The sequence below is a fragment of the Pantoea sp. M_10 genome (genome assembly GCF_008631515.1).
In the GTDB taxonomy this organism is placed as follows: domain Bacteria; phylum Pseudomonadota; class Gammaproteobacteria; order Enterobacterales; family Enterobacteriaceae; genus Pantoea; species Pantoea anthophila.
Genome location: NZ_VWUL01000008.1, coordinates 1 through 114,644, shown reverse-complemented (window position 1 = coordinate 114,644; position 114,644 = coordinate 1). Strand labels below are relative to the sequence as shown.

Genomic DNA, 114,644 nt, shown 5'->3' with positions numbered 1-114,644 from the left:
TCACCTATGAGCGCGGCATGCTGGCACGTCTGCTCTACCCGCTGGCGAACCCGGCGTTTCAGTATGAGTTCTGTAAGGGCTTCTATGCGCGCGTGGCCGACGGCAAGCTGAATGGCCGCGTGGGCCGCCTGCTGGTCGGGCCGCTGCTGCGCTCGCTGCAGAAAGTCTATGGTCACTCAGAGTATCTCGATTACCTGTCGAGCTTTCGCTACCCGCTCTCCGGCGAGTTTGCCATGCGCACGCATGTCCTCAACGGCATTAAAATTCCTGGCGACTGGGGACTGGAGATCGGCGTGCTGTCGGAGATTTACCGCAACTACACCACCCGCCAGTCGTGTCAGGTCGAGATCGCCGATAACTATGACCATAAACATCAGCCGCTGGCCGAGGATGATGGCACAGGCGGCCTGAAGCGAATGAGCAGCGACATTGTTCAGTCACTGCTGCGTAAGCTGGCCACCATGGGCGTTCCGCTCACCAGCGACTCATTCCGGGTGCTGAAAGCGACCTACTACCGCAATGCGCTGGATATGATGGAGACCTACAACCACGAAGCGGTCATGAATGGCCTGAAGTTCGATCAGCATGTGGAAGAGGCGGCGGTCGAGATGTTTACCCAGTCGATTCTGGAGGCGGGTCAGGCGTTTATCGAGCGTCCCAACGATAAGCCCTTTATTCCGAGCTGGAGCCGCGTCCAGTCAGCGTTTCCTGACGTGCTGCAGCGTATCTATCAGGCGGTAGAGGAGGATAACGACGGCAACGTCTGAGCAAAAGCGGCACAGGGAGTGTGTCCGCGTTCAGACGGTGGAGGCGCAGAGCCTCAGTAAAGCTTCAGGATAGAAGAAGAGGCCTGCAGAGTGGCAGGCCTTTCAGGGATTAAGCGCCGTGGCCTGACAGGCCCGTTCTTCGCGGCGCGCTGTCTGCCTGCGATTCAGCTCGCCAGCTGCTGCTCAGGATTCAGCGCGCAGAGTTCATCGCTGCGAAAGGCTTCCCGGCGCACCGCATAGCCGTCATACCAGCGACACTCGACCATGCCACTGGCGTAGCCGGTCACCACCATGGTGTGCCCTTCTTCCTTGTGCTGAACCTCTTCACTGATTGCGAAAACCATGCTGCGCTCCTTTTTATTAACCTTAGTGATTATTTTCTTTATAGCAGGCGAATGCGGTTCCTGCCTGTTAAGGCACGCATAAAAAGGGCAAATTCGGAATTAAGCAGATGGATATATTGAAAATAAAAAAAGCGGATAAAAAATATTATCCGCTTTGATGAGGAACCGACGCTGACGTCAGATTTTACAGCCTTCGCAATCGGCTTCATCACCGAGATCGTCCGGCACTTCGCTGGCCTTTTTCTCTGCTTTCGCTTCCGCCTGCTCAAGCTGTGCGTCAATATCAAATTCAAACATATCGTCGTTCATCGTCATTCTCCTGACCGTAAATCGCAGTGCGCTTTATACCGATTTTCCACGCACTCTGGCAATAAGGTTGACCACTAACAGCACGATCGACCCAATGATAAAACCGAGCACCAGGTTCGCGCCATTGCTGAGCAGCGTCGCAATCCAGCCGCTGAAGCCAGCGCTGACCTCTTCAATCAGGTGATGCAGCGGCGTAATGCCATGCACCACAATGCCGCCGCCCACCAGGAACATGGCGATGGTGCCCACGACCGAAAGGATCTTCATCAGCCAGGGCGCCGCCGCCAGCAGCACGCTGCCGATGCCCTGCGCAACGCGCGACGATTTCTCCCGCAGCCAGAAGCCCAAATCATCAATTTTTACAATGGCCGCCACGATGCCGTAGACGCCAATGGTCACCAGAATGGCGATGCCCGCCAGGATAATCACCTGATTGAGCAGCGGTGATTCGGAAACGATGCCCAGGGTAATGGCAACGATTTCGGCCGACAGAATAAAATCGGTGCGCACTGCGCCTTTGATTTTCTTTTTCTCAAACTCTGCCGCGTTCTGCTTCGCCAGTGAATCAAGCCGCTGCTGGCGCGCTTCCGGCGATTTGCTCTGCTTGTCATGCTGCAGGCTGTGCATCACCTTCTCGACCCCTTCATAGCAGAGATAGGCTCCGCCCAGCATCAGCAGCGGCGTAATCAGCCAGGGCGCAAACGCAGAGATAACCAGCGCCAGCGGCACCAGGATCAGTTTGTTCAGAAACGATCCTTTCGCCACGCCCCACACCACCGGCAGCTCCCGGTTGGCTTTCACGCCGGTAACCTGCTGGGCATTCAGCGACAGATCGTCGCCCAGCACGCCGGCCGTTTTTTTCGCCGCCACTTTCCCCATGACGGAAATATCGTCCAGAAGTGTTGCAATATCATCAAGTAAAGTCAGTAAACTGGTTCCCGCCAAAATTGTATCCTTAGTCTGGTTCGTTATGTTGACAACATGGGCAGCGCTCAATTTCCGTTACGGTCATGTCGGCGATGCCCTCACATTCCCACTCCACCCGAATCGTCTCGCCTGCTGTTCCTTCAGCATGCAGGTATTTGCTGACCGGGCTTTCGGTCATGCCGGTGATCTCCTCCGTGGCAATCAGCCTGTCGCCGCTGTAGACCCGCGCAGTGGCGCGGGTATTCACCATCCGCTCGTCGCGAAGCTGGTAAAGGCGTTTTACCGTCAGTTTTATGCTGCTCATCTCAGGCTCCTTCCTGGCCACGGAGAAAAGGTCGATCTAATCAATTATGACTCTGATTAGCAATCAGCGTTGTAATGATGAATGCCCTGATGGTCGATTTCGGCACTCTCCGGCATGACCAGCAGCCACTCCTCCAGCCGCTCCAGCAGATCCTGATCCGCCAGCCGCAGTTTGCCGCGCAGCGCGCACTCCCAGATGATCAACACTTTCCAGCCACTCGCCTGCAGCTGCTGCACATAGCGCCGGTCACGTTCAACATTGCTGTTAATCTTGCCCGTCCAGAACTCTGTGCGGGTGGCCGGCAGTTTAAACAGGTAGCAGTGATGGCGATGCCAGAAGCAGCCATGAACAAAAATAATCGCCTGCTGGTCGTTGAGAACAAAATCGGGCCGTCCCGGCAGGTTTTTATCCTGCACACGAAAGCTGAATCCCCGGTCTTTCAGCAACAGCGCAATACGTTGCTCAATGGCCGTATCCTGAGCGCGAATGGCACGCATATTTTTGCTGCGTGTTTCGCTGGAGTGAACATCAGCCATAGCCTCTCCTTTTTTGCTGGTTCTTCAACTTTAGTCTGCGCCACGAAAAGCGAAAGCTGGCAACCGAACCTTCACAACGTGCGCCGCAAAAACAGACGATTCCGGCGCGCCGGCTCAGGGCACATCGGGGCAATTTCCTCACTGCCTCAGGAGTGATAGCATAGGCGCCTCACTGTTAAGGAAAAACGCATGCATCCCGCCGCCCTCGCTGAACCACTTTCTGCTGCACATTCACTTCCTGAAGCGTCCGATCGCTTACAGCAGGTCCTGGCAATCTATTCGGTTCGTGATCTTACGGCCCGCCTGCAGCAGGCGGGTTTCTCCCGCTGGAGCCCTACGCTCCTGAACCGGATCCGCCAGGGCAAATGCGCCGTGCCGCCGCTGAGTGAAGCCGAACAGCTTCTGCTGCAGGATCTGCTGCCGGCCCGGCCCGCCCATTATGATAATCCTGAATTTCGCTTTATCGATCTCTTTGCCGGGATTGGCGGCATTCGCAAAGGATTTGAGGCGATAGGCGGCAAGTGTGTCTTCACCAGTGAATGGAACAAAGAGGCGGTTCGCACTTACAAAGCTAACCACTACAGCGATCCGCTGGAGCATCACTTCAATACCGATATCCGTGAGGTCACACAGCCAGCGGGCCTGAGCGACGATGAGGCGATCTATCGCGCTATCGATGCTGCCATCCCGGATCATCAGGTGCTGCTGGCGGGCTTTCCCTGCCAGCCCTTCTCACTGGCGGGTGTCAGCAAAAAGAATGCGCTGGGCCGCGCACACGGGTTTGAATGCCAGGTGCAGGGGACGCTGTTTTTCGACGTGGCGCGCATCCTTGCCGCGAAGAAACCGCCCTTCTTCGTGCTGGAGAACGTGAAGAATCTCAAGAGCCACGATAAGGGCCGCACCTTCGCCATTATCATGGAGACGCTGGATGAACTGGGCTATGACGTCGCGGATGCCGGTGACACCAGCCCGGATGCCAAAGTGATCGATGCGCGTCATTTCCTGCCGCAGCACCGCGAACGGATTGTGCTGGTCGGGATCCGCCGTGACCTGAAAAAACAGGATTTCACGCTGCGCGATATCCGCCGCTTCTTTCCGGCTCAGGTCCCTGCGCTGCAGAGCCTGCTGGAGAGCGACCCGGATGACAAATATATCCTCTCGCCGGTGCTCTGGCGCTATCTCTATCAGTATGCGAAAAAGCATAAGGCGAAAGGCAATGGCTTTGGCTTTGGCCTCAACGATCCGCGCAATCCGCACTGCTGCGTGCGCACCCTGTCGGCGCGCTACTATAAAGATGGCTCGGAGATCCTGATTGACCGCGGCTGGGACAGCGCACTGGGGGAAGCGGAGTTTCACAATGCTGCAAACATGGCGCGCAGACCGCGCCGTTTGTCACCACGCGAATGTGCGCGGCTGATGGGCTTTGATGTACCGGGCCACGAGCCGTTCCGCATCCCGGTCTCAGACACGCAGGCTTACAAGCAGTTTGGTAACTCGGTGGTGGTCCCGGTGTTCGCCGCGGTGGCGCTGCTGCTGCTGCCCCACATCCGTCAGCTGAAACCCTGATTCCTGAAAAGAAAACCCACCTAATGATGCAGGCCCAGACAAAGCGAGTTCAACAGCAACGAATAAGCTCAACGCGCAGGGAACAGGATCAGAAGAGGAAAGCGTCCCGCGCCCGGGATGGCGCGGGCCGAGCGTGTCAGGGATGACGGTTTTTGCGTCTTTCCGATCTGACCCTGTTCTCTTCGCAGGCACAGTCTCACCACAAAACAGTCCAGCCTGATGCAAAAAAAACCCGTCTGGCGACGGGTTTCATGTTTATTTCTTCTTCTTGCTCTGCTTTTTCAGCAGCAACCGTATCTGTTTCAGTTCGCTGGCGCTTAATCCATCGGCCTGGGCATCAGAAACGGCTGAGGCTTCCGCCGCCGCTTCAGTAATGTCCTGATTATCAATCGCCGGATGCGGATGCGTTTCCAGACTGGCCTGCAACCGCTGCACAATCTCCTGACTCATGGAAATCTGGTTTTCCAGCGCCAGCTGTTTAATCGTTTCTTTTAATTCAGGATCAATTTTAATCGTTAAATTAACAGTTTCGGTCATCAGGCAGCTCCTTTTTTGTTATTGCTCACACGCTACCGGATGACCGTTTCGATTAACATACTGTCATAAAAATTTAATATTCACTGCGCAGCGGCGTGAAATCCCGCAGTACGGCCTCGTCCATTCCCACAAGATTACCCTGAAGCTCTGCATAGAGTTTCGCCATGTAGCGCACCAGGAAATCTGCGTTGTGTTCAGCCAGCATCCGTCCCACTTCCGTGTGCATCGTTTCCGGCAGACGCAGCAGCTTTTTCTGGAAATGATCCAGCGTCCACAGCGCATCATTCAGTTCGCGATCTTTTGCCAGCGGGTCCTGACTGTCGAACAGCGGACGGTTCAGGGCCCCGGCGGTATAGAAAACCCGAGCCAGCCCGATGGCGCCCAGCGATTCCAGCCGGTCAGCATCCTGAACGATTTTCGCTTCCAGGGTCTGAGGCGGGAAACCGGCGCTGAAACTGTGGGTTTTCACAGCGTGCATCACCGCCTCTATCTTTTCAGCCGGGAAATCGAGGAAATCCTGCTGCAGAATGCGCTGGGTTTCTGTGGCGGCATAAGTGGAGGCCAGATGACGCTCCGGATGATTCTTCGGCAGATTGACCACATCGTGAAAATAGCAGGCGGTGAGCACCACCAGCGGATCAGCGGGAGTACCATTCAGGATACGCTGTGCGCTCATCCAGACACGGCGCAGATGGGCGATATCGTGCGCGCCGTCGTCATGGACCCAGTTCGCCTGAAACCAGCTTTCATAACGGGATTGCCAGAGTGTAAGTGACATAGTCTATCTCCCTGTGGTGATCGACAGCAGATTCTCTGTCGTGATCGGTGCGCGAACGTCAGGCCATCATAGCGACTGGCTAATGACATTTTTTTTACAGAGCGGTTGATAAGAGCGGGGCTGCCAGCAATTTCCGGCAGAAAAATGAGATCTGGATCATCTGTATAGCATCTCTGTCAGACAATAACCGCAATTTCATCGGTTTTCAGCCTTTCCTTAATAAATTGTGGCTAAGAAGATTAGTTTAACGGGGGTAATGTTTAATCTGAGCAGGATAGCCTTGCCAGAGGGTACGGAAGAGGCTTTTGTCACGTCATTATTTGTAAAAGTGTGGCCGCTGACAGGGGAAAAATCTGAAAAGGTTCCCATTTTTACCGTTATAACGTACTGTATCCCGGCTATTCGTCGTCTGGCGAAGGTTGCATGATAAGCTCTGGTGCACTTTTTGCATTTTGCGGAATACTGACTACCTCTGTGACAATTTTAAAGTGACTGTCAGGCGACAAATTATTAAGCAAAATGATTTAAAGCTTTTATGATAGTTATGAGATGTGAAGCAAATGGACGTATACAGCAGTAACCGGGTTTTACTAATAACAAGAGGTATTCCATGAAAGAACGGCCGATTCTTTTTTCCGAACAGCGTGTCCGTGCCCTGTTGGTTGGCCAGCAAACGCAAACCCGGCGCATTATGAAAACTCAGGCTTTTGGTCCGGGTCAGGATCATCATGAAGGCGTACACGCTTTTGATGTCAGTGCGAATCATCTGCACGGCTATAAACTGATGTCGATGAGCGACATCAGCTATCACTGTCCTTATGGCAAACCGGGTGATCTGCTGTGGGTACGCGAAACCTGGCGCGGTCCGATGGTGCCGGAGAGCGATCTGGCCGAATATGAGCGTGACCCGACGCCGTTCCGCCTGCCGGAATATTGTCAGTACCGCGCCGATAGCAATGAGCTGGGTCAGCACGCGATGAGTACCCCGGAAGCGGAAGAGTTTGGCTGGCAGACCGCCATCCACATGCCGCGCTGGGCCAGCCGCATCAATCTGGAGATCACCGGCGTTCGCGCTGAGAAGATTCAGGATATCAGCGAAGATGACATTATGGCGGAGGGCGTACAGACCGATTCGCACTTCCTCAATAACTTCTTCACCATGAACGTGAACTCAGAGTCGCCGAAAGAGGCCTATCGCAAAGCCTGGCAAAAACAGTATGGCGCGACCAGCTGGGAAGTGAATCCCTGGGTCTGGGTGATTGAGTTTCAGCGGGTGGGTCGCAACTAGCCCTTCAGCCCTGCGCTTTGCGGGCTGTATCACAGACAACGGCCGCGCTAACGGGTTGAATAGACAGCCCTCAGGCCTGCAGCCGGATCAAAGGTGCCAGCATTCGATGCTGGCATTTTTACATCTGGCGCGTCAGGATAGCGAAAGAGTCCGGTTCTGTGCAGGAGTTGCGATGTTTAAATGGCCCTGGAAAACGCAAAACGACACCCTTCTGGCTGCGCTGCCCTGGCAGCAGGGGCTGGCCCAGCCTATCTTCAGCCTGCTCAGTGAAGACGAACAGCAGGCGCTTACAGCGCTGGCGCAACGCTTCCTGCAACAGAAGAAGCTGGTGCCGCTGGAAGGAACAGCGCTGGATGAACTGCGCAGCGTGCGCATCGCCCTGCTCTTCTCTCTGCCGGTGCTGAAACTGGGTCTGGAGTGGCTGGACGGTTTTCATGATGTGCTGATCTATCCAGAGCCGTTTAAGGTAGACGATCAGTGGCAGGATGAGGATGGGCTGGTCCACAGTGCGCCTGCCGTTCACGCCGGTCAGAGCTGGACGCAGGGGCCGGTGGTGCTTAACTGGCTCGATATTCAGGACTCTTTCGATCTCTCTGGCTTCAATCTGGTGATCCACGAAGTCGCCCACAAACTTGATGCGCGCGGCAGTGGCTACACCAGCGGCGTGCCGGTGATCCCGCTGCGCGACGTGGCGCAATGGGAAAAGGATTTACATGCTGCGATGGCGGAGATAGAGAGTGAAGTCGAGCTGGTCGGAGAACAGGCGGCGACTATCGATCCCTACGCCGCCAGCGATCCGGCTGAGTGCTTCGCCGTACTCTCCGAATACTTTTTTACCGCTCCGGTTCTGCTGGCTGAGCGCTTTCCGGCCATGTATCAGCATCTGCGTCAGTTCTATCAGCAGGATCCCCTGAGCCGAATCGCCACTGACAGCGTACAAATTGCTTAAATCGCGATCGCTTTGTGTTAATCCTAGCCAGTTGAATGATAATGTATTTTTTGCTGTTGACACCTCGGGGCGACCCCGTTAATATTCGCCTCGTTCCAACGATTCCTCTGTAGTTCAGTCGGTAGAACGGCGGACTGTTAATCCGTATGTCACTGGTTCGAGTCCAGTCAGAGGAGCCAGATTAGAAAAAGCAGCTATCCCCGGATAGCTGCTTTTTTGCTTTTCAGATGCCCCACTCTTTGTTCACTTCAACAGCCCTGTTCTCTCGCAACGCTGACTAAACCAGAACACCGTAAATGCTCTCTGCCCTGTCAGAAATCCTTTATCACTGTAAGCGGCAAATAAATACCAGCAGGCCACGCTCTGTGAACTGCTGGCTGCTGATTATTCCGGAATAATCAACACCTGACCTGGCACGATGTTATCCGGACTGCTGAGAATATTTTTGTTGGCCTCGAAGATTTTCATATAATGAGAGGCATCGCTGTAGAATGCTTTTGCAATGGCGCTGAGCGTGTCACCGGATTTTACCGTGTAGGTTCGCTTGCCTGCTGCGGTGATATCAGGCTTATTTTCAACATTCTTATTATCGGTATTTAACAACTCCTCACCTATATTTTTAATACTATCCAGAATGCTCATAATTCTTCTCCCGTTGTTTCCGATACGTTTAATTTAATTAAGAAAACACCATTGCCAGATAAAAGGCAGGCGGCGTACGATACACCCGCTCTTAATTGACGAATTAAACCACAGTTAAACGCTGATAGGATTAATAAAAAATAAAGGATGCAAGAAATGGGTCTATTGTCATGGGTAGTATTTGGGTTGTTGGCCGGCATCATCGCCAGATGTATTATGCCGGGTAAGGAACATATGGGTATTTTCATGACCATGATACTCGGTATTGTGGGTGCGTTGACGGGCGGGTTAGTCAGCACCTTTCTGGGCTTTGGCAAGGTCAGCGGTTTCAATATATACAGCATTGCTATTGCGACAGCGGGATCAGTTATCGTGCTGTTCATCATTCATAAAATCAGAGCCTGCAGGCAGTCCTGATATCTTTTAAATCGGGGAATAACGGAATGGTTTTACTGGACCAGGTGCTGGCCATGTGCGGCCTGAATAATCAGACCAGTCAGGAAGTAAAAGGTGTGCTGGAGTGGGTTGAGCAGCAAGGCGGTTTACACGCGATTGTGAACCATCTTCAGAGTGGTGAGTACAGTGAGGTAGTGAACTCCTGGCTCAGCAATGAGGAGAATGTTGCCCTGAGCCGTGACATGGTGCAGAAGATGATTCACTTAGAAGCGATTGAGCAACTGGCTGCGCGGATGGGTATCAACACCGATGATGCACTGAATCTGCTGGTGAAATACCTGCCTCAGCTGGTGGACAAGGCCTCAGCGGAAGGTGTCGTTAATAAAAAATTCGACGTGACCGGTGTGATTAGCCAGTTGATGCACTGAGGACGAGGTAAAAGAAAGATAAAAGCCTGTTGCGAAAGCATAAAGCTTTTATCTTTTAAATGAGTCAGGATGAATTAAGACAATTACTGAAAAACCCTGCTAAAGGTTAATGAAAGGCATTCATTTACTTTTATAAAAAAATTTTTATCTTATCCTTCACTCTCTGCCAGACGAAGTCTATAAATTATTTTACTACCCACCTGAATGAATGCTACTGCTTTTTCCTACCTTTTGGTCAGGCACATAATAATAATATTTAGTTTAGGAACTAATTAAGGCTGACACGCATCATAATCAGTGATATGCATGCCCAAAACCGCCGCCAGCAGATCACGGTCGCATGATTACTCAGTAGGATGCCCGGCTAATAAAGGCCAGTCAAACCCGCTGCCACAGCTGATCATCAAGGGACGCTGGCTGGAAGCGCTGGGCTTTACGACCGGGCAGAAGATCGAAGTGATCACCGGGCCGGGACAGTTGATCATCCGGCTGAAGAATGAAGGATAACCTACTGGTCCACAAAGTAAAATTCCGGCAATAAGGCCGGGATTTCATTTGTTGGAGCGTAATATTAGTTCAATAGTCGAATGTCATCTGGATAAACAGTCAAAACATCTAACGTCTCACCATTATCATCAACAAATTCTACTTCATAGCCTAATGTAGGTTCTGTATGTACCATGACAACAGCACCCTTACATCCTGCGGCTATTGCGTCAGATAACGCTTTTGTGGACTTAACAACGTCATATTCTTTAATCATAATTTTAGCACCAGTTATTTCTTGGCCGGAATAGCTGTCACAAGTCTAACGACACCATCATTATTCTTAATCTAACCGAATTTCACATCTATTGTTCTTCCGTTAGCACCAGTGATAGATATTACCTGGTCATATTTAACACCGAGCTGCGTTTCTGCTGTTTTCACCGCTTTGCTTGGTTCAAAGACAATTTGTTTCGCGACATCGCTTGAATTCCCTTGGTTAAAACCGAGGGCTTTATCACACCATTCAGCTTTGCTTCCGCCAACAGGATGATCTTTTGCTAACAGATAATTAGTTAATTTACTATCAACACTAGTTTGCGTCTCAGATGCGTTTTTCACTCCATTTTTGACTGCACTTTCTCCAGTGTTAGGCTTATTTTTCCCAACTCCTGCCGCAATACCCGCTGCACTTGTTCCACCCGCCTGAACCAGAGAGTTTATGGCTAGCTGCTTCGCCTCCTCCGAATCATTGGACATCAACGGACATCAACGGACATCAACGGATTATGAATCGCTGTATTTCTGTCCGCCTCAAGCTGGAGCGTCGTTACCTGAAGGATGGAAAGCTCGTTCTGTTCTGCCGGACTCAGACCGTCATCAGCTCGGGCTTTTTCCAGCAACTCACTGGTACGGTTAGCATAATCAGCCTGCAACCTGCCAACATCTAAAGTCGCTGCCAAGCTCTGCACTCGCTGACGCCATATCTTTCAACGCTTCACGCCGCTCTTGATACATCTTCACCGAGCAGGTTTCGGCGCTCATGCCGCCGCAGTTGGCCTTCTTATAGCGCTCGTTTTCGGCTTCAACCTGCTTACCGGCCTTCTGCTCAAGCGTTTTACCTTCAGACTGCGCCTGCGCGATATCGGCGAGAGAGTTATTCTCAACTTACTTTCATTTTAATCTCGATAAAAACATAATACCAACACCTAAAACCAAACCAATAACCGCACCTCTTTGTATCGAATCGAATATACTTTCTCGCCATTCATAAATAAAGACTCCATTTTTTATCATAAAAAAAGATGCCACACCTAACCTAACAAAAAATAGAGTTAATGTGGTTATAAGAAAGAAAAAAAAGATTAGCCTTATGACTAGGATAATGTTTTTCATTATTTATTCTCCAACTGTTTTTGAAGTTCAGAGCCAGCGACCTCTGAAGCTCCGGAACCAATTACAGCGCCAGCCAAACCAGCTGCTTTTTCTGAAATTAAAGGTAGATATTTATTCCCTACCTTTACTGCTCTGCCTCCTGCACCACCACCCCCCGTACCAAAAGCAGCCCCAGCAACAATTTGAAGTTCCTCTTTTACTTGCAACTCAGCCTCTGCATAAGCACCAGTTATACCTGCTACTTCAGTGAGCCAGAACCCTTTGCCCTGTGTTAATCCACTGACGCCCGTAGCAATAAGCGCATCGGTGGCACTAAATGGGTCGTCACTCTGAAGCTGATTGAGGATATTTGCGGAACCCCCAATAACACCGGCCCCAATGATACTTCCTGCTGTTGCACCAGATGGCAACAGAACTGGTGCCACAACAGCAGTAGCACCAGAACCCCACGCCGTTAATAAACCGGTTGCCGGATTCTGTCCGGCAGGTAAATCTCCTGAGACCAGTTTATCAGAGGCATACTTAATTTCTTCTGGTGTTGCCTGATTCAGGACTTTGCCAGTTTCATCTACAAGATTGGTGTTATTTACCAGTGATCACTGAGCTTGCTTATTATCCCAGAAACCACTACCAAATCCGTCTATGCCTGACACCGCATTATTCTCAACCGCATTCTTCCCAGTAATCGCGCCGCTCGTCGCCGCAGCACTGCTGTTGCCCGCCATGCCGCCCACCAGTCCTGCCGCCCGCGCCATAGCTGGTCTGTTTTGAATCGTAACGATCGCTGTCCTGCTGGCTGGTCAGGGTTAAATCGCGGCCTGCGTTTGCGATGACCTGTGCGCCATCCAGTGTGGTGTCCCGCCCGCTGGTGAGGCTCAGTCTGCCGCCACTGTCCAGTGTGGTCTCAGTCCATCGCGTGCCGTTGCCGTTCTCTTTGCCTTTAATACCATAAACGCTGCCAAACATGCTGATGTCCGCACTACCCTGTCCGGCACCAATACTGATGCCCACACCACCACCGCTGCTGCTGCTGTTTTAACGCTACTCTTCTTAGATTTCCCTTTGCCGGGCAGTAAGCCCGGACACCCGATCCTGCTGCTCATAACCTATTGCTGAGGAGTTTATTATGACTGACACGTATCATTAGTCATCTACAACCGCCGACAGCAAATCACAGACGCATTATTACAAAGTGGGATACCAGCCGAATGAGGGCCAGCCGGACCTGCTGCCACAGCTCACCTTTAACCGCCGCTGGCTGGAGGTGCTGGGTTTTACGACAGGACAGAGGATTGAAGTGATTACCGGGCCAGGACAGTTGATCATCCGGCTGGCGACTTAAGGGTAAATGGCTGATAAAATTAAAATCACGGTTTGATAGCCGGGATTTTAATCAGTAAGCGATTACAGGATAATCACCCTGGCTTGTAGTAATTACATAAGATTCAAAGCCGTTGTTTTCAGGAACGATATACATATTTTTCTCGTTGCCAAAGAATAATTTTAAAATTTCACCATTTAGCAAAGAGCACAACTCAACCCTCTGATTAAGATATGAAAACAGGAGATTACTTGTTGATATATCCTCTCCATGCCCTATATGAAAAGCGTTTTTTTCCTCACATCTAAAGGGACACTGGATCAGTATGCGTGTTCCTGATGAGAACAGCAAAATCAATGACCCTACTCCAACGGTAACCCCAGTTAATATCGCTTCCTCAAATTCATTGAGCTCATTCTCAGTAATCATTTAACCTTCCCTTTTTAGCGGTATCTTTGGCACTGAAGTTTTAGACATTTCCTTTATCTGAGCTTCTCCATACGCGTTAAAAATCCCCGGAGCCATCGGATTTATCGGTATGTTTTTTAATGAATAATCCCCACGCTCCTCTTTCCGCTCATTTTCATCATGTCCGGTCTTGCCCCTCAAAGCATTACTCCCAACAGCATTTTTTCCGGTAGTTCTCCGCAACAATATCTGTAGTGATGTCACTCATTACGCTGCCAGCGCACTGATCGTTTACCACTGCTCTTCTCTCAGGTCGTCACACTTAACGCCCGCATACAGCTGCTGCGCGATGTACTCGCCCATCACCGCGCCCGATGCTCTGGACTGCGCTACGTAGCCCGCCGCATACGAGATTTCCGCGCCCAGCACTGCGTGCGCCATCAGGTCTGCTTCGGTATTCACCTTACCGTTCGCGTCCGTTATCAGAGCATCTATTTTTTCCGCAAGATAAGGTGCCGACGCGCCGCTAATCAACTGCGCCACGTTTCCTCCCGACAGGTTCTGTACCTTCGCCGTCACCGCGCTGGTGCTCAGCTGAAGTGCTGCACCCGATCCGGAACTATCTATCACGGGTGGCCAGCTGGCCACGCTCGAATTTCTACCGACACGCCGATCCGGCTGGTGCTGCGGGATAGCACTCTGTAGGTAACAACCGTGACCGATAAAACAGAGTGGAAAGAACTCTGCGAGCGCCAGGATTCAGGCGCGGGCCGGGTGCAGGAGCTCCCCGTTCTGCTTGCGGTACTGGTACAGGTGACGCTGATAGTGCTCCAGTATCGGTAAGGTGATGTCACGTCCATAGTACAACCTGCGCCCCGCCGCCCACAGGATGAACCGATACTCATGATGGGTTTGCGTCTTCAGCGTGGTCTCCGACCAGTTCCGCTCCCGACGCCACGAACCGCAGCAGCAGCGCATACAGGCTTTTCGGGTCGCTGGCCGGGCCGATGGGCTTTCTGTACACCTCATCCACCGTCAGCAGCGCATCGGCGTGAGGTTTACGGTTGCCCATGGGTCACCCTCGTTTTCCCGACCGCAGGCAGCGGCGCGGATGACGATTTTTCTTTTCCCCTGATTACCATGTCCGGCGTCACCCCGACCGGTTCGGTATCCGGGATCACATTGTTGACTATTTATAAAACAAGCTATTTGACTTTATTATTTTATATACTTCATTTGTTATTTCATCTATATATTGATCACCATACAACCCTCGATCAACCATCATTCTAAAATCACCCATGATATGATTATATAAATTTGGAAGGCCATTACGCTGATTGCCCTCAAGTATTCTTAAAGACTTAAGGATTCCCTTATAACGCAAGTCATTACCTTCGTTTTCAACGGCATATGCGATGACCTTATTTAACAGATCTATAAGCCTTGATATATCCTGCATGTCATTCTCTGTTAACATCTAATCACCTTTTATTTGTCACTTGATCAGGAAACGACTTTCTAAATTTATCATAGGTATAAACTTTACCAGTCTTACCGTCACGCAACGACTTTATCCATTCTGATGGATAATTTCCTGGCATAAAAATTTGATCAGCCCCACCATCATATTTCGGTTTTTCAATACCTGGCTTCTGTTGAGCATCCGACTGGCTGAAGTGTAATCGGCAGATAAAAATATCCTGGCTCGATGGCCGGAATTCTTCTAACTTAGGTTATTTTTCTTTTCTTCATAATCTTGCAAGTATTTTTCAATAGGATACGCAGTTCCAAGTTCATGTATTTCACCTGTATCCTTATCTACTAGAAATGGCGAATTACCTGCGAGTTGAGCAGAAAACTCTCCCGTTTCAAGATATTCTCGAGATTGAAAACAAAAAAACCATCCCTCAGAAAAACGGCCTTGAAGAGTAATAACAACCGGAATATCTGTATCTTTTAGATATTCTTTCGCTTTTTCTACAGCCTCTACAAAATTAACCATTAATTCGTCCTCAGTAATTGGAATGATTTAAATTGGCTGAGATCAGCAGGCTTACCCGTTTGCCCATCAAGGAATCGGACTGTTCCGTTTTGGTTTACAACATTAAACACATGTCCAGGTTGACCCGGCCCATATGAACCAAAAACAATTCCTCGGGAATCTGAGCCTGCACTATTCATTTGCTGTGTGATGCTTTTGGATGAAGAAATATACTTAAATTTCGTACCGTATTGGATTTCCAAAACGGCCAACGGGGTGCCGTTTTTATGTTTTACAGGCAACGCCGATGCAGGATTTCCAGCCAAAGTAGTACCAGTGGCATTAGAACAGTTCACACAGTTATGTGTTCTGCCTGGTTCCGGGTATCCTGGATTAACATTTTTAATAGAGCCAGCATTCCCCCCACTTGCTCCTGTACCCTTCATCCCATAAACCGCACTACCTATCGCCGCCGTGGTATGAACGCCAGCCATCGCGATATAGTCGAAGGGCTGAGCATCGAACCCTTTGACCCGGACGCCGCCGCTAGCTGGATTAAGCATTATCCCGGCGGCCTTAAATTCGCCGGGTAACCAACACCTCAACCCGGCCTGCGCCGGGGATTTTTGTTTTAACCGAGGGGTGTCGGGGCATCGACCTGACCGGGTGGTTTTGGGGACACGGCCCACGGGCAGTGGCCACAAAACATTTCCTGTCCGGGGATTGATGCTTTTTCAGGCAACCCCGCCGATCAGGCTCAAGGACAGCAGAATGACGGCGGCACGGAGAATCTGACTGTTAATAACGACGATCCCTGCACGAGGGCCGGGATCTTGCTCAAGGCTGGTAATCTTCATATTCCCAGGCAAAGACGCGGGAGAGCTTCTGCGCTATCTCCATCCAGTCTTCACCTTCACACTGGTTGATATAATACTCATATGGCCGCTACCAACACGCACCCGCTCTCCAGTTGCCGAATTTATTATGTATATTTCAAAATTAGCCTGTATACCCGTTGGGTTTGAATGTGCTGGATCATTTGGTGTTGTATCAGGGTAACGATATCCTCCTAAACCATAAGCACTAATCAACCCTTTTCGATCAGCAACATCGTCAACCCAGAGCCGGTTATCGTCATCGTCGAGCGTGGGCGGCTGGTAATTGAGGCGGAAATTAGGATCTAACCGGTAAAAATATCGATCCCGACGCAATGGCCGGGGTCGTTATTACTCATTGAGAATCAATGATCTCATATCGGTCTATTACATATACGTCTTTCACATCGCACTCTGGGTAAATCCATTTATCCCAGTTATCCATTACCCATTCAACACTGAGGCCTCTAACCTCTGATAAACAACATTCAGCAGGTAATTTAACTAATATCAGACCAGCCTTATGACCGGATGACACGATTAACCCATAAGGTCTGTCAGCATTAGATAAATCAACAACCATAAAATCGACCAGGGCTTCATATGGCCACACAGCAGGAAGGCGAAAAATGTTCCCATGTCTTAACGCTATGTTTTTTATTTCAATTAATTTTACTGGCTCTTGCATATTATTTTACCTTTAAATCATGGCGGCCGGATTTATCCATACTATAACTTATTGGCATCATCCCCATATCGATTTCTCCCCGAAGCTTGCCCGTCTGAGCATTCACCTGTTCAAATCGACCATACGGTGTATCTACCGTATATAAGTGACCATCATTACCAGGATAACCATCCCTGTTATTTATCCCGGTCAGTTTATTATTTTTTACCATTCCATTCGATGGCGCTACCTGCTCCACCATTTGCTTAACTAGAGCAGCCCGTTCTCCAGACGGAAGATTATATAAACTCTCTTCAAAATGATTAACCTGCTGCCCGTTAGGTAATTTTTAAATATTACCACCTTGTTTTTTGAGCCATTCGCACCAGCTTTGGATATCCCTCCGGCAACTCCCGCTGCCGAAGCAATCGCCGCGTGGCCCATCACATTGATGATTTCCGCCGAGACCTCCGCCGAACCACCCATTGTCTGCGCACGGTGCAACGACAGGTTTATCTGTGAATCCAATCCCGTCAAAGCGCTACGGGCTGCAATCCACTCTTTTTGCTCCGCCTCGCTTAACGAGCCAACCCCTTGTGTACGTGCTTTTTCTGCCAGTGCCGATTCCTGCTGGCTGTACTCTGCACGCATGGACTTCAGCTCCTGCTCAACTGTGTAACAGTCTGCCGCACTGAAACAGGTTTCTACCCACTGCCGCTGTTCATCCGATTCCGGCCCAAACTCCCGACGAACCTCCGCAACACAAGCTTTGTCGCCATTACATGCAGCCAGTTTCTCTTAACGCTACTGACTGCGTTTGGCAGACAAAAGGTTATTCTCCACAGCATTCTTCCCGGCAACCGTACCGCTCGTCGCTGTAGCACTGCTGTTACCCGCCAGTCCTGCCGCCAGCGTGCCGAGGAGGCTCAGCTGCTCACGGTCTTCCTGCCCCAGTGCCGCTATCTTCTCCGGCGTGTCCGCGCCCAAGTATTTCTCTGCGATGTACTCGCCCATCACCGCGTCCGATGCTCTGGACAGCGCTACGTAGCTCGCCGCATACGAGATTTCCGCGCCCAGCACTGCGTGCGCCATCAGGTCCGCTTCGGTATTCACCTTACCGTTCGCGTCCGTTGTCAGAGCATCTATTTTTTCCGCAAGATAAGGTGCCGACGCGCCGCTAATCAACTGCGCCACGTTTCCTCCCGACAGGCTCTGTACCTTCGCCGTCACCGCGCTGGTGCTCAGCTGAAGTGCTGCACCCGATCCGGAACTATCTATCACTGGTGGCCAACTGGCCACACTCGAATTTCTACCGATACGCCGATCCGGCTGTTGCTGCGGGATAGCACGCTGTCGGTAACAACCGTGACCGATAAAACAGAGTGGAAAGAACTCTGCGAGCGCCAGGATTCAGGCGCGGGCCGGGTGCAGGATACCGGCCTGATGAGGGCCAGTCGAACCCACTGGCACACCTCACCTTCAACAGCCGCTGGCTGGAGACGCTGGATTTTACGACCGGGCAGAAGATCGAATTGATCACCAGTCTGGGGCAGTTGATCATCCAGCTAGCGACTTAAGAGTAACTGACTGAAAAATCAGTCCCAGCCAACCGTCTGAGGTTTATTTTTCAGATTATATTTTATCTGGATCTTATTCCCAAACGGAAGGTTTCTGTTGGAAATAAAGGTTGTAGTATAATTTCATCATTAAAAATAAATAACCTTGGTGATAAAGCTATAACGTCATAAATATTCTTAGCTATCAGACTCAAGTTTGTCCTGAAAACCGGAATACTGACATCATCAACAAGAACGTATACTTCTGTATTTTTCATGGTAGTTACATTTAATAAATCATCAATGCTTTCATAATCTGCATGTTCAATTTCTTCCCACGAAATAACTCCTTCTACAAAAGAGTAGCTATTAAGAATTTCAACAGCTTTTTTCTCATCCTGTCCTTCAAAAATTTCGAAATCGGCACTAAGTGCCTTTTGACACTCTTCAAATAAAGTCATATTCTCTATCTTCTTAGCTGTTTCAATACCTTTTCAAATGCTGTCTCGCCAGCCAAAAGGATATGATGCTGGCGACAAGCCCTGTCATGATGGTAGTCCGAATCCTGAACAGCACTCCGACAATCAGCTTTCCAGATTTGAGAGAAACTCAGCAAGTAAATTGTAATTTAAAAGTCCTTCAGGTTGAAATACATAACATTTAATTTATTACAACTAGTTGTACACTACTATCATCCGGAGTGTCTCTTATTTGTAATGCGATATTAGCTGCGGCTTTCATCAACTTAAGTGACTTGCAAATATGAAGATTATCAAGCTCGTATAAACCTCCAGCAACGAATGGAATTTTCGGAGCCAAACGATATCCTGATGGTATAGGGCCATTTATTTTTTGCCATGAATGAGCCAGTGTGTACCCAGTAATGACTTGATAATCAGATAATACTATCTCGCACCATTCATTTATGGTATTAGTCAATTTCTTGAATTCTGCAGTTTCAGGCTCGAAGAAATAAACACCATCACTCTTCAAACAAAATTGGCCACCAAAAATATCCTCAGCAAAATATAGTGCACCAATCGCCATATCTTCATAAGAAGAAATCCAGAGATTTTTGTTATTCCAGTCTGCTAAACCGATTTCCTCATGGGTTGTTTGATAGGGAAAAACGTGTAAAGCTGACTCAAACCCATAGCATCCGTTTTTTCTATCTAGCAGAGTATTGAGTTCACAGGATAATGGGGAGCTAAAAAACTTCGAGCAATCTTTAACCCCTTCCAGTGGTGAAAGAGGGTTACTACAAATTGACAGCAGTTTTTCAACGGAATCATTCATTCTTTATTTTCTCCATCCATTTTAATGATTAAAGATGTAGTCTTACCTGCTGCCAGTGCATCCTGAATATGCTTAGCAGAATCTGATTTATTTATAATAACCATGCCCCTCTGCCTGTATATTTTCTCTTTCATCCACGAATCCAGTTTTCACCAAATTCATTCTGCAACTCATCATCATCTTTTCTCCGTGCATTATGCCCAACAATTTTTAGTTGCCAATAAAAACAATGAGCCATGTTACATACGCTATTCTCGATAGCCAAAGAAAAATCGAGCCGAAGGATAGGTCTGCTTTTGTCAAAAAAACCTTAATAAAATAAAATGGTTTCTCATCATCAGTTAATCTTTGGTGAAAAAACTTCCCATATATTGCAAAGAGAAGAAATGAAATCCCGCCGCAAAGATTAGATATTAAAAATAGATTATTAGCCTCTCTTCGATATTCAGCTATCGCTGCTGCAATATATCCAAGAACAAGAAAAACCAATGCGTAGTTTGATAAAGCATCCCGTTTAAAAAAAATATAATTAAAATAAAGTAAGGAATCTTTACCTACCTTAGGCCCACCAAGATACCTATAAACAAAAATAAAAAAACAACCGCCCATAAAATTAAAAAAAACAACAACATAAAAGATGATATATTTGAAACTAAATCATTTGAAATCATAGTGATCTCTTTCCTTAGTGGAGTCACCGTTCAGATCTACTTTTTCGGCAAGAGAACCAGTTGCAGAACCTGTAAAATCAATGCCTGGCCCAATAGAAAAGGAAATACCAATACCATCTTTTCCGCCAGAGCTTCCTACAAAACCGGGACCAAAACCTGCGCTAGTTGAATAATCACGACTTAAGTCTCCCAACAATTCTGGAAAATAGGGACCGAAGTCAATACCGATTGAAGGTCCAGCCTAAATACCAAATTCATTAGTGTATTAACCGGCACGCAGTCTGGCGACGAACCACCTTTTCCCTGTGCTTTTCCCCACTTACAGCCGCTTTTCCTGTCACGTTTCAGCTGCGATAACTTTTTTCCCTAACACGCCCTTTTCCGCCGCGCACGCTACCGCCTCAGCGTGCCGTCCTGCCAGCACCTGCGCATTTTAACAGCCCTTTATACGCTGCCATTATCGCTTTTCATTCCGGACGCTGGCTGGCGAGGCTCGCTGGAGCCGGAACGGCTTCCTGTTATCCCTGCGGCCTTAAGTTCGCCGGGTAACCAACACCTCACCCCGGCCCGCGCCGGGGGTTTTTGTTTTAACCGAGGGGGGTCGGGGCATCGCCCTGACCGGGTGGTTTTGGGAACACGGCCCACGGGCAGTGGCCACAAAACATTTCCTGTTCGGGGGTTGATGCTTTTTCAGGCAAGCCCGCCGATCAGGCTCAAGGACAGCAGAACGACGGCGGCACGTAGAGTCTGACTGTTAATAACGACGATCCCTGCACGAGGGCCGGGATCTTGCTCAAGGCTGGTAATCTTCATATTCCCAGGCAAAGACGCGGGAGAGCTTCTGCGCGATCTCCATCCAGTCTTCACCTTCGCACTGATCGATATAGTCTGTAATGGTCTTTTTAATCTCATCCAGATCGTATTTACGAACCAGCAACGTGTGCCGCATTAGCTCTGGCAACCATCGGTGCTTGCAGAGCCATTCAGGGGTACAGATATTTAGATGGAAATAATTTATCCCCTTTTCACTTTCTGGACCTATTCTCAAATTGACTAATAGGATAAAACAGTTTTTTTCTTCGGGCTGATAACTTTCTAAACTGAAATCTGGAGAATCAACCCATATGCCTTTTAAGATCGCTTTCATTTCTCAATACTCATGTGCGCGTTGCCAGTGATCTTTCCGTCTTTTTGTTGGACAAAATTAGCCTGTATTCCCGTCGGATTTAAATGTGCTGGTGCATTGGGCTTTTCAGATGGCGGTCTATAAATGCGTAATCCATCGGCACTAATTAAACATCCTGGACAATCTTTTTAATTAGTTACCAATTTGGCCCCATCACCAAACCAGATTTGACCCAATCGCTCAGCTTCTTCTTTAGTGCCAGAACCAACACCGTAATTCAGCTTCCTATTATCACCCTGCATCACCGCCGCCAGTCTCGGATCTTGCTTCGCAATATTGTTCAGGTTCTGCTGCACTAAATCCTCTTTGAGCTTCGGATAGGTTGCCACGTTCTCCGCGCCGCTGGTGACTTTGCCGGCACTGACCGCCGTTGATTCAGCTTTACCCGCGACTTTGGCAACGATCTTCTCCGTTACGCCTGCGGTCACTTTTACCACACCCGTACCACCGGCAAGCAGACCCGCTATATCCGTAACCAGTTTTCCGCCTTCAACACCGGCATTGAATGAGCCACTGGCTCCGGCCTTCTGGTATTCCGCTTCCATGTTGTTGATGCGGTCTATATACGACTGCTTTACCGCATCCGACACATTACCCAGCACATCACCGCTGTTAAACAGCGATTTCAGCGCCTCATATGTCTCCATCGGGCTGCTTGCCGTTTTCACAATACCGTCGATCGTGTCATACAGACCTGCCGGAACCCCGGCAACCATGCCGGCCGCAAAGCTCCCATCCTGCCCTAAATCTATCGCTGTCCACTTCACCTCAGCCTGCACTTTGCAGGCTTGAGTCTGACACTCTTCAAGCTCCTTCTTCTTCTGAGCCTTCTGTTGGTTGCTCAGGTAGTTATTCTCTACAACAACTCATTCCGACACGGTTATTGAGAACAGTCTGGCATTTTCCCTGCGCAGTCAGCGGGCTACAGGCCATTTTTGCTAAGGCATTTCTACAGCAGCAACTTTTTGCCCCGACGCGTCTTTTTCGTCCGAACACGCTACCGCCCCAACGCACAGCAGCCATGCCATCAGCTTTGTTATTCGCCCCATCATGCTTTCCTTGCTTCTTCCTTACGTGCATTCAAGCACCTAATCGTTAAACAGGGGCAGCTGCCGATCCGGCCTGCTGAGTGACAGACAAAAAGATCACAACCGTAAAGGTTGGGTTCTTTTACTTAATCAGTAGACTTGATAATTTATCCTTATTAATTTCATCTGTAGTCACTAAGACAGCCTGAATACTTGAGTCAAGATTATCTTCATCTAGCCATGAAGTGTCTTTTCTTTTTAAATGAAATTTTATTGTTGGCAGTAATGTTTCATCATCCAACGATATAATAACATTTAGAACCCCAGCATGTTTTTCATTCCATTTCTTAATCATTGAATTACAAAAGACAATAGAATGTTGGAAGTAATTTTCACTTACGTAATCTTCTATATGGATAGAATTTACAAAACACTCCAAGGCTATGTCATCTTCAAAAGAATCAGGTTTAATTGCCCCACTATAACCGAGGAGTTTTTTTGATAAAAAACAACTAAATAACTCAACAAAACCCTGTTCAACAACTTCGTTTAGCTCATGAGGAAGAGTAATTTTCTTCATACCCTCCCAACATATGGATTCTAGTTGAGGGAGCATTAAATAGTTAGCCAGCATATCATTTTTCCCCCAGATATTTAGTCATACCTTTATCTATAGCATTTTTGAAAGCCGAATCTTTCAACTTATCATTCACACTTTTAGGTGCATCAGGGAAACTTTGCGTGACAGGGTCATAATAGTACTTGTTGTTACTATTATCCTGATAATGTATTTGACCCGCTCTCTTTCCTGGTGCTGGGTTCTCAACATCAATCCTCTCTTTGCCTTTTCCCATCCACAATGTCTTGCTTGGAACTGTTGGGCCATTTATACCAAGCATGGCACCTTCTTTGTTTAAGGTGTAATTAGGCTTGGTGACCTTACTAATCCCCCCAAACGCCGCTGCCGCCGCACCCGCTACAATATCAGCCTGAATCGCATCCAGACCATATTCTTTCTGAAGAGCTTCCGAGACTTTGTTGGTTGAAATAACTCCATCGGCCTGGATCTGATGCATCCATGTTGCAGTAAGATCATAAGCCATCTTAGCCGGAATGTCCTGACCCAGTGCTTTATCCAGCGCATGCTTCACTGCCATGCTATCAGCCAGCACATCACCATATTTCTGCTGACAGGTCGCAGGATTGGCCGCACAGTCACTGATAAGCTGCTGTTGCTGGGAAGTACTCAGTTCCTCATACTTTCTGATGATGCCATCACAGTCACCGCCGCTGGCCTGACAGGACTTCATTTCAGCAGACCAGGCATCTATCTGTTTGCTGCTAAGATAGTTATTCTCAACCTCAGTTCTGCCAGCAAACGCACCGCTACCCACACCAGCGCTGCCATCAACCGTACCGCCTGCTGTTGCACTCGCCAGCGTTACAATGTTTGCAATCAGCATCTTGTCATCGGCGGACAATTCTGAAGCATCCTTGCCGTATAGCAGGTGACTGAGCGCGTCGTTATAGCTTAGCATCCCTGCCGTCAGTCCACCCGCCGCGCCGCCAATGGCACTGCCTCCCTGTGCTTTCGCAATCAGCCCTGACGCCAGCGTATGCAATAGCACGCGCACAGGCTCGTTACGCTGCGAGACCTGTTTGACCATCTGCGCCAGCAGGGGGGCTGCACCTGCCGCCACTGCGCCGCTGACGTTACCGCCAGCAAGCCCGGCAAACAGCCCGCTGATAGCCTGCGCAGCAATTTGCAGGTCCGACCCGATACCGTACTTCTCTTCAACATTCTGATCGATATTATCAAGCGCTTTTTTCTGATCCGCTTCTGAAAGCTTATTGAACGCGGCATCGTTTTTAAGCTTGTTTCTCTCCTGTTCTTTCTCCTGCTTCTTCAGTGCATCAAAGGTCTGCTGAATCGCCTGCTGGCCAAGTACGGCCATTTCACGCTGGATGGCAAGGCTGCCTTCTGCTTTTTGCACATCAAACTTATCTTTCAGCACATTCTCTGCCGCGGCGGTGTCGCGGCTGATTTGTGACACATCCTGCTTTTGCGCATCCGGATTGCGGATTTCAATCGTTCCCGGCGAGATAGCGCTATAATTAATTGAACTGGCGAGGTCTTTCGTCTGCTGCAGCGTGCCCACAGGCAATGAGTTGCCGCCCGCCGACTGAGACTGACCCGATTTCGATGCGTTGTTTATTGAACTGTCAGAGGTATGGGCAGTGTTTTTTCCCATGCTGCCGCTGACAGCTACGCTAAAGCCGTTACCGCCCGTATTGGCGTGGTTTTCAATATCCGTCCAGCCAAGCGTCCCGGTGCTGAGATGATTTTTGTCCGGCGTTGCGGATGAGGCGATAATCGCACCATCAAGTTGGGTATGGTTGCCGACATAAATATTGTAGCCACCATCACCCGCGCTGATCCCGCTCTGCTGTCGCACAGAATCAAAATCATTGTATATATTGCTTCCACTCATGCTGGCACTGCCCTGCACCGGTACGCCCGCACAGATAGGAGGTATACAGATACTTGCGCTGAAGCCGGAAGAGCTCTGATGGCTGTCGTAGGTTGCACGATCCTGCTGACTGGCAATGTCCAGATTGCGGCCCGCAGTGAGGTCAACGTGATTACCATTAAGGTTTGCTCCGTTCAGCGTGACGTCCTGACCCGCTTTGACCGTGAGATCACCCGCAGCGGAGACTTCGCTATTGTGGTGAGTAATGCTGCTACCGTTTCCGTTTGCACTGTTATGGCTGGCCGCCAGCTCAATGGAGAAGCCGTTCTGGCTACCGCCAAGGCCGAAGCCAACACCGACACCGTATTTGCTGCCACCGCTGCTTGATTGCTGGCTGCTGCTATCCTCGGCGCTTTTCAGGGCGATATCGCGACCCGCATTCAGCGAGACGTTATCTCCACTGATTTTTACCCCCTCACCGGTGATGTCCTGTTTCGCCGTGACCGCTAAGTCGCCGCCTGCCTTGAGCACGCTTCCGCTCTGCAGCGTGTTTTTCTGTTCCACGGACTGATGGCTGCTGCCCGCGGTGGCGCTCACTGTGACTTTGACGGCTGCGGTATTCTGGTTGTAAGCCGACAGCGCAGTCATGGCCGCCTGCGCCGCATAAATAGCCTGCAGGCGAGGATCGTCACTTTGTTTGTGCGACTGAGCCATCTTGTCTGCCGCCTGTGCCATGCTCACGCCGTAGCCGGAGACCTGCGCGGTGATGCCATACTGTGAGGATTTGCTGCTGCTACTGCCTTCGTGCGTATCTTTTGAAGGATCAAGGTGGATATTCTCACCGTTAACGCTCAGCGTATTGCCTGCATAAACGTCTGCCCCCTGCAGGTTTACGTCTTTGCCTGCATTAATCGAAACGTTACCCAGCGTACTGACGATACCGCTGCGCACGGTGTTCTGCTGCGTACCCGTGCTGGCGTTTTTCCAGCTGTTATGACCCACACCAACCGTTCCGCTGTAACCGTCGCCACCCAGATCGCCTATAGCGTGGTCAGATCCAGAGGCCGATGCCTGCTGGCGCTCTTCGCCTGCTACAACGCTGATCTTACCCTGCTCCGCGTTAAGCGAGACGCCGGTGGTGCCGGTCAGGGTTGAACCGCTGATGGCGATGTCACCTTTATGACTGGTGATGTCAACACTGCCAGCGGTTATCGCGGAAGTGTGTTGCGCGAGCATGCTGCTGTCGCCGCTCATCTGGTTGTTTTTCGAGCCGTAATTAGTCCCTGCCGAACCATTGTTCGGCGACCCACCGCCGCTGCGTGCCAGCGCACCAAGTGAGGCTGATGTTGTTGCTGACCAGCTCTTGCTACTACTATTGGTTGCAGCCTTCTGGCTGTCAGAGGCTGTGGTGATGTTGATATTACGCGTAGCGTCCAGTGAGGCTCTGCCACCAGCGTTAAGGCTGCTGCCCTCCACCAGAATGTTGCCGGTATGCGTATCTGAATCGCCGCGTGCCTTCAGTAGCAAATTTCCGGTGGTATTGAGCGTGCTGCCACTCTGAAAGGTGCTCTCGCTGTTCTGGCTGACTTTGCTGCCTGAACGGCCATAGGTCAGTCCCGGTGCCGGAGAATCCAGCGTGCTGGCGCCCAACTCATTGCCGACCTGCTTCATCTGCTCGTACACTGAACTGGTGTTATTCATGATGTCGCGCAGATTGCGAATGGTGTCCAGCGGCGTGAGATTAAGGCTCAATCCGAAACCGCTGCTTTTCGACGTTTGCTTCGCGGTTTCGCGCACCTGATCCTGACCCGCCACGACAGCGATGTTTTTCGCCGTCACGCTGATTTCGCCATTCTGGCCGCCCGCAACAACGTCGCTTCCCTTAATCAGTGCGTTGTGACCTGCCGTCATGCTGACCACACCGTTGCCTGCACCCACCAGGCTTCGCGCATCGCTCTGCGTGACCTGGTCGCCGTTACGTTCGCTTTTAGCCGACTGTTTTCCATAACTGATACCGAGTCCACCACCCATCAGACCGCTTTTCTTTTTCTCTTTCAGGCTGTAGGTAGATTCAGTATTGGTGGCAGTAACAATATTAAGGTCATTGCCTGCACTCAGTGCGATGCCTTTGTCACCGGCGACAGAGGAGCCCTGTACGGTCAGGTCGTTGCCAGCAATCACAGACACGGTGTTGCCGCTCAGTTGTGAGGCCTTTTCACGGGTGTCGCTGTTTTCCTGAATGGTGTGCGTAGTCGTCTTTTTCAGGAAACCTTTTTTGGTTTTGGTCTCTTCGCGATAGGCATAATCACTCTCCGTCGCAGTGGTAATATTGACGTCGTGTCCAGCCTGCAGCACCAGATCCTTATTGGCTGTGACTATTGCGGCCTGGCTTGTGATGTCATTACCCGCCAGCAGCCTGGTACTCCCGCCACTCGCAATTTCCGTGCCCTGCTGGCGTACCGACTCATTAATCTCAACCTTCTTACCGGCTTTATAGCTATTGCCAGAACCGGTTTCCGCCGCCAGCAGATTAACGTCACGTCCCGCCTGCAAGGTGACGTCTTTGTCTGCAGCAATGCCTGCCGCCTGGCTATTAATATCGCGTCCGGCCTGGAGTGCTAAATCACCGCCACTGGTCAGCGTCGTGCGATCCACACCGGTTGAATGGGTTTCACGTTTGCCCTTCACCTCATTCTGGCTGCTGGTCGCGCTGTTGAGATTAAGATCGTTACCGGCTGCCAGCGCCGCGTTTTTAGTCGCTTTGACGCTGCTGGCGGAAACCGTCAGGTCGTGACCTGCCTGCATCGCCATGTTGCCACCTGCGGCGATCTGGCTGCCGACTGTGTTGACGGTGGTCGTGCTGGTCGCATCTATCTTTTGCCAGCGGTTTCCGAAACCGGATTGCGCGCCGCCAGTGACATTCTGATTGCCGGTGATCGCAATATCATTCCAGGCGTTCAGCAATAGATCGCCACCCGCGTTGAGGTTAGCGCCGGTAACGGCTATATCGTTGCCCGCCTTGAGGCTCAGTGAATCCAGTGACGTGATGCTCGCGGTCGGCCCGGTCAGCGTTTCGGTAGAGGATTTCTTCGCTCCGTTGCCGTTGTCTGCATCCAGATGCCAGAGCTGTGACGTAGTCAGGTTGTTGATGTCACCATTAATACTCTCCAGTGCCACTTTCTTACCGCTGATGGTTGCGCTGACGTTATTGATGTCATTCAACGCGCTGAGCTGCAGATCGCCACCCGCATGGAGCAGACCGGCATTGAGGTTACTGAGCGTATTCTGGCTGTCGATGGTCAGATCGTTTTTAGCCATCACGCTACTACCGGTGTTGGTAACGTTGCCGCCTTTCAGCGTCACGTTATTACCGGCGATCACGCTGCCATCACGCACTTCGACATCTTTTGTCGACAGATAGAGCTTCGGCACCATCACCGTTTCACCGTTGATCGTGGTGGCTTCCCACCAGAGCATGCTCTTATCTAATGAGGCGAGTTGTTCTGCAGAGAGTGAAACACCAAATTCCAGGCCCATTGACTGCTGAGCGGCGGCAGCGTTATCCATCAGATAGCGCATCTGCTCAAGGTCGGAACCCAGGCCATTGATATAACGGTTGCCGGTCTGATTCAGTACCGCGTTGCTGACATAGCGGGTATCAAACGCCGCATCGCCGAGGAAGCGATAGTCATAATCTGGCTTCAGGTTAAGACGATCGAGCATGTACGAGGAGCCAAGGAAAGCCTTCTCGTCTGTATATTGAGGACGCGTTTCCTGAAGTGGCGTGGTAGCGGGCTGTTTGCCAAGGAGTGTATTCAGGTCATTGAACAGCCCCTGATTAACCTGTCCGAGGCCGTTCAGTTTAGGGTTAACGGTGATCAGGTAGCGGCTATTAGCTTTTGACGCGACAAAGTAGCCGTTTTCGCCCGAAGGTAAAGGATAGGCACTGATATCAACTTCAGCAGCCTTGTAGTTATGCAGTGTCGCAGATCCCTGAGCAGCGTTATTCAGGTTAAGGGTCTTGCCCAGGAGCGCGTTGTTTTTACCTGCCGTTGCGTACTGCGTCAGCGAGGCGCTGCCAGGTGAGGCCGTCTCCAGCGCTCCTGCGCCATTGACCTGCTGCAGCGCATTCTGCAATTGATCGCGCCATTGCGGTGTATTGATTGCGGCTTTATCAGCATTAGCCAACTGCTGGTGAGACTGCGCGCCAGCGGTGCCTATGGCAGTTAATCCGCGCAGGGCCGGAGCAGAAAGCGTATTGCCACTCCAGCCAGCATTTGCGGTGGTATTGGTATTACTGATATCGCCGCTGAAATTAGCAGAGACGTTACCGCCTGCCTGAATAACGGCGCGGTAAAGTTGACCTGGAAGATATTCGCTATCATGACCTGTAAGCGAATAAGTTATTGATTTATTTTTGAAAGTCGTTGTTTTACTAACTGTTTCAGTTTTTTTTGTTGCATATGAAGGTTGCTTATTATTGCCATATTTATAAGTTAAATAATCATTATTTACCCCATCCTGAAAACTCTGATTATTTAATTGGCTACCGTGTAAGGCAATATTCCCATTGGCAATTATAAGGCTCGCCTGATTATCTAAAGAGTTCGTGTTTGCTAAAATATTACGTCCTGAAGCAATACGTGCAGCACCCGCAGAGCTAGTTACTTCAGTTTTTATTTGCGAAGTTAAGTATTTGAGTTGATCCTTTCCTGCAAAAGGTGCGTAGTAGTAATTAGTATAAGGAACATAACTACAGGCTCCATGGCTATTACATGGCCCTACCTGGTGTTTGCCGGACTTGACATAGTAGCCATAACTTCCTGCTGGCAAATCCGTGATGGGAACATCAATAGTTGAATTACCAATACCATTTTTAAGTTGTACTTGGGTAGTTTGCTGTACGACACTCAACCCATCCCGCGTATTCAGCAGGTGTCCCGTATTAATCGTGATATCGCCGTTCTGCGTTTCGATGGTGCCGGAAGTATTAATTACTTCGCTGTTGGCATTCCCCGCCGCGTCACCCTGAAGCCACATACTGCCGCCTGCCAGCATATCGGCACGCTGGTTACGAATGCTGTTAGCAAACAGAGAGAGATTACCGCCCGCATAGAGCAGCGCGGTATTAACGATACTGCCTGGTGCGCTGAGCATTAGATTGCCAGCAGTCCCGGTGAACCCGTCCAGCGTGATATCGCTGCGGCTGGCCAGGTTGATGTTACCGCCGCCCTGCAGCGTGCCATTTCCGTTCATGGCGATGCGATTGCCACTTAACGCACTGTCACCGGAACCGGTAGTGAGCTGACCATTATTGGTGAGATCGCCGCCTGCACTCAGCGTCAGCGCCCCGCCCTGCATCGTGCCCTGGTTATCTATCGCGCCGTTACTGCTGACGGTGAGTCGCCCGCCTGCCGCCAGTACATCGCGACCGGTAAAGCCATTGGCGATGTCCAGCGTGGCGTTACCCAGCGCCACTACCTGACCGCGCTGATCAAAGCCGTTGCTGTGAACCAGCAAATCGCCGCCGCTGAACAGGCGACCGCTGCCCGGCTGGCCCACCTGAGCAGCCATCACGATCAGCCGGTTGTTACCCAGCAGCGTTCCGCTGTTGTTGACCTGCTGATAATTGACCTCAAGATTGCCGCCCTGGGCTGTGCCCTGGTTGCTGAAGTCATTACCGGTCAGCGTGCCCTGGCCGTCGGCCAGCAGCGTGCCGTTGTTGCTGGCATTGGTCGCATTGAGAATCAGCTGCGACGCCTGTAACCAGCCGTTGTTATTCAGCTGCGGCGTATTCAGCGTCTGCGCACCACCCGAAAGCCACCGGCCATCGTTTTGCGTTAAACCGGTTAGGGTCGCCACACCGTTGCCGTTGCCCTGAATCAGGCCAGAGTTGAAGAGTTCCGGCCCGGTCAGCGTCAGGGTATTTTGCGTGATCAGGGTGCCGCTGCCGCCATTGGTAATGCGTCCGCCGGCATTAATCAGCAGATTGCTGTCACCCTGTAAGCGCCCGTTGTTATCAACTGCGCCTGAAGTGATCTGCAGGTCGCCGCCCTGCACGCGCCCGGCATTATTGAGCGAGGATGACTGAAGCGTTAACCTGCCTGCGCTGAGCAGCGTTTTATCCTGCTGCTGGGTCAGTGCGCCGTTCAGGCCCACCGTCAGCGTCTCGACACCGGTTACGGCACCGTTATTGTTTAACGTGTCGCCCCGCAGCGTCAGGTTACGGGCGATCCATTCGCCCTGATTGGCCAGCGTCAGAGCCTGCAGCGCCGCCGAGCCATTCGCCGAAATCTTACTGCCTGCGCCCGCATCAAGGCGATCGGACAGAATCAGCTGCAGCGCATCCGCACTCTGGATCGCGCCATTATTGGTCAGCTGCCGGGCATTCAGCAGGATCTGCTGTCCCTGCCAGCTGCCGTTATTCACAACATCTCCGCCGTTGATGGTCAGCGAGCCCTGCGTCAGTAGCGATCCCCCGTGGTTATTCATTAACTGGCGTGCTGGCGCGGCCAGTGCTCTGAGCAGCATCCGCCCGCTGACCTGCGGCATCGCTGCAAAGGTTAATGCCTGCAGGCCGATCAGGCTGCCCTGATTAATGACGCTCGCGGGCGTAATGGTCAGGGTTTTACCCTGCACCGAACCGCGGTTATTCAGGATGGCTCCGTTCAGGGTCATCGCCCCTTCACCGAGCAGTGAACCGCTGTTGTTCAGCGTGTTGGCCGCGATCTGCGCCCTGCCCTGGCTCAGTAAAGCGCCGGCGTTCTGCAGTTCGTTGCTGATGCTGACGCTCAGATCCTTGCTGCCCAGCAGCGATCCCTGATGCAGCCAGTTGTCCGCGTTTACCGTTGCCTGCTCACCCTGCAGCACACCCTGAGTGGTGAGCTGGCCCGCGTTCAGCGTCAGCGCTCCACCGCTCAGCGTTTTGCCACCGGCCGATTGTGTGAGGTTATCAGCCTGTGCAGTCAGTGCCGTGCTGCCCTGCAGCAGACCGTCATTGTTCAGGCGGGTAGCCTGTAACCCCAGCCGGTTCGCCATGATTTTGCCACTGTTGCGCAGCGTGCTGGCGTTGAGATCGCTATCACCCTGACTGACCAGCGTGCCGCTGTTAATCAGATCGCTGGCGACATGCCCCTGCAAAGCATGGATGCCAGTGATGCTGCCGTGATTACTGAGCGAGTCCAGTGTGAAATCGAGTTGCTGACCCTGCCAGCTGCCATCATTGACTGCGCTGCCACCCTGGATAACCAGCCGATCGCCGCTCAGCAGTTGACCACCGTTGCCGTTGTGGAGCTGGGCGAACCGGAGATCCAGCAGCGTCTCGCCCTGCAGCAGCCCACTATTTTCCAGCGTGTTGCCGCTGGCGCTGAGCTGCTTAGCCGCAATCTGCCCGCTGTTGCTGAGCGTCTGCGCATGCAGATCGGTCTGGCTGGCGCTGACGATCTCTCCTGTGCTGCTGTTACTCAGCGTATCGCTAATCTGAAGACCGAGGTTATCGCTTAACAGGCGTCCGCTGTTGCTGAGACGGTTGCTGTTGATTGCCAGCGCCCCGTTGACCTGCAGCAGGCCCTCATTATCCAGTTGATCGAGCGTCAGGGTCAGCGGTCCCCCGGCGATCAACTGGCCGTCATGGAGGTTATGGAGTTGCTGATGATCGAGCGTTAAGCTGCTGTTGCCCTGCAGCAGCCCGGCGTTGCTAAGGGTAGGTGAATGCAGGCTGAGGTTATTCGCCGCCAGCGTTCCCGTGTTCTCAATGGCTGTGCCCTGCAGATTCATCTGCTGCTGGCTGAGCAGACTGCCGCTGTTAGTCAGCGCACCATTGACCACGGCGGTTAACGCTTTGCCGGCGCGGACATTACCGCCGTTCTGCACCCTATCGGCATTGAGTACCATCTCATCGGCCTGGATGGCGCCGTGGTTATTCAGCGTCGCCACGTTTCCGGTGAGCGTGCCATCCGTGAGCAGCTGGCCCCCCTGCTGATTGTCCAGCTGGCTGCCTTCCAGTGAAAGCTGACGATTACCCTGCAGCAGACCGCTGTTAATCATGTCACTGCGCAGCGTCAGTACCTGGGCCATCAGCCAGCCACTGTTGTCAGTGTGATCAGCCTTCAGCCCGATGCCCTGCTGCCCCAGAATTTTACCGCTATTCTCGAGCGTACTGCTTTGCAGATCGGCGTCGGTCTCGCTCAGCGCATTGCCGCTGTTCTGCCAGCGGCTGGTCTGAACGGTAAGCTGTTTGCCCTGCAGCAGTCCGCTGTTGTCCAGGGTCTGCTGTTTCACGCTCAGCTGTCCTGCGCTGAGCAGCGTGCCACTGTTGGTTAACCCGCTGCCCTGCAGCGAGAGAGCCCTGTTACCCTGCAGCGTGCCGCTGTTTTCCAGCAGGCTGACATCACTGTTCACTGCGCCGGCAGCGACTGTCCCCTGGTTGTTCAGCGCATCACCCTGCAGGCGGATCTGGTCGTCCGCCAGCAATTTTCCGCTCGGCTGATTACTTACGCGTCTGAATGTGCTGCTCAGGCTGGCGGCGTTAATCTCGCCACTGTTGTTCAGCTGGTCACCACTCAGCAGCAACGTTTTGCCGCTGGTGATCAGTCCGCTGTTACTGAATTGCGGCAGGCCGAGTGTAAAATCGTTGTCAGAGCTGATTGTCCCCGCAGCAAGATTATCCAGCTGTGTGGCCCTTATGGAGAGTAATCTGTTGCCCTGCAGCAGGCCGCCGTTGCTGAGTTGCGCGGCGTTCAGCGTCAGTTCAGGCGCGGTTAATGACCCGCTATTACGCAGCTCTGCGCTGTTAAGGATAAGGGCGTTCTGACTGCTGATAGCTCCCTGATTTTCCAGCCAGCCACGGGCGGTCATCTGCGCGTCACCGCGGGCTGTGATGGAGCCATTCTGCTGCAGCGTATCGGCGTTAACCATGGCATCGCCGTTGCTGACCATTTCGCCGCTGTTTTTCAGGGCCGTAGTGTCAATCTGCAACCGCTGACTGACGATGTTGCCACTGTTACTGAGCGCGTCGGCGAGGTTAAGCGTTGCGTTACCCTGTACAGAGAGTGCACCGTCCTGATCCAGACGTTTCGCCGTCAGCGTGGTGTCACCGCTGCTGATGACTTTTCCTTTGTTCGTCAGCGCACCGCTGTTGATATCAAGACGGCCCGCGCTCAGCTCACCGCTGTTGTTTAGCTGATCGGCCACGTTCAGCTGCACCCTTCCCTGAGAGGAGAGCGTCCCATCCTGCTGCAGGCTACCGGACGTGATATCCGCCTCCTGACTGCCCAGCAGGCTGCCGCTGTTGAGCAGCGAACCGCTGTGAATCGCCAGACTGCTGCCACTCAGTTCGCCACTGTTGTTCAGTTCTGAAGCAACATTCAGCTGATTACGGTTAGTGGCGGACAGGATGCCGCGCTGCCTGACGTGACTGGCTGTGATCAGCGCGTCACCGGCGCTTAACAGCCTGCCGCTGTTATCGATCGTGTCGCCCTGAACGTTCAGGCTACCGCCGCTGATCTCCCCGCTGTTGTTCAGCGCACCGGTCACGTTAAGCTGATTTTTGCTGCTGGCTGAAAGAGTGCCGCGCTGCTGAAGAGTGTTCGCTGTGATCAGGGCATCCCTGGCGCTTAACAGCCTGCCGCTGTTATCGATGGTGTCGCCCTGAACGTTCAGACTGCTGCCGCTGATCTCCCCGCTATTACTCAGGTTACCGGCAACGACGACCGTGTTGGTGCCCTCAGAGAGCAGCATGCCCTGCTGCTGCAGGCTGTTGCTGCGGAGCTTCGCCTCACCGTGGCTGGTCAGGCTTCCACGGTTAACCACCTGTGCGGCCTGGATATCCAGTTGTTTAGTCGCGGTCAGCTGACCCTCATTCTGTAGCAGAGAGGAGGCGGAAAGCTGCATCCGGTCAGACGCATTGCCGCTGCTGTTTTTATCGATGCTCAGAGCGCCACTGCTGAGACGGGCGCTCTGGCCTGCGGTCAGGCTGCTGCCTTTAAGCGTTATCTGCCCCTGACTGTTAAGGTCGAGCGACGCGTCGCTGCCGAGTTTTGCGCCTGTTAAGGCAATCTCCTGCTGTGCAGTCAGTGCGACGTTCCCACCCGCTTTATGCTCACCCTGCAGCGCAATGCTGCTGCCTCTGGCCGTCAGGTTACCGCTCGTCAGGCTGTTGTTGATGCTCAGCCGCCCCTGCGCATCCAGCACCATATCGCCCTGACGGGCGTTGAGGTTGCCGAGGTTAACGCCGACCCCGTTTTCGCTGGAGACCAGATGGATGCGGTTTGCATACATCCCGCCCAGCGCACCGGTATCCACGGCGACTGACGGCGCAGCCCCTTCGCCCGCGACAGGTGTCACGCTGCCATCAGCACCGACATGGTTTGCGCCCAGCATGACATTGAGATCTCTGGCATGAATATCCGCGTTAATTTCTGTTGCGCGCGCGATGATCGAGACAGCGTCGGCCTGGCTGCCATCCAGCCCTTTACCCTCAACGGTGATGGCGCCTTTCGTCACTTCCAGCGACCGCATATTCCCCTGCGCATCAAGCTGCGGTTTACCGGTGGTGAGTGTCACATCTGGCGTATTGATAAAGCCGCAGCCGTTACAGGTGATGCCGTAGGGGTTGGCGACCATCACATTGGCTGCTTTTCCCGCCACTTCGGTGTAGCCCTGAAGCTGCGAGCGGTTGGCCCCCACTACCTCGTTGATGATTGCCCGGGCTTCCTGCCCCGCTTTCAGATTCGGGTTGTTCTGGATGAGTCCACCCAGCTGCGTCTGCGTCAGCCGGCCGGTGGCGTTATTCAGGATCAGCCCTTCCTGGCCGACGTTGTAATTCTGGTACTGGTTGTGTGACAGGCCCGACGCATTAGGGGTCGCGATGTTAATGACCGGCACGCCATTTCCGGCGGCATCCACCTGCGTTCCCGGCGTTGCAGGCGTAATCACGGCTGAAAAAGCGGGCAGCAGAGGCTGAAACGCAATCAGCGAGCAGATGAGATAGCTCAGCAGACGACGCGGCAGTGAAATCGGTAATTGATCATCCATAATCAGGGCTTTTTTTAGAAAACGAGTCCAATACGTGCGTAAACGCTGAGGCGATCGGGCGCCAGGTAGTCGGGGTAGCTGACGGGAATGCCCAGCGACAGCTGCGTGGAGACATGAGCGTTGCGGGTACCCAGTCCCAGCGAACTGCCCCACAACGTGCCGGCAGCATAGCGATCCTGTCTGTCGCTCTGCAGCCATCCGCCATCCAGGGCCAGCGTGGAGCTGACTTCACCAATCACTGGCAGCGTAAACAGCGTGTAGTTGAGTTCGTTGCGCAGGTAACCGCCGACATCGCCGGAGAGGTATTGCTCTTTGTAGCCGCGAACTGAGCTTTCACCGCCTATCGTCAGGCGTTCGCTGCCATAGAGGCGATCGGGCGACCACTGGGCGTAGAGGCTGCTGAGCCACCACATTTTCTGCGTCAATGGTCGCTGATAGCTGCTGCTGACACTCCACTTGCGGAATTGCGCTTTGGGGAGATCGTCGCGTTTACCGCTGTCGCTTTCGGCATCGAACCACGGCATCCCGCGGCTCAGCATCGGATTAAAGGTTGCCACGCCGCCTGCCACTTTTTGCGTATGATTCACGCCGAGTTGCAGACTGGTGATTTTGCGGCTGCTGCTCTGAAGCAGTGTCTGATTCAGCCAGTTATGGCTGACATAGTGGCTGAGTCCGACCTGAACACCGGTTTTGATCTGTCCATTACGGAACAGGACCCACGAACCGCTGAGGCGGTTTGAGATGTTATCGCCGTTGCTGTACCAGTCGAAGCTGTTCGCATTGAAGCGGCTGTGGTAGTTGCTCCAGCTGTAGCTGTAATCCAGCAGCCCGTAGCCATAAGGCACGCTGACACCTGCCTGAAAATTCTGCGCGTCACGCCAGTCGCTGAACGCACTGCTGCGACCGCCGCTCACAAACCAGCGATCGGCCAACCCCAGAAGATTGTTACCCACCAGCGAGGCGGAAAGCTGGCCGACACCCGTGCTTCTCTGCCCGCTGTTATCCATATTCACTCCCAGCGTCAGCGGAAATTCAGGTTTACTGGTCAGATTAACGATGGAGTAGCCGGGCTTAGTCGACGGGATGATCTCAATCTGCACCGGCTCTGTGCGGAGGCGGTTGATCTGCTCCATGCCCTGTTCAATATCACGCAAATTTAAAATACGACCGGCCAGGCCCGGAAAGGCCATTTTCAGCTGGTGTGAAGGGGCACCCTGCAAACGAATTTCTTCCAGCCTGCCTTCCAGCACCGTAATCGTTAACACTCCGCGGGAGAGATTCTGTTCCGTCAGAAAAGCCCGGCTGGTGATATAGCCGCGCTGGACATACCAGTCCGATATTGCGCGTACCAGCTGGTTAATGCGTTCCAGCGTCAGACACTGATTGATATAAGGCGCGACCAGTTTCGCCTGCTGCGCTGGCGTGATTAAGGTGGCCTGTTGCAGGATAATCTGGCGAATATCAAAGCAGGGACCGCCGACCTGCGCGGGCTTACTTTGAGGCAGTGCCACCTGATGTGACTGCGTTAACGCATCGCGCTGCTGCTGATCCTGTTGCAGACGCTGCTGCTGCTGATTCTGAATAACATCATGCTCGCCGGGCGTGACCGGCGCCGCCATGACGTTGCTCATAAAAATACTGGCTCCGAAAGCCAGCCACATCCCTGTCTGCGGCATTTTCATCGAAGGTTTAACAACGCTAATTGTAAGTTTTGTGTAAGGACAGGTGTGCAGATTAACACCTTAATAATCAGAAGTTCCTTATTGACTTAAAATAAAAACCTCTTAGTGGCAAAAGTAAAACTGGCAGTGTAAAAACATTCGTTAAGCCAAATTTTCAATGTGCCTGAGACATTATTTACAAAGGGTGTTTTTTCGAGTGTTAACGATGTGAATGTAATCAGATGCGGTTGTGAAGGAATATCGATGCAGGATGTCTGCTTTAAGTAACAGTGCTGAGGATTGTGTGGGATTAAAGGTGGTTTCGCTCAGGGATGCGGGCGGAAGTCATTGCCGCTTTTAAAACGCAAAAAGGTCCGCTCAGTAAGCGGGCCTTTAACCGGGAAGAGAACAACCGCTATTTTTCATGGTAGCGATGCACGGCCGGGTAATATTCCAGCCCATAGAGCTGGCTCAGCGGCAGCAGCAGTTCGACGTTAATATCGCGCCCGGCATCATCCGCCGCAGGGCCGCTCAGCAGTTGTTCAAACCAGGCTTTCAGTTTCTGTTTCATCTCAGACTCTCCGCATCAGTTGATGCCCTGAGTAAACCCGCTTATCCGCCGGATCTGAACCAAAAATTTCTGCACTGCTTATGCCGGAACTGGCATAACGCGCCCTGCCCGGCCAGCCACCAACCGGATGGCGCCGCTTTACTGCGCGATGAGCGTAACCCAGTTAGCCCCTTTACCGGCGGGAGCTTCTGACACCCGTTTCAGCTCGCCGCTGGCGGGATCGATGGCGTAGCTGCTTATCACTGCGCTTTTCTCTCCACTGACGATCAGCCATTTTCCCTGTGCATCAATCGCGATACTGCGCGGCTGTTTTTCCACCGGCCAGCTGCCGATCAGCGTTAACTCACCAGACGCTTTATCGACCCGGTAGCCGCTGACGGTGCTGGATGTCCGCTCGGTCACATAGATAAAGTGCCCGTCTGGCGTGATTTGAATGTCTGCCGCCCAGATACGTGGCGTGGGATCGCTGTAGCCCGCCGGGCGCTGCTCGCCGTGCTGCAGGTTATAGCGCTTCGCCACCGCATTCGGCCAGCGCTTCAACGCCGTCAGGGAGCCATCCGCCGCCCGCCGGAACTGGGTGATGGTGCCGCTCATCTCCGCGAGGTTATAGACGAAGCGATTATCCGGTGAGATCACCGAATGCCGCGCCCCGCTGTTTTTCTCGCCCTGAACGAACCCTTTACCCAGCGGGGTGATGACGCCATCGTCACTGAAGGCATACTGCAGCACCCGATCGGTCCCCAGGTTGCCGACGTACAGGGCGTGATTGCTGACGTCGGTGATCACCGAATGGGCGTGCGGCCCGGTCTTCACCTTCCCCGTGACCTGCTCCGTCACTCTGCCCTGGCTATCGATCCGGTTGCTGGTGACGATATCGCTGTCATAGGAGGCCGCCAGCAGAAAGTGACCGCGCCTGTCGGTGGTGATCCACGGAAAACTGGCCGCGACCGGTGTCACCGCCATTCTCTGCAGGTCGCCATGCGGACGGGTCACGCGCCAGCTGACGATGGCGTAAGGCGGGCTGCGCAGTGCGCCATAGAGGTGCTGGCCATCCGGGCTGGCCGCCAGCGGCATAATCTTTCCCCCGGCGGGGGTCTCGCCGCGCCAGTGCAGGCGGCCAGTTGCCTCATTAAGCACATAGCGGGAGACGGTGCCCGACTCCGCATTCGAAATATAAACAAAGGTCGTTGCCCATACTGACGGGCTACAGAGGAGCGGCAGAAGTGCCAGCGCCGTTTTAAAACGGTTCATAAAATCACCTTTCTGATTATCGGGTCCGGGCATCCGAATGACGATAGCCAGGCCGGGCGCGTCGCGCATTGTGCAACTGTCTGAACGGTAGCGTAAAAGTCTGGAGATGTGACGGCGGAAGTGTTTCAGACCGGAATGCGCCACGCCTTCCCCCCAGCGGAGAAGGCGTGAGAAGACCGCTAGCCGATTTTAGCGAGCATCTGACGATAGCGATCGAGCCACTTGCCGCTGTTGAGTCGCCACCAGAAGAAGACGCCGCGCACCGTCCAGTCGAGGAACATCCCCAGCCAGACGCCGGTGACGCCCATGCCCAGTTCAATGCCGAGCAGATAGCCCGCGACCACGCGCGCGCCCCACATACTGAACATCGACACGTACATGGTGTAGCGCGCATCGCGTGCGCCTTTGAGTCCGGCGGGCAACACCCAGGAGGCGGCCCAGAGCGGCATGAACAGGGCGTTGAGCCAGAGCAGGTGTTTCGTCACGCTTATCACCTCGGGATCGCTGGTGTAAAAGCGCGCCAGCAATCCGGCCAGCGGCACCGTCATCAGCGCTATCGCGCTCAGACAGATCGTCGCCAGCCAGAAAACATGCCGCACCTGGCGCTCCGCCTGAAACACCTGATTTTTACCCAGCCGGGTACCGGTAATAATGGTCGAAGCAGAACCCAGCGCATTGCCCGGCAGGTTGATCAGCGACGCCACCGAGAAGGCAATAAAGTTACCGGCAATCTCGCTGGTGCCCATCCCGGCGACAAAGACCTGAGTCAGCAGTTTACCGCCGTTGAACAGCACCGACTCGATGCTGGCAGGCACGCCGATACCTAAAACTTCCATCAGGATGCTGCTGTTCCAGCGCCGGAAATAGCTCGACAGGGTGATTTTCAGGGAGGCGTTAAAGCCGATCATCAGCACGTAAATCACGGCGATTGCCCCGATATAACGGGTAATGGTCAGCCCCAGCCCGGCACCGATAAACCCTAAACCGTCCCAGGAGAAGCAGCCGTAGATCAGCACGCTACTGATGATGATGTTAAGGATATTCATGCCGCCGTTAATCAGCATCGGGATTTTGGTGTTGCCTGCGCCGCGCAGCGCCCCGCTGCCAATCAGGGTGATGGCGGCAGCCGGATAGCTCCAGGCGGAGGTCTGGAGGTAGCTCAGCGCCAGCGCTTTGACTTTGGGTTCGGCCGATCCCGCAATCGCATCAATAATCAGATGCCCCCAGAACTCGATGGCGATCACCAGTACGAAGGCGAGTATCGTCATCATGGCCAGCGACTGACGCGTGGCGGCGCGGGCGCGCTTGCCGTTGCGTTTAGCCAGGCTGAACGCCACCACCACCGTGGTGCCGAGATCGATGGCGGCAAAGAACGAGATGATCACCATGTTGAAGCTGTCGGCCAGGCCCACGCCCGCCATCGCCTCTTTGCCCAGCCAACTGACCAGGAAGGTGCTCAGTACGCCCATCAACAGCACACAGGCGTTCTCGAAAAAGATAGGCACTGCTAATGGCGATATTTCACGCCAGTAGAGCGTGCGATAAGCGCGACGTTTCGGGTACCACGCCGTGCGCCTGATCGCCTGCATCACTGCTACGCCGGGATTTTGCAAAGGATTACCAAATCAGAAGAGACTGGACAGGAGTTCTAATGATGATAGTGGGCAGAGAAATATGCAAAGTCTTTCCGGGACAAATTAATCATCGTTACAAACTTTTTCGGGCTGTCACGGCATTTTCTGCCCCGTCGCCCTGCCCGCTGTAGCAATCCTGTTTATTTCCCCGACGTTACGAACGCACAGCGCGCGCGAGCGGGTACCCATTCTGCCCTCTTTTCGCCTTTATAATGCGGGCAGCGTAAACAAAACCCCGGCCTGGATCGTGAAGATTTTCTTATGGGCTTTCAGCGCCGCTGACGGGCGCATCCGGCCACGCTGTTCAGATTATCCGCCGGGTTCGCGCAAAAAAAAGGCGATCACACATTCTTCACCAATCTCTGCAACAAACCCGCTAAGCTTGGGGCAAACTGCGGAAAAAAATGGAAGGAGAAACCATGCCGACATTACGGAAAAACCTGACCAGCCAGCAGGCGCTGGATGAACTTGAACGCCTTTACAGTGGCGCGGTCGATGCACTGCGTGCGGCGATTAAAACCTTTACCGAAAACGGCACGCTGCCCGATGCCGACGCCCGGGAGCAGGGACTGTTTGTTTACCCGGAGCTGCGCATCACCTGGCGCGGTGACGGCCCGCAGCAGAATCGCACGCGCGCCTGGGGACGCTTTACGCATACCGGCAGTTACAGCACCACCATTACCCGCCCGGCGTTGCTGCGCCACTACATTGCGGAACAGCTGGCGATGCTGGAGAAGGAGTATGAGCTGGAGATTGACGTGGTGCCTTCCCGCCAGGAGATCCCCTATCCTTACGTGATTGACGGCTCCGATCTCTCACTGGATCGCACCATGAGCGCCGGAATCGCACGCCACTTCCCGACCACCGAGCTGTCGCAGATTGGGGATGAGACCACCGACGGGCTGTTCCACGCCGACGCTCAGTTTCCGCTCTCCCACTTCGACGCGCTGCGCACCGATTTCTCGCTGGCCCGTCTGCGCCACTACACCGGCACCAGCGTTGAACATTTCCAGCCGTTTGTGCTGTTCACCAACTACACCCGTTATGTTGATGAGTTTGTCCGCTGGGCGATCGAGCAGGTGCGCGACCCGGAGACACCCTACGACAGCCTGGCCTGCGCCGGGGACGTGGTGCTGACGGCCGACACGGCCGACAGCGAGGCGATGCTCTCCGATCTCGCGTGGAAGAAGCACCAGATGCCCGCCTGGCATCTCACCTCACCCAACCGTCGCGGCATTACGCTGATAAACATCGGCGTTGGCCCGTCGAATGCCAAGACAATCTGCGATCATCTGGCGGTCATGCGCCCGCACGCCTGGCTGATGATTGGTCACTGCGGCGGTCTGCGCGAAAGTCAGCGGATTGGCGACTATGTGCTGGCTCACGCCTATCTGCGCGACGACCACGTGCTCGACAGCGTACTGCCGCCTGACATCCCGGTGCCGAGCATCGCCGAGGTGCAGCGTGCGCTGTATGACGCCACCAAAGCGGTGAGCAACATGCCGGGAGAAGAGGTCAAACAGCGGCTGCGTACCGGCACCGTGGTGACCACGGATGACCGCAACTGGGAGCTGCGCTACTCTGCGTCGGCGCTGCGTTTTAACCTGAGCCGCGCGGTGGCGGTCGATATGGAGAGCGCCACCATTGCCGCACAGGGATACCGGTTCCGGGTGCCTTACGGCACGCTGCTGTGCGTCTCCGATAAGCCGCTGCACGGTGAAATCAAGCTGCCGGGTCAGGCCAACCGTTTCTATGAAGGTGCGATTTCGGAGCATCTGCAGATTGGTATCCACGCGGTAGAGCTGCTGCGCGCCGAGGGTGACAAGCTGCATTCGCGGAAGCTGCGGACGTTTAATGAGCCGCCTTTCCGGTAAGTGTTGCTGCCGGGGGGTGTTCGCTGCGCGAAGGGGGCTTGAGGGCGGTTGCTGCGCGAGCGGAGTCTGAGAAGATTTCGTTCGGCTGGTCGCCTGGGCTACTGGGTTCGCTGCGCGAAGGGGCACTGAGCAGGTTTCGTTCGCCCAACAGGTTGGGCAGTTTCAGCTTCGCCTCTGCAGGCGACCGACAAGGGGGCGCCAGTCGCCGCGCCCCCTTGACCCCGCGCTCCGGCCTGCCTCACCGCCGCTTCGCGGTCCCCTCGCTTCTTCCGGATTTCTCACGGACCGGCAGGACGCGCCATCCATGGCGCGAACCTGCCTCTTCGCGACATCCCTGTCGCTCGTCCTGAAATCCCTCATCCGCTCAGCGGCTCAGACGGCCTCCCTCCCCGCTGTTATCTCTTCTTCTACTGTTAAGAACTTTACTGCGGTGAGTTTTAAAGAATGTCTTTGGCTTCGGTGCAAACAGACAACGCTCCATTCAGGAGAAACGAAGATATCAAAGGCGGGGGTGTGGGAGAGGCATCCGGCGCGCTGAGGAACAACCGGAGGCCAGGATGAGCCGACAGGACGTCGGCGAGAGGACGGCACGAGCCAGGGATGGCGAGTCCGGACGGTCCGTCGGCCGCAGGGCGTGACGAAGGCACCCCGCAACGCGGGGCGCGGAGGCTGCCGGACGCAGGGATTGTTAAGGGGCGGGCGTCCGCCCCTTGACGCGTCCGCCTGCACGGGCAGGCTGAAACTCCCTCACGCATGGCGGGCGAAACCTTCTCAGAGCCAGCCCACCGCCAGGTAATAACTCTCCTATGCCCGACAGGCGAAACCCGCTCAGAGCCACCCCACCGCCAGGTGATAACTCTCCACCGCCGGGTGAAACGTCCCCGGCCGCCAGGCCACCATCAGGCGCTCAGCCAGCCCAGCTTAATTACAAACAGAATCGACAGGATAATCAGCGCGGCATTGACCTCTCTGGCGCGACCGCTCAGCAGTTTCACCAGCGTCCAGGTAATAAATCCAAAAGCGATACCGTTGGCGATGGAATAGGTCAGTGGCATGGTCAGCGCGGTAACCGTCACCGGGGCAGCAGTGGTGATATCTTTCCAGTCAATATCCGCCAGACTGGATGTCATCAGCACGGCCACAAACAGCAGCGCGGGCGCGGTGGCATAGACCGGCACGCTGGAGGCCAGCGGCGAGAAGAAGAGCGCCAGCAGGAACAGCACGGCGACCACGATCGCCGTCAGGCCCGTGCGGCCACCCGCACTCACGCCCGCCGCCGACTCCACATAGCTGGTGGTGGTTGAGGTGCCCAGCAGTGAACCAAACAGCGCAGCCGCACTGTCAGCAATCAGCGCACGGCCCATCTTCGGCACGTTACCCTGCTCATCCGCCAGACCGGCGCGTTTGGTGACGCCCAGCAGGGTGCCGGTGTTATCAAACACATCCACAAACAGGAAGGCAAAAATCACGCTGACCAGGCCGACGTTAAACGCGCCAGCGATATCCAGCTGCATAAAGGTCGGTGCAATCGATGGTGGTGCAGAGAAGACTCCGGCAAACGGCGACAGGCCGATGCCCATAGAGATGAAGGTTACCAGCAGAATACCGATCAGCACGGCACCGGTTACGCGACGCGCTTCCAGCACCACAATCACCACAAAGCCAAGCATCGCCAGCAGCGGACCCGGTTTTGTCAGATCGCCAATGCCCACCAGCGTCGCCGGGTTATCGACCACAATGCCTGCGCCTTCCAGCGCAATGATCGCCAGAAACAGGCCAATACCGGCACCAATCCCCGCGCGCAGCGGCAGCGGAATACTGGCAATAATCCACTCACGGATTTTAAACAGCGACATCGCAAAGAAAATCACTGCCGAGAGAAACACCGCACCCAGCGCAACCTGCCAGGTGTAGCCCATGTGCAGTACGACGGTATAGGTGAAGAAGGCGTTCAGCCCCATGCCCGGTGCCAGTGCAATCGGGTAGTTAGCGATCAGCCCCATCAGCGCACAGCCAATCGCCGCCGCCAGACAGGTCGCGACAAATACGGCGCCCTTATCCATGCCGGTCGCGCCCAGAATGCTCGGGTTAACAAACAGAATATAGGCCATCGCCAGAAAGGTGGTGATCCCGGCGATAATCTCGGTACGAACCGTCGTGTTATGCGCTTTGAGTTTGAATAGTTTTTCTAACATCATCATCTCTCGATACAGGAGACCGCACCGGTGTGGGTCTCGCTTGCCAAAGGGGGTTGCATGCTGATTATTCTGTTTTCGGGACGCGGATACCGGCCGCTGCATACTGACCTGCCGGAATCGTCTGAAATCCCTGACTGACCCACTGCCCAAAGCAATTGCCATGCCACTTACCGACGCAATCGATTACCTGGCAGAGCCGGATGCGCCTCAGAGAATTCCGAACCAAAACGAGGCGCGATTATGGTGCAATGCACCGAGGATGCGCAATCGTTTTCCTGCCTCCCTGTGTCACCCCCGCAAAACTCTGCGCCAGCGCACGCTTCCGCACACTCACGGGCGAGGCGTGTCACGTTTCAGCACGCTGCCTCAGCGCACTTTTCTGGCCTGTGTAGACTCCTGAATTAACTCTTTCGTAACATTGAGGCCGCGCCATGAAGCCAGCGATTTTGGTGGTGGATGATGATCCTGCTGTCTGCGACGTCCTGCAGGATGCGTTAGGTGAACATCAGTTAAAGGTCTACTGCTGTCATCAGGGAAAAGAGGCGCTGCTGATGCTCAGCACGCACCCGGAGATCACGCTGGTGATGCTGGATATGATGCTGCCTGACACCAACGGACTGCTGGTGCTGCAGCAGTTGCAGCGTCAGCGTCCCGAAGTACTGGTGATCATGCTGACCGGTATGGGTTCCGAAGCGGAGATGGTGGTCGGCCTGGAGATGGGCGCCGATGATTACATCGCCAAACCCTTTAATCCGCGCGTGGTGGTGGCGCGAACCCGGGCGGCCCTGCGGCGCGGCGGACGCCCTGTCCAGAGCGAACCGGAACCGGCGGGCTGGCGATTCGGCGGCTGGCAGCTGGACGACAGTCGCTGCCAGCTGTTCAATCCGCAGCGCGAGCTGGTGCCGCTGACCCAGGGCGAGTTCAGCCTGCTGCGGGCGCTGGTGCGTCACGCCCGCAAGGTGCTGACCCGCGATCAGCTGCTGGAGCTGACCCACAGCGAAAGTCTGGATGTGTTTGACCGCACCATCGACGTGCTGATCATGCGCCTGCGCCGCAAAATCGAAATCAACCCGCATCAGCCCGATCTGATCCGCACCATTCGCGGCCTGGGCTATGTCTTTTCGGCTGACGTAATGAAACCTGAAACCGCCCCGCGCACCAGCCAGATCGCCTGAGTCGCGCTGCGTCCTGGCAATGTCGCCGCCGTGGCGGCGGATGTGGGCGATGAAAGTCTGACGCAGTTTACGCGCGAGTACGCACGGCTGTCTGGTGACCCGCCTGCCCGCAGTATAAGAACGATGAGGCAGCCCGCTCCCGGCGACCACGCACAGCGATGATCAGCGTCAGGAAGGGTCAGGTAAAGCCGCGGGCGTAGTCATTACAGAGCAGCCAGCGCGGCGCTTCATCCTCCTCAAGCGGATTGAAGCGGGCCAGTGGCGTCAGGAACACGTTGTCGTTTTCGTCATCATTGGGCATCGACACCTCGCCCACCAGCACGTCGCCAAAACCCGGTTCGCCCCAGAAGCTGTGCCAGAGGCCCGCCTCAAGGGTCACGCTTTCACCCGGTGAGAGCCGCAGCTGCGAACCCGCAGCGTGGGTCTGGCGCAGACCATCCAGCGACACCGTGACCGGCGAGTCGGCCAGTGCCGCGCCGTCGCGGTTATGCAGTTCGACAATCAGATTCCCGCCGCCGCGATTGATGATGTCTTCCATCTTGCGCGGATGATAGTGCATCGGCGTCAGCTGCCCGTCGCGCACGTGCAGGATCTTCTCCGCATAGGGTTTGTGCCAAGGCTGTCCGCCGGGCGAACCGTTGCGCAGCGTAAACAGCGTCAGCCCGGTCTGCAGAAAGTCGTCCGCGCCAAAACTGGTCAGATCCCAGCCCAGCCGCAGTGCCAGAATCTCCGCCATCGAGTCAGGTGACTGCGCCCGCCACTGACCTGACCCGAAATCGGCCCACGGCGGCAGATGCACATCCTGCTGGCGGAAAAATTCGCGTGTCTGCTGCAGGTAGTGATTGACCTCTGAACGTTGCATGGTGGCCTCCTGAGGGTGCTGACAAAGACTGCCCCGGTTAGCTGCAGGACAGAGCCTGCGCAGGAAACACGGTCAGATCGGAAAGTCGTTTAAACCATCCCTGGCCACTCGGCCCGCGCCGTCCCTGGCGCGGGACGCTTTCCTCCTCTGCCCGTGTTCCCTGCGCGATAAAGTTATGCGTAGCTGGCAGATTCAGTCTGAAGCGGCACCCGGAGGCGCCGCCCTGCGCCTTATTTCACCGTCCAGCCCTGATAGCTGCCGATGTTGTCACGATCGATTAGCTTCACCGGGATCAGCACCGGCTTTTCGGGTGCCGGTTTGCCCTGCAGAATGTCGTAGCCAATCTCCACCGCCTTCGCCGCCATCACCTGCGGGTCCTGCGCCGGGGTCGCGACAAACAGGGAGTTTTTGCGCTTCAGCGCCTCTTCACCATCCGGCGATCCATCGACGCCGACGATAAAGAACTCGCTGCGCTGCGCCTGTTTCGCGGCTAAATCCGCGCCGATGGCGGTGGGATCGTTAATGGCAAACACCGCATCAATTTTGGGGTTAGCGGAGAGCAGACCGGTCATCACCTCCAGTCCCCCTTCACGACTGCCTTTGGCGTTCTGGTTGTAAGAGAGCAGCTTGATGTCGGGATGGGTTTTCAGTTCGTTCATGCAGCCTTCAACACGGTTCTGCACCGCAGACACCGGCGGACCGTTGATGATCACCACGTTGCCTTTCGCTTTCAGGCGGTCAGAGATATATTTGCAGGCCATCGCGCCCGCCTGGGTGTTATCGGAGGTAATGGTCGCATTCGCCCCATCGGCCGCCACGTCGACCGCCACCACCACGATACCGGCATCACGCGCCCGCTTCACCGCCGGGGCAATGCCTTTCGAGTCGGCGGCATTGAGGATAATCATGTCCACTTTTGCCGCAATAAAGTTATCGATCTGCCCTACCTGCTGGCCGAGATCGTAGCCGCTGGAGACCAGCGTCACGTTGACCTTGTCCCCCGCCAGCTCACGCGCCTTCATCTCCGCCCCTTTAGTGATCTGCACGAAGAAGGGGTTAGCCAGATCGCCGACCGTGACGCCGATGGATTTGAGTTCTTTTGCCTGAGCCAGCCCGGCGCTGAACAGCGTTGCCGCCAGCAGCCCGGTTACAATCGGATTAAAACGCATAGACCTTCTCCTGCTGTTATCAGAGTGCCAACCGCTTAATGGCGTTTTTACAGAGACGGCGGCGACATCGCGCCTCCGCCTTTCAGCCTTAACTCACATGATGACGGGTACGGTATTTGTCGATCAGGACGGCGATGATGATCACCGCGCCCTTGATCACCAATTGCCAGAAGTAGGAGACGCCCATCAGCGTCATGCCGTTATTGAGCGTGGCGATAATCAGCGCGCCAATCAGGGTGCCGGTGATGGTGCCGATGCCCCCGACGAAGCTGGTGCCGCCCAGGATCACCGCGGCAATCGCATCCAGCTCATAGCCGACGCCGAGGTTGCCGTTGGCGCTGTAGAGACGGGAGGCGCTCATCAGACCGCCCAGCCCCGAGAGCAGGCCGCTCATGCCGTAGACAAACAGCAGCACCCCGCCCACCTTGATGCCGGTGAGTCGTGCCGCCTGAATGTTGCCGCCGACCGCATAGATATGGACGCCCAGCGTGGTGCGCCGCAGGATAAACCAGCAGAGGGCGATCACCGCGAAGGCAATCACAATCAGCCATGGCACCGGGCCGAGGTAGCCGTTGCCAATCCACTCAAAATTGATGTCGGAGTTGATGACCGTGGTGCCGTCCGCCAGCAGGTAGGCCGCACCACGCAGGGCGGTATAGGTGCCGAGGGTGACGATAAAGGGCGGCAGTCCAGCCCAGGCGACCAGCACACCGTTGAACAGCCCCATCACCAGACCCGCGCCCAGCGCCATCGGAATGGTCATGGAGGCGAGCATCGGGTCGAGCGAGGCCACCAGCGCCACCACCGCTGTGGTGCCGAGCATCGACCCCACCGACAGGTCGATGCCGCCGGTGAGAATGACAAAGGTCATCCCTGCCGCCAGGACGATATTGATCGACGCCTGACGGGTAATGTTCAGCAGGTTCGCTTCGGTAAAGAAGTTGGGGGTAACGAAGCCAAAAACCGCCACGATGAGGATCAGAATCGGCAGGATCCCCACCGTCTGCAGCAGATCGCCCATCAGGGCGCGTTTCAGCGTGGGCGCGGGGGTGCGGGCCAGTTGTGTCATGGTGATCTCCTCAGATTTCGCCTGCTGCTGCGCTGTGCGCACCGGTTGCCAGCGTCATAATATTTTCCTGACTGATGTGGCTGCCCTCCAGCTCACCGACGATGGTGCCTTCGTGCATCACGTAAACGCGGTCGCTCATCCCGACCACTTCCGGCAGTTCGCTGGAGATCATCAGAATCGCCACGCCCTGCCGCGCCATCTCCTGCATCATGCGGTAGATCTCGCTTTTGGCCCCGACGTCGACGCCGCGCGTGGGCTCATCCAGGATCAGGATGCGCGGGCCAATCGCCACCCAGCGTGAGATCAGCAGCTTCTGCTGATTCCCCCCGGAGAGGCCGCCCGCCCGGACCTGCGCATGCGGCACGCGGATATTCAGGGAGGCAATCGCCTCGCTGGCGATGGTCTGCCCTTTGCGGCGGTTGAGCATGCCGTAACTGGCATCCCGCTCCAGCGTCGCCATCACGATGTTCTCCTGCGCCGCCATCTCCAGAAACAGCCCCTGCTCTTTGCGGTTCTCGGTGAGGAAACCGATGCCGCGCGCAATCGCATCGCGCGGTGAGAGGATGGTGACCTTCTCGCCGTCGATCCAGATCTCGCCCTCCTTCGGCTTGTGAACGCCGAAAATCAGCTGCGCCAGCTCGCTGCGGCCTGCGCCGACCAGCCCCGCCAGCGCCACAATCTCACCGGCGCGCACCGCCAGGCTGCTGGGGTGCACTTTGCCGCCGTCGGTCAGGTGATTCACCGCCAGCCGGATATCACCCAGGGGAATCGACCGGTCTTTATTAAAGAGATCGCTGAGCGGCCGTCCGACCATCATCCGCACCAGTTCACTGGCGTTGAGTTGATCGCGCGTCAGGCTGCCGACATACTCGCCGTCGCGCAGCACGCTGACGCGATCCGACAGCTCATACACCTCCGCCATGCGGTGGCTGATGTAGATAATCGCCATCCCCTCGCTGCGCAGCCGTTTGATCAGCGCGAAGAGCTGTTCAGTTTCGCGGTTTGAGAGCGCGGCGGTCGGCTCATCCATCACCAGAATGCGGCTGTTGCGCTGCAGCGCCCGGGCGATCTCCACCTGCTGCTGCTCGGCAATGCTGAGGCGGCTGACGCGATCCCAGGCGCTGAACTGCGCGCCGAGCCGGTCGATTACCCGCTGCGCCTCCTCCGCCATCTGCCGCCGCTTCACCAGCCCGCCGGGGGCGATTTCGCTGCCGAGAAAAATGTTTTCCGCCACCGTCAGGTTGGGGGCCAGGTTAATCTCCTGGTAAATCAGGGTGATCCCGGCGGCCAGCGCGGCTTTCGGCCCTTTCAGCGCCCGCGGTTCGCCTTCGATCAGAATCTCTCCGCCGCTGGCGCTGTAGGCCCCGGCCAGAATCTTCATCAGGGTACTTTTGCCCGCGCCATTCTCCCCCATCAGCGCATGGACCTCGCCGGGCCAGACCGTGAGATCCACCCCCTTCAGGGCATAAAAGTTGCCGAAGCGCCGGGTAATGCCGCGCATTTCCAGTATCGGTGTGGCTGTCATCGCCTCGCTCCTGCGGACTGTGGATAGCCGTCAGTTAAGCAACGCCAGATAAACGGAAAATGTCAGCGGCCATTCATATTTGTCATATTCACCCGGCTGCCCGCTCCTATACTCGGCCCATCGTTGCCGTGATAAAGAGGGGGTGGGATGCAGCGCACCTATCCGTGGCAGGCTGGCGCGCGGGGCCGCCTGTTGATGTTCAATCTGCTGGTGGTCGCCGTGACGCTGATGGTCAGCGTGGTGGCGATCGTCGGTTTTCGCCATGCCGGTACGATTCAGGAGCAGGCACAGGCGCAGACGCTGGCGGACATGAACGGCAGTCTGGCGCTGGCGCGTGATACCGCCAATGTGGCGACAGCAGCCGTGCGGCTGTCGCAGGTGGTGGGCGCGCTGGAATATCAGAGCGAATCACAGCGGCTTCAGCAGAATCAGCAGGCGCTGCAGCAGTCGCTGAGCCTGCTCGCCAGCGCCCCGCTGGCCGCACGTCAGCCGGAGCGCATCGCCCGTATCCGCGCCCGCAGCCTGGAGCTGGAGCAGACGATTAACCGCCTGCTGCTCACCGGCCATCAGCGCCACCTGCAGCGCAATAACATGCTGAGCGACCTGTGGCAGTCGCAGATTCTGCTCGGCCACATCAGTCAGCGGCTGCAGCAGGAACCGCAGCGCGCGCCGGATAGCGCCCTGCGCGAGCAGACTGAGCGGCTGCTCAGCATCGCCATCCGTACGCCCTCACCGATTGCGGTGATTGAGCAACTGCAGCAGGTGATGACGCAGTGGCGCAGCGTGCCGCTGACGGGCGTCACCGGCGAGAACATTGCGCGACTGCTGGCGACCCAGCAGCGCCTGCTGCCGCTGGCGGAGGCGCTGGAACACAGCGATCTGGCGATCGCCTACGCCACCTACCGGATTAAGGCGCTGGTGGCGATGCTGAATGAGGATATCAGTGCCTCGGTGCAGCAGGTGGCGTTGCAGAGCGAAGCGCGAACCCTGGCGACCCACCGCGAGCTGGACTCCATCATCGGCTTTATCGCCCTTTTCGTGCTGCTGGCGCTGGCGATCACCGGCTATGCCGGGATCTACATCTACCGCAATTTGGGGTCGAGCCTGACGGCGATTGCCGCCGCCATGACGCGGCTGGCACAGGGTGAGCAGAACGTCAGCGTGCCGGGGTTGCAGCGCCGCGACGAACTGGGCGAACTGGCGCGGGCCTTCAACGTCTTTGCCCGCAATACCGCCTCGCTGGCGCACACCTCACGCCTGCTGAAAGAGAAGAGCAGCCAGCTGGAGTCCACCTTTCTGGCGATGCGCGACGGCTTTGCCCTGTTTGACCATCAGGGTCAGCTGGTGGTGTGGAACGCGCAGTATGCCGAACTGCTCGGCATCGCGCCGCGGGAGCTCCATCGCGGCGTCCACTATCAGCAGCTGCTCGCTCCGCTGGCGGGGGATCTGCACGATCCCGGCGAACCGCAGGAGATCCGGCTGGCCGATGGCCGGACGCTGGAGCTGCGCTTCAGCCCGATCCCCCGGCGCGGCATGGTGAACACCGTCCTTGATCGCACCTCGCGCAAAACGCTGGAGGAGGCCCTGCAGCACAGCCAGAAGATGAAGGCGGTGGGCCAGCTGACCGGCGGCCTGGCGCACGACTTCAACAATCTGCTGGCGGTGATTATCGGCAGCCTGGCGCTGACCGAAGGGCAGCTGATGCCCGGCCCGCTCGCCAGCCGGATTGAGCGGGCGCGCCAGGCTGCCGACCGCGCCGCCCAGCTGACCCAGCGTCTGCTGGCCTTTTCTCGTAAGCAGGCGCTGTTTCCGCGCGCAGTGTCGGTGGTCACGCTGGTGGACAACCTGCAGGGATTATTACAGCACTCGCTGCTGCCCGGACAGCAGCTGATTATCGATGCGCAGCATCCCGGCTGGCCCGCATGGATCGATGCCAGTCAGCTGGAGAATGCGCTGATGAACCTGGTGGTTAATGCCCGCGATGCGATGCAGCAGCAAAGCGGTGAAATCCGGCTGCGCATCTGGAATCAGCGGCGGATCGAGGGGAGTGAAAAACGTGACCGGGTCACAATTGAGGTGACCGACACGGGCTGCGGCATGTCGGCGGAGGTGCGTGAACAGGTTTTCGAGCCCTTTTTTACCACCAAAGCCACCGGCAGCGGCAGCGGGCTGGGCCTGTCAATGGTCTACGGTTTTGTCCGGCAGTCGGGCGGTCAGATCGAGCTGGAAACCGCGCCGGGCCAGGGCACCACGGTGCGCCTTCTGCTGCCGCGCGCGCAGGAGGCGGTCGCCGCAGCGGTCGCGCCGCCTCCCCCGCCAGCGCTGCCAGCGGTGGCCAGCAACCGGCTGGTGCTGGTGCTGGATGATGAACCGGCGGTGCGGCAGACCCTGTGCGAACATCTGCACCAGCTGGGTTATCTGACGCTGGAGTGTGGCGACGGCGAAGCGGCGCTGGCGCTGCTGCGCCAGACACCCGATATCGACCTGCTGATCAGCGACCTGATGCTGCCCGGCGAGATCAACGGGGCGGAGGTGGTGCGACAGGCGCAGCAGAACTGGCCGCATCTCGCCACGCTGTTAATCAGCGGTCAGGATCTGCGCCACCAGCCGGTCACGCTGCCGCTGTGTGAGCGGCTGGGCAAACCCTGGCAGCAGGCGCAGCTGGTGCAGGCGTTACAGCGCGCCTGGCAGCGCAGCGAGCGGCTTAATCGCGCGCAGCAGGCTGCCACAGCGGCACCGGCTTCCCGGTGATATAGCGTTTGCGCAGGCGACTGGAGATGATATCCATGACCATCACCACCCCGACCAGTATCAGCGTCAGGAACATCACCACATCCCAGTTCCAGAGCCGCATATTCTCGGCGTAGACCAGGCCTACCCCGCCCGCGCCGACAAAGCCGAGCACCGCCGCAGAGCGGGTGTTGGACTCGATCTGATAGAGGCTCAGCGCCAGAAACTGCGGAAAGGACTGAGTGAAAATGCCGAAACGGTGTTTCTGCAGGCTGTTAGCGCCCACCGCCCCCAGCCCGCGGCCCGGTGAACGTTCGACCGCCTCATGCCCTTCGGCGTAGAGTTTGCCGAGCAGGCCGACATCCTGCAGGATAATCGCCAGCACTCCGGCCAGCGGCCCCATGCCCACCGCACGAACGAAAATCAGCCCCCAGATCGCCATGTCGATGCCGCGCAGCAGGTCGAACAGCCGCCGCATCAGAAACGCCAGCGGCTTCGCAGCGCGATCGTGCATCACGTTGCGCGCCGCCAGGAACGACAGCGGCAGCGCAATCAGCGAGGCGGTCAGCGTACCGGCAAACACGATCCCCAGGGTGATCCCGACCTGCGACAGATAGTAGCTGAAGGGCCAGTTCATGAAGTCATGCCAGACAAACATCCGCAGAAAGTAGCGCCCCAGCTGCTGGCAGCCCGCCAGCAGGCGCGATCCCTCCAGCCCGAACACCGAAAAGAAATAGAGGTAGTAGAGCAGGAGTGCCAGCGCCATCAGCGCCAGACGCCGCAGATAGCGCGGCTGCGCGGCAAACAGCTCGCGATGCTGCTGCTTCAGCTGCGCGATGGCGGGAACGGAACGGATCATGCGCGCTCTCCTGTGACACGGCGACGCAGCTGACCGGACAGCGTATCCAGCAGCGACACCACAATCAGAATCAGCAGCAGGGTGATGCTGACCTGGTCGTAGCGGTCGAGTTTGATATTGGTCATCAGCTCCTGGCCGATGCCGCCCGCCCCCACCAGCCCGAGGATGGTGGAGGATCGGAAGTTAATCTCCAGCCGCATAAAGCTGTAGGAGAGAAAGGCGGGTTTCACCTGCGGCCAGAAGGCAAAGCGCATCCGCTGCAGTTTACTGGCTCCGCAGGCGGCCAGGCCGCGCACCGGCTTATCCGACGCGGACTCAATCGCCTCATAAAAGAGCTTGGTCAGGCTGCCCACCGTGTGCAGCGCCAGCGCCAGGAAGCCGGGTATCGCCCCGATACCAAACGCCATGACAAACATCACCGCCCACGCCAGTTCCGGCATGGTGCGCAGAAAGGCGACAAAGGCGCGAATCGCCATCCGCACGCTGACCGGCGTCTGCGTATTGTCGGCGGCGAAAAAGGCGAGCACTGCCGCCAGCCCCACCGCCAGCAGCGTCGCCGCCAGTGCCAGCTGCAGGGTTTCCCAGATCAGCGGCAGCTGGATCGGGAGACGGTAGCCCCAGTAGGCCAGTGAGCCTTCTGTTTTGCCGTCGGCAAACAGCAGCGGCAGATGCAGCACCGGCAGGATCTCATGCAGGTAGTCAAAGAAGTGCGGCAGCGACTGCCAGACGGTGAGCAGATTAAATTCTGCCACCCTGCCCGCCGCCAGATAGAGCGTGACCAGCAGCAGTGACCAGATAAGCGTGTCACGTTTTTGCTGACGGCGGATGCGCTGGTAATAGTGTTCGAAGTCGGTCAAGGGGGATCTCCGGCGTGAAAGCAGCGGGACGCTGACCGCGTCCCGCTCTCCCCGCGAGGCGGGGAAGTCAGGAAGGTTCGTCAGCCGCGGCTGCCTTTCATCAGGTCGCGCTTCATATCGATAATGCTCTGATAGTCGGCAACGGTGGCCGGGCCGATATGCTGCTTGCCGCCCACCGCTTTCACGAAGCAGTCGTGATCGTCTTTATCCAGCTTTTTAATCGCCGCCACCACTTTCGCTTTAAAGTCGGCAGGCAGTTTGTTGCTGACCAGCACCGGACCGTTGGGGATCAGCGGCGACTGCCAGATGATGCGGATCTGCTTCATCAGGTCGGGGTGATCCATCCGGATCAGGCGACCAAACGCGCCCGAGGTGTAGCCGCTGTTATAGTCCCCCACCAGCGAGGTCCAGGTGACCGCGCCGTCAAACTGGTTGTTCAGCACACCCAGAATGTCCTGCTCATGGCCGCCGGAGAAGATGACGCTGGAGAAGGTGTTGTTATATTTGTCATCCACCGAGCCGCCGAACATCTTCTTAAACGCCTGATTCGGCATCAGGAAGCCGGAGGTCGAGTCCGGATCGGCCATGCCGAACGATTTCCCCTTCAGGTCTTCCAGCTTTTTGTAGGGACTGTCCGCTTTGACGATCACCACTGAGTGGTAGCCGCGGGAGCTGTCTTTGTCATCCACCACGATGCCGACCACCTCCACCGCTTTCGGGTCCTGCAGGTAGACCGAGGCGAAAGAGGCGGGTGACATGCTCAGCACCATATCGATTTTGCCGCCCAGCAGTCCCTGAATCACGCCCGAATAGTCAGAGGCGTTGCGCATCTGAGTATCCACACCCAGCTCTTTATCAAAGAAGGTCTTCACGCACTGATTATCACCAATCTGCTGGGTGGCGTTCTGACCGCCCAGAATCCCCAGATTCAGCTGTTTTGGCGCATCCGCTGCGCTGACACCCGACGCCATAACGCCGATCAGTAGTGCTAAAGAAGTCAGTTTCATTCGGAGTTGTTCTCTTGCTGTGGAAGTTAATGGATCTGGTTAAGTTCATCGCCGTACAGCTGCTGCAGCAGGCTGTCAGTCAGTCGGGAAGGATGGCCGTCAAACAGCACCACGCCGCGCTGGATGCCAATCACCCGGGTGCAGTAGCGTTTCACCAGCTCAATGGAGTGCAGGTTGACCATCACGCTGATGCCCTGCTCGCTGACCTGACGCAGCACATCCATGATGCGCGTCGTGTTTTTCGGATCGAGTGACGCCACCGGCTCATCGGCCAGCAGGATTCTGGGGTTCTGCATCAGCGCCCGGCAGATCGCCACCCGCTGCATCTGTCCGCCGGAGAGATTCTCTGCCCGCTGCAGCGCCTGCGGCAGCATGTTCATCCACTGCAGCAGTTCGATAGCGTGCGCCCGGTCGTGGTCGGAGAAGATTTTAAAAAAGGACTTCAGCGTGCTGGTCTGGCTCAGGCGGCCCAGCAGCACATTGGTCAGCACGTCGAGGCGCGGCACCAGGCAGAAATCCTGAAAGATCATGCCGCACTGACTGCGCCATTCCCGCATCTGGCGGCTGTTGAGGGTGACCACGTTACGCTCGGCTTCCCCTTTATGCAGGCTGATAATCGCCCCCGCCGTCGCGCTGATGGTGCCGTTAAGCATATGCAGCAGCGTCGATTTCCCGGCGCCGGAGCGGCCGATCACCGCCACCAGCTCACCGGCATGGAGATCGAAACTGACCCGATCCAGCACCGGCGTATCACCGTAGGTTTTGCTCAATCCCTGCACCGACAACACTTTTTGTCCGCTGAAACTGACCGGGGGCCGATCGTGGTCGACCACCGTTTTCAGAAGTGCCTGTGCCATGCTGTTCTCCGTCATCTCTGATTGCGTTCTGCCGGTTATTAAGGCGTGGCACGATGAAAGCGGGATGACAGTCAGATGATCAAACTGTGACAGGCCAGGGCGCGCCACACAGCAGCGTCTGGCCGTCACGCGCAGCCTGCACCCCCTCCGGCAGCGGATTTTCCGCCAGCCAGTTATCCATCTCATGACTGAGATGGGTCAGCCAGCTCTGGCGCGGCCGGAGCAGCGCCACAATGGCCAGGGCCTGGGTGACATCGTTGTGGTTGCGCGGCCTGGCAGACGGCGGGTCGTTGCAGTCGATCACCAGCTGATCCAGCGGCTGACCACGCAGAAAGTCGGCGGTGTCGGGGGGCAGCCCGCAGGTGTCACACAGCCAGGCGAGCCGGTGACCGTGCCAGTCGAACAGATAGCCGTGCGTCAGCTTCGAGTGCTGAAGCGGCAGCGGCGTCACCTGCAGTTCACCAAAGGCGTGTGCCACAAACGGGGTTAAGGCGGGACGAAAGTCGAGCAGGCCGGGATGTTTATAGAGATCGTCACAGCCGCGCGGGTCGGGCGGCCCCCAGACCGGAATCGGTGCCCCCCGCCCCCAGCGCAGCGCAAACAGTCCCTGCACATGGTCCATGTGGTAGTGGGTGAGCAGAATACGCGTCAGCGATCCGGGCGGAAAGCGCGACGCCAGCAGTGGCAGGCCGGCATCCAGCAGGATGCGCTCGCGCCCGGTCTCAATCAGCGCACTGCATGGCGCACGGGCGTAATCGCTATGGCGCTGCGCCCGCTGGCAGGCACGGCAGTCGCAGCCCGGCAGCGGCGCGGCGGTCACCCCACCGGTGCCGAGAAAAGTGAGTTTCATTGCGCCGTCTCCACTATCTGACGCAGCTGCCGGACGGTCTCTGCCAGCGCGCCATCGTTGTTAAGGATCAGGCAGCCATCGGGCTGCGGCTGGGCGGCACGCGCCAGTCGCCGGGCGATTGCCGCCTCATCTTCCCGTCCGCGCAGGCGCAGGCGCGCCGCCAGCACCGCTGGCGTGACCTGCAGGCAGACCGGCAGCAGCTGCGGACCGAAGCGGGCCTGCGCCTGCGCCAGATGCAGCCGCGAGCCGTTGACCACCACGTTCTGTCCGCGCAGCAGCCACTGCTCTGTCTCACAGCCAATGCCATAGCTGAAACCGTGCGCCTGCCAGCTCACCGCGAACAGCCCCAGCGCCGCGCGGCGGGCGAACTCCGCCTCGGTCAGCGCCACGTGGTTTTCACCGCCCGCATCCGCTGCGCGGGTGATATAGCGATGGGCAATCAGCAGGCGCGGCGGCGGTGCCGCCCGCAGCGCATCCAGCAGGCTATCCTTGCCTGAGCCGGAGGGACCGGTGAGCCAGATTAGCCGCGCCATCAGTAGACCTGCCGGCCTTTGCTCCAGACGTGGCGCACATGCGGGTAGCCATGTGCGGTGTGCGCCAGCACCAGATCGGCGCGACACCCTTCGGCTATCACCCCGCGATCCTCAAGCCCCAGCGCGCGGGCCGGATTGCAGGTGACCAGCGCAATCGCCTGCGCCGTGCCGAACGTGTTGCGCTCATCCTCAGCCAGCCGGAACGCCGCATCCAGCAGGCTGGCCGGGTAGTAATCGGATGAGAGAATGTTCAGCAGGCCGTGAGACGCCAGCTCCCAGGCGGCGACGTTGCCGGAGTGCGAGCCGCCGCGCACGATGTTGGGCGCCCCCATCAGCACCTGCATGTTGCGATAGCGCGAGGCGCGTGCCGCCTCCAGGGTGGTGGGAAATTCGGCGATGCGGCTGCCCGCCGCGTGGGACTCCTCCACATGCGCGGCGGTGGCATCATCGTGGCTGGCAATGGCGATGCCATGTTCCCGGCAGAGTCCGGCGATCGCCTGACGATTGGGCTGCGACCAGGCCGCCGCCAGCGTGAGCTGCTCGTGCTCAAACTGATCCATCTCCGCGTCATTCAGCTGGTATTTGCCCTGGTAATATTCGCGATATTTTGTCAGCGACGCATACTGCCGCTGCCCCGGCGAATGATCCATCAGCGAGACCAGCGCCAGTTCCGGCGTGCCCATCAGCGCCTCAAACAGCGGCGCGGTGGTCGGGTGCGGCAGTTCACAGCGCAGATGCAGCAGATGCTCGGCGCGATTCAGCCCTTTGCGGTTGCTGTCGCGGATGGCGTCGATCATCCTGCTGAGATTCTCCAGCCGGTGACCGCCGTCGCGCACATCGCCGACGCCAATGGCGTCCAGCACGGTGGTAATGCCGCTGGAGACCATCAGCGCATCGTGGCTGCTCATCGCCGAATGCGCAGGCCAGTCCACTTTGGGTCGCGGGGTGAAAAACTTGTCGAGGTTGTCGGTGTGCAGCTCCACCAGCCCCGGCAGCAGCCAGGCCCCCTCGCCGTCCAGCGCGCCCGGCTGCTGGCTGCGGGTTTCGCTGAAGCTGCTGATACGCTCATCGCGGAACTCCAGCGACCCGCTGATGACCTCATTTTCCAGCACCAGTCTGACATTGTTGATGATCATGCCTGCGCTCCTGTCTCAATGGGGTGCATCAGATGCAGCCGATCGGCCACCTGCTCGCGCACCGCCCGATCGTGAAAAATGCCAACAATGGCGGCACCCCGGGCGCGCGCCTCTTCAATCAGACTCACCACCGCCGCGCTGTTGACGCTGTCGAGGGAGGCGGTGGGTTCATCCAGCAGCAGCACCGGATAGTCAGCGATAAAGCCGCGCGCAATGTTCACCCGCTGCTGCTCTCCGCCGGAGAAGGTGGACGGTGCCAGCGACCAGAGGCGCTGCGGCACGTTGAGCCGGCTCAGCAGTTCGGCGGCGCGCGCCTCGCAGAACCGGCGGTCGACGCCGCGCTCCAGCAGTGGCTGCATCACAATCTCCAGCGTTGGCACGCGCGGGATGACCCGCAGAAACTGACTCACCCAGCCCAGCGTGTCGCGGCGCAGCGCGATAATCTGCCGCGCCGGGGCCTGCGCCATATCGACCCATTCCCCCTGGTGCGCGACCCGGATATAGCCGCTGTCGGGCTGATAGTTACCGTAGAGCGTGCGCAACAGGGTCGATTTGCCGCTGCCCGAGTGACCGTGCAGCACCACGCATTCGCCCTCGCCCACCGTCAGGCTGGCGTTGTGCAGCACCGGCAGCGCCGCGCCGTTCTGGTTGTGCAGCACAAAGGTTTTACACAGGTTTCCTACCTGCAGACGCGGATTGATAGTCGTCATTTAATTGAGCACCGAAGAGACCAGCAGTTGTGTGTAAGGATGATGAGGATCGTCAAGCACCCGGTCGGTCAGACCGCTCTCCACCACCCGCCCCTGTTTCATCACCAGCAGACGATGTGCCAGCAGGCGCGCCACGCCGAGATCGTGGGTGACGATCACCACCGCCAGGTTCAGCTCCCGCACCAGGGTGCGCAGCAGATCCAGCAGGCGTGCCTGCACCGAGACATCCAGCCCGCCGGTCGGCTCATCCATAAACAGCAGCTGTGGCTGCGTCACCAGGTTGCGGGCGATCTGCAGACGCTGCTGCATGCCGCCGGAAAAGGTGGTGGGCAGATCGTCGATGCGGCCGGGGTCAATCTCCACCGCCTGCAGCCAGCGGCTCGCCGTTGCGCGGATGTCGCCATAGTGCCGCGCGCCGGTCGCCATCAGCCGTTCGCCGATGTTGCCGCCCGCGCTGACCTGCGGACGCAGGCCGTCCATCGGATGCTGATGCACCACGCCCCACTCGGTGCGCAGCAGGTGACGGCGCTCGCTTTCACTCATCTGCCAGAGGTTGCGCCCCTGATAGAGAAGCGTGCCCTGCTGCGGTGCGAGGCGTGCCGAGAGGCTGTGCAGGAGCGTGGTTTTACCGGAGCCGGACTCGCCGACGATGCCCAGCACCTCGCCGGGATAGAGATCAAAGCTGACCTGCTCAAACCCTTTGCCCGGCGCATAAAGATGGGTGAGCTGGCTGACCGCAAGCAGCGGCTGTTCACTGTGCATGTTGCTGTTCCTGCTGCTGGTGGCAAAAGTCGGTGTCGGAGCAGACAAACATCCGTGTGCCCTGATCGTCCATCACCACCTCATCGAGATAGCTGTGGCGCGAGCCGCACAGCGCGCAGGGTTCATCCCACTGCTGCACGGTAAACGGGTGATCGTCGAAATCGAGGCTTTCGACGCGGGTATAAGGCGGCAGCGCGTAGATGCGCTTTTCACGCCCGGCACCAAACAGCTGCAGCGCGGGCATCATGTCCATTTTCGGGTTGTCGAATTTGGGGATGGGTGACGGGTCCATCACATAGCGCCCGTTGACCCTGACCGGGTACGCATAAGTCGTGGCGATATGGCCATAGCGGGCGATATCTTCATAGAGTTTCACCTGCATGATGCCGTACTCCTCCAGCGCATGCAGGAGGCGGGTTTCGGTTTCGCGCGGTTCGATAAAACGCAGCGGCTCCGGGATCGGCACCTGGAAAATCAGGATCTGATCCTCCTCCAGCGGCGTTTCCGGGATGCGGTGACGCGTCTGGATCAGCGTGGCATCGCTGGTGCGTTCGGTGGTGGCCGCACCGCTGACCCGCTGAAAGAAGTGGCGGATCGACACCGCATTGGTGGTGTCATCAGCCCCCTGGTCGATAACCTTAAGCACATCCTGATCGCCAATCACACTGGCGGTGATCTGGATGCCGCCGGTGCCCCAGCCGTAAGGCATCGGCATCTCGCGCCCGGCAAACGGCACCTGATAGCCGGGGATCGCCACCGCTTTCAGGATAGCGCGACGAATAGTGCGTTTTGTCTGCTCATCGAGATAACCGTTGTTGTAACCCGTGAGTTCAGCCATGGTTGCGCTCCTGATAGTCATCCTGCAGCTGTTTGAGCAGCGCCAGCTCCGCCTGGAAATCGACGTAGTGCGGCAGCTTGAGATGGGAGACGAAGCCTGCCGCTTCCACGTTGTCGGCGTGCGACAGCACAAACTCCTCATCCTGCGCCGGGCTGGTGACGCGCTCCTGCTGTTCGCGGCTTTGCAGCGCCCGGTCCATCAGCGCCATCGCCATCGCCTTGCGTTCCGCCCGGCCAAACACCAGCCCGTAACCCCGGGTAAAGTGCGGCGCGGCGTCTTCGCGGTGGGCCACGCCGTTGACCATCTCACACTCGGTCAGCAGCACTTCCCCAATCTCCAGTTCAAAGCCCAGCTCTTCGGGACAGATGCTGACGCTGACATAGCCGGTGCGGATCTCCCCGGCGAACGGGTGGGTGCGCCCATAGCCCCGCTGCGTCGAGTAGCCGAGCGCCAGCAGAAAGCCTTCGTCGCCGCGCACCAGCTGTTGCAGCCGTGCCGCGCGCGAGGCGGGAAACGCCATCGGTTCGCGGGTGATATCGGTCGGCTCACTGCCGTCATCCTCCTCTGCGGCCGCCAGCCCTTCGCGGCTCATCATGCTGAACATGTGCGGGCAGCTTTCCGCGACCGGCCGATCATCCCGCGGCGCGGCAGGCGTTTCGCCATTGGCCAGCAGCGTGAAGTCGAGCAGACGGTGGCTGTAGTCAGAGGTAGGGCCGAGCACCTGGCCGCCCGGCAGATCTTTATAGACCGCCGAAATGCGGCGTTCGATACGCATTGTCCCGGTCGCCAGCGGGCGACTCTCCGCCAGCCGTGGCAGCGTGGTGCGATAGGCGCGCAGCAGAAAAATTGCCTCGACCAGGTCGCCGCTGGCCTGCTTAATCGCCAGCGCCGCCAGTTCCGGATCGTAAATCCCCCCTTCGGTCATCACCCGATCCACCGCCAGACCCAGCTGCTGCGCCACCTGATCGCAGCCGAGTTCAGCCACGGCCCGATCGCCACGGCGCAGATCGGCCTGCAGCTGGTGGGCATGCGTAATCGCTTTTTCGCCCCCTTTTACCGCGACATACATCAGCACACCTCCACAACGGTGGTACGCGGCACGGCCATGATCGCTTCGCCGCAGGTGAAGATGAGATCCACGCCCTGCGGAAACGGATGCGGCCGGGTGCGCAGATAGTCCAGCACGCTCTCCGGCAGCTGCGGCGCAATGGCGCGGGTTTCGCGCAGGCCGGGGCCGGAGAGTCGCAGCGTCAGACCGCCATTCAGCGAGGGCACTTCGATAATCAGCGTGGTGCTTTTTTCCGGTGACAGGTTATCCCCCGCCGCAAACGCCGTCGGGTCGGGCTGCGCCGCCGCATGGCTCAGGGCAAAAGGCGCATCCTGCCGGGTGGTGATCGGCGCGCCGGTATGGAAGCGCAGATTGTTGCGCAGCTGTTCGTTGTCGATTTTCGCATCCAGCCAGACCGGACTCTCCTGATCGACCAGCGTCAGCAGCAGCGCCGTGGCCGCCGGAGAGAGCGCACCCCAGCCCTGCTGCAGCGGCAGCGAGACCATCACGCCCGGCTCACTCATCGCCTTCAGGATGCGGCGAAAGGCGCGCTGTGCGTCCGCAACAGGGTGGTTAAAACTTGCCAGTAAAGTCATCAGTTATCTCCGCGAACCAGCGTAAAGAAATCCACTTTGCTGCTGGCGATTTCGCGCGCGCGCAGCTGTCGCTGCTCTTCACGCCACGCCGCCAGCGGGGTAATAATCTTCTCTTCCAGCAGCGGTCGGGTTTCCGGCTGCTGCAACAGTGCATCCAGCAGGGCGCAGCGCTCGGCGTGCGCTTTGTCGCGTCCTAACAGGTAGCTGTATCCCAGGGTGCCGTCGCTCAGCTGCACCACGGCGCGGGTCACCGTGGCATCACCCATCACAAAGCGTTTCCCGGTGGCCCCCATTCGCGCCTGCAGCCGCGTCATGCCGATTTCGGCCGGGCGGATCAGGGTAAACTCGGGGTGAAGATTCAGCGCCTGCCAGTGCGCTTCAAGCCGCGCGGCGTTGCTGTGTGCCAGCACCGACAGCCAGCGCTGGCGATCCGTTTGCTGTTCCATCAGTGCTCCAGAGTCAGTTCGATCATGTCACCGCGGGTCAGGCTGACGGAGTATTCTGCCAGCGCACCATCTGCGGTTTTGTTCAGGGTCCGCACACAGAGCAGCGGCGCATGGAGTGCGATATCCAGCTGACGGCACTCCTTCGCCTGCGCCCGGCGGGTGCTGATGCGGGTCTGGGTGCGCACCAGCTGTTTGCCGGTGTGCTCCACCAGAAAGTCGTGCAGCGAGCCGCTGTTAAAGCGCTGAAGCTGCGGCCACCAGCTGAGGTCGGCGAGGAAGTGGTTAATCAGGCAGAGCGGCACGCCGTTGGCGCGGCGCAGGGTGCGCAGATGAATAACGTTGTCGCCCTCTTTCACGCCCAGCGCACTGGCCACGTCACTGCTGGCCGGACGCAGCACCGCCAGCAGCCGTTCGCTGGTCGGGTGACTTCCCTGCTCCAGCAGGTTCTGACTGAAGCGCGCCTGGGCATGCAGCGGATAGTCATACGGGCGCATCAGCACCAGGATGCCCACGCCGTGACGGCGTTGCAGCAGCCCTTTCTGCACCAGCTCATCGACGGCCCGGCGTAGCGTGTGGCGATTCACTTCGTAGTGGTCGGCCAGCTGTTGTTCGGAAGGCAGATAGTCGCCGCAGCGGTAACGCTCTTTCAGCGCCTGCTCCAGCTGCGCGGCAACCGCCTGGTAGACAGTGGTCGGATGTCTGGATAACTCCATCACGATGAAATCCTCACGGGTTACGGAGTGGGAACGCAGTGAAAAATCACTGCGGGATGGCGTTACCTTGACGGCTTCAGATGACAGCAGCGTGACGGCGGGGTGAAGGTGCGGTGAACGTGGGAATGGCGTGTCAGACGCTGCGGGTCAGTCCCCCATCGATCCGGATATTCTGGCCGGTGATGTAGGCGGCACCTTCGGACAGCAGAAAGGCGATCGTGGCGGCCACCTCTTCAGCCTTGCCGTAGCGTTTCATCGGCACGCTCTGGCGGCGTTCGTCGGTGGCGGGCAGCGAATCAATCCAGCCGGGCAGCACGTTGTTCATCCGGACGTTGTCTGCGGCATAGCGGTCGGCAAAGAGTCTGGTGAAGCTGGCGAGACCGGCGCGAAACACGGCGGAGGTCGGGAACATCTCTGTCGGCTCAAAGGTCCACGCCGAAGAGATATTGACGATGGCCCCGCCGCCCTGAGCTGCCATGATTGGTGCCACCAGACGCGCCATGCGCACGGCGCTGAGGAAATAGACCTCCATGCCTGTCTGCCACGCGTCATCCGTCAGATCGGGAATGTCGGCTCGCGGGCCATGACCCGCCGAGTTGACCAGGCCGTCAATCCGTCCCCAGCGCTGCATGACCTGCTCTACCAGCTGCTGCACATCCGCCTGTGACTGATTGGAACCCGTCACACCGATTCCCCCCAGCTGCCGCGCCAGCGCTTCGCCCTTACCGGAAGAGGATAAGATTGCGACGCGGTATCCCTCATCCGCCAGCCTGCACGCGGCGGCTGCGCCCATGCCCGATCCACCAGCCGTAATGATGGCGACTTTTTCTGCGGTCATCTTTTGCTCCTTTTGCTGTGAAAAACGCATCTTCGCAGGAAAGCGGTGTATTATCGCGCGATAAATAAACCTCTGAGCATGTAGAAAAACTACAGGATAACTATGCCACTCTCACGTCGCGGTCTGCCCTCACTGAATGCCCTGCGGGCGTTTGAAGCCGCTGGCCGGAAGCTGAGTTTCCGTGCGGCGGCGGAGGAGCTGGGCGTCACGCAGGGGGCGGTTGCGCAGCAGATTCGCGCACTGGAGGATCATCTGGGCATCCGCCTGTTCAACCGGCTTGCGCGCGGGCTTTCGCTGACGCCGCAGGGGGCGGCCTGGCTTGCTGACGTGACGCGCGCGTTTGATATGCTGGTCGAATCAACGGACCGATTGCTGGCGCGCCCGGATGTGGTGACGATCAGCGTGACGCCGACCGTCGCCGCCAGACTGCTGATCCCCCGGCTGGGCCAGCTTCAGGCAGATCTTCCTGACATTGAGTTGCGCACCGTCGCCACCGAGGCCCTGTCCGATTTTTCCCGTGACCAGGTGGATATCGCGGTGCGGCTGTCACGAACCGCCCTGCCCGCGACTCTGGAGAGCGCGCTGCTGTTTCGTCAGCATCTGATCGCCGTTGCCAGCCCACATCTGCTGGAGGGGCTCAGCCTGCCGCTGACAGCCCGTCAGATTGCGTCGCTTCCGCTATTGCATGACGCGCATGACGGCTGGCCACGCTTCCTGCAGCAGGAGGGAAAGCTGCCCGGCGCCCGCTTTAACCAGACCACCCTTGCGCTGGATGCCGCGATGGCCGGCCAGGGCGTGGCGCTGACGAGCCGGGCTTTTGTGCAGGCCGATATCAAAGCGGGTCGGCTGGTCGTGGTGGCTGACGCGGGCGATAGCGCAGGTGACTATTATCTGGTGCGCAAACGTACGGATCTGCCTGGCAGAGCTGCGCAGGCGGTGTGGGAATGGTGCTTAGATCATCTCGGCGAATGTCCCTGAACCGCACATCGCCGCTTAAACGCGTTAACCTTCTGATTATCCGTTGATCACAGATAATCACTGACTGAACAGATGAAATCTGCTTCCCTCTTCTGTCCGTTAAGCGTCAAGTTTTCTTATGAACACCCGATATTATTATCAGGCTTCTTTCACACAACATGGAGAGAGTAATGATTAGCTCAATCGATAACGGGTTTAAAGAGAGTGACGTTTTCAGCAAGCAGGAGAGTATGCCCAAAACTATTCCGCTTGCCCGGGAGACGGTCAACAGGCTGATTGCAGATGCCCCTTCTTCGACCACACAGCTCAGCAAGGAGGCAATAGATAAAAACCTGAAAGAAGTGATTCAGATACGCAACAGCACTATCGAAAAAAACAGCAGCACGACGAACGGCATTACCAACGATATCGATACCTGGTTTTCCGCTTTACAGTCCCACTCCTCTCTTTCTGAAACCGATATGTCCGGACTGATTTCCGATGCCCTGCACTCCTATACCGGCTCTGGTAACTCCACAACGCTTTCAATGGATCTGGCCGTCACCCAGGGCATGTTAAATAAACTGGTTGAGCGATTTGTTCCTGCGGATCAGCAGGCTGAGAGTTACCGTGAAGTGGAAAAGTTTGTGTCAGATAAGGCCTCTGCGCAGGATGCTATCCTGCAGGATCTGACCCAGCGCTCACTGGATATCGCCCGCCAGTACGGCGACACGGCAGGCGTCACGCAGTTTGAGCAACAGCTGGATAGCATCAGTCACGGTGAGCATGCCACGCAGAAAGAACGGGATGCCATGCTCAGCATCACAGACACCACCGCGAGCAGCGCCGGCTGGTTATCCGCCTTCACGCAGCTGGTGCACAACAGCGGTGATAATGACTTTTTCAAACGCATCAGCTATGACCATATTTCACAGCTGGCAACGCGGATCGAGCAGTTCAATAACAAGGCAAACCATTTTGACGCGGGCTTCTCGCTGACGCAGTAACGTGGCCTGAGCCGGGTAACGAGGGGTAAGCCTGACGGGCTTACCTTTTCCCGATGCCGCTGGTTTTCAGCCGACACATACTGTATCTTTGCGAACTATCGTACTAGTTCACAGGTGCAGAAATGATGTTCGCCACACTTGAAGAGGTCAGAAAAGAGATTGATCGGATCGATGTTCAGCTGGTGAGCATGATTGCTCAGCGTGCTGAATGTGTGAAAGCTGCGGCAACGTTCAAAGCCGATCACGCCGCAGTGCGCGCGCCAGACCGGGTGCAGCAGGTCATTGATAAAGTCTGCCGACTCGCGGCGGAGAAAGGACTTCCTGAGGTCATTATTGCGAAGGTGTACAGGAGCATGATTGAGGCGTTCATCGAGTATGAACTTGCGCACCATGCGCAGATCGGCGACAACCCACCTGACCCGGTGAATTAATCCCTGCGTGCGTTCATGTCATTACCGGCACAGAGGCTGTCTGATGGGGCGAACATGGCGACAACTATCAGCAGCTTGATCGTTTAATGACGGGCGCAGAATGAGGCCGGCGAACCGGCCTCAGGCATGATCAGATGGCGCAATAAACGCGCGCTTCACGTGGCGTGTAGATACCAAACGTCACCACGCTCAGTAAGCCATTAACAAAGGTCTGCTGCACTTCAACCCGACTGACTTTTTCCTGGCCGCCGCAGACCTGCGCCGCATCAATGCTCTTACGCTGACCGATACCTGAAACAAAGAACGGCTGGCTGGTGGTTTTCGTCGCCGCGCCAACCTGATTTTGTTTCATTACGAAAGTCTGCTGCGCACAGCCGGTTAAACTCAGAGCCAACAGCGCCGCAACACAAAGCTTGTTCATAAATATCCTTATCGTTTGAAATGTACAAATAAATGCTGAGTGAAATCATCACTCAGCCAGCCATCAGGTTATCGACAGCGAAAGCAGAAACATTAGAAATATTTTTCAATGCGGACTGTGCTTGTCGCTCGCTCCAGCACAAAAGCTCTGTTCCAGCTCACGCAGCAGCGACGCAGGTTTCCCGCTTATAGCGGATTCTGGCCTGCCGTGGTCTGTTTTGGGCCAGAAGTGGACATTATCTACGTTCGATGCATCCCTCGTGAGACAGGCCATCCCGGTTTGCATTCAGCTAAATTTTTTCCTGTTTTTAGTCCGGAACAGAAAGCATTCCGCTACAGCTGGCTGGTATGTTTATTACAGGACATTTAAATCAACAATATGCATGGTGCACCAACGATGAAAATGATTCTTGTTCGACACGCAGAAACAGAGTGGAATGCGAGAGGTCTTATTCAGGGGCAGAGCGATAGTACGTTGACTCACCGGGGGCAGCGCCAAACATCAGCCTTACTTGCAGCATTTGTCGCGAGTGATTACCAGGTTGAACGTGTTTACGCTTCTCCACTTGGTCGTACCTGGCAAATGGGACAGAGCCTGTCTGAGTGCTTTGGTTGCTCATTGGTAGCTGAAACTGCTCTTAAAGAACAGGCATTTGGTCAGTTTGAAGGCATGTCAACGGCACAGCTCCTTCAACACCATCCGAAAGATGCAAATGCGTTATTCAAATTTGATGCAGAGTATTGTCCGCCAGAGGGAGAGTCATTAGCACAGGCAACTCAACGAGTAATAACTTTCTTACAAGGTCTGCAAGGCACCAAAGAACATCTGTGCGTGTGTATCGTGACGCATGGGCATGTCAGTCAGGGAGTGTTAGCAATACTTAAAGAAGGGACTATCGATAACTTTACCCGGTACGCTCACCCCAATGCGAGTTACTCCGTTTTCGATTTTTTGGATGGAAAATGCATGGCGCTCAGATGGGGAATTGCCACACATCTACTTGAACGTTAGTTTTCTAACGGTCATTTGAGTTAGGCAATATTACCTTAAACACGATGTCCGCTTCTCGCTCAAATCGGACATTCTGATGACAGGCGCAGATAAGCAACAGAGAGCAGGTCAGTTAACCAGACTTTTTCACACAGGAATAAATGTCAGGCCTTGTGATACTCCATGCATAGTTTTCCCGATTAACAGGTTCATAGCCAAATTTTTCATAGAGCCAGGGAGCGGTGGTAGTAAACAACATGATTCTGCGAAGCCGCTCGAAAACAGGATGATGGTGTATGCATTGCATCATCCACCTACCTAGCCCTTCTCCCTGATATTCTTCAAGGATATAAACATCACAAAGGTAGGCGAACGTAGCGTAATCTGTGATTAAACGCGCGAAACCAATCTGAGCGTCATCGTGATAAACACCAAAATTAAGGCTGTTTTCGATTGATAGACTGACAATATTCCGATCAATCCCTTTAGCCCAGGTCGACCGAGTCAGATAACGATGGATGGCCTGCACATCCAGCCTTTTCCTGTCTGTACTTACGAGATAGTTATCCTTGTGCCATTCATATTTTTCTAGCGTGCTCACGTTCACTCCTGTTTATAAATTTCCGGGAAACCCGACCTTATCACCTGATGAAAAATCGCACTATGCGCGCCTATTCCAAAACACATTCCTGAGCGCTTCTCCATGAGATACAGTATCTGTTTTCGCTCCTGCCATACTTCCTCTTTCATTTAATGAATCAACCCGAAATTCACCCTGAAGTTGCTCTGTTTACGTTCACTTTTCGCTCATAGCGGACACTAGCTTGCCGAATTCCGCGTTGTGCCAGAAGTGGACGTGAGTATTTGTGTTCAAGGATTACGCCGAGTCACCCTGACGGAGTGCGGCAAGCAGTCTTATGATAAATAACGCTGTCTGGCTCGCAGAAGAGCTCTGGCTGTCAAGAGCCAGCCTGCCCGTTAACTTCTCTATGGAGTAATGATAGCATTGCCCGGTTGAATGGGTTGCCTTATAACTTACAGGGAGTGTTTAATGCAATTAATGAGAATGAGCTACGACGATCTGACTAAGGGCGGTGGCGAGGCAAAGCTGCACGTTTATGGCGTGGGTACCTTTCCGGTCTTTTCCGGCCAAAAGCCCTATACCAATGACCCAAACTGCACCTACAGGCCTAAAAGTGCCATTCCGGTCGGGCGCTACTGGATTGTTCCGCGTCCTGAAGGCAGTATCGCTAACCGGATCAGAGGATGGGCCGTCGACACCTGGAACAGCTCAAATCATTCAGAGTGGTTTGCGCTCTTTAATTCGGAAACGATGAGTGATTCCATCTTCATCAATGGCGTTGCCCGCGGCGGTTTCCGCCTGCATCCTCTTCGTCCAGACGGCTCCGGAGAAAGTGAAGGGTGTATCACCTTCGTACGGCGTACTGATTTCTATACGGTAAGACAGGCGCTGCTCCGGAGAAAAAAAATTCGCGTGCCGGGTTCGCGGAACAGCCTGATGGCATACGGCTATGTTGACGTTCAGGGAGAAAGTAACTTTGCAAACTGCAAAATTCGCTAAAAAAGCAGCGGTTTTTTTCGTGTGCTTTATTGTGGCCTTTATGGTTTCGCGTTACGGGATGCCACTCTATCCGCTGACGGCGTGGCTCGTTGAGCATTCTCACCAAATTTTCAGCAGTTATCAGGATGACGTATACGAAGCTGGTACGGATCCGGTTACGTTCTTTTCCCTTTTAATCGTTATCGCGTTTTACGCTTTAGCCATATATTGGTTAGTTAAAATGGCAATTAAAAAAGTAAAACGTGGATAGGCTGGTTGCAGTAAAAAACGGCGGTTTTATACTGCCCTGCACTTTTGTCTGAAAAAGCAATACCAAAAAGGGTTCGCGAGCGGGTTGTTATATTTATTATGGCAGAACGTCCCTGCTGCTATCATTTGACGTCCGCTTTTCGCTCACAACAGCCCCTCACTGATTAATTGTGCCAAATCAACAAAACCTATCAGCTAAAGTCTGAGCTGATACACCTCCATACGAGTGTGAACACGGTCAATATGCGACGCTTACTGATAAATAGCCTGTGGAAGCGAAAGCATTTTGACTGGTAAGGCGTGATGGGACTGCCCTGAGTAAATGCTGGAACCCGGTCTGCAGTGATACCATCGCGGAAGACACGGCTGAATTTTATATGCGTCTGCTGCTCCCCCACCCGTCCCGATGTGAAAATTAACGGCTTCAACGGTGGCCTGCTGTACGGCGTACCGGGCGGTTATGAGTTTTATATCGCGCAGTACGGCGTGAAGAGGCCGGTGGGATATGCTCTGGAGGTGACTGATGGCGTGCCGGACTTTCTGGTGATGGCTTTTGATACCCCTGGTCTCCGTCGGACGGCCGGGTGTTTGAAGCCCCTTTTTAAGAAATCTGCCCTTTATCTGAGAAGTCAGCTGAGCCTGCTGTCGGGGGAAAATACCGCGAATAATAGAAGAGATAATGGTGATGGCTTCAGGGCTGGCGCTGCCGGAAAGAAGAACGCGACATTACCTTAAGGCAGTAAAAAAGAGGCCGCAACGTTAGCTGTTGCGGCCCCCATTAAGATCTTAACTGATAAGTATTACGTCATTCACGGGCTTTTTATCTCTGCACTTAAGCTGCATCGACGCGGAATTGCTGTGCCCGCTGCGCGAGGCGACCAGAGAGTTCACGCAATTGCGTAGCAGAATTGACCTGATGGGCGTTGAGTGCTTCGTTTTGCTGCAGCTGGTTACTCATCTCCACCACTTCTTGCGCAATTTTACTGACGCGATGACTTTGCGCGATGCTATTTTGCTGTAACTCATCCAATTGTGTTACTACCCCCGAAACCGCGCCACTGATTTGCGTGAACAGCACTTCCAGCGCCTTAACTTTGTCAAAACCATCATTCACATGCTGTTGAGTGTGCTGAATTAAACCATCAATCTGACGTGTTGATTCACCACTCTTTTGCGACAGCAGTCCCATCTCTTTGGCGACAACGGAGAAACTGCGGCCGTACGTTCCGGCGTGAGCGGATTCAATGGCGGCATTTAACGACAGTAATCGGGTTTGCATTGACAGACTATCCAGCATGGCGACAATCCCGGCGATATCGCCCGAGGCAGCAACGATCTGTTGCATTTTAAGTTCCATATTGTCGACTTCCGTGACGCAATTGCGCATCAGAGCATCAGCTGACTGCGCCTCCTGTGTGGCCTGCTGCGAGAGCTGTGCACCAATTTCGACTTCTTCAGACACGCGGTATAAACGCTGTGACAGATAGTGGAAACTGGCATTCTGCGCCTGATGTTGCTGCATGAACTGTTCGTTATGCTGCTGCATATCTTCTGCACCGGCCGCCACGCTGACCGCAACATTATTAATGTCACTGACAATCTGCTGCAGACCGAAGCGCATCGATTCGATCGACTGAAACAGCTGGCGCGTCTCTAAACACTGGCGACCCGGCGTGTCATGGTTCGGTACCAGGTCGCCTGTTGCAATCTTTTCCAGCTGTCGGTTGGCTCGTCGAAGCGGCAATAGCACGCCGCGCATCAGCAGGCTGGAGGCCAGCACCAGTAGCGCCATCAAAATGGCACTGACGATCAGCGACATATTGCGGCTCTGCTTCAGTGTACTGAGGGTAAGTTGATTCACGCTGCTCAACTGATGGTTGGCCTGTTCAAGCTCGCTGAACCAGGCATCGTTAAACTGCTGCTGGAATGCCTGCATCGGCACAATAAAAAAGGCATTAATGTCATTGGCCGCTAACCCTTTCAACTGCTCTTGCAAACCTTCCGCTAACATCGCGAAGTCCTGAGCCAGGGGGCTGTCCGCTTTAGCATGGTAGGCGGTGAACAGCGACTGGGCTTTTGTTAACGAATCCCTGGAGGCGGCCGCCAGACTTTTCCAGCTATCGACCGAGCCGCTTTGCTGATCCTGCATTAAATAGATACCGGCGCGGTGGCTGTTATCACTGGCGGTGAGCAACTCGATACGTGCTTTATCCAGCAGGGCCAACCTTTCCCGGAGTTGATTGCCTTGCTCAAGTGAAATTTGCGTCTGATTAACGTGATTACTGAGCAGCAGTACGCCTGCGAACTGCAGTAAACAAAACAGCACGATAAACAGCAAAAACTGGCTGCGAAGGCTGGTGAGCCAAAGCGGCATACGCCAGGTAAGACGCGTGCGTAAACGTAGCGGTAACGAGATTACAGAAAGGAGTGACATCTAACGCCCCCAAAAAAATAAAAAAGAGTATTGGGAGTGGGCATGACAATTTGGTGACAGGGGACGCAATTCACCGCAAAACAGCATAATGCGCGGCCTTAAAAAAAATTATGGCCCTGTGGCGCTAAGTTTTTTTGGCTAAGATGTTGTTCGATGAGCGGAAAAAGTAGCTGCTCCACAGCAATAAAAACCGGAACCACCATCGAGTTTCCAAGCTGCCCGTACGCCTGAGTATCCGAGACCGGAATACGGAAATGGGCTTTGTTCCTGAGCCTCAAATCCCATCAGTCCGCTGGCTGAACATTCGGCCAGCGCGGCGGCTTCCCTTGAGGAACAAGCTTTCCTTCTGCGTCAGGCCGTTGCGTTCTTTAAAGCCGGCAGGTCTGACGAAGAACTTACTGAAGTTGTAACCCCTGTAAAAGCTGGAAAAAAGACGAGCGTGATGACCACAAAAAGCTCATAGCGGCCGTTGCGCCGCAACGGTCTGTCCACGACAGAAGCGGACGTTTCCAACAGTGCATTTGCTAATCCGCGTAGAACAGATCTTACCGCGTAGTAATGCAAACATGCCGGGATGATCAGGGACGTCTTTTCAGGATACGGACAGGGAAAGGTGCCGGAAACGGCCGTCAGGCAGCAAACAGGCGCTGAGAAGTCTTAATGTAAATATCACTATTGACGTAAAGGAAGGATATTCAAAACTTGTTTCAGCATTTGAATATCCCGCCATCTGATTTATTCGTTAAGCGACATATCGAATTAGCCGGTTTTAAATGAATCAACCACGCGATTCAGATTCACGGTTTCACTCTCAACAAGCATTACTGCTGATGAGGTCTCTTCAGCCAGTGCAGAGTTTTTTTGGGTAACAGTGTCAAGTTCAGAAATAGCAATATTAATTTGCTCAAGCCCCTTGCTTTGTTCATCCGTAGCGGTTCTGATGTTATGCATAACATCATGTATCTCCAGTATCGCATCATAAACGCCTGAAATTGAGTCCTGAGCGACATCAGATAGCTTTGCACCTTCTTCAATTTCCGTTACTGAATCACTAATAAGATCGCTGATTTCCTTCGCTGACGATGAGCTTTTTTGCGCAAGATTCCTGACCTCTCCGGCTACGACAGCGAATCCTTTTCCGTGCTCGCCCGCCCTGGCTGCCTCAACGGCCGCATTCAGTGCCAGGATATTGGTCTGAAAAGCGATGCTTTCAATAATGCCGGTAATATCGTTAATTTTTGACGATTTTTCCTGCATGGTTTTCAACCTGTCTGACAGTGACAGGACTACGGATTTACCCTGTTCAGACTTTGTTCTGGTGTCGTTAATCAGTTCAGATACATCAGCAGAGTTTTGCGCGTTATTTTTAACCGCCACAGTCATTTCCTCCATACTGGATGCTGTCTGAACAATAGACGCTGCCTGCTGTTCCGTGCGGGCTGAAAGTTCATTGTTGCCGGAACTCACCTCACTGATACCCTTGACAATATTCAGTGACCCCTCTTTTATCTCGGAAATTACCCTGATAAGACCTGACTGCATCTCACTGAGTTTAAAGAATAATCCCCCTATTTCAGTTTTGCGAGGGAATTCTGTTTTAACCTCACTGGTAAGGTCGCCTGACTGAATACGTTCCAGTTGCGCATAAACCTGTGACAGGGGTTGGATAAGCACGTTTTTAAACACCCTGATGAGTCCGAACATAAATATGAGATTGAAAATTATCATTCCATAGAAAAACACAGTCACCTTAGAGTAAGTCTCGCTGCTCTTTTCGGAAATGTGGATGCTGATATCTGCCACCCTGCTTCGCCATGCATCATAATCGCTTTGCATTTTATCCTTATAGGGGCCGGCATTAATCGAGAACATAAGGTTTGCATCCTTCTTATAGCCATTATTTAACGACTGCTGCAAAATGGCCGAATATGCCTGAAAGCTTTTCTGGAGAGATTTTTGTATATCTTCTGGCACTCCCCTGATATCAGCCAGTTGCTGATAGCTGGAAAAATCTTTTCTTGACTGACTAAGAATCTTTTCTCCATGGGCAATAAAATAATTTACTTTTTCACTGCCCGGACCATCTTTTATCAACCACAGAGCAATCCGGTTAGTGTCTGCTCTCACCTCGTTTAACTGCGTCCAGATGTCGCTCAAAAGCCGTACTTTTTTACTCACAACGTCAGCGTTTCTGAAATTATCTCTGTCAGACTTTAAATAGTTGAGAAATACTAATCCTACACAAAGCTGAATAACGATGATGAATATGCCACTGGTGAGAAGTACTTTTGAAAGTTTAAATTTTCTGATGACCGACATTTTAATCTCCCTCTAAAAGATAAAATTCCTATCGGCAGCGTTACCGGTAACATTAGCTTTTTCTGATGAGATGAATGCACTATTAATTTGAGAAAATGCTGATAAAACAAACGAATTGCTTTATTGTTATCTTTAAATTAAATTTGTTGCATTCTTATTAAAAATAAATGCAAGGGTATTTGCCGTGAAGGCAGCATAATATTTTGAAGATTTGTTTTTTTACAGTAACCCAGCCTCTTAATAAGAAAAACGCTTTGAAATGTAACAAAAGTATGTATTTAAATATCTATCTGTAAGCAGGCGTTTACTCTGGAGAATTTCTGGGAAATTGATAAGAATATATCCGCCTGCCTTCGTTCGAAGGACTCTGGAAAGTCTGCTTCTCGCTTATAGCGGACATTACCCTGCTTACAGTGCCTGGTATGTGGCTACGCTCTGTAACATCCGGACGAATATCCGATATGCGCATCCGCTTAGTGTGAATTTTCTGCACCAGGCACTCAGGTTACGGCACCCGAAGCAACCAGAAGCACAAATGAGCCTGTTACGGCTCATTTGTGTTCATTCAGGAGTGACCCTTCCCTGGCGCGCTCAAAACCACTTAATCCGCCACGCCTGAAACTTGCTCAGCCCCCCTCTCTCCCTTCTCACGCCCCCTATCCGTCAGCGACGCCCTTACCTGCGGCAAACTTTCCGGGTAGTTCTGCTGAATAAACTCGATCATCTTTTCCCGCAGGTAGCAGCGTAAGCTCAGCGCGGTCATCAGCATCCTGATGGTCATGGTTTTCTCGGTGGTATCGGTCACCTGAAGCACCTGAGTTTCCCCATCCCAGAGTCGGATTTCGCTCAGCACCTTTTTAAGTCCGTCCGCAGGGGCTTAAGCGGCATTGAGTAGTCAACATAGAGAAAGACTGAACCCAGAATCTGAGTGTTGTTGCGCGTCCAGTTCTGGGAAGGATTTTGGGTAAAGTCGGTAATCGGCAGCACAGATCCCAGATCCGTACCACCACATAGCTCAGGGTAATCTCCTCAATCGAAAAAATTGACCGGGTTAGTAACCGCTTCATCAATGTCAGCCTGATAGCCACTGAATCTGATAAGCATGATCGACAAGCCACGCCGTCTATTCTCTCACTGAACGTCAATATAGCCGTAAACGATATGATATCCGCTCATTTATTGCTGAAGGAGGGATTGGGCTGTCGGGACAGGGATTAAGCATTGCAGGATATATACAGCTGTTATCATCTGGGCCGGTCTTACCGCGTCATTTATCACTGGCGTTACTCATAAGGTTACCTCAAGATCTTCGCGTTCGCCTGAACTGCCGGTTGCCTGCAGAGGGGTTTCATTGGTGACGGAACATCTCATTGAGGTAATACCTAACATCCTGCGCAAAAAATTTAAACCAGCGCAGCTTATAAGTAATAAACCCTATGCGAATGAATCCTTCATTTTTTAAACTTAAATTGGCACAGGAAGTAGTGAGGCTGCATCCTGAAATGACTAAGTTCTTAGCCACAACTTCATAATATCGCGGATATTTTTCTTTTCCACCATTGATTTCTGACTTAGAAAGCGCGAAATCATGACTTTCTCCCGACTCTGCGTTAGAAAACGTCATAAAAAAGAAGCAAAAAGACGCTACCAACGCTTTCATTAAAGTCTTTTTTATATTACGAATATTCAATCCTTATTTCCCCTCAGCCTCACCTTATGCATATCCATAGAGATACACAAAGAGATATATTTACATAATACTTCTGAAGAAAGCATCGCTTACTTTTCTATTTTACAACTATTATGATGAATGACTTTATCAAATTTTTCTAAAACCGAAATTTACCTAAAGGCAAAATATTGTCACCCGCAGATAAATAAAGCAACTCAGGCTAAGCGAACGTTGTTCCCTCTTGCTGGTATGATGATCTTTCCACACCAGTCCTGGCTAGCATCACTAAACTGGATATTCTAAAGCTTTACATGCTTGTAAAACAGGGCCATATAACCGGGTATTGATAAAATCAAATGGGCTTCCCTGCCTGTCTCAATACCAGACAATAGAAAAACTTAGCTTAACATCGACACCAGACCTTGATTGAATTAGCCCAGTCTTTTTTGTTTAATTTCGTTAATAATCACCTGCTGAATAGGTAGCGTTTTTCTTCCTAGCAGGATAGAGAGATCATTACTGTCACTAAATAACTCGCCCTCTTGCGATAGCTTATCTGCTTCAATAACAACATCTGCAATCATTTCAGGTATGTTAACTGATAAAAGCACTTGCTTAAGATCATGATAGGATAAATTGAGATAGTCGATTTTTTTTCCGATCAACTCGCTAACCTGATCAGCTAACTCAGACATGGTGTAAGCATCGCTACCCGCAAGCTCATATACTTTTCCAATGTGCCCATCCTGAGATAACACCACAGCAGCAGCTTCAGCATATTCCTCTCTGGAAGCAGAGGAAAAGCGTCCTTTTCCTGATGAGCCTAACAGTACACCATGCTGGACAGCTTTATTAAGATTGTCGGTATGGTTCTCTATATACCACCCATTACGCAGGATGGTGTACGCCATTCCACTTTTTTTAATATAACTCTCCGTCTCTCTGTGACTTTTTGCCAAAGAGAACGACGAAGTATCAGCACGTAACTGGCTGGTATAAGCAATTAAACTCACGCCAGCCTGGCGCGCAGCATCAATGACGCTTTTATGTTGTCTGAACCTTTCACTGGGAATCACAGCCGAAATCAGTAACAGTTTTTTAATGCCAAATAACGCAGCTGATACTGTTTCAGGTTTATCATAGTCGGCTTGTTTAATCTGTACCCCCAACTTTATAAGATCTCCTGCGTCTTGAGGGTTCCGGGCAAGGCCAACAATTTTTTCAGCAGGATAAAAGGAAAGAAGCTTCATAATGACTTGCTTACCCAATTTACCGTTTGCACCTGTCACTGCAATCATATTTAACCCTTTAAATTTAACATCAACGTATAAGAGAAAAGTGATCTGACCTAAGAGGGTTTAGTTTCACTGGAATCAGATTCGATGATATACAGAATGCAGAACAGGTCAATCAGGCACTTTTTATCTACTAAGTAGCAAACAGGAAACCGGGTTTATGACAACGTCAAATAGAATTGCATCTTGTCCTAATAGGATTGTTTTAGACCAGATATCCGATAAATGGTCCGTGCTGGTAATATTGACCGTGAGCGAAAAGCCAATAAGATTCAATGAGATAAAACGCAGAATCGGTGGAATCACTCAAAAGGCTTTGACACAATGTTTACGCAAACTTGAACGAAATGGGATTGTGGAAAGATGCGTAGTGGCCACTTCACCTATTGCCGTCGAATACCGCATAACACCCTTAGGTCACTCGCTAGACAAAATTTTTCACACTTTACTTGAATGGACAAATGAAAATCTCGGAGCAGTAATAGCGGCACAGCAAGAATATGATAGTCAGTTACCCCAGCCTGTAAGTTAAATTGCCTGAAATTAATAGCCTCATTATTTATTAATGAAATGTTAAAAAATTGATATCAGGTGACGGTAAGGAGTTTTTCAGGCTTTGACATTTCTTTCAATACTTTAATGACACAGGTATAAATAATATAACGCCAGACAGGCATAAATGAGGTGATTTGTGTTATCTGGCGTTAACACATTTAACATTCACAGCGATTATTTCCGCAAACAGGCGGCTCAGTTAGCCTATGTCATCTCGCTCGGAGCATTGAATGCCATTGACGATTCTCGTCTGCTCCTCGCACATAGCAGACACTACCCTGCTTACAGTCCTGGTCTGTGGCTACGCTCTGTAACATCCGGACGAATGTCCGGTATGCGCATCCGCTTAGTGTGAATTTTCTGCACCGGGCACTCAGGTCACGGCCCCGAAGCAACCAGAAGCACAAATGAGCCTGTCAGGGCTCATTTGTGTCATTCAGGGGTGACGGTCACCCTCCCTGGAGCGCTCAAAACCACTCAGTCCGCCATACCTGAAACCTGCTCAGCCACTCCTCTCTCTCCCTTCTCACGCCCGCTATCCGTCAATGATGCCCTTACTTGCGGCAGGCTTTCCGGGTAGTTCTGCTGAATAAACTCGATCATCTTTTCCCGCACGTAGCAGCGTAAATCAAAGGCGATTGGCGAGTTCTGCGCGGTCATCAGCATCCTGATGGTCATGGTTTTCTCGGTGGTATCGGTCACCTGAAGCACCTGGGTTTCCCCATCCCAGAGGCGGGTTTCGCTCAGCACCTTTTCAAAGTGCGTCCGCAGAGGCTCAAGCGGCATTGAGTAGTCCACATAGAGAAAGACTGAACCGAGAATCTGAGCGTTGTTGCGCGTCCAGTTCTGGAACGGATTCTCGGTAAAGTAGGTGATTGGCAGCACCAGGCGGCGCAGATCCCAGATCCGCACGACCACATAGGTCAGGTTAATCTCCTCAATCCAGCCCCACTCTTTCTCTACCACCACCGCATCATCAATTTTAATCGGCTGGGTAAAGGCGATCTGAATACCGGCGAACAGATTCACCAGCGACTTCTGTAGCGCAAAACCTATGATAATCCCCGCCACACCGGCCCCTGCCAGGATGGTGGTGCCAAATTTACGCACGCTCGGGAAACTCAGCAGAATCAGCGACAGGCAGAATAACACCAGAATGACAATAACCACTTTTTTGACGTAGATAATCTGTGTGCGGATTTTACGCGCGCGCAGATTATTTGAGATATTGATGTCGTAGCGGATATAGAGCATATCCTGCGCCACATTGGTCAGGCGTATTAACACCGAGCAAAACGACATAATAATAAACACATTGATGATATTGGTAATTAAATCCAGCGAGTCAGGATGAAAGTTAATGTAATTAAGACCCACATTGATCATTAATAACGGGATGAAAAAGAACATCGACCCACTGAGGTGCTTCTCCAGCGATTTGAACAGCTTCCTGTCGCGACTCTGCCAGTAGCGGATAAACGCGAGCAGGATAAGACGGCCCAGGAAACCCAGTACAAATGAAAGCGAGACGAGTAATACAACAGGTACCCACGACGGGAAACCAGATAACTCACCGAATAACAATGGCATTATTTTCCCTTTTAGTAAGCTGACAACACCGGGTTGTCAGATAAGTGACACATGCAGTAACCGTTGTCTTCACGGTCATCCGTCTGTAATACAATCAATGGGTTCAAGTATGAACCATACCTGCAAAGTTGACAGGAAAAGCCTCGCCAGCCCGCGCCCCTGATGCGCCTCTTTTGCCTTTAAGCCAGGACGGACAGTGACAGAAGTTGCCTGCGGCCCTGGCCGATATCATTAACCCGCCTGATATAACCGTTTCGCTTTTCTGACCCTTTTCGTTCCCCTGCGACAACAAAAATTGCTGCCGGACTCACTATAACCCCCGCTAAATGTAGACGACAGAGTCTTGTCTGCTAATTTTAAACTGTGCCCCGCCGTCGCTGAGAAAAACAACAATATGATTAATAGCATTAAACTTTCTGCTGATTTCCGCCACAGCTTTCTGCGTGAAGTGCTGGTACCACTGGTCGCCATCCTGCTGCTCACCTTTGCGGGTGCCGGCACGGCGCTGTTTATCGGCACCTCTCTCACTAACGCCGAAGCCCGGCAGCAACAGCAGCGGATGATTGAAGCCTCGTTTTCGCAGAGCCTGAATGAACATCTGCGCCAGCTGCACAGCCTGTCGCGCTGGGCGCCGCTTGAGCAGCACCTCTCCGCGAGCAACAGCGACCGCTGGCTGGATGAGAACATCGGTGAATGGCTCTACGAAATGTTCGGACATCAGCTGATTATGGTGCTGGATCAGCAGAACCAGATCGTCAGAGTCTGGCGCGAGGGCCAGCCGGTCGCTGCGCCGGATAGCGATCCGCTGGCGGGTGAGGTGTTGCAGAGTACGCTGGTCACCGATCCGGCGCGCCCGGACAGGGCCGACTATGCACGGGTAACGAACCGTGCCGCCGCCCTGGCCGTCGGCAATATTCAGCAGGAGAGCCGCACCCTGCCCCGTTTCCGGCTGGTGAGCCTGAAATTTCTGGATGATGGCTATCTGGCGAGCCTGGCGGAACGCAATCAGCTTCAGGATCTGCACTTCACGGACGGCACAGCGCAGCCAGGCAGCGCAGCGCGCTATCTGCTGGTGGCGCAGGCGGGCGATCCGGTGGGGTATCTGGAGTGGGTTCCCTCCCGTCCCGGTGCGCAGATGCTGCGGACCATTGGCCCCTCAACCGGGCTGGCGGTGCTGGCGATCTCCCTGCTGTGTCTCTATATGGTGTGGCGGCTCTGGCATTCGCTGGTCAGCCTGTCGCAGTCGATGCTGCGGCTCGGCGCCTCAGAGGCGCAGGCGCAGCATCTGGCGTTTCATGATGTGCTGACCGGTCTGCCCAATCGCGCGCTGGTTGAAGAGCGCATGACGCAGGCACTGGCGCTGGCGACGCGCCACGATCAGCGGGTGGCCCTGCTGCTGATCGATCTCGACCGCTTCAAAACCATCAACGACACCTATGGTCATCACGCCGGCGATGAGCTGATCATCGCCGTGGCGCAGCGCCTGAGCCGGATCGTGCGCGCCAGCGACACCGTGGGACGCATCGGGGGCGATGAATTTATTGTGGTGATGCCGGATGTCGAAAACCTGGGCCAGGCGCAGAGTCTGGCCCAGCGCATCGTCGACGAGCTGGCCCTGCCTGTGACGCTGTTTGGCAGCGAAGTATGGAGCGGTGCCAGTATCGGGCTCTCTCTCGCGCCCAGAGACGGTATCGATCGGCTGGAGCTGATGCGCAAAGCGGATATCGCGCTGTATGAAGCCAAAAGCGGCGGGCGTGGTAAATATCGTCAGTTTGAACGGGCGATGGATGAGTCGGTGCGCACCCGCCAGGCTATCGCGGCGGATCTGCGCTCCGCGCTGCAGAGCCGTCAGGGGCTGGAGGTGTGGTATCAGCCGCTGATGGACATCGGCGGTCAGCAGATGGTCGGCATTGAGGCGCTGCTGCGCTGGCACCACCCGACACGCGGCCTGATCGCACCCGGTGAGTTTATTGCGATTGCCGAAGAGACCGGCCTGATTATGCCATTGGGTGAGTGGGTGCTCGCTGAAGCCTGTGCCACGCAGCAGCGTTTCCCGACGCTGCTGGTGGCGGTCAACGTCTCGCCCGTGCAGTTCCGATCGGCGGGCTTTGTTGAGCGGATTATGGCGATTGTCAGCCAGCACGGCGGCGACCCGAGGCGCCTGGAGCTGGAGATCACTGAAGGCGTGCTGATTGAGGATGAACGGGAGGCGCGCGCGATTATCGTGGCGCTGCGTGAAGCGGGTTTCCGCATTGCGCTGGATGATTTCGGCACCGGCTACTCCAGCCTTAACTATCTGAGTACTTTCCCGGTCGATAAAATCAAAATCGATCGCTCTTTCACCCAGTCGCTGGGCGTGGCAGAAAATTCCGTGGCGATTGTGGAGTCGGTGGTGAAACTGGGGCATGCCATGGGCCTGATGGTGACGGCGGAGGGTGTCGAGACGCCGGGACAGATGTCGGCGCTGGCGGATGCAGGCTGTAATCAGTTGCAGGGTTATCTCTTCAGTCAGGCGGTGCCCGCCGATCAGCTTGTGGCGCTGATGACCTCCGTCGCGCCAGAGACGACGCCGCTGGCGTAACGGCCGGGAGGATAGCCTGAGCGCGCCGGTGCGCCCGGGCTATCCGTATCAGCAGCAGACCGCTATGCGCCTAGGCTGTCCAGCAGCGCCGCAGACGAGGCGACCGCGCCGAAAATGCCGCCCTGCATATGGATCATGCTCAGCGCCGCCTCGTGGTGACGCCGTTCAGTTGCCGCGCAGCAGTCGGAGAGCACCAGACACTCAAAGCCGCGATCGTTGGCTTCGCGCAGCGTGGTGTGAACGCAGACATCCGTCGTGATGCCGGTCAGGATCAGATTGCGGATGCCGCGACTGCGCAGAATCAGCTCCAGATCGGTGGCGTAAAACGAGCCTTTGCCCGGCTTATCCACCACCACTTCGTCCGGCAGCGGCGCCAGCTCCGGGATAATCTCCCAGCCCGGTTCACCCCGCACCAGAATGCGGCCACACGGCCCCACATCGCCAATCCCGGCATTCATCCGCCGCGACCGCCAGCGCTTATTGGCTGGCAGGTCACTGAGATCGGGCCGGTGCCCTTCGCGGGTATGAATAACCGGAAACTGCCGTGCACGCATCGCGGCGAGCACCTGCTGCAGCGGGGCGATGGGCGCACGGGTCAGGCTGACGTCATAGCCCATGCTATCGACATAGCCACCCACGCCGCAGAAGTCGGTCTGCATATCAATGACGATCAGGGCAGTGTCAGCCGGGGTAAAACGGCCATCGAACGGCCAGGCGTAGGGGGTGGAATTAACGCTGTAGTCGGGCATGACTGTTCTCCATTTCCGGGCGCGGCATGCGCAGTTTGCTAATCAGGCTGTAACTGAGGGCGGCCGTGACCAGGCCAATGACGGCTTCACCGAACTGCGGAAAGGCCACATGGGCGATCACCGCACAGAGGCTGCCAATCGCCCAGGCGGCGAACGCGGTACCGCGGAAACGCTGTGCCGGACGCTGTTCGCTGATGCGCGCCATAAAGATCAAATCCACGATCATCACTGCGCCAAACGGCGGTACCACGATGCCCAGCAGGCTCAGCCACTCCAGGAAGTAAGACCAGACCCCCGCCAGTGCCAGCACGCCGCCGATGCCACCCAGAATCAGCGTCCAGAGCCGCATTTTGCTGCTGAAGAGATGACTGAATCCTACCGCGCCGTTGTAAAGACAGTGTGTGCAGACCGATCCGAGGTTAATAAACACAAACAGACAGGCGACCACCGAGAGAAACGCGCTGTGGCCCATCAGCATCGGCAGGAAGTTTCCGCCGTTGGTCAGCGGGTCAACCGCCGCGCCTACCGCCACAATCACCACGCCGAAAAGGTAGGAGATCACGTTGGCAACCGGGAAAGCGGAAAAAGCCGCGATCACCGCCGAGCGGCCATTCTTCGACCAGCGGGTAAAGTCCGCGGTCATGGTGCCGGAGTCGGCGAAACCGGCGACCACCATCGTGACCGCGGTGCCCATACTCATGGCACCCGCCGTGCTGGCGCTGCCCTGCCACTGCGTGACGACGGCGAAATCATGATCCCGCCCTATCAGCCACAGCGCCACGATGCCGAGCACCACGAACAGCGGCGCAGCGATCATCCCCAGCACCGACAGCGCCCGCACGCCCAGAAAGGTGATGCCGGTGTAGAGCAGCATGGCAAAGGCCGTCACCGCCAGCGCGTTCCAGCCAAAGGTCTGATTAATCACCGTGCCGGTGAGACCGGTCTGAAAGGCATACCAGCCGATCACCACCGTCGAGAGAAAACCGGAGACCAGGATATAACCTTTGCTGCCAAAGGTGCGCCGGGCCTGCAGGGCGAAATTCATGCCGCTGTTGCCAGCGAACCAGCTCAGCGCGCCGACATAGGCAAACAGCACCAGATTCCCCAGCAGAATGGCGATCAGTGCAGGCCAGAAGCCCAGATGCCAGGTGATGATGCCGCCAAATAAGGCATTGGTGAGGATCATCGGAAAACCGAACCAGACTGCCGAGACCGAGCGGGTGGAGTGACGATGCGACACTGGCACCGGCTGGTGTTCAAACTCCTGCTCCAGCGCAGGTGAAGACGATGTTTTCATTGTGTGATTCCCGGTTGAAGGTGATTCCACGGCTGAATGCGCTCGAAAGCGGCACTGGCAGCCAGCACTAAGGCATCATCAAGATGCCGTCCGACAATCTGGAGACCCACGGGCAGGCCGCGGGCGGTAAAACCGGCGGGCACCGACGCCGCGGGCTGACCGGTGAAGTTGAACGGGTAGCAGAATGAGAGCCAGTGGTCGCTACGGACCATCCGCCCCGCAATGATTTCCGGCCCCTGGCTTCCCAGCGGAAACGGCGGCACCGCCAGCGTCGGAGTGATCAGCAGGTCGTAACGCTGCATAAAGCGCCACAGGCTGTTGCTGACCGCTTTGCGCACCGCGATAGCGTCAGTGAAGTTTTCCGCCCGCCACTCACGCTGCAGCATGGCGATCAGATGGGGTGACATGGCGCTGCCCTGCTCCGCCATCATCTGACGCATGCCGGTGAGATCGCTCTCCATCGCCACCAGCGCACCGAAAGCGGCGGCCGGATCGCTGAAGCCCGGATCGGCCAGCTCCAGTTCCGCGCCGGTTTCAGCGGCAAAGCGCTGCACGGCCGCACTGACCACCGCCCGCACTTCCGGATCCACCGCGACATAACCCAGGTCTGCGCTGAACGCGATGCGCAGTTTGCTGGCTGGCTGCCGGAGCGTGCCCAGCCAGTCAACGTCGCTGCAGGGGATGGAGTGACGATCCCGCATATCCGGGCCCGCCATCAGTGACATCATCAGGGCAGCATCGCGCACGCTGCGCGTCATCGGGCCGATGTGCTCCAGCGACTCCCAGCTCGACACGCCGGGATAGCGTTCATCGCGGCAGCCGGGCCAGAGCGGCACCCGCCCCATCGACGCCTTGAAACCAAAGATGCCGCAGTGCGCCGCCGGAATGCGAACCGATCCGCCCCCATCACTGCCCAGCGCAATCGGACAGAGCCGCGCCGCAACGGCCGCACCGGACCCGGCACTGGAGCCGCCGGGCGTCATCTCAGTATTCCAGGGATTACGCGGCGACGGAAACAGCGGATTGTGCCCGACCGCGCTGTAGCCAAACTCCGGTGCGGTGGTTTTCCCCAGCAGAATGGCATCGGCGGCCAGCAGGCGTTCTACCGTGATGTCATCCTCTTCCGGCACGAAATCCCGGTAAGCCGCCGAACCGGAGGTGGTTCTGACACTGGCCGTGCAGATCAAATCCTTCACCGCCAGCGGCACCCCCGCCAGCGCGCCCAGCGTCTCTCCGCGAGCGCGGCGGGCATCCAGCGCCCTGGCCTGCGCCATCGCCAGATCGGGCGTGGGGGCACAAAAGGCCTGTATTGCCGGTTCCCGTTCCGCCATTCGCTCCAGTGCGGCCCCGGTCAGCTCGCAGGCTGACACCTCCCCGCTGCGGATAAGTGCGGCCATCGTGGTGGCATCTTCGTCTAATCAGGAGTCAAACATGGATTACCTCGCCAGAATTGTACCCGTCAGGTAGTGCATGAACCGTGCCAGCTGACATGACGCCGGGCACTCTGAAGCAGGGATGCCAGATGGAATACGGGCTGGGATACAAGATCGAATTCTTATGGTGGTGGACGGGCGTGCCTGTTTATTTTTTCAGCACGATGATGGCGCAGGGCTGCGCGATAAGGGGGCGTGACAGGTGAATGGTTTTGCGGGCTGGCTTACAAAACGGTGTTGTTAATCCGTAACGGCGGCTGAAATGCTGGAATGAATAACCTTATTTTTACCATGGATGTTTGACGGTGCTGCGCAGGAACTGAAAATCGGGTTTCAGGGATTTATAAGTTACGACAGGGATGAGAAGTGCGCATTGAAGAAGATATTTATGAAGTTTGTTTTGACGTCTTTGATGGTATGGAATGCCTGGGTGATTTCCGCCATATCAGCTTTGCAGGATTAGGCAGTGCTGTCGTTATCAAACGCGTATTCCTGGCATTAATGGCACACCATGAAAGCTTCTTTGTGGGCGGTTTTGTTTTCCAGGCTGCATCAGGAGAGATCGTTGACCGCAATCGTCCGACACCCCTTGAGGAGATCTACGACGCTTTGCCTGGCTTAAAAAATGAACTGCGCTACAATCGCCGGACCGGGTTGCCGAAGAAAACGCCGCAACCTTTAATCCCGGACTATTTCCAGGCTTATAAAACAGTGACTACAGGGAGAGCTTGCTATGTCGTTTTACGATAAACACAATGGCATCACAGATGCGGCTGAGGCCGAGAACAGGGAGTTAAGGGCACTTTTGATTGCTGAGTGGCTGGACAGGCCCGATCTACCCGCCATTAAAGCCCAGTTAGCTCAGGCGAGAAAACGTTCCTCATCTGCCCTGTTGCGCCGTAAGCTAAAAGAACTGAACGCGCGCGAAAGGCAGGAAGCTAACATCCCCGATTAGCGCTTAAAGGCCCATATACGGGCCTTTCCTGTTTTTAACCGCTTCTGGTTAAACCGCGGCGGCTTCATGCCACCTGCAACTCACTGCGATTCCGGAAAATCGGTCTCCACCGATGTCTGTTTCCACGCCTCAATTTCCGCCAGCCGCTCTTTGAGTTTGCTGGTCACGGCGTCATGGCCCCAGGCTCCCATCACCAGATGCCGGGGCGGATGATCATGTTCAGTAATTGCGATCATCGCTGCGGCGGCGCGCGCCGGATCGCCCTTCTGCGTGCCGCTGTAGTCGGCGGTGGCTTTCATTCGCGCGGCGGCGGTCTCTGCATAGTCCGGCAGCGTGCTTGGCGTCTGATGCAGCGAGCGTCCGGCCCAGTCGGTGCGGAACGGGCCTGGCTCGACGCAGGTGACATGAATGCCCAGCGGCCCGGCCTCCTGGGCCAGCGCATCGGACCAGCCCTCCACCGCATGTTTGCTGGCGGCGTAATAGCCTGAGCTGGCAAAGCCGATCAATCCGGCCACCGAGGTAATGTTGATAACGTGCCCCCTGCGCGCCTGGCGCATCGCGGGCAGCACGGCGCGCGTCAGGACAAACAGACCGAAGACGTTAGCGTCAAACTGGGCGCGGATTTCGCTCTCTACCCCCTCTTCAATCGAACTCTGATAGCCATAACCGGCGTTGTTCACCAGCACGTCAATCGTTCCGAACGCACCGATGGCCGCCTGCACCGCCTGATCGATACTCGCCTGCTGCGTGACATCCAGCGCGACCGCCAGCGCATTATCATGACCTTCCACCAGGTCGGCCACGGCCGACAGGTTCCGGGCCGTCACCACCACGTTAAAACCCCGTGCGATCGTTTGCTGCGCCAGTTCCCGACCAAAACCGGTCGAACATCCCGATATAAACCAGACTGGGCCTGATTGAGCCGCCATAGTAGGACTCCTGTTGCGTTTGATGAAGCGATAAGACCCGGATACGAACGTATCCGGGGAGAGACAGATAAGGCTAGCGAGGCGCCATCGCCTGGCTTAGCCCTTCGTGCTTTTATGGAACAGCTGGCTGGCGGTGTCGCTGATGATCTGCGCTGCGCCGCGATCGCCCTTCGCCATGGAGGCCATAAAGGCTTTTGCCTGTTTAAAGGTGATATGCGGCGGTAACGGCGCCACTTCCGGATCGGTTTTCACCTCCAGCAGCACCGGGCGATCGGCGCTGAGCGCCTGCTGCCAGGCCCCTGCGAGGTCGTCAGGGTTATCCACGAAAATCCCGACCATGCCCAGCGAGCGGGCAAATTCCGCGTACTTCACGTCCGGCACCTGCTGCGAGGCGTCAAAGCGGGGGTTGCCCTCCATCACGCGCTGCTCCCAGGTCACCTGATTGAGATCTTCGTTGTTAAACACGCAGACGATCAGGCGCGGATCGGCCCACTGTTGCCAGTATTTCTGGATGGTGATCAGTTCAGCCATGTTGTTCATCTGCATGGCGCCGTCACCCACCAGCGCCACTACCGGTTTATCCGGGTGCGCAAATTTCGCTGCAATGGCGTAAGGCACCGCTGCGCCCATGCAGGCCAGCCCGCCGGAGAGCGAGGCCCGCTGCCCCTGTTTGACGCGATAGTCGCGGGCAAACCAGTTGGCACAGGAACCGGAGTCAGAGGTGACAATGGCGTTGTCCGGCAGCTGCGGGGACATCTCCCACACCACCCGCTGCGGATTGACCGGGTTCGCCGGTGCCATCGCGCGCTCCTCCATCAGCGTCCACCAGTCACGCACCTGAACCGCAATCCCTTCCTGCCAGCTGCGATCCTCTTTGTGCTCCAGCAGCGGCAACAGCGCGCGCAGGGTTTCTGCCGCATCGCCGTGCAGATTCACTTCGCTGGGATAGCGCAGGCCGAGCATGGCGGGATCGATATCGATCTGCACCGCTCGCGCCTTGCCCTCTTCCGGCAGAAATTCGGTCCAGGGGAAGCCGCTGCCGATCATCAGCAGGGTGTCGCAGTTCTGCATTAAATCGGATGAGGGTTTGGTGCCGAGCAGGCCAATCGAGCCGGTTACAAAGGGCGCATCGTCCGGCAGCACATCTTTGCCCAGCAGCGCTTTTGCCACACCGGCCCCCAGCACATTGGCGACCTGCACCACCTCGACAGCGGCATTGCGTGCGCCTGCCCCAATCAGAATCGCCACTTTTTTACCGGCGTTGAGCACCTCAGCGGCGCGTTGCAGATCCTCCTCATAGGGGATCACTTTCGGCCGCTGATAGCCACTGCCGGAGTGGGTGAAGCCGTGCAGGTGCTGCGGCGGCTGCCAGGCTTCATCCTGAATATCTTTCGGCAGGATCACCACCGCCACGCCATTCTGCGCTTTGGCAATCCGCACGCCACGATCAAGCAGGTGACGCACCTGCGCCGGGGTGGCGGCTTCCTGAACGAAGTTCGCCACATCCGAGAAGATGCGGTCCAGGTTCATCTCCTGCTGATAACTGGCCCCGCGCGCGGTCGCTTCCGCCTGTCCGGCAATCGCCAGAACCGGCGCATGATCCATTTTTGCGTCATAGAGCCCGGTCAGCAGATGGGTCGCACCCGGCCCGCCGGTTGAGAGGCAGACGCCCAGCTCACCGGTGAATTTCGCGTGACCGGCCGCCATAAAGGCGGCCATCTCTTCGTGACGCACCTGAATAAATTCGATGCCGTCCCCTTTGGCGTTCGCGCGCTGAATGGCCCCCAGCACGCCATTAATCCCGTCCCCCGGATAGCCGTAAATGCGGCTCACACCCCACTCTTTCAGGCGCTGGACAAAAAAATCACTGGTTTTCATGCTCATCGTCGCGGTTCCCCTTGTAGTCCATGCAGACTTAAAGCGTAGTCGACGATGCGCCATCGCCGTTAATTGTTCGCCATAGCCGGGTAGCGCTGACGCAAATCACTGAATATCTGTGCCATGTCCGCCGTTTCGCCTGCCTCTGCGACCGCCCGAAAAACCTGGGTTTTCAGGAAGTGACGCCAGCTGACCGGCGCGGCGGCAAGAAAGGTGGTCAGTGACTGATAGCGCTGCGGTGTCCAGAGTTTTTCAAAGCGCTGACGCGCCTCGCCATGCTGAAAATGGTGCGTGACCCGCTGCGGCATGACAGCACGCAGTTGCTCAGTCGCGACCCGATCCACGCGGTTATTCACCACTACCACGCCATACTGCGCCCTGGCGGCGTCTAGGCTGAGGTAACCGCAGCGCACATCCTGCAGGACCGCCTCCGCATCGCGCTGTGACGGCAGCCCGTAGCCCCCGGCACCCGGCCCGCGGACTTCGACCACATCCCCCGGCTGGCAGTGGATCACATCGGTGTTGCCGTGCGGGATGACCTCGCCGTTGCGCCGGGTCTGGAAGTGGGAGAGTGCCCCGCTTTGTCCGCCCACCACCCCCGCCGAGGCGAAGACCGAGCGGTTGCGGTTGCGCGCGGTAATCGTGGTGTTGGGCGAGAAGATCTCGAACGCCATCTCTGTCGCCAGGCCGCCGCGATAGAGACCCGCCCCGGCACTGTCCTGCGCCAGGCCGTAGCGGTGAAAACGGATGGGGACTTCCGCCTCGTTAATCTCAATCGGGGTGTTTTTCAGGAAGGCGGAAAGACCGCCGGAGCCGTCAGGGCCATCGTGACGCGGGGTGCCGCCCGCACCGCCGCCCACCGGGCCCAGCGAGGCCACCACGCTGCGGTTGTGCGTCTGGGTGCGGATATTCATGATCGAGTTGCCGCCGGGCGAGTTGGCGGGCAGACGGTCGGGCATCGCCAGTGAGAAGACGCCGACGGTGGCAATCTGCGACAGCGCACAGGTCAGCGAGCGCATGCCTACCGCAGCGGGCGCCTCGCAGTTCATGACCGTGCCCGGCGGCAGAATGGCGCGGGTGGGCCGCAGCGTGCCCGCGTTAAGCAACAGGGAGCGATCCAGCGTGGAGAGCACATAGGTGACGCCGACCAGCGCCAGCGGATGTCGCTCCCGTCCGCCGGTGGGCATGTTCAGCGACGAGGCCAGCTGCGGGTCGCTGCCGGTGTAATCCAGCTCCAGCCGATCGCCCTGCACCCGCAGCGTGACGGCGATACGGCAGGGATAGCCCCCCTCGCCATCCTCATCGGCGTAGTCGGCATAAAAGTATTCACCGTCGGGAATGGTCGCGATGATCGTGCGCGCCTGCGCCTCGGCGTAATCCAGAATACCTTCAATGCCCTGCAGGAAATCGTCGATGCCAAAGCGGGCAATAATGTCGTGAATTTTCCGCTCGCCCACGTTGACCGAGGCCAGCTGTGCCTTGAAGTCACCCCAGTTCTGGTCCGGCACCCGCACGTTGAGCCGCATGATGCTGGCGACCTCTTCGTTGAGCTGACCCTGTCGCATGATCTTCAGCGGCGGGATGCGAATCCCCTCCTGCACAATGTCGGTCAGCGAACGCGACAGCGAGGCGGGCACGGCCCCGCCGACATCGGTGTTGTGAATATGTCCCACCACGAAACAGACAATCTCGCCCTGGTGGAACACCGGTTTCCAGATGTGGATATCGGGGGAGTGGGTCGCGACGTTTCCGGCGTAGGCGTCGTTGGTGATGCAGATATCCCCCTCGGCATACTCCTCTATCAGCGCCAGCACCGGCGCATAGTCGATGCCACTGTACCAGGGCGCACCAAAACTGCGGGGGGAGGCAAACGCCAGCCCGCTGCGGCTGACAATCTGGCAGGAGAAATCTTCCGTCTCCTTAACGAAGGTGGAGTGCGCAGTGCGCATCAGCGTAAAGGCCATCGCATCGGCGGCGGCAGCGCAGTAGTTCGCCAGGATCTGTAAGTTACGTCCGTCAATCGCCATGTTATGCCTCGTTCGCCGTAATCAGCAGGTTGCCAAAAGTGTCGACCGTGACGCCCATGCCGGGCGGCACACAGGTGGTGCAGTCATCCTGAGCAATGATGGCCGGGCCGCTGAGCTGATGGCCGGCGCGCAGCCCGGACCGCAGCACCAGATCAACCTGATGCCAGGCCCCGTCAATCCACGCTTCCGTCTGCTTCAGCACCGGCACCGGTTCCGTCGCCGGGGCCAGCGCGGCAATAACCGGTTTCGGCGTCGGTGAGGAGATCACCAGCCGCAGGTTAATCAGCTGCACCGGGGCCTGCGGATCACAGTGACCAAACAGCTGCTGATGCTGGCGATCGAAAGCGTCATGCAGCGCCGTAAAATCGGCCTGCGTCAGCCAGCCTGCCTCCAGCGGCACGTCGATCTCAAACGACTGTCCCTGATAGCGCATATCGGCGCTGAACTGCAGGCTGTAAGGCATCGCGCTGCCGTGCTCCTCAGCCAGCCAGTCGCAGGCGCGCTGCTGCAATGCCTGCGCTTCCGTGGCCAGGGTGTCGGCCAGGGCGGGAGTCAGATCGCTGTAGAGGGTGCGGATAAAGTCATTACGGATGTCAGCCACCAGCCCGCCCAGCGCCGACAGCACCCCGGGCGTCGGCGGCACAATCACCCCTTTCAGGTTGAGTTCACGGGCCAGGAAACAGCCCATCATCGGCCCGGCACCGCCAAAGGCGAGGAACCAGAATTCACGCGGATCGAGGCCGAACCGTGACAGCAGGCCGCTGGTGTCGCTGTACATACCGGAGATGGCCAGCTCAATGGCGTTTTGCGCGGTCTCCTGCACCGTCAGGCCGAGGGCATCGGCCAGCGGCTGCCAGGCGGCACAGGCGGCCGCGACATCGACGGCGACAGCGTTATAGCCCAGCGCGCCGTGCCCCATCATGCCGCAGGCGGCAAAGGCGTCGGTGGCGGTCGGCTGCGTGCCGCCACGCCCGAAGCAGACCGGGCCCGGCAGCGATCCGGCACTGTCCGGGCCCATCTGCAGCACGCCCTGCCCGTCAATCCACGCCAGCGAGCCGCCGCCCTGACCCACCGAGGTAACGGCAACGGAGGGAATGTAGATCGGGAAATCCCCGATGATTTCACCGTTGCCCTGCGCCACGTTGCCGTCGATGATCACCGCCACGTCAGCACTGGTGCCGCCGATATCGAGGCTGAGAATGTTGCCGAACCCACAGGCGCTGGCGAGATAGCTGGCCCCGATGACCCCGGATGCGGTGCCGGAGAGAACCATCTGCACACATTCACGTTTCGCCTGGTCGACGCCCATGACGCCACCGTTCGATTTGGTGATGCGCGGCGGCGGCTGCACGCCGAGCCGCTGCAGCGCCTGCTCAAAGGATTCGAGGTAGTGGATCACCATCGGCTGCACGTAGGCGTTGATGGTCGCGGTAATGGTGCGTTCATATTCGCGGATAATGGGCCAGATGTCGGCAGAACAGGAGGTCAGCAGCTCGGGTGCCTCCTCATTGATAATCGCTTTCACGGCCGCTTCATTGTGCCGGTTGCGATAGCTGTGCAGCAGGGAGACCACGATGCCCTGGCAGCCCGCAGCGCGCGCCTGCGCGATAGCGTCGAGTACGCTCTGGCGGTCCACCGGCTGGAGTACCCTGCCCTGCGCGTCCATGCGTTCACGGATGGCAAAAACCCGGTCGCGCGAGATCAGCGGTGCAGGACGCCGCGAAAAGAGGTCATGAATATGGGGAATTTTCAGCCGGGCCAGCTCCAGCACATCGCAGAAGCCCTCGGTGGCGAACAGCGCCAGCCGCACGCCACGCCGCTGGATCACCGCGTTGATGCCGACCGTGGTGCCGTGGGTAAAGTAGCCAATCTCCGCGGGGTCGATCCCCTGACGCTGCTGAAACTGCGCCAGCCCGGTGGTGATTTCACTGCCGGGCTGATCCGGGCGCGACAGGACTTTCAGGGTATGAATCTGGTTCGTTTGCTGATCGAGCACGGCAAAATCGGTAAAGGATCCGCCAATATCCACGCCTACGCGGTATCGCATCTCGGGTTAACTCCTGAGTCAGGGAGGGGGAAATTCCATCAGCGTCCCGGGGTGTTGCACCACACGCCAGCCGAGACGCTGGTAGACCTGATGCGCATCCTGGGTCGACAGCATCCAGCGATGCACCGTTTGCAGCTCCGGATGATCACGGACGCAGGTCGCCAGCCAGCTGCCCAGTCCGTGTCCACGCCAGTTTTCGTCAATGATGACGTCGCACAGCCAGCCAAAGCGGGTGTAATCGGTGATAAGACGGGCGAAGCCAATCTGCGCCTGCTGGTGATAGAGGCCAAACGGCAGCGAACCGGCGATCGCCCGCAGGGTTTTCTCGCGCGGCTGGCCCTGTGCCCAGTAGGACTTCTCCGCCAGCTGGTGGTGAATCCACGCCAGGTCGAGCCGCTGACGGTCGGTGGAGACGGTGAACGCATCGCGCTGCCACTGCTGGTCAGCAATCAGTAATGAGCTCATAACAACTCCTGATAACGGTTAAAAACAGTCTAAGGGGGTTCGCTGATCGGGTGAGGCTGAAGCGCGCCCTGAAACCGGATGCAGCGACTGAATTTTGCGCCGGGAAGAAATTTTATGCTGAGGGGAGTCAGGCCGATGCATGATGCAGAGTGAACGAGCGGGTAAGGGAAAAATCCGGGTAAAGCGTGCAGGTCTGCACAGCCCCCGGAGCGCGGTCTGCGCCGGGTGCGGTGAATGGAGATAGTGACCCTCTGCCGTAAAAAGCGCAGAGGATCGGCCCCCGGCTCTGGTCACTACGCCCCGAGTTCGACAGAATTCTGCTTGTCGATAAGTGAACGCAACGGCACGCTGCTTTTCATGATGGGCGATTTAATCACGATATAGCTGAAATATTTGTCGATGCCGATCTGCGCATCCAGCATCTTCTCAATCACTTCCTGGTAATGTTCAATGCTGCGGGTAATAAAGCGCAGCAGATAGTCGTAGCCGCCGGTGATCAGATGGCACTCCATCAGCTCATCGACACTGCGCATCGCCGTTTCAAACTTCATAAAATCTTCGCGGCGATGGCCCGACAGCGTGACTTCGGTAAAGACCGTCACAGAATCGGTAATGCGGGTGAGATTGATGTGGGCTTCATAACCGGTAATAAAACCAGCCTGTTCCAGACGTTTGACCCGTTGCAGACAGGGGCTGGGGGAAAGGCCTACTGCGTCGGCGAGGTTAACGTTGCTGATACGGCCATCTTTCTGGAGTTGCACCAGAATGTTGATGTCGATGCGGTCGAGTTTCATTAAGCCGTTCATAGCACCCCTCATTGTCAGAGCCTGGCCCATCAGGCGTCAGTATTGCAGGCTGGCAATAACCTGGCCTGACGGGCCAGGCGCTTAAGCAAATGTTCAGAACCTCCGGAAGATATATCACGCTTTACGGTAAATGCGCCAGCGCTTCGCAGTGGTTATACCAGCAGGAGGTTTTTAAATTACTTCAATAAAATCAATGAGGAATCGCAGTTTAACCCAGACGGCCTGTGGCACGCGCCAGCGCAATATCGAAGATATGCAGCGCCTCTTCCAGCTGGGAGTCGGTCGTCACCAGCGGGGCCAGGAAACGGATAGTATTACGGTGCAGACCACACTTGATCAGCAGCAGTCCTTCCTGACAGGCGCTGTCGAGGATCTTCTGCGTCAGGGCCGCATCCGGGCGGCCGGTTTCGAAATCGAGGATTTCCACCGCCTGCATAAAGCCCACGCCGCGCACATCACCGATGCAGGCATATTTATCCGCCAGCTGCCGCAGCCGGGCATTGAGCTGTTCACCGAGCTGGCAGGAACGCTGTAGCAGGTTCTCCTGCTCAAACAGATCCAGCACCGCCAGCGCCGCCGCACACCCCAGCGCATTGCCGCCGTAGGTGCCGCCCAGTCCGCCCGGCGCTGGCGCGTCCATGATCTCCGCCCGTCCCACCACACCGGAAATCGGCAGGCCGCCGCCCAGGCTTTTCGCCAGCGTGATCAAATCCGGTTTAATGCCCAGCTGCTGGAACGCGAACATGGTGCCGGTTCGTCCGAAGCCGGACTGCACTTCATCACAAATCAGCAGAATGCCGTGCTGGCTGGTAATGCGGCGCAGCGCCTGCATAAAGGCCGGGCCTGCAGGCAGGAAGCCCCCGTCGCCCTGTACCGGCTCGATAATGATCGCCGCCACCCGCTCAGGCAGGATCTGTACCGCGAACAGCTGCTCCAGCGCCTTGAGGCAATCCGCCTCCGTAATGCCGTGCAGCGGATTGGGGAAAGGCAGCCGGTAAATCTCGCCAGGGAACGGGCCAAAGTTCTGTTTATAAGGGGCGGACATGCCGGTCAGGGTGACACCCAGCAGCGTGCGGCCATGAAATGCACCGTCAAAGGCGATGATGCCGGGGCGCTGCGTGTGCGCGCGGGCAATCTTCACCGCGTTTTCTACCGCTTCGGCGCCGCTGGTGAAAAAGACGCTCTTGTAGGCTTCGTCTCCGCCTACCAGCCGGTTCAGCCGCTCCGCTAACGCGATGTAGCCCGGATAAGCCACCACCTGAAAACAGGCGTGCGAGACCAGACCGAGCTGGCGGGTCACGGCGTTGACCACCGCCGGGTGGTTGTGACCGACATTGAGCACGCCGATGCCGCCGACAAAGTCGAGATAGCGATTGCCCTCAACGTCCCATACTTCACTGCCTCTGGCGCGCTCGATCACCAGCGGATGCGCGGTGACGACGCCACGCGGCACGTTCTGCTCACGTGCATCCAGTAACAGGTTGTTATCGGAGTATGCTTGCTGCTCTGCCATGACATTCTGCATTTTAAACCCTCATCCACGTAACGTTCGGTTGGCTCAAGTATCGCAACCTGTTGGTTTCCGACGCTGCCGTAATTCCGCAGGCAGCGGCATTTCCTGTCAAAATCCCGCTGCTTTCAGCAGGGAAATTTCTCTGCCAGCGCCTGACGAATCAGGGTGACAAACACGTTAACGCCATGCGGGATCAGCGCATCGTTAAAGTCGTAGGCGGCGTGATGTAACGGCCTGCAGGGCGCAGATCCCAGCCAGAGATAGGCACCGGGCCGCGCCTGCAGCATAAAGGCGAAATCTTCGGAGGTGAGCGCGGGCTGCGGCGCGATCTCAGCGGCGATGCCCGCCTGTGTCAGCGCCTGCAGGCAGAACTGCGCCTCATCCGGGCTGTTCAGGGTTGCCGGGTAGTAGCGCAGATAGCGCACCTCGGCATGCAGGCCGTGCGCGGCGGTGACATGTTCCGCCATCTGACGCAGCCGCGCTTCAATCGTCGCCTGTGCCGTCGGGCTGAAGGTGCGCACCGTACCGGTGATGTTCGCCTCCGCCGGGATCATGTTGTGGGAAAAGCCGCCCTCCATCCGGGTCACAGTGAGCAGCGCCGTTTCACAGGGGTCGAGCGCGCGTGAGACCAGGGTATTCAGCTGAACCACCAGCTCGCTGGTCGCCAGCAGGGTATCGCGGGTCAGGTGGGGCTGCGCGGCATGGCCTCCCCCGCCCAGCACCCGGATATCGAAGCGGTCTGCCGCCGCCATGATCGGGCCGGGCCGGGTCTGCACCTGACCCAGCGGCAGTTCCGGCCAGTTGTGAATGGCGTAGACCGCCTCACAGGGAAAGCGGCTGAACAGCCCGTCGTCGATCATCGCCTTCGCGCCCGCCAGCCCCTCTTCGGCGGGCTGGAAAATGAAGCAGACGGTACCGTCAAAACTGACGTCGTGCGCCAGTTTTTCTGCCGCACCCAGCAGCATCACGGTGTGACCGTCGTGGCCGCAGGCGTGACTGACCTGCGTCACGCTGCTCTGCCAGGCGGTGCCGCTCTGATCCTGCATCGGCAGGGCATCCATATCGGCGCGCAGGCCAATCATCCGCTCGCTGTTACCCTTTTTCAGAATGCCGACCACGCCGGTCTGCCCGATGCCACGATGCACCTCAATTCCCAGCTGTTGCAGAAAGTTCGCCACCCTGTCGCTGGTGCGGTGCTCCTGAAAACCGAGTTCCGGGTGCGCATGCAGTTCACGGCGCAGTGCCACTAAATGTTCCATCTCAATATCCTCGTGAGCGGTCGACCAGACCGTGCAGCGGCTCACCACGCTGATAACGGCGCAGGTTCTCCAGCAGCGCCGCAATGGCGCTCTCATTCTGTGTCTGGCTGGCAATGTGCGGCGTCAGCCACACGGCGGGATGGTGCCAGAAGGGATGGCCCGGCGGTAACGGCTCCGGGTCGGTGACATCAATCACGGCGGCGCGGAGCTGGCCGCTCGCCAGCGCCTGCAGCAAATCGTCATGATTAAGCTGCTGACCGCGCCCGGCCTGCACCAGTGCCGCACCCTGCGGCATCTGCGTAAACAGGGTGTGATTAAGCAGACCCTGGGTGGTGTCGGTCAGCGGCAGCAGACAGACCAGAATCTCGCTGTGCGCCAGAAAGTCCGCCAGCTCTCCGGCACCGTGCCAGCAGCGCACGCCGGGCACGTGGCGCGGTGTGCGGCTCCAGCCAGCGCAGTCAAAACCCAGTGCGACCAGTTGCTGCAGCGCAGCCTGACCGAGTTCGCCCAGCCCCATCATGCCCACCCGCCGCTGAGCCGCTGGCTTCACCTGATGCGGCTGCCACTGCTGCTGGCGTTGCTGATGAAGATAGCGTGGCATGTCACGATGCAGCCCGAGCACCGCGAAGGTGACATATTCCACCATGCCCTGCATCAGGCCCGGCTCAATCATTCGTATGACCGGCAGATCGGGCGGCAGCGCGCTGAAGTCAAACTGATCGGCTCCGGCGCCGACAGAAAACAGCAGTTTCAGCCGGGGAAACAGCGCCGGAATATCGGCGGGGGGCTGCCAGGCTACCAGCGCCTCAACCTCTGCCGGATCGCCGGTCTCCGGCCAGATATGCAGCTGAATGTCGGGGGCATGCTCCGCCAGCCAGCGCTGCCAGATCCGTCCCCGCTCCGGTTCCGATTTATAGACGATATGCATCAGGCCATCGCCTGGGTCATTAAGCCAAAGGCCTGCATCCCCTGCGGCGTCCAGGGGGTGCCCCGCACCATCGTGGTCGGCGCATCCACCTGATCCAGCCCGAGGGTGTTGAGCCAGCTGGCCAGCGGCAGGCTGGCGTCGGTATCAATGCGCAGAAACTGGTCCTGCAGTGGCTGCATCAGGGTTGCCACCAGCGCCTGTGCCACCGGCAGCTTCGCGGCGATCACCGGCCCAATCGCCCAGCCGTGCCCAAACCGGCGCAGGCTGGCGAACCCCTGAATCTGCTGCTGATCGTCCTGTAACAGCAGGGTCTCACAGTCGCCCAGCAGATGGTCGAACAGCGCCGGACGATGCATGCCGTGCGCCTGCTGATCCAGCTTCACCAGCGCGGCGTGATCTGCCGGGGTCGCCGGTCGCAGATGCAGCCCGGCCGGGATCACCACGTCCGGCAGTGACGCCAGTGCACGGGTCTGGTGCTGGCGGATCTCGCCGCAGCTGACAAAGCCGAGCTTTTCATACAACCCTTTGCCCATTTCGGTGGCGTGCAGCCGCACGTTGCCGTCGGGGACTTTTTCCAGCTGCGCCAGCATCAGCTGTTTGCCGAGGCCCCGCCCCTGCTGCTGATTATCCACAATCACCAGTCCCAGCGTGGCGGCGTGTTCGCCCCAGCGCCAGAGCACGGCGCTGCCAATCACTCTGCCCTGCTCTTCAATCGCCGTGCCTTCGCCCAGCTGCAGCGCCAGCTGCCAGTCTTCGCGTCGGTGGGGCCACTTCAGCGCCTGCGTCATGCGGTAGCACTGTTCAATATCATCTGGCGTCATTGCGCGTAGTGTCAGGCTCATTGCGTTCTCCTTACATCATGCCTGGGGTGTCTAATCCGCTGCCGTCAACCAGACGGCTGTAGCGATAAGGGGCAGGGTCGACAATCGGGGTGGCCCCGGTTGCCAGATCGGCAGCCAGGCGTCCGGCACCCGGCCCGATGCCAAAACCGTGCGCGCTGTAGCCCGCCGAGAGCACCAGCCCCGGCAGTTTCGCCACGGTGGAGATCACCGGAATGGCGTCCGGCGTGCTGTCGATCATGCCGCCCCACGCCTGGGCCAGCCTGAGATTCGCCAGCGCCGGATATTCGCGGCGCATCGCGGCCAGCCCCTCTTCCACGATTCGGCTGTCTGCCGCCGGATCGAGGATACGCACCCGCTCAAACGGCGACGGGCGATCAAAGGCCCAGCGCCCCATCGCTTCGGGGCCGTTGAAAAAGGGCGACAGGCCAAGGTTGAGGGTAAGATTCTTGCGGCGGCTTTTAAAAGTCGGATAGAACTGGCGCGCATAACGCAGCCCCTGCGCACCCGGCTCCAGCCGTCCGCGCCCCGACACCGAGACGGTATAGCTGCCGTCCATCTGCGGGCGGCAGGCGAAGCCCGGCGTATAGAGCGGCATCGCAATCGCCTGCTCTATCGGCTGCGTGCGGAAAGCCGTGCCGATGACATTGCCCAGCGGCAGATCGATGCCGTGACGACGGCAGAACATGGATGTCCAGGCCCCGGCGGCACAGATCACCCGGCTGGTTTTGATCAGCCCGCGTTCGGTCCAGACGCCGCTGACCTGACCCGCGGCGATATCCAGCCCGCGCACCGCACACTGCTGAAACAGCAGCGCACCTTTTTTCATCGCGCCCGCCACCAGGCCCGGCGCCGCCAGGCGGGGTTCCGCATGGCCGTCCGTTGGCGCTGAGAGGCCGCCCCGCCAGGCGGTGGTACTGCCGGGCGTCATCGCTTTTGCCTGCTCAGCGGTAAGAATCGAGCTGTTGACGCCATACCCCTTAGCCATCTGGATCCACGCATCCCAGGCGGCGATGTCTGACTCTTCCCGCGTGGCGTAAACCAGCCCGCTGCGACGGAATCCCAGCTCTTCGCCGGTTTCCGCGTTCAGCTCCCCCCAGCGTTGCAGGGCATAGATGATCAGCGGCAGCTCCCGCTCATCGCGGTTCTGCTGACGACACCAGCCCCAGTTGCGGCTCGACTGCTCGGCCCCCACCAGGCCTTTTTCGATCAGCACAACCTTAACGCCCTGCTTCGCCAGTTCCCAGGTGGCGGCGGCCCCGGCAATACCGGCGCCAATCACCACCACATCGGCGGCGTCGGGAAAGTCCGTACTGTCCTGTACATAACGAATCGGTGCAGGCATAACAAAACGACCTCTGTTGTAAATGAAAAGGAGCACGCCATGACGCCAGCGGCCACCTACTCTGCTTTCAAAATCTCTTCATGCTCATCCAGCCAGCCCTGACGCAGCTCCGGCACAGCGCGTTTCAGCCGCTCAAAGTAGAGTTCGCTGGTGGGCTTGTCGTAGTCGCTGCGGGCCAGCTGGGTCACGATGCGCCCGCTTTTCATCACCACAATCTCGTCGCACACGGCGCGCACCGCATGCATGTCGTGGCTGATGAAGATCACGGAGAGGCCCAGCTCCCGGCGCAGTTCACTGATCAGGTCGAGCACGGCGGCCGCCACCACGGTGTCCAGCGCCGAGGTAACCTCATCACACAGAATCAGATCGGGCTCAGCCGCCAGCGCGCGCGCCAGATTAACGCGCTGCTTCTGGCCGCCCGACAGCGCCCAGGGACGCCGTCCCAGCACGCTGCGCGGCAGCTGCACCAGATCCAGCAGCTGATTGAGCCGCTGCTGACGGGCCGCACCGCTCAGACCATGAAACAGCGTCAGCGGACGCGACAGAATGCGCTCAACGCTGTGAGCCGGATTCAGGGCGGTATCCGCCATCTGGAACACATACTGAATGCGTCGCAGCTCGTTGTCAGGGCGTTTCTGCATATCGCCCGCGATATAGTGACCGTTAAACAGGATGTGGCCGTGACTCGGGGCGTTAAGCCCGGCGATGGCGTGCGCCAGCGTGGTTTTGCCCGAGCCGGACTCCCCGATAATGCCAATCGCCTGCCCTTTCCATAGCCTGAGGTTGACGTCTTCCAGGATGCGCACCTTCGGGTGGCCCTCCCTGTCGCGCGGGCCATAACCGGCGCAGAGATCGCGCACTTCCAGCAGCGGCTGAATATCGGCCGCCGCGGGACACCAGCTGCTGGGCCGCTCTTTCTGGCGCGCCGCATCCATCAGCAGGCGGGTGTACTCCGCCTGTGGCGCGCCAATCAGATGTGCGGTCGTGCCATATTCCGCCATTTTGCCGCGCAGCAGCACCAGAATCCGATCGGCCATCTGCGCCACGACGGCCAGATCGTGACTGACGTAAATGGCGGTGACGCCGCGCTGCACCACCACCCGGCGAAAGGCTTTCAGCACCTCGACCTGGGTAGTCACATCCAGTGCGGTGGTGGGTTCATCCAGAATCACCACGTCCGGGTCGCCAATCAGCGCCATCGCCGTCATCAGACGCTGCAGCTGACCGCCCGACACCTGATGCGGATAGCGGTCACCGATGCTCTCCGGATTGGGCAGCGCCAGCTCACGGAACAGGCCAATCGCTTTTTCCCGCGCCGCTTTGCGGGTCAGGGTGCCGTGAATGACCACCGGCTCAATCACCTGATCGAGAATTTTCATACCCGGATTAAACGACGCGGCGGCGCTCTGAGCGATATAAGCCACTTTATTACCGCGAAAGGCGCGCAGCTGGCCTGGCGTCAGGCTGCTGACGTCGGTGCCGGCGACGTGAATATTGCCCCCGGCAATCCGGCAGCCGCTGCGGGCGTAGCCCATCAGAGCCATCGCGATGGTGGTTTTACCCGAGCCGGACTCGCCAATCAGCGCCAGCACCTCGCCCTTCTGCACGGTAAAATGAATGTCGGAAACCAGGTCGATCTCTTCGCCGCGATCGGTCTGCGCGGTGACGCGCAGTTTATCGACCGAAATCACCGGCATGGCCGTATGGGGTGTCACGTTCATGCTTCCTCCTTCGCCAGCGTCAGCGGACGCATCGCCTGCAGGCTGTCGATAAACAGGTTGGCACCAATGGTCAGGCTGGCAATGGCCAGCGCGGGCATCAGCACCGCCGGTGAGCCGTCAAACAGCCCCTGCATGTTTTCACGCACCAGCGTGCCCCAGTCGGCATAAGGTGGCTGCACGCCCAGGCCGAGAAAGCTCAGGCCGCTGAGCAGCAGCACGATGTAAACAAAGCGCAGGCCAAAGTCGGTCAGCATCGGGTGCACCATGTTGGGCAATATGTCGTGAATGGCGATATGCCAGCGGCTTTCGCCCCGCAGCCGTGAGGCGCGGACGTAGTCCATGCTGCGCAGCGAGCTGGCCATGGCAAAGGCGATACGGAATGCGCCCGGCCAGTAGGTAAAGACCGCCGTCAGGATCAGCATTGGCAGCGACGAGCCAAAGACGGCGACGATCATCAGCGACAGCACTTTTCCCGGCAGCACCAGCAGCGCATCGTTGATACGGCCCAGTAACTCCTCCAGCCAGCGTCCCGTGACCGCCGCCAGCAGCGCCAGCAGCGTGCCGACTAGGCTGGCCAGCAGCGCCGCGCTCAGCGCCAGGCCGATTGAGAACTTCGCGCCATAGAGAATGCGGCTCAGCATGTCGCGGCCGAGATAGTCGGTGCCCAGCAGGTTGTCCGCCGTCAGCCCGCCCATCAGCGGCCCGCCGCCGATATCGTCGATGCTGTGCGGGGCCAGCGCGGTGCCGAACAGCGCCATCAGCAGCCAGAACAGGGAGATCAGCAGTCCCATCCGGCCAGACCAGGAGAGTGACTGTAAGAAACGCCAGGGCAGCAGAAGAGTATTCATGCGCTTCTCCATTTCGGGTTAAAGGCGATAGTCAGGATGTCGGCCAGCAGCAGCAGCACCAGATAGCAGGCGGCGAACAGCATGACGCAGAGCTGCACCACCGGCAGATCGCGGTTGCTGACGGCATCCACCAGCTGACTGGCCAGACCGGGATAGCTGAAGATGGTTTCGATGATGATCACCCCGCCAAACAGATAGGAGAGGCTGAGTGAAATCGCGTTGGCAATCGGGCCAACCGCGTTAGGCAGGGCGTGACGCAGCACGGCTCTGAGCGGTGACACCCCTTTCAGCCGCGCCATCTCCAGATAGGGGCTGTCGAGCTGATTGATGATCGCCGCCCGCGTCATCCGGGCCATCTGCGCCACCAGCACACAGCAGAGCGTCAGCACCGGCAGCGCATAGGCTTTGAGGTAACTCAGCAGGTCGCTGTCCGGGCTGCCGAACGACATCGCCGACACCCAGTGCAGCCTGACGGCAAAAATCAGCACCGCAACCGTCGCCACCAGAAACTCCGGGACGGCGACCGTCGCCATAGTGCCGATAACCAGCGCCCGATCGAGCCGTGACCCGCGATTCATCGCCGCGATGATGCCGATGAGCAGCGCCAGCGGCACGCAGATCAGCGTGGTAATACCCGCCAGTTCAAACGTCGCCGGAATGCGCTGGGCCACCAGCTGTGCGACCGGCAGATGGCTGGCAAACGAGGTGCCGAAATCGCCCTGCAGCATGCCTGTCAGCCAGTGGACGTAACGCATCAGCAAAGGCTGATCCAGCCCCAGCTGCTGCCTTAACGCCGCCACCGTCTCCGGCGTGGCGTTCTGCCCGAGGATCATCTGCGCCGCGTCACCTGGCAGCAGGCTGGTGATGAAAAACACCACCGCCGAGACGATAAGCAACGTCAGGATGCCGGCACCGGTTCGCCGGGCAATCAGGAACAGCATATATCGGTTCATCGGCGTTCTCCTTACTCAGGTTCCGGATCAGGCGGTCAGCCAGGCAAACTCATGGAAGCGATACCCCATCATCATGCCCGACGGCCAGGCTTCCACCCCTTTGACCTTTTTGCTGTAGCCATCGGTGGAGCTGATAAAGGTCGGGATAAGGGTGCCGCAGTGGTCATAGATCAGCGTCTGCATGTCGCCATACATCTGCTTGCGTTTCGCCTGATCGCGTTCCCCCCGTGCCGCCACGACCAGCTGGTCAAACTGCGGATTTTTCCAGCCCGATTCGTTGCTCGGCGCGGTAGAGAGATAAAACTGTGAGAAGAGCATGTCGAGCGTCGGACGCGGGTTTATCGAGCCATATCCCACGGGATCTTTAGTCCAGTGCGACGACCAGTAGCCGTCATACGGCACACGTCGCACTTTGATGTTGAGCCCGGCCCCGCGCGCAATCTGCTGGATCATCTGACCGCCTTCGGTTGCCCCTTCAATGTTGGGCGTGGTTACGATCTCCACCGTTGACCCGGCCATCCCGGCTTTTTTGATGTGGAATTTCGCCTTTTCCACATCCAGCGGGCGCGGTTTCAGGTCGGCATTGTAGAGCGGATGCCACGGTGGCACCGGGGTGTCATTACTGACGTCGCCGTAGCCCTGCAGGACGGTTTTCACCAGCATTTCGCGCGGCTGGAGATATTTCATCGCCAGCACAAAATCTTCGTTGCTTCCCGGCTTCACGTCGGTGCGAATAATCAGGTTGGTGTACATCCCCGATTTGCTCTCCAGCACGCCGAAGTCGCTGCTGGCTTTGATGCGCTTGCAGTCGGCGGCGGTCATGGCCGCGACGATCTGCAGATCGCCCGACATCAGCGCATTGACGCGCGCGGCACCGTCGGTGACGCCTATCAGCTCCACCTCATCCAGGTGCGGCAGGCCAGGCTTGTAGTAGTTGGGATTTTTCGTGCCGATGGCGCGCACGCCGGGCATAAAGGCTTTGCAGATGAACGGCCCGGTGCCGATCCCTTTGCTGAAATCTTTGGTGCCATCCTGCACGATTAAAAACGGCGGCGTGGCCAGCATGTAAGGGACATCGAAGTTGGCGCTGTTCAGCTCCAGCAGCACCTCATTGTCACTGACCGCGGTGAAGGTTTTGAACTGGTCGGCCAGCTTGAAAGCGATGGAGGCGATAGCCGGATCTTTGTGGCGGCTGAGTGAGTAGATGACATCTTTGGCGGTCAGCGGTTTGCCGTCATGGAAGGTCACGCCCTTGCGCAGCTTAATATGCCAGGTGACGCCATCGCCCGACTCCACCGATTCCGCCAGGGCCGGTTGCACCATCAGATTTTTATCCAGCTCGGTCAGGCCGCTGTAAAACATAAACTGGCGGGTATAGTCGGCGCTGTTGTTACTTTTGGCCGGGTCGAGCGTGTCGGTGGCCGACGCATTCGACATCGCCGCGCGCAGTTTACCGCCCTTCACGGGCTTATCGTCCGCCTGTGCTGCCCCGGAAAAACCGATCAGGCCGCTGCTCATCACCGCACCCGCGGAGAGGATTTTCATCAGGCTGCGGCGTGACAGTGTGCCTTCGGTGATCATGCGCGTCAGTGCCGGATTTACCGCATCAGCGTCGTTATTATCAAATTTACTCATCTCTGTACCCTCAATAGTCAGGCGAACCGGGGATCATTTTCTGACGGTGCTGGCAACCTGGCAGCCAGCCTCCGACGGGGGTTATGAAAGGCGATCCTTTGCTTTGTAATAGAGTCCTGCGAGCGGTAAAAACCATGGCTTACCGTGATAACCGGGCAGCGCGGGCCATGTCTCACGCTGCCAGGGATTGTCCGTCGCTTTTTCAGCCAGCAGGTCGGCCATGACCCGCCCCATCCAGACCGACATCTGGGTGCCGTGACCGCTGTAGCCCAGCGAGTAGAAAACGCCATCCTGTTCACCGGCGTGAGGCAGACGGTCGGCCGTCATATCGACCATGCCGCCCCAGCAGTAGTCCACCTGCGCCTGGCCGAGCTGGGGCAGCATCTGCGTCATCGCCCGGCGCAGGATCTCGCCACTGCGGGAGTCCGAGGTGGGATTGCTGACCGCAAACCGGGCGCGCCCGCCAAACACCAGCCGGCGATCGGCGGTGGTGCGGAAGTAGTTGCCAATATTCAGGGAGGTGACGTAGGTGCGGTCCTGCGGCAGCACCTGTTGCAGCAGCGCCGGGTCCAGCGCTTCCGTCACCACAATAAAGCTGCCGACCGGCACGATGCGGCGCTGAAACCAGGGAAAGGGACCGACGTTGGAGCAGCCGGTCGCCATCAGCACCTTATCCGCCAGCAGCGAGCCCTGCGCGGTGTGGACCCGGTGCTGATATCCCTTCAGCCGCTCTAATTTCGTCACGGCGTGATGGGGGAAAATTTTTGCGCCGCTGCGGGCGGCCGCTTCGGCCAGACCAACTCCAAACTTGCCCATGTGCATCTGACCGCCACGCTGCTGCAGCAGGCCACCGTGAAAGTCATCGCTGGCGATCTCGTCACGCACCGCCGTTTTGTCGAGCAGGGCGATCTCCGGGTCAACGGTGCGGCGCATCAGTTCATAAGCCTCCCGCAACCCGGCCATGTGTGACGCTTTGCTGGCGAGCTTAAGCTTGCCGCACAGCCGGAAGTCGCAGTCGATCGCTTCGTCCTGGATCAGTTGCCGGACATAGCTCACGGCATCGTCAAACGCCCGGTAGAAGCGGCTGGCCTGCTCCAGGCCCTGACTGGCCACCAGCGCGGCGAAGTTCTGCGCCACACCGGTGTTGCAGTGGCCACCGTTGCGCGCCGACGCCTGGCTCATGACCTCGCCACTCTCCAGCAGCACAACGCTGATCCCGCTGCGCGCCAGGCTGAGCGCCGCCGAGACGCCGGTGAAGCCGCCGCCGATCACCACCACGTCAGCGTGGGCTGGCAGCGGTTCGCGAGCGGCACCGGTAAAGGCGGGAGCCGTGGCCTGCCAGAACGATTCCAGTTTCATGGGGGTTCCTCAGAGTCCGACGACGCCAGGCAGGCCGCCGATGTCGTTGATTTCGGTGTACCCGTAGTAGGGGTTTGCCGGCTCATGGCCGCGATTGACCCAGACTTTGTTTTTGATGCCGAGATCGTGTGCGGTCATCAGGTCATAGCGGAAACTGGAGGAGACGTGCAGGATCTCCTCCGGGCCGCAGCCGAGCTTATCCAGCATGTACTCGAAGCCCTTCATCTGCGGTTTGTAGGCACCCGCCTCTTCCGCCGTAATGGTCATGTGAATGGGCGCGCCCAGACGCGGAATATGATGCGGGATCAGATCTTTCATTGAGTTGGTGAGCAGCACGAGCGGAAACGCTTCGGCGACTTTCGCCAGACCGGCCGGCACGTCGGGATGCGGGCCCCAGCTCGCGCAGTCGGTGTAGATAAAGTCGCTGTCGGCTTTCTCCCAGCGAACGCCCCATTTTTTGCAGGTGCGCTGAATCGCATTGCTGACCACGTCGTAGTAGGGTTTCCATGCGCCCAGCACTTCATCCAGCCGGTAGGCTGAAAAGTCCCGGGTAAAGGCGTCCATGTCGGCCGGGTCGACGCGGTCGCTGAAACAGCGCTGCGCGGCGCCGGCCATATCGAAGCGAATCAGCGTGCCGTAACAGTCGAACGTGATAAATTTCGGTTTAAACAGAGCCATGTCACACCCTCATAGTCGTCAGTTGTGCTTAGAAATCGATAAGAACGCTCTTCTGGCGCTGGCAGGCCTGAAATGCCTGACGCCCTAAATCTTTACCAATGCCGGAGCCGAGAAAGCCGCCGGTGGGGATGATGAAGTCGCCGGAGCGGCCGTAGCGGTTGATCCAGACGGTGCCGGCGTCAATGGCACGCATGGCGCGCAGCGCACGCGGCAGGCTCAGCGTGTGCACCCCGGCACAAAGGCCGTAGATCGCATGTGCCGCCATCGCCAGTCCCTGCTCTTCATCATCAAAGGTCTGCACCGTCAGCACCGGGCCAAAGATCTCCTGCTGCACCGCCGGGTTATCCTGGGTGACGTGGCTGAGCAGCGTAGGCTGCCAGAACCAGCCCTCGTCGGTGTCGGCAAAACGCGCGCCGCCGACAATCACCTCGGCGCCCTGCGCTTTCGCCGCCTCAATGACCGAGCTGACTTTGTTGCCCTGGCGCGCATCAATCAGCGGTGCGTAGCGGCTGCTCTCCTGCCAGGTGACGCCCGGTTTCACTTCCCGGCAGAGCTGCGCCAGCCGCTCAACCAGCGGTTCGGCGATGTTGCGCTGCACAATCAGGCGGGTGCCCGCCACACAGGCCTGACCGCCGTTAGCGGTGAAGCCGCGCAGAATGCGCTGGGCCAGCACCTCACTGTCGCCTGCATCATCAAAGACCAGCTGCGGACTTTTGCCGCCCAGCTCCAGCGTGACCGGTTTCATGCCGAACTGTGCCGCGTCGCTCATGATGCGTGCACCGGTCTGCGTCGAGCCGGTAAACGAGACTTTGCGCACCAGCGGGTGTTTCACCAGCGCACTGCCGGTGACTGCCCCACTGCCCTGCACGATGTTCAGTACCCCGGCCGGTAAGCCCGCCTGAATCGCCAGTTCGGCCATGCGCACGGTGGAGAACGGCGTCAGTTCAGACGGCTTGAGCACCACTGCATTGCCCGCCGCCAGCGCCGGACCGCATTTCCACGACGCCATCGACAACGGGAAATTCCACGGGGTAATCGCGCCGATCACGCCATAGGGTTCAGCGATCAGCATGCCGAGGCTACTGTCGCGGGTGGGAAAGAGATCGCCGCTGTATTTGTCGGCGCATTCGGCATAGAAGCGAATCGCTTCGGCCGTGAAAGGGATTTCGTGCTGCACCACGTCGCTGATGGGTCGGGTCGACCCCAGCGCTTCCAGCTGGGCCAGCAGGGGATCCTGCTCAATCAGATCTGCCCAGCGGCGCAGAACCCGGCCACGTTCGCGTGGCGCGCAGCCTGACCAGCCGCTGGTTTTCAGCGCCTGATGCGCCACGGTCACGGCGTGATCGACATCTTCTGGCGTGGCGTCCCGTAGCTGCGCATAGACCCGGCCGTCTGAGGGGCGTTTAACCTCAGACAGGGCGCCCTGGCCTTGCACGTGCTGGCCGCCAATATAATGGCCAGCCGGAAGAGAAACGTTTTCAGGGTCGAAACTTAACATGGAATAATTCCTTATTTGTTACACCCATCAGTTGCTGGTTAATTCGTTTTTTCAGCCGCCGATTTCTGCGCGGGTAATAAGCTAATGCAGAAAGTATGCCAGTCGGGCAAAAAATAAAAATGCGTTTAAAACAGCGCAAAAAAATTTTCTGCCGTATTGCCGGATGATTTTTTGCGGAATTGCCGAACAATTAAACAGATGATTTACTTCACAAAAATCCTGCGCTCTGCTGGTGCAGCCTGCACGGAAATTGCACCAAAGCGGATATTCCGGGCAAGGCGGGTGATTAACTGAAGCCTGCGCCGCCGGTTTACTGACGCGCTTCACATCCCGGATCATTTCTTATGTTTTAAACCCGATACGTTGACGCCGAAAAAAATTATCCGGAATAGCCACCAAAAAAAAAACGCCAGCCGGATGACCCGACTGGCGTTTAATTACTCTTTATTCACAGACTGCCGATATGAAACGTTTTTTGTTCCAGATATTCGTCAATGCCGTAACGTGATCCTTCCCGGCCAATGCCGGAGAGTTTCACCCCGCCAAAGGGAGCCACTTCCAGGGAGATCGCACCGGTATTGAAGCCGACCATCCCGAACTCCAGCGCTTCCGCGACCCGCCACGCCCGCCGGATGTTTTCGGTAAAGAAGTAGGCCCCCAGACCATAGGGCGTGTTATTCGCCATGGCGATCGCCTCCTCTTCACTGTCAAAAATAAACAGCGGCGCGACCGGGCCAAAGGTCTCCTCATGAGCGATGCGCATCGAGTCGGTCACCTCCCCCAGAACCGTAGGCTGTACAAAAGTACCGTTGCCCTGGCTGATGCCGCCGGTCAGCAGGGTTGCGCCCTGGCTCAGCGCATCATCAATATGACCATTCACTTTTTCCACCGCGCGCTCATTGATCAGCGGGCCGATGGTGCTGTCAGGCGCAAAACCATCGCCGACGTTCAGGGTGGCGACCGCCTCCAGCAGTCGTGCGGTAAAGCGCGCATAGATGCTGCGCTGCACCAGAATACGGTTGGCGCAGACGCAGGTCTGTCCGGCGTTGCGAAATTTGCTGAGCATGACCCCGGCCACCGCAACCTCGATATCGGCATCCTCAAAGACAATCAGCGGTGCGTTTCCGCCCAGCTCCAGACTCAGGCGTTTGATGCTGTCGGCACTCTGCTGCATCAGTAACTGCCCGATCCGGGTAGAGCCGGTAAAGGAGATTTTGCGCACCGTGCGGCTCCCGGTCAGGGCCGCGCCAATCTCCGTGGGCAGGCCGGTTAATACCTGCAAAACCCCGGACGGGAAACCGGCGCGCTCTGCCAGCACGGCCAGCGCCAGCGCGGAGAGCGGCGTCAGTTCTGAAGGTTTAACGATGATCGGACAGCCAGCCGCCAGCGCAGGCGCTACTTTGCGGGTGATCATCGCAATCGGGAAATTCCACGGCGTAATCGCAGCGGCCACACCGACCGGCTGTTTCAGCACCAGAATGCGGCGGTCCTCGCTGGGCGCGGGAATGGTATCGCCATAAATGCGGCGCGCCTCTTCGGCGAACCATTTCACAAAGCTGGCCCCGTACAGCACTTCCCCTCTGGCTTCTGCCAGCGGTTTACCCTGTTCGGCGGTCATGATGATTGCCAGGTCATCGGCATTCTCAATAATCAGCTGATGCCACTTCTCCAGCAGCGCGGCGCGGCTGGCATTGGGCGTCCTGCCCCAGCTGATGCGTACCGTTTCTGCATAAGCAATGGCCTGCTCCGTTTCGGCGTATCCCAGAGCCGGGATCGTCGCCAGCGTTTCACCCGTGGCGGGATTGGTAACCGGCAGCGTGGCCCCCTGCTGCGCATCCTGCCAGCATCCGGCAAACAGCGCCTGCTGGCGCAGCAGATCGCTGTCGTTGAGTTGAAGTTGCGACATAACATCCCCCTGTAGTGAGCTGCTTCCACTTTATCGCGCCCGGTGAGTGCAGGATGTTGTTTCAGGGTGAGAGAGAGGCTGGCGAAGAGGTTTTAAGCAGGCTTTCGAAATTTTATGCCGTGGGGGAAACCCGGCGCATCCTGCCGGATGCGCGGAGTGATTAAATCTGGAAGTCGATAACCGGCTCGTCATCGCTGCTGTACGAGAGCGCCTGACGCTTGATCTCCTCCAGTGACAGGTTGGCGTTGCAGAGTTCCAGGAACTGCCAGACATAGTTGCGTTGCAGCTGACCGCGCTTCAGGCCTAGCCAGACGGTACTGGCATCGAACAGATGAGTAGCATCAATGCGCACCAGCTCTTCACTCTCTTCGGTTTCACACGCCTGGTCGGCCAGAATCCCGACGCCTAATCCGAGCTTAACGTAGGTTTTCACCACGTCGGAGTCCTGAGCGCTGAGTACGATGTCCGGTTTCAGACCGGCGCTCTGGAAGGCGCGATCCACCCGGGAACGGCCGGTAATGCCCTGCCGGTAGGTAATAAGGGGATGGCGGCTGAGGGTGCTCAGCGAAACGGGCTGGTTCTGCACCAGCTCATGCCCTTTCGGCACCAGTAAGGCGTGGTGCCAGCTGAACCAGGGAAAGGCCGCCAGGCTGCTGTTGTTGACCAGCATCTCACTGGCGATGCCGACATCCGCCTCCCCCGCCAACAGCATCGATACAATCTCCTGCGGGGAGCCCTGATTGAGTTCCAGCCGGACATTCGGATAGAGCTGGCGAAACGCTTTGATGATCTTCGGCAGGCTGTAGCGCGCCTGAGTATGGGTGGTGGCGATCGTGAGGATACCGCTGGTTTCATTGGTAAACACATCGGCCAGGCGGCGGACTTTGCCCGCCTCATCCAGGATGCGTTCGGCAATGGTCAGCAATGCTTTACCCGGCTCGGTCATCCCCAGCAGACGTTTACCGCGGCGGATAAAGATCTCCACGCCAAGTTCATCTTCCAGATCCCGGATGTGCCGACTCACACCCGACTGGGAGGTAAAGAGCGTGTTAGCGACTTCCGTTAAATTAAATTCACAGCGGGCCGCCTCGCGGATAATTTTAAGCTGCTGGAAATTCACGGTATTTACCTCCCTTTACATAATCTGATTCTGTGATGGTAAGAACTATTATTGATAACGGGAAATACTAAAAAATTTGGCTTTATGACTTTAGGGAATAAAGGGGTGGGGTTGTTCGTTGCGTGAATGCGGTGAGAAGATTGGCCTGGCAGGGCGGGCTTGAGTGGTGTTCGTTGCGTGGTGGGGGCGCTGGGAGAGCTTGCAGCAAACGGGCTATGAGAGGGTTTCGTTCGCCGGGCAAACCGGGCAGTTTCAGTTTCGCCTCTGCAGGCGACCGACAAGGGGGCGCCAGTCGCCGCGCCCCCTTGACCCCGCGCTCCGGCCTGCCTCACCGCCGCTTCGCGGTCCCTTCGCTTCTTCCGGATTTCTCACGGACCGGCAGGACGCGCCATCCCTGGCGCGACCCTGCCTCTTCGCGACATCCCTGTCGCTCGTCCTGAAATCCCTCATCCGCT

104 protein-coding genes, 1 tRNA gene and 6 pseudogenes (1 of these 111 running past the window's edge) are annotated in these 114,644 nt (G+C 56.6%); 24 read left to right on the top strand and 87 right to left on the bottom strand.

Features of this window, described 5'->3' with window-relative positions:
• A protein-coding gene (locus tag F3I47_RS19085) for a glycosyl transferase (protein WP_009089531.1) crosses the window boundary here: on the top strand, nt 1–767 show its 3' portion. 454 nt of this gene lie to the left of the window's left edge; the window shows 767 of its 1,221 coding nt (coding positions 455–1,221); its start codon lies off the left edge, out of view; the stop codon is at nt 765–767.
• 164 nt (nt 768–931) lie between these two features.
• Here the strand turns inward: F3I47_RS19085 and F3I47_RS19080 are convergent, their stop codons facing one another.
• The 5 genes from F3I47_RS19080 to F3I47_RS19065 form a co-directional block, all read right to left on the bottom strand.
• Entirely contained in the window at nt 932–1,111 is a 180-nt protein-coding gene (locus F3I47_RS19080; RefSeq protein ID WP_009089530.1) for a YodC family protein, read from the bottom strand.
• 177 nt (nt 1,112–1,288) lie between these two features.
• Nucleotides 1,289–1,420 (bottom strand): hypothetical protein, encoded by a 132-nt coding sequence (locus F3I47_RS22635; RefSeq protein ID WP_003854444.1) that lies wholly within the window; start codon nt 1,418–1,420, stop codon nt 1,289–1,291.
• A gap of 33 nt (nt 1,421–1,453) precedes the next feature.
• Nucleotides 1,454–2,365 (bottom strand): DUF808 domain-containing protein, encoded by a 912-nt coding sequence (locus tag F3I47_RS19075; protein WP_009089528.1) that lies wholly within the window; start codon nt 2,363–2,365, stop codon nt 1,454–1,456.
• 10 nt (nt 2,366–2,375) lie between these two features.
• Entirely contained in the window at nt 2,376–2,651 is a 276-nt protein-coding gene (locus F3I47_RS19070) for a hypothetical protein (protein WP_009089527.1), read from the bottom strand.
• 56 nt (nt 2,652–2,707) lie between these two features.
• Nucleotides 2,708–3,187 carry a very short patch repair endonuclease gene (locus tag F3I47_RS19065; RefSeq protein ID WP_009089525.1) on the bottom strand — a complete coding sequence of 160 codons (480 nt, stop codon included), beginning with the start codon at nt 3,185–3,187 and terminating at the stop codon, nt 2,708–2,710.
• Nucleotides 3,188–3,376: 189 nt separating this feature from the next.
• Between F3I47_RS19065 and dcm the strand changes: the two genes are divergently transcribed.
• Nucleotides 3,377–4,753: a DNA (cytosine-5-)-methyltransferase gene (gene dcm / locus F3I47_RS19060; RefSeq protein WP_150029819.1), complete on the top strand. Its 1,377-nt coding sequence runs from the start codon at nt 3,377–3,379 to the stop codon at nt 4,751–4,753.
• Between the two features lie 255 nt (nt 4,754–5,008).
• On the opposite strand, the gene F3I47_RS19055 is transcribed toward dcm, so the two are convergent.
• Together F3I47_RS19055 and F3I47_RS19050 are read right to left on the bottom strand one after the other, a co-directional pair.
• Nucleotides 5,009–5,290: an Arc family DNA-binding protein gene (locus F3I47_RS19055; RefSeq protein WP_150029818.1), complete on the bottom strand. Its 282-nt coding sequence runs from the start codon at nt 5,288–5,290 to the stop codon at nt 5,009–5,011.
• Between the two features lie 73 nt (nt 5,291–5,363).
• Nucleotides 5,364–6,068, bottom strand: coding sequence for a phosphohydrolase (locus tag F3I47_RS19050; RefSeq protein WP_150029817.1), 705 nt, complete (start codon nt 6,066–6,068; stop codon nt 5,364–5,366).
• A 610-nt stretch (nt 6,069–6,678) separates the two neighbouring features.
• On the opposite strand from F3I47_RS19050, the gene F3I47_RS19045 reads away from it, so the two are divergent.
• From F3I47_RS19045 to F3I47_RS19035, 3 genes are all read left to right on the top strand, one after another.
• A complete protein-coding gene (locus F3I47_RS19045; RefSeq protein ID WP_046102090.1) occupies nt 6,679–7,356 on the top strand; it encodes a hypothetical protein in 678 nt (225 codons plus the stop codon).
• 172 nt (nt 7,357–7,528) lie between these two features.
• Entirely contained in the window at nt 7,529–8,305 is a 777-nt protein-coding gene (gene mtfA, locus F3I47_RS19040) for a DgsA anti-repressor MtfA (protein WP_009089517.1), read from the top strand.
• Nucleotides 8,306–8,408: 103 nt separating this feature from the next.
• Nucleotides 8,409–8,484 (top strand) — tRNA-Asn (locus F3I47_RS19035).
• Nucleotides 8,485–8,689: 205 nt separating this feature from the next.
• On the opposite strand, the pseudogene F3I47_RS22560 reads toward F3I47_RS19035, so the two are convergent.
• Nucleotides 8,690–8,863, bottom strand: a pseudogene (locus F3I47_RS22560) (LysM peptidoglycan-binding domain-containing protein); the annotation flags it as partial.
• Nucleotides 8,864–9,103: 240 nt separating this feature from the next.
• On the opposite strand from F3I47_RS22560, the gene F3I47_RS19025 reads away from it, so the two are divergent.
• From F3I47_RS19025 to F3I47_RS19015, 3 genes are all read left to right on the top strand, one after another.
• Nucleotides 9,104–9,364, top strand: a complete 261-nt coding sequence (locus tag F3I47_RS19025) for a GlsB/YeaQ/YmgE family stress response membrane protein (RefSeq protein ID WP_150029815.1) — start codon at nt 9,104–9,106, stop codon at nt 9,362–9,364.
• The gene (locus tag F3I47_RS19020) at nt 9,349–9,771 is read left to right on the top strand and encodes a YidB family protein (RefSeq protein WP_370462021.1); all 423 of its coding nucleotides are present in this window, start codon (nt 9,349–9,351) and stop codon (nt 9,769–9,771) included. The genes F3I47_RS19025 and F3I47_RS19020 overlap by 16 nt, the downstream gene beginning before the upstream one ends.
• A gap of 306 nt (nt 9,772–10,077) precedes the next feature.
• A complete protein-coding gene (locus F3I47_RS19015) occupies nt 10,078–10,278 on the top strand; it encodes a SymE family type I addiction module toxin (RefSeq protein ID WP_150029813.1) in 201 nt (66 codons plus the stop codon).
• Between the two features lie 64 nt (nt 10,279–10,342).
• Here the strand turns inward: F3I47_RS19015 and F3I47_RS19010 are convergent, their stop codons facing one another.
• From F3I47_RS19010 to F3I47_RS18985, 5 genes and pseudogenes are all read right to left on the bottom strand, one after another.
• Nucleotides 10,343–10,534, bottom strand: coding sequence for a DUF4926 domain-containing protein (locus F3I47_RS19010; protein ID WP_150029812.1), 192 nt, complete (start codon nt 10,532–10,534; stop codon nt 10,343–10,345).
• Nucleotides 10,535–10,605: 71 nt separating this feature from the next.
• Nucleotides 10,606–11,016, bottom strand: a complete 411-nt coding sequence (locus F3I47_RS19005) for a DUF6883 domain-containing protein (RefSeq protein WP_150029811.1) — start codon at nt 11,014–11,016, stop codon at nt 10,606–10,608.
• Between the two features lie 635 nt (nt 11,017–11,651).
• Nucleotides 11,652–12,077 carry a hypothetical protein gene (locus F3I47_RS18995; RefSeq protein WP_150029810.1) on the bottom strand — a complete coding sequence of 142 codons (426 nt, stop codon included), beginning with the start codon at nt 12,075–12,077 and terminating at the stop codon, nt 11,652–11,654.
• Nucleotides 12,078–12,248: 171 nt separating this feature from the next.
• Nucleotides 12,249–12,377, bottom strand: coding sequence for a VENN motif pre-toxin domain-containing protein (locus tag F3I47_RS22555; RefSeq protein ID WP_223812752.1), 129 nt, complete (start codon nt 12,375–12,377; stop codon nt 12,249–12,251).
• Nucleotides 12,378–12,393: 16 nt separating this feature from the next.
• Nucleotides 12,394–12,684, bottom strand: a pseudogene (locus F3I47_RS18985) (hemagglutinin repeat-containing protein); the annotation flags it as partial.
• 160 nt (nt 12,685–12,844) lie between these two features.
• Between F3I47_RS18985 and F3I47_RS18980 the strand changes: the two are divergent.
• Complete coding sequence (locus F3I47_RS18980; protein WP_072052725.1) at nt 12,845–12,994, top strand: SymE family type I addiction module toxin; 150 nt, start codon at nt 12,845–12,847, stop codon at nt 12,992–12,994.
• Nucleotides 12,995–13,045: 51 nt separating this feature from the next.
• On the opposite strand, the gene F3I47_RS18975 is transcribed toward F3I47_RS18980, so the two are convergent.
• From F3I47_RS18975 to F3I47_RS18925, 11 genes and pseudogenes are all read right to left on the bottom strand, one after another.
• Nucleotides 13,046–13,402, bottom strand: a complete 357-nt coding sequence (locus F3I47_RS18975; protein ID WP_150029808.1) for a hypothetical protein — start codon at nt 13,400–13,402, stop codon at nt 13,046–13,048.
• A 270-nt stretch (nt 13,403–13,672) separates the two neighbouring features.
• The gene (locus F3I47_RS18970; RefSeq protein ID WP_150029807.1) at nt 13,673–14,011 is read right to left on the bottom strand and encodes a hypothetical protein; all 339 of its coding nucleotides are present in this window, start codon (nt 14,009–14,011) and stop codon (nt 13,673–13,675) included.
• Between the two features lie 147 nt (nt 14,012–14,158).
• Nucleotides 14,159–14,453: pseudogene (locus F3I47_RS18965) on the bottom strand (recombinase XerD); the annotation flags it as partial.
• A 117-nt stretch (nt 14,454–14,570) separates the two neighbouring features.
• Nucleotides 14,571–14,861, bottom strand: coding sequence for a hypothetical protein (locus F3I47_RS18960; protein ID WP_150029806.1), 291 nt, complete (start codon nt 14,859–14,861; stop codon nt 14,571–14,573).
• A gap of 246 nt (nt 14,862–15,107) precedes the next feature.
• Complete coding sequence (locus F3I47_RS18955; protein ID WP_150029805.1) at nt 15,108–15,386, bottom strand: YrhB domain-containing protein; 279 nt, start codon at nt 15,384–15,386, stop codon at nt 15,108–15,110.
• On the bottom strand, nt 15,386–15,928 hold the full coding sequence (locus tag F3I47_RS18950; protein ID WP_150029804.1) for a toxin glutamine deamidase domain-containing protein: 543 nt from the start codon (nt 15,926–15,928) through the stop codon (nt 15,386–15,388). The genes F3I47_RS18955 and F3I47_RS18950 overlap by 1 nt, the downstream gene beginning before the upstream one ends.
• A 274-nt stretch (nt 15,929–16,202) precedes the next feature.
• Nucleotides 16,203–16,295, bottom strand: a pseudogene (locus F3I47_RS18945) (Imm8 family immunity protein); the annotation flags it as partial.
• A 300-nt stretch (nt 16,296–16,595) separates the two neighbouring features.
• Nucleotides 16,596–16,928 carry an Imm45 family immunity protein gene (gene imm45, locus F3I47_RS18940; protein WP_150029803.1) on the bottom strand — a complete coding sequence of 111 codons (333 nt, stop codon included), beginning with the start codon at nt 16,926–16,928 and terminating at the stop codon, nt 16,596–16,598.
• Between the two features lies 1 nt (nt 16,929).
• On the bottom strand, nt 16,930–17,169 hold the full coding sequence (locus tag F3I47_RS18935; protein ID WP_150029802.1) for a hypothetical protein: 240 nt from the start codon (nt 17,167–17,169) through the stop codon (nt 16,930–16,932).
• Nucleotides 17,170–17,177: 8 nt separating this feature from the next.
• Nucleotides 17,178–17,558: a hypothetical protein gene (locus tag F3I47_RS18930; RefSeq protein WP_150029801.1), complete on the bottom strand. Its 381-nt coding sequence runs from the start codon at nt 17,556–17,558 to the stop codon at nt 17,178–17,180.
• Between the two features lie 153 nt (nt 17,559–17,711).
• Nucleotides 17,712–18,101: a VENN motif pre-toxin domain-containing protein gene (locus F3I47_RS18925; protein ID WP_150029800.1), complete on the bottom strand. Its 390-nt coding sequence runs from the start codon at nt 18,099–18,101 to the stop codon at nt 17,712–17,714.
• A 188-nt stretch (nt 18,102–18,289) separates the two neighbouring features.
• On the opposite strand from F3I47_RS18925, the gene F3I47_RS22550 reads away from it, so the two are divergent.
• Entirely contained in the window at nt 18,290–18,484 is a 195-nt protein-coding gene (locus F3I47_RS22550; protein WP_150029799.1) for a SymE family type I addiction module toxin, read from the top strand.
• Between the two features lie 62 nt (nt 18,485–18,546).
• Here the strand turns inward: F3I47_RS22550 and F3I47_RS18915 are convergent, their stop codons facing one another.
• The 12 genes and pseudogenes from F3I47_RS18915 to F3I47_RS18860 form a co-directional block, all read right to left on the bottom strand.
• Complete coding sequence (locus F3I47_RS18915; protein WP_150029798.1) at nt 18,547–18,924, bottom strand: hypothetical protein; 378 nt, start codon at nt 18,922–18,924, stop codon at nt 18,547–18,549.
• Nucleotides 18,925–19,123: 199 nt separating this feature from the next.
• Complete coding sequence (locus tag F3I47_RS18910; protein ID WP_223813781.1) at nt 19,124–19,759, bottom strand: SMI1/KNR4 family protein; 636 nt, start codon at nt 19,757–19,759, stop codon at nt 19,124–19,126.
• Nucleotides 19,756–19,893, bottom strand: a complete 138-nt coding sequence (locus F3I47_RS22390) for a hypothetical protein (protein ID WP_190311351.1) — start codon at nt 19,891–19,893, stop codon at nt 19,756–19,758. Before F3I47_RS22390 ends, F3I47_RS18910 begins: the two co-directional genes overlap by 4 nt.
• Nucleotides 19,894–20,416: 523 nt before the next feature.
• The gene (locus tag F3I47_RS18900; RefSeq protein WP_190311350.1) at nt 20,417–20,623 is read right to left on the bottom strand and encodes a polymorphic toxin type 25 domain-containing protein; all 207 of its coding nucleotides are present in this window, start codon (nt 20,621–20,623) and stop codon (nt 20,417–20,419) included.
• A gap of 600 nt (nt 20,624–21,223) precedes the next feature.
• On the bottom strand, nt 21,224–21,577 hold the full coding sequence (locus tag F3I47_RS18895; RefSeq protein WP_150029796.1) for an immunity 8 family protein: 354 nt from the start codon (nt 21,575–21,577) through the stop codon (nt 21,224–21,226).
• Nucleotides 21,574–22,476, bottom strand: a pseudogene (locus F3I47_RS22545) (hypothetical protein); the annotation flags it as partial. The pseudogene F3I47_RS22545 and the gene F3I47_RS18895, both read right to left, overlap by 4 nt.
• 310 nt (nt 22,477–22,786) lie before the next feature.
• Nucleotides 22,787–23,278, bottom strand: coding sequence for a hypothetical protein (locus F3I47_RS18880; RefSeq protein WP_150029795.1), 492 nt, complete (start codon nt 23,276–23,278; stop codon nt 22,787–22,789).
• A 1-nt stretch (nt 23,279) separates the two neighbouring features.
• Nucleotides 23,280–36,149: a hemagglutinin repeat-containing protein gene (locus F3I47_RS18875; protein ID WP_223813780.1), complete on the bottom strand. Its 12,870-nt coding sequence runs from the start codon at nt 36,147–36,149 to the stop codon at nt 23,280–23,282.
• Between the two features lie 14 nt (nt 36,150–36,163).
• The gene (locus F3I47_RS18870; protein WP_150029794.1) at nt 36,164–37,831 is read right to left on the bottom strand and encodes a ShlB/FhaC/HecB family hemolysin secretion/activation protein; all 1,668 of its coding nucleotides are present in this window, start codon (nt 37,829–37,831) and stop codon (nt 36,164–36,166) included.
• Nucleotides 37,832–38,225: 394 nt separating this feature from the next.
• Nucleotides 38,226–38,381: a hypothetical protein gene (locus F3I47_RS22385; RefSeq protein WP_009089509.1), complete on the bottom strand. Its 156-nt coding sequence runs from the start codon at nt 38,379–38,381 to the stop codon at nt 38,226–38,228.
• A 138-nt stretch (nt 38,382–38,519) separates the two neighbouring features.
• Nucleotides 38,520–39,632 (bottom strand): beta-propeller fold lactonase family protein, encoded by a 1,113-nt coding sequence (locus F3I47_RS18865; protein WP_150029793.1) that lies wholly within the window; start codon nt 39,630–39,632, stop codon nt 38,520–38,522.
• 179 nt (nt 39,633–39,811) lie between these two features.
• Nucleotides 39,812–41,221, bottom strand: coding sequence for an EmmdR/YeeO family multidrug/toxin efflux MATE transporter (locus F3I47_RS18860; protein ID WP_046102103.1), 1,410 nt, complete (start codon nt 41,219–41,221; stop codon nt 39,812–39,814).
• Between the two features lie 464 nt (nt 41,222–41,685).
• Here F3I47_RS18860 and F3I47_RS18855 point away from each other — a divergent pair, with 464 nt between their 5' ends.
• Entirely contained in the window at nt 41,686–43,140 is a 1,455-nt protein-coding gene (locus F3I47_RS18855) for an AMP nucleosidase (protein ID WP_046102104.1), read from the top strand.
• Between the two features lie 899 nt (nt 43,141–44,039).
• On the opposite strand, the gene F3I47_RS18850 is transcribed toward F3I47_RS18855, so the two are convergent.
• Entirely contained in the window at nt 44,040–45,338 is a 1,299-nt protein-coding gene (locus tag F3I47_RS18850) for an NCS2 family permease (protein ID WP_223812758.1), read from the bottom strand.
• Nucleotides 45,339–45,769: 431 nt separating this feature from the next.
• Between F3I47_RS18850 and F3I47_RS18845 the strand changes: the two genes are divergently transcribed.
• Entirely contained in the window at nt 45,770–46,513 is a 744-nt protein-coding gene (locus F3I47_RS18845) for a response regulator (protein ID WP_009089499.1), read from the top strand.
• A gap of 178 nt (nt 46,514–46,691) precedes the next feature.
• Here F3I47_RS18845 and F3I47_RS18840 read toward each other — a convergent pair whose 3' ends face one another.
• From F3I47_RS18840 to F3I47_RS18825, 4 genes are all read right to left on the bottom strand, one after another.
• Nucleotides 46,692–47,375 (bottom strand): D-lyxose/D-mannose family sugar isomerase, encoded by a 684-nt coding sequence (locus F3I47_RS18840; protein ID WP_150029791.1) that lies wholly within the window; start codon nt 47,373–47,375, stop codon nt 46,692–46,694.
• 230 nt (nt 47,376–47,605) lie between these two features.
• Complete coding sequence (locus tag F3I47_RS18835) at nt 47,606–48,544, bottom strand: ABC transporter substrate-binding protein (protein ID WP_046102116.1); 939 nt, start codon at nt 48,542–48,544, stop codon at nt 47,606–47,608.
• An 88-nt stretch (nt 48,545–48,632) separates the two neighbouring features.
• On the bottom strand, nt 48,633–49,613 hold the full coding sequence (locus tag F3I47_RS18830; protein ID WP_009089493.1) for a ribose ABC transporter permease: 981 nt from the start codon (nt 49,611–49,613) through the stop codon (nt 48,633–48,635).
• Between the two features lie 10 nt (nt 49,614–49,623).
• Complete coding sequence (locus tag F3I47_RS18825) at nt 49,624–51,138, bottom strand: sugar ABC transporter ATP-binding protein (protein WP_150029790.1); 1,515 nt, start codon at nt 51,136–51,138, stop codon at nt 49,624–49,626.
• Between the two features lie 147 nt (nt 51,139–51,285).
• On the opposite strand from F3I47_RS18825, the gene F3I47_RS18820 reads away from it, so the two are divergent.
• Nucleotides 51,286–53,889: an ATP-binding protein gene (locus F3I47_RS18820; protein ID WP_150029789.1), complete on the top strand. Its 2,604-nt coding sequence runs from the start codon at nt 51,286–51,288 to the stop codon at nt 53,887–53,889.
• On the opposite strand, the gene phnE (F3I47_RS18815) is transcribed toward F3I47_RS18820, so the two are convergent.
• The 15 genes from phnE (F3I47_RS18815) to F3I47_RS18745 form a co-directional block, all read right to left on the bottom strand.
• Nucleotides 53,843–54,727, bottom strand: a complete 885-nt coding sequence (gene phnE, locus F3I47_RS18815; RefSeq protein ID WP_150029788.1) for a phosphonate ABC transporter, permease protein PhnE — start codon at nt 54,725–54,727, stop codon at nt 53,843–53,845. The two genes, F3I47_RS18820 and phnE (F3I47_RS18815), sit on opposite strands and share 47 nt — an antisense overlap.
• On the bottom strand, nt 54,724–55,584 hold the full coding sequence (phnE, locus tag F3I47_RS18810; RefSeq protein ID WP_046102120.1) for a phosphonate ABC transporter, permease protein PhnE: 861 nt from the start codon (nt 55,582–55,584) through the stop codon (nt 54,724–54,726). Before phnE (F3I47_RS18810) ends, phnE (F3I47_RS18815) begins: the two co-directional genes overlap by 4 nt.
• Before the next feature lie 80 nt (nt 55,585–55,664).
• Nucleotides 55,665–56,591, bottom strand: coding sequence for a phosphonate ABC transporter substrate-binding protein (gene phnD, locus F3I47_RS18805; protein WP_150029787.1), 927 nt, complete (start codon nt 56,589–56,591; stop codon nt 55,665–55,667).
• Nucleotides 56,592–56,617: 26 nt separating this feature from the next.
• Nucleotides 56,618–57,448 (bottom strand): phosphonate ABC transporter ATP-binding protein, encoded by an 831-nt coding sequence (gene phnC, locus F3I47_RS18800; RefSeq protein WP_009089482.1) that lies wholly within the window; start codon nt 57,446–57,448, stop codon nt 56,618–56,620.
• 79 nt (nt 57,449–57,527) lie between these two features.
• Nucleotides 57,528–58,298, bottom strand: coding sequence for a phosphonate metabolism protein PhnP (gene phnP / locus F3I47_RS18795; protein ID WP_046102121.1), 771 nt, complete (start codon nt 58,296–58,298; stop codon nt 57,528–57,530).
• Nucleotides 58,295–58,831: a ribose 1,5-bisphosphokinase gene (gene phnN, locus F3I47_RS18790; protein WP_150029786.1), complete on the bottom strand. Its 537-nt coding sequence runs from the start codon at nt 58,829–58,831 to the stop codon at nt 58,295–58,297. The genes phnP and phnN overlap by 4 nt, the downstream gene beginning before the upstream one ends.
• Entirely contained in the window at nt 58,831–59,967 is a 1,137-nt protein-coding gene (phnM, locus tag F3I47_RS18785; protein WP_150029785.1) for an alpha-D-ribose 1-methylphosphonate 5-triphosphate diphosphatase, read from the bottom strand. The genes phnN and phnM overlap by 1 nt, the downstream gene beginning before the upstream one ends.
• Nucleotides 59,964–60,677 carry a phosphonate C-P lyase system protein PhnL gene (gene phnL / locus F3I47_RS18780; RefSeq protein WP_058957654.1) on the bottom strand — a complete coding sequence of 238 codons (714 nt, stop codon included), beginning with the start codon at nt 60,675–60,677 and terminating at the stop codon, nt 59,964–59,966. Before phnL ends, phnM begins: the two co-directional genes overlap by 4 nt.
• Nucleotides 60,678–61,439: a phosphonate C-P lyase system protein PhnK gene (gene phnK / locus F3I47_RS18775; protein ID WP_058957653.1), complete on the bottom strand. Its 762-nt coding sequence runs from the start codon at nt 61,437–61,439 to the stop codon at nt 60,678–60,680. It lies immediately after the preceding gene.
• Nucleotides 61,429–62,277 (bottom strand): alpha-D-ribose 1-methylphosphonate 5-phosphate C-P-lyase PhnJ, encoded by an 849-nt coding sequence (locus F3I47_RS18770; protein ID WP_009089470.1) that lies wholly within the window; start codon nt 62,275–62,277, stop codon nt 61,429–61,431. The genes phnK and F3I47_RS18770 overlap by 11 nt, the downstream gene beginning before the upstream one ends.
• Nucleotides 62,270–63,346, bottom strand: a complete 1,077-nt coding sequence (locus F3I47_RS18765) for a carbon-phosphorus lyase complex subunit PhnI (protein WP_150029784.1) — start codon at nt 63,344–63,346, stop codon at nt 62,270–62,272. The genes F3I47_RS18770 and F3I47_RS18765 overlap by 8 nt, the downstream gene beginning before the upstream one ends.
• On the bottom strand, nt 63,346–63,921 hold the full coding sequence (phnH, locus tag F3I47_RS18760; protein ID WP_009089466.1) for a phosphonate C-P lyase system protein PhnH: 576 nt from the start codon (nt 63,919–63,921) through the stop codon (nt 63,346–63,348). The genes F3I47_RS18765 and phnH overlap by 1 nt, the downstream gene beginning before the upstream one ends.
• On the bottom strand, nt 63,921–64,367 hold the full coding sequence (gene phnG / locus F3I47_RS18755; RefSeq protein ID WP_111208189.1) for a phosphonate C-P lyase system protein PhnG: 447 nt from the start codon (nt 64,365–64,367) through the stop codon (nt 63,921–63,923). Before phnG ends, phnH begins: the two co-directional genes overlap by 1 nt.
• The gene (gene phnF / locus F3I47_RS18750) at nt 64,367–65,080 is read right to left on the bottom strand and encodes a phosphonate metabolism transcriptional regulator PhnF (RefSeq protein WP_009089462.1); all 714 of its coding nucleotides are present in this window, start codon (nt 65,078–65,080) and stop codon (nt 64,367–64,369) included. The genes phnG and phnF overlap by 1 nt, the downstream gene beginning before the upstream one ends.
• 133 nt (nt 65,081–65,213) lie before the next feature.
• Entirely contained in the window at nt 65,214–65,918 is a 705-nt protein-coding gene (locus F3I47_RS18745) for an SDR family oxidoreductase (protein ID WP_046102127.1), read from the bottom strand.
• 102 nt (nt 65,919–66,020) lie between these two features.
• Between F3I47_RS18745 and F3I47_RS18740 the strand changes: the two genes are divergently transcribed.
• The 3 genes from F3I47_RS18740 (at nt 66,021) to F3I47_RS18730 (ending at nt 68,313) form a co-directional block, all read left to right on the top strand.
• Entirely contained in the window at nt 66,021–66,896 is an 876-nt protein-coding gene (locus F3I47_RS18740) for a LysR substrate-binding domain-containing protein (RefSeq protein WP_150029783.1), read from the top strand.
• A 170-nt stretch (nt 66,897–67,066) separates the two neighbouring features.
• Nucleotides 67,067–67,882, top strand: a complete 816-nt coding sequence (locus tag F3I47_RS18735) for a hypothetical protein (protein ID WP_150029782.1) — start codon at nt 67,067–67,069, stop codon at nt 67,880–67,882.
• A 122-nt stretch (nt 67,883–68,004) separates the two neighbouring features.
• Nucleotides 68,005–68,313: a chorismate mutase gene (locus F3I47_RS18730; protein ID WP_140925529.1), complete on the top strand. Its 309-nt coding sequence runs from the start codon at nt 68,005–68,007 to the stop codon at nt 68,311–68,313.
• A gap of 130 nt (nt 68,314–68,443) precedes the next feature.
• On the opposite strand, the gene F3I47_RS18725 is transcribed toward F3I47_RS18730, so the two are convergent.
• Nucleotides 68,444–68,734: a Bor family protein gene (locus tag F3I47_RS18725; protein WP_009089453.1), complete on the bottom strand. Its 291-nt coding sequence runs from the start codon at nt 68,732–68,734 to the stop codon at nt 68,444–68,446.
• A 396-nt stretch (nt 68,735–69,130) separates the two neighbouring features.
• On the opposite strand from F3I47_RS18725, the gene F3I47_RS18720 reads away from it, so the two are divergent.
• The gene (locus F3I47_RS18720) at nt 69,131–69,745 is read left to right on the top strand and encodes a histidine phosphatase family protein (RefSeq protein ID WP_190311349.1); all 615 of its coding nucleotides are present in this window, start codon (nt 69,131–69,133) and stop codon (nt 69,743–69,745) included.
• A 112-nt stretch (nt 69,746–69,857) separates the two neighbouring features.
• On the opposite strand, the gene F3I47_RS18715 is transcribed toward F3I47_RS18720, so the two are convergent.
• Complete coding sequence (locus tag F3I47_RS18715) at nt 69,858–70,325, bottom strand: GNAT family N-acetyltransferase (protein ID WP_150029780.1); 468 nt, start codon at nt 70,323–70,325, stop codon at nt 69,858–69,860.
• A gap of 450 nt (nt 70,326–70,775) precedes the next feature.
• Between F3I47_RS18715 and F3I47_RS18710 the strand changes: the two genes are divergently transcribed.
• The 3 genes from F3I47_RS18710 (at nt 70,776) to F3I47_RS18700 (ending at nt 72,290) form a co-directional block, all read left to right on the top strand.
• Nucleotides 70,776–71,306 carry a DUF2778 domain-containing protein gene (locus F3I47_RS18710; RefSeq protein WP_150029779.1) on the top strand — a complete coding sequence of 177 codons (531 nt, stop codon included), beginning with the start codon at nt 70,776–70,778 and terminating at the stop codon, nt 71,304–71,306.
• Nucleotides 71,284–71,556, top strand: a complete 273-nt coding sequence (locus F3I47_RS18705; RefSeq protein ID WP_150029778.1) for a hypothetical protein — start codon at nt 71,284–71,286, stop codon at nt 71,554–71,556. Before F3I47_RS18710 ends, F3I47_RS18705 begins: the two co-directional genes overlap by 23 nt.
• 407 nt (nt 71,557–71,963) lie before the next feature.
• On the top strand, nt 71,964–72,290 hold the full coding sequence (locus F3I47_RS18700) for a hypothetical protein (RefSeq protein WP_150029777.1): 327 nt from the start codon (nt 71,964–71,966) through the stop codon (nt 72,288–72,290).
• Nucleotides 72,291–72,387: 97 nt separating this feature from the next.
• Here the strand turns inward: F3I47_RS18700 and F3I47_RS18695 are convergent, their stop codons facing one another.
• The 5 genes and pseudogenes from F3I47_RS18695 to F3I47_RS18670 all read right to left on the bottom strand — a co-directional run bounded on the left by F3I47_RS18695 (nt 72,388) and on the right by F3I47_RS18670 (nt 79,278).
• Complete coding sequence (locus tag F3I47_RS18695; RefSeq protein ID WP_150029776.1) at nt 72,388–73,989, bottom strand: methyl-accepting chemotaxis protein; 1,602 nt, start codon at nt 73,987–73,989, stop codon at nt 72,388–72,390.
• A gap of 759 nt (nt 73,990–74,748) precedes the next feature.
• Nucleotides 74,749–76,308 (bottom strand): methyl-accepting chemotaxis protein, encoded by a 1,560-nt coding sequence (locus F3I47_RS18685; RefSeq protein WP_150029775.1) that lies wholly within the window; start codon nt 76,306–76,308, stop codon nt 74,749–74,751.
• 601 nt (nt 76,309–76,909) lie between these two features.
• Nucleotides 76,910–77,342, bottom strand: a pseudogene (locus F3I47_RS18680) (mechanosensitive ion channel family protein); the annotation flags it as partial.
• 314 nt (nt 77,343–77,656) lie between these two features.
• Entirely contained in the window at nt 77,657–77,998 is a 342-nt protein-coding gene (locus F3I47_RS18675) for a hypothetical protein (protein ID WP_150029774.1), read from the bottom strand.
• Nucleotides 77,999–78,411: 413 nt separating this feature from the next.
• A complete protein-coding gene (locus F3I47_RS18670) occupies nt 78,412–79,278 on the bottom strand; it encodes an SDR family oxidoreductase (RefSeq protein ID WP_150029773.1) in 867 nt (288 codons plus the stop codon).
• 157 nt (nt 79,279–79,435) lie between these two features.
• Here F3I47_RS18670 and F3I47_RS18665 point away from each other — a divergent pair, with 157 nt between their 5' ends.
• The gene (locus tag F3I47_RS18665; RefSeq protein ID WP_150029772.1) at nt 79,436–79,807 is read left to right on the top strand and encodes a helix-turn-helix domain-containing protein; all 372 of its coding nucleotides are present in this window, start codon (nt 79,436–79,438) and stop codon (nt 79,805–79,807) included.
• Nucleotides 79,808–80,307: 500 nt separating this feature from the next.
• Here the strand turns inward: F3I47_RS18665 and F3I47_RS18660 are convergent, their stop codons facing one another.
• Nucleotides 80,308–81,420, bottom strand: a complete 1,113-nt coding sequence (locus tag F3I47_RS18660; protein WP_058957638.1) for a mechanosensitive ion channel family protein — start codon at nt 81,418–81,420, stop codon at nt 80,308–80,310.
• Nucleotides 81,421–81,814: 394 nt separating this feature from the next.
• Between F3I47_RS18660 and F3I47_RS18655 the strand changes: the two genes are divergently transcribed.
• On the top strand, nt 81,815–84,001 hold the full coding sequence (locus F3I47_RS18655) for a bifunctional diguanylate cyclase/phosphodiesterase (RefSeq protein ID WP_150029771.1): 2,187 nt from the start codon (nt 81,815–81,817) through the stop codon (nt 83,999–84,001).
• A gap of 62 nt (nt 84,002–84,063) precedes the next feature.
• Here F3I47_RS18655 and F3I47_RS18650 read toward each other — a convergent pair whose 3' ends face one another.
• Genes F3I47_RS18650 through F3I47_RS18640 form a run of 3 tightly spaced genes read right to left on the bottom strand, consistent with a single transcriptional unit; the run spans nt 84,064 to nt 87,444 of the window.
• Complete coding sequence (locus tag F3I47_RS18650) at nt 84,064–84,750, bottom strand: cysteine hydrolase family protein (RefSeq protein ID WP_058957636.1); 687 nt, start codon at nt 84,748–84,750, stop codon at nt 84,064–84,066.
• On the bottom strand, nt 84,731–86,047 hold the full coding sequence (locus F3I47_RS18645; protein ID WP_150029770.1) for a cytosine permease: 1,317 nt from the start codon (nt 86,045–86,047) through the stop codon (nt 84,731–84,733). Before F3I47_RS18645 ends, F3I47_RS18650 begins: the two co-directional genes overlap by 20 nt.
• Entirely contained in the window at nt 86,044–87,444 is a 1,401-nt protein-coding gene (locus F3I47_RS18640; RefSeq protein ID WP_150029769.1) for an amidase, read from the bottom strand. Before F3I47_RS18640 ends, F3I47_RS18645 begins: the two co-directional genes overlap by 4 nt.
• A 402-nt stretch (nt 87,445–87,846) precedes the next feature.
• Between F3I47_RS18640 and F3I47_RS18635 the strand changes: the two genes are divergently transcribed.
• Entirely contained in the window at nt 87,847–88,230 is a 384-nt protein-coding gene (locus F3I47_RS18635; protein WP_223812748.1) for a hypothetical protein, read from the top strand.
• Nucleotides 88,214–88,435, top strand: a complete 222-nt coding sequence (locus F3I47_RS18630) for a hypothetical protein (protein ID WP_150029768.1) — start codon at nt 88,214–88,216, stop codon at nt 88,433–88,435. The genes F3I47_RS18635 and F3I47_RS18630 overlap by 17 nt, the downstream gene beginning before the upstream one ends.
• Before the next feature lie 80 nt (nt 88,436–88,515).
• Here F3I47_RS18630 and F3I47_RS18625 read toward each other — a convergent pair whose 3' ends face one another.
• The 20 genes from F3I47_RS18625 to cbl all read right to left on the bottom strand — a co-directional run bounded on the left by F3I47_RS18625 (nt 88,516) and on the right by cbl (nt 114,189).
• Nucleotides 88,516–89,364 carry an oxidoreductase gene (locus tag F3I47_RS18625; protein WP_150029767.1) on the bottom strand — a complete coding sequence of 283 codons (849 nt, stop codon included), beginning with the start codon at nt 89,362–89,364 and terminating at the stop codon, nt 88,516–88,518.
• A gap of 96 nt (nt 89,365–89,460) precedes the next feature.
• Nucleotides 89,461–91,248: a thiamine pyrophosphate-requiring protein gene (locus F3I47_RS18620; protein ID WP_140028934.1), complete on the bottom strand. Its 1,788-nt coding sequence runs from the start codon at nt 91,246–91,248 to the stop codon at nt 89,461–89,463.
• A gap of 62 nt (nt 91,249–91,310) precedes the next feature.
• Entirely contained in the window at nt 91,311–93,269 is a 1,959-nt protein-coding gene (locus F3I47_RS18615) for a hydantoinase B/oxoprolinase family protein (protein ID WP_150029766.1), read from the bottom strand.
• Nucleotide 93,270: 1 nt separating this feature from the next.
• Entirely contained in the window at nt 93,271–95,316 is a 2,046-nt protein-coding gene (locus F3I47_RS18610) for a hydantoinase/oxoprolinase family protein (RefSeq protein ID WP_150029765.1), read from the bottom strand.
• Nucleotides 95,317–95,334: 18 nt separating this feature from the next.
• A complete protein-coding gene (locus F3I47_RS18605) occupies nt 95,335–95,781 on the bottom strand; it encodes a GNAT family N-acetyltransferase (protein WP_009089424.1) in 447 nt (148 codons plus the stop codon).
• Between the two features lie 293 nt (nt 95,782–96,074).
• Nucleotides 96,075–96,587 (bottom strand): Lrp/AsnC family transcriptional regulator, encoded by a 513-nt coding sequence (locus F3I47_RS18600; RefSeq protein ID WP_009089422.1) that lies wholly within the window; start codon nt 96,585–96,587, stop codon nt 96,075–96,077.
• A 208-nt stretch (nt 96,588–96,795) separates the two neighbouring features.
• A complete protein-coding gene (gene gabT / locus F3I47_RS18595; protein WP_009089421.1) occupies nt 96,796–98,112 on the bottom strand; it encodes a 4-aminobutyrate--2-oxoglutarate transaminase in 1,317 nt (438 codons plus the stop codon).
• A 113-nt stretch (nt 98,113–98,225) separates the two neighbouring features.
• Nucleotides 98,226–99,359: a M20 aminoacylase family protein gene (locus F3I47_RS18590; protein ID WP_150029764.1), complete on the bottom strand. Its 1,134-nt coding sequence runs from the start codon at nt 99,357–99,359 to the stop codon at nt 98,226–98,228.
• A gap of 1 nt (nt 99,360) precedes the next feature.
• The gene (locus F3I47_RS18585; protein WP_150029763.1) at nt 99,361–100,287 is read right to left on the bottom strand and encodes a glyoxylate/hydroxypyruvate reductase A; all 927 of its coding nucleotides are present in this window, start codon (nt 100,285–100,287) and stop codon (nt 99,361–99,363) included.
• Nucleotides 100,287–101,129, bottom strand: coding sequence for a GNAT family N-acetyltransferase (locus tag F3I47_RS18580; RefSeq protein ID WP_150029762.1), 843 nt, complete (start codon nt 101,127–101,129; stop codon nt 100,287–100,289). Before F3I47_RS18580 ends, F3I47_RS18585 begins: the two co-directional genes overlap by 1 nt.
• A gap of 10 nt (nt 101,130–101,139) precedes the next feature.
• The gene (locus tag F3I47_RS18575; RefSeq protein ID WP_150029761.1) at nt 101,140–102,471 is read right to left on the bottom strand and encodes an FAD-binding oxidoreductase; all 1,332 of its coding nucleotides are present in this window, start codon (nt 102,469–102,471) and stop codon (nt 101,140–101,142) included.
• 56 nt (nt 102,472–102,527) lie between these two features.
• A complete protein-coding gene (locus F3I47_RS18570; RefSeq protein ID WP_009089411.1) occupies nt 102,528–104,192 on the bottom strand; it encodes an ABC transporter ATP-binding protein in 1,665 nt (554 codons plus the stop codon).
• On the bottom strand, nt 104,189–105,040 hold the full coding sequence (locus F3I47_RS18565) for an ABC transporter permease (protein ID WP_150029760.1): 852 nt from the start codon (nt 105,038–105,040) through the stop codon (nt 104,189–104,191). Before F3I47_RS18565 ends, F3I47_RS18570 begins: the two co-directional genes overlap by 4 nt.
• The gene (locus F3I47_RS18560) at nt 105,037–105,993 is read right to left on the bottom strand and encodes an ABC transporter permease (protein WP_046102143.1); all 957 of its coding nucleotides are present in this window, start codon (nt 105,991–105,993) and stop codon (nt 105,037–105,039) included. Before F3I47_RS18560 ends, F3I47_RS18565 begins: the two co-directional genes overlap by 4 nt.
• A gap of 27 nt (nt 105,994–106,020) precedes the next feature.
• A complete protein-coding gene (locus F3I47_RS18555; RefSeq protein ID WP_150029759.1) occupies nt 106,021–107,628 on the bottom strand; it encodes an ABC transporter substrate-binding protein in 1,608 nt (535 codons plus the stop codon).
• Between the two features lie 81 nt (nt 107,629–107,709).
• Nucleotides 107,710–108,987: an FAD-binding oxidoreductase gene (locus F3I47_RS18550; RefSeq protein ID WP_150029758.1), complete on the bottom strand. Its 1,278-nt coding sequence runs from the start codon at nt 108,985–108,987 to the stop codon at nt 107,710–107,712.
• A gap of 9 nt (nt 108,988–108,996) precedes the next feature.
• Nucleotides 108,997–109,665 carry a haloacid dehalogenase type II gene (locus tag F3I47_RS18545; protein ID WP_046102145.1) on the bottom strand — a complete coding sequence of 223 codons (669 nt, stop codon included), beginning with the start codon at nt 109,663–109,665 and terminating at the stop codon, nt 108,997–108,999.
• A 28-nt stretch (nt 109,666–109,693) separates the two neighbouring features.
• Entirely contained in the window at nt 109,694–111,163 is a 1,470-nt protein-coding gene (locus tag F3I47_RS18540) for an aldehyde dehydrogenase (protein ID WP_150029756.1), read from the bottom strand.
• A gap of 448 nt (nt 111,164–111,611) precedes the next feature.
• Nucleotides 111,612–113,069, bottom strand: coding sequence for an NAD-dependent succinate-semialdehyde dehydrogenase (locus F3I47_RS18535; RefSeq protein ID WP_150029755.1), 1,458 nt, complete (start codon nt 113,067–113,069; stop codon nt 111,612–111,614).
• A 160-nt stretch (nt 113,070–113,229) separates the two neighbouring features.
• Nucleotides 113,230–114,189: an HTH-type transcriptional regulator Cbl gene (gene cbl, locus F3I47_RS18530; protein ID WP_009089396.1), complete on the bottom strand. Its 960-nt coding sequence runs from the start codon at nt 114,187–114,189 to the stop codon at nt 113,230–113,232.
• Nucleotides 114,190–114,644: the final 455 nt, after the last annotated feature.

Excerpts from the sequence above, each read along its gene's own strand:
- F3I47_RS19080 (WP_009089530.1), bottom strand. The coding sequence starts at position 1,111 with ATGGTTTTCGCAATCAGTGAAGAGGTTCAGCACAAGGAAGAAGGGCAC.
- F3I47_RS22635 (WP_003854444.1), bottom strand. The coding sequence starts at position 1,420 with ATGAACGACGATATGTTTGAATTTGATATTGACGCACAGCTTGAGCAG.
- F3I47_RS19070 (WP_009089527.1), bottom strand. The coding sequence starts at position 2,651 with ATGAGCAGCATAAAACTGACGGTAAAACGCCTTTACCAGCTTCGCGAC.
- F3I47_RS19065 (WP_009089525.1), bottom strand. The coding sequence starts at position 3,187 with ATGGCTGATGTTCACTCCAGCGAAACACGCAGCAAAAATATGCGTGCC.
- dcm (WP_150029819.1), top strand. The coding sequence starts at position 3,377 with ATGCATCCCGCCGCCCTCGCTGAACCACTTTCTGCTGCACATTCACTT.
- F3I47_RS19055 (WP_150029818.1), bottom strand. The coding sequence starts at position 5,290 with ATGACCGAAACTGTTAATTTAACGATTAAAATTGATCCTGAATTAAAA.
- F3I47_RS19050 (WP_150029817.1), bottom strand. The coding sequence starts at position 6,068 with ATGTCACTTACACTCTGGCAATCCCGTTATGAAAGCTGGTTTCAGGCG.
- F3I47_RS19045 (WP_046102090.1), top strand. The coding sequence starts at position 6,679 with ATGAAAGAACGGCCGATTCTTTTTTCCGAACAGCGTGTCCGTGCCCTG.
- mtfA (WP_009089517.1), top strand. The coding sequence starts at position 7,529 with ATGTTTAAATGGCCCTGGAAAACGCAAAACGACACCCTTCTGGCTGCG.
- F3I47_RS19025 (WP_150029815.1), top strand. The coding sequence starts at position 9,104 with ATGGGTCTATTGTCATGGGTAGTATTTGGGTTGTTGGCCGGCATCATC.
- F3I47_RS19015 (WP_150029813.1), top strand. The coding sequence starts at position 10,078 with ATGCCCAAAACCGCCGCCAGCAGATCACGGTCGCATGATTACTCAGTA.
- F3I47_RS19010 (WP_150029812.1), bottom strand. The coding sequence starts at position 10,534 with ATGATTAAAGAATATGACGTTGTTAAGTCCACAAAAGCGTTATCTGAC.
- F3I47_RS19005 (WP_150029811.1), bottom strand. The coding sequence starts at position 11,016 with ATGTCCAATGATTCGGAGGAGGCGAAGCAGCTAGCCATAAACTCTCTG.
- F3I47_RS22555 (WP_223812752.1), bottom strand. The coding sequence starts at position 12,377 with ATGGCGGGCAACAGCAGTGCTGCGGCGACGAGCGGCGCGATTACTGGG.
- F3I47_RS18975 (WP_150029808.1), bottom strand. The coding sequence starts at position 13,402 with ATGATTACTGAGAATGAGCTCAATGAATTTGAGGAAGCGATATTAACT.
- F3I47_RS18960 (WP_150029806.1), bottom strand. The coding sequence starts at position 14,861 with ATGTTAACAGAGAATGACATGCAGGATATATCAAGGCTTATAGATCTG.
- F3I47_RS18955 (WP_150029805.1), bottom strand. The coding sequence starts at position 15,386 with ATGGTTAATTTTGTAGAGGCTGTAGAAAAAGCGAAAGAATATCTAAAA.
- F3I47_RS18950 (WP_150029804.1), bottom strand. The coding sequence starts at position 15,928 with ATGCTTAATCCAGCTAGCGGCGGCGTCCGGGTCAAAGGGTTCGATGCT.
- imm45 (WP_150029803.1), bottom strand. The coding sequence starts at position 16,928 with ATGCAAGAGCCAGTAAAATTAATTGAAATAAAAAACATAGCGTTAAGA.
- F3I47_RS18935 (WP_150029802.1), bottom strand. The coding sequence starts at position 17,169 with ATGGTGGAGCAGGTAGCGCCATCGAATGGAATGGTAAAAAATAATAAA.
- F3I47_RS18930 (WP_150029801.1), bottom strand. The coding sequence starts at position 17,558 with ATGCGTGCAGAGTACAGCCAGCAGGAATCGGCACTGGCAGAAAAAGCA.
- F3I47_RS18915 (WP_150029798.1), bottom strand. The coding sequence starts at position 18,924 with ATGACTTTATTTGAAGAGTGTCAAAAGGCACTTAGTGCCGATTTCGAA.
- F3I47_RS18910 (WP_223813781.1), bottom strand. The coding sequence starts at position 19,759 with ATGAATGATTCCGTTGAAAAACTGCTGTCAATTTGTAGTAACCCTCTT.
- F3I47_RS22390 (WP_190311351.1), bottom strand. The coding sequence starts at position 19,893 with ATGAAAGAGAAAATATACAGGCAGAGGGGCATGGTTATTATAAATAAA.
- F3I47_RS18895 (WP_150029796.1), bottom strand. The coding sequence starts at position 21,577 with ATGAAAGCGATCTTAAAAGGCATATGGGTTGATTCTCCAGATTTCAGT.
- F3I47_RS18880 (WP_150029795.1), bottom strand. The coding sequence starts at position 23,278 with ATGCTGGCTAACTATTTAATGCTCCCTCAACTAGAATCCATATGTTGG.
- F3I47_RS18875 (WP_223813780.1), bottom strand. The coding sequence starts at position 36,149 with ATGGATGATCAATTACCGATTTCACTGCCGCGTCGTCTGCTGAGCTAT.
- F3I47_RS18870 (WP_150029794.1), bottom strand. The coding sequence starts at position 37,831 with ATGAAAATGCCGCAGACAGGGATGTGGCTGGCTTTCGGAGCCAGTATT.
- F3I47_RS22385 (WP_009089509.1), bottom strand. The coding sequence starts at position 38,381 with ATGAAACAGAAACTGAAAGCCTGGTTTGAACAACTGCTGAGCGGCCCT.
- F3I47_RS18865 (WP_150029793.1), bottom strand. The coding sequence starts at position 39,632 with ATGAACCGTTTTAAAACGGCGCTGGCACTTCTGCCGCTCCTCTGTAGC.
- F3I47_RS18860 (WP_046102103.1), bottom strand. The coding sequence starts at position 41,221 with ATGCAGGCGATCAGGCGCACGGCGTGGTACCCGAAACGTCGCGCTTAT.
- F3I47_RS18855 (WP_046102104.1), top strand. The coding sequence starts at position 41,686 with ATGCCGACATTACGGAAAAACCTGACCAGCCAGCAGGCGCTGGATGAA.
- F3I47_RS18850 (WP_223812758.1), bottom strand. The coding sequence starts at position 45,338 with ATGATGTTAGAAAAACTATTCAAACTCAAAGCGCATAACACGACGGTT.
- F3I47_RS18845 (WP_009089499.1), top strand. The coding sequence starts at position 45,770 with ATGAAGCCAGCGATTTTGGTGGTGGATGATGATCCTGCTGTCTGCGAC.
- F3I47_RS18840 (WP_150029791.1), bottom strand. The coding sequence starts at position 47,375 with ATGCAACGTTCAGAGGTCAATCACTACCTGCAGCAGACACGCGAATTT.
- F3I47_RS18835 (WP_046102116.1), bottom strand. The coding sequence starts at position 48,544 with ATGCGTTTTAATCCGATTGTAACCGGGCTGCTGGCGGCAACGCTGTTC.
- F3I47_RS18830 (WP_009089493.1), bottom strand. The coding sequence starts at position 49,613 with ATGACACAACTGGCCCGCACCCCCGCGCCCACGCTGAAACGCGCCCTG.
- F3I47_RS18825 (WP_150029790.1), bottom strand. The coding sequence starts at position 51,138 with ATGACAGCCACACCGATACTGGAAATGCGCGGCATTACCCGGCGCTTC.
- F3I47_RS18820 (WP_150029789.1), top strand. The coding sequence starts at position 51,286 with ATGCAGCGCACCTATCCGTGGCAGGCTGGCGCGCGGGGCCGCCTGTTG.
- phnE (WP_150029788.1), bottom strand. The coding sequence starts at position 54,727 with ATGATCCGTTCCGTTCCCGCCATCGCGCAGCTGAAGCAGCAGCATCGC.
- phnD (WP_150029787.1), bottom strand. The coding sequence starts at position 56,591 with ATGAAACTGACTTCTTTAGCACTACTGATCGGCGTTATGGCGTCGGGT.
- phnC (WP_009089482.1), bottom strand. The coding sequence starts at position 57,448 with ATGGCACAGGCACTTCTGAAAACGGTGGTCGACCACGATCGGCCCCCG.
- phnP (WP_046102121.1), bottom strand. The coding sequence starts at position 58,298 with ATGAAACTCACTTTTCTCGGCACCGGTGGGGTGACCGCCGCGCCGCTG.
- phnN (WP_150029786.1), bottom strand. The coding sequence starts at position 58,831 with ATGGCGCGGCTAATCTGGCTCACCGGTCCCTCCGGCTCAGGCAAGGAT.
- phnM (WP_150029785.1), bottom strand. The coding sequence starts at position 59,967 with ATGATCATCAACAATGTCAGACTGGTGCTGGAAAATGAGGTCATCAGC.
- phnL (WP_058957654.1), bottom strand. The coding sequence starts at position 60,677 with ATGACGACTATCAATCCGCGTCTGCAGGTAGGAAACCTGTGTAAAACC.
- phnK (WP_058957653.1), bottom strand. The coding sequence starts at position 61,439 with ATGCACAGTGAACAGCCGCTGCTTGCGGTCAGCCAGCTCACCCATCTT.
- F3I47_RS18770 (WP_009089470.1), bottom strand. The coding sequence starts at position 62,277 with ATGGCTGAACTCACGGGTTACAACAACGGTTATCTCGATGAGCAGACA.
- F3I47_RS18765 (WP_150029784.1), bottom strand. The coding sequence starts at position 63,346 with ATGTATGTCGCGGTAAAAGGGGGCGAAAAAGCGATTACGCATGCCCAC.
- phnH (WP_009089466.1), bottom strand. The coding sequence starts at position 63,921 with ATGACTTTACTGGCAAGTTTTAACCACCCTGTTGCGGACGCACAGCGC.
- phnG (WP_111208189.1), bottom strand. The coding sequence starts at position 64,367 with ATGGAACAGCAAACGGATCGCCAGCGCTGGCTGTCGGTGCTGGCACAC.
- phnF (WP_009089462.1), bottom strand. The coding sequence starts at position 65,080 with ATGGAGTTATCCAGACATCCGACCACTGTCTACCAGGCGGTTGCCGCG.
- F3I47_RS18745 (WP_046102127.1), bottom strand. The coding sequence starts at position 65,918 with ATGACCGCAGAAAAAGTCGCCATCATTACGGCTGGTGGATCGGGCATG.
- F3I47_RS18740 (WP_150029783.1), top strand. The coding sequence starts at position 66,021 with ATGCCACTCTCACGTCGCGGTCTGCCCTCACTGAATGCCCTGCGGGCG.
- F3I47_RS18735 (WP_150029782.1), top strand. The coding sequence starts at position 67,067 with ATGATTAGCTCAATCGATAACGGGTTTAAAGAGAGTGACGTTTTCAGC.
- F3I47_RS18730 (WP_140925529.1), top strand. The coding sequence starts at position 68,005 with ATGATGTTCGCCACACTTGAAGAGGTCAGAAAAGAGATTGATCGGATC.
- F3I47_RS18725 (WP_009089453.1), bottom strand. The coding sequence starts at position 68,734 with ATGAACAAGCTTTGTGTTGCGGCGCTGTTGGCTCTGAGTTTAACCGGC.
- F3I47_RS18720 (WP_190311349.1), top strand. The coding sequence starts at position 69,131 with ATGAAAATGATTCTTGTTCGACACGCAGAAACAGAGTGGAATGCGAGA.
- F3I47_RS18710 (WP_150029779.1), top strand. The coding sequence starts at position 70,776 with ATGCAATTAATGAGAATGAGCTACGACGATCTGACTAAGGGCGGTGGC.
- F3I47_RS18695 (WP_150029776.1), bottom strand. The coding sequence starts at position 73,989 with ATGTCACTCCTTTCTGTAATCTCGTTACCGCTACGTTTACGCACGCGT.
- F3I47_RS18685 (WP_150029775.1), bottom strand. The coding sequence starts at position 76,308 with ATGTCGGTCATCAGAAAATTTAAACTTTCAAAAGTACTTCTCACCAGT.
- F3I47_RS18670 (WP_150029773.1), bottom strand. The coding sequence starts at position 79,278 with ATGATTGCAGTGACAGGTGCAAACGGTAAATTGGGTAAGCAAGTCATT.
- F3I47_RS18665 (WP_150029772.1), top strand. The coding sequence starts at position 79,436 with ATGACAACGTCAAATAGAATTGCATCTTGTCCTAATAGGATTGTTTTA.
- F3I47_RS18660 (WP_058957638.1), bottom strand. The coding sequence starts at position 81,420 with ATGCCATTGTTATTCGGTGAGTTATCTGGTTTCCCGTCGTGGGTACCT.
- F3I47_RS18655 (WP_150029771.1), top strand. The coding sequence starts at position 81,815 with ATGATTAATAGCATTAAACTTTCTGCTGATTTCCGCCACAGCTTTCTG.
- F3I47_RS18650 (WP_058957636.1), bottom strand. The coding sequence starts at position 84,750 with ATGCCCGACTACAGCGTTAATTCCACCCCCTACGCCTGGCCGTTCGAT.
- F3I47_RS18645 (WP_150029770.1), bottom strand. The coding sequence starts at position 86,047 with ATGAAAACATCGTCTTCACCTGCGCTGGAGCAGGAGTTTGAACACCAG.
- F3I47_RS18640 (WP_150029769.1), bottom strand. The coding sequence starts at position 87,444 with ATGGCCGCACTTATCCGCAGCGGGGAGGTGTCAGCCTGCGAGCTGACC.
- F3I47_RS18630 (WP_150029768.1), top strand. The coding sequence starts at position 88,214 with ATGTCGTTTTACGATAAACACAATGGCATCACAGATGCGGCTGAGGCC.
- F3I47_RS18625 (WP_150029767.1), bottom strand. The coding sequence starts at position 89,364 with ATGGCGGCTCAATCAGGCCCAGTCTGGTTTATATCGGGATGTTCGACC.
- F3I47_RS18620 (WP_140028934.1), bottom strand. The coding sequence starts at position 91,248 with ATGAGCATGAAAACCAGTGATTTTTTTGTCCAGCGCCTGAAAGAGTGG.
- F3I47_RS18615 (WP_150029766.1), bottom strand. The coding sequence starts at position 93,269 with ATGGCGATTGACGGACGTAACTTACAGATCCTGGCGAACTACTGCGCT.
- F3I47_RS18610 (WP_150029765.1), bottom strand. The coding sequence starts at position 95,316 with ATGCGATACCGCGTAGGCGTGGATATTGGCGGATCCTTTACCGATTTT.
- F3I47_RS18605 (WP_009089424.1), bottom strand. The coding sequence starts at position 95,781 with ATGAGCTCATTACTGATTGCTGACCAGCAGTGGCAGCGCGATGCGTTC.
- F3I47_RS18600 (WP_009089422.1), bottom strand. The coding sequence starts at position 96,587 with ATGAACGGCTTAATGAAACTCGACCGCATCGACATCAACATTCTGGTG.
- gabT (WP_009089421.1), bottom strand. The coding sequence starts at position 98,112 with ATGCAGAATGTCATGGCAGAGCAGCAAGCATACTCCGATAACAACCTG.
- F3I47_RS18590 (WP_150029764.1), bottom strand. The coding sequence starts at position 99,359 with ATGGAACATTTAGTGGCACTGCGCCGTGAACTGCATGCGCACCCGGAA.
- F3I47_RS18585 (WP_150029763.1), bottom strand. The coding sequence starts at position 100,287 with ATGCATATCGTCTATAAATCGGAACCGGAGCGGGGACGGATCTGGCAG.
- F3I47_RS18580 (WP_150029762.1), bottom strand. The coding sequence starts at position 101,129 with ATGAGCCTGACACTACGCGCAATGACGCCAGATGATATTGAACAGTGC.
- F3I47_RS18575 (WP_150029761.1), bottom strand. The coding sequence starts at position 102,471 with ATGCCTGCACCGATTCGTTATGTACAGGACAGTACGGACTTTCCCGAC.
- F3I47_RS18570 (WP_009089411.1), bottom strand. The coding sequence starts at position 104,192 with ATGAACGTGACACCCCATACGGCCATGCCGGTGATTTCGGTCGATAAA.
- F3I47_RS18565 (WP_150029760.1), bottom strand. The coding sequence starts at position 105,040 with ATGAATACTCTTCTGCTGCCCTGGCGTTTCTTACAGTCACTCTCCTGG.
- F3I47_RS18560 (WP_046102143.1), bottom strand. The coding sequence starts at position 105,993 with ATGAACCGATATATGCTGTTCCTGATTGCCCGGCGAACCGGTGCCGGC.
- F3I47_RS18555 (WP_150029759.1), bottom strand. The coding sequence starts at position 107,628 with ATGAGTAAATTTGATAATAACGACGCTGATGCGGTAAATCCGGCACTG.
- F3I47_RS18550 (WP_150029758.1), bottom strand. The coding sequence starts at position 108,987 with ATGAAACTGGAATCGTTCTGGCAGGCCACGGCTCCCGCCTTTACCGGT.
- F3I47_RS18545 (WP_046102145.1), bottom strand. The coding sequence starts at position 109,665 with ATGGCTCTGTTTAAACCGAAATTTATCACGTTCGACTGTTACGGCACG.
- F3I47_RS18540 (WP_150029756.1), bottom strand. The coding sequence starts at position 111,163 with ATGTTAAGTTTCGACCCTGAAAACGTTTCTCTTCCGGCTGGCCATTAT.
- F3I47_RS18535 (WP_150029755.1), bottom strand. The coding sequence starts at position 113,069 with ATGTCGCAACTTCAACTCAACGACAGCGATCTGCTGCGCCAGCAGGCG.